Source organism: Sphingobacterium sp. SYP-B4668 (assembly GCF_027627455.1).
Lineage (GTDB): Bacteria > Bacteroidota > Bacteroidia > Sphingobacteriales > Sphingobacteriaceae > Sphingobacterium.
The window spans coordinates 1-115,343 of sequence record NZ_CP115483.1; the positions used below are offsets into that span (position 1 = coordinate 1).

Sequence of the window (115,343 nt, forward strand, 5' to 3'; positions counted from 1 at the left end):
ATGGAAAAAACGTATGCAAGTGTTTGGAATAGTTGTCTTCAGATTATCAAAGACAATATACCTGCGCAAAGTTTCAAGACGTGGTTTGAACCGGTGAAAGCGCTGAAGCTTGAAGAGAACGTTTTAACTATTCAGGTGCCGAGCTTATTTTTTTATGAGTGGCTTGAAGAGCATTATGTAGGCATTCTCCGTAAAACCGTTAAAAAGTTTTTAGGAGAGCAGGGAAGGTTGGAGTATAATATTGTTGTCGAGAAATCATCCAGCAATAATCCATATACTACCAATATTCCCTCTAATGGAAACGGAGCTGAAGGAAAACGTCAATCGATACCGGTTCCAGTGAATTTGAATAAGAATATCAAAAATCCTTTTGTTATTCCTGGATTAAAGAAACTGCAAGTCGATCCTCAACTTAATCAACACTACACTTTTGACAATTTCATTGAAGGTGAATGTAATCGGTTAGCGAGATCTGCAGGGTATGCTGTGGCAAATAAACCCGGAGGTACATCGTTTAATCCGCTTATGCTTTATGGTGATGTAGGGTTAGGTAAGACGCATCTCGCTCAAGCAATCGGCAATGAGATAAAACGTAATCTTCCAGATAAGTTGGTTATCTATGTGTCTTGTGAAAAATTTTGTCAGCAGTTTGTAGATTCCCTTAAGAATAATACGATTAATGATTTCGTAAATTTCTATCAGGCTATGGATGTTATTATTATGGATGATGTTCATAATTTTGCGGGCAAGGAAAAGACACAGGATATTTTCTTTCACATTTTCAATCATCTTCACCAATCTGGCAAACAGGTAATCCTAACCTCGGACAAGGCACCGAAGGATTTAGCTGGACTGGAGGAGCGTCTATTGAGTCGTTTTAAATGGGGATTGTCAGCCGATATCCAAGTTCCAGATTTGGAAACTAGAATGGCTATTCTTAAGAAAAAAATGTACTCAGATGGTATTGAGTTACCAGAGAATGTAGTAGAGTATGTCGCTCATCAGATTGATAACAGTGTGCGTGAACTGGAAGGTGCCATGGTTTCTCTACTTGCTCAGTCTACTTTGAATAAAAAGGAAATCGATCTCAATCTGGCGAAGTCCATGTTGAAGAACTTTGTGAAGAATACCAGCAAAGAGATATCGATGGAGTATATTCAAAAATTAGTGTGTGAGTATTTTGAAGTACCAGTAGAGATGGTTAAATCTAAAGTACGAAAACGCGAGATTGTACAAGCTCGTCAAATTTCAATGTACTTAGCTAAGAATCATACAAAGTCATCCTTAAAGTCCATCGGTAATTTCTTTGGGGGGCGTGACCACTCTACCGTAATCTATGCTTGTCAGACTGTTGAAGATCTGATAGAGACAGATAAGAAATTCAAGACCTACGTACAAGATATCTTGAAGAAGCTGAAGGCATCCTAAGCAGGTACAAAAGAATCAAAAAAGGTGGACTGTAAATCAGTCCACCTTTTTTTTTGTAGGATAGCAAAATAGGATTTCATGTTTTTTTTTACAAAAAAGAGGCCTTGTTACTTAACAAGACCCCTAATTGCTAATTTATGAAACCTATTATTGCATTATTATCCATTACTGTTGTGGTTCAGTCTGTTCAACTGGTTGAACGGGCTCTATTGGAGTAGTAGGTGTTTGCTCCTCAACTGGAGCTGCTTCTGGTATTTCTTTTGGAGCTCTCTCTTTGACAATTTTTTCAAATAAAGGTTTTTGCTCATCTGTCAATACTTCAACTATTTTAGCGTCTGTCTGTGCTTGTAATTTAGCCACTTGTTCAGCTTTTACTTCTTTTGATACACTTGCATCAGCAAATAATGCTTGCTCTGCTTTGGCATATTCTAATGTAGCGTTGTATACAGTTGGTTGTTGTTCTTCAGTAAGTGTGAGTTGTTGGGTTAATACAGTAACAACTTGTTTTGCATTATCTTCTGGTGATTGGGCCTGTTGCGTTTGTGCAAATGTTAATCCTAATGCTAAGAAAAATCCGATACCTGTTAAAACTAATTTTTTCATCTTTTTAAATTTTTATGCGTTTAAAACTCATTATTGAATTCGTTACATTAATAACAGCGGTTTGCTATGTTTTAGTATCTAATTGTATCATGTTTGTTACTTTTTAACATTACTTAACACGTTTGTCTTTTGTAAAAAGTTGAATATCAGTTATTTAAAATGTAACACATAAGTTGCAAAAAAATGTTAAATATAAAGTGGATTGGAGTGCCGGAAGAGGAAATATATTATTTTGAAGGGATATATTCGTTGATATGGTCGAAAATCTTCGTTTCGAAGATATGCTGACATCCTTCTTCGAATCCAATTTCAATTGGTATATAATAGAATGGGTACTGGTGTAAGGGGGTATAATCCAGCCGTTGAAAATCTTTCTCCGTTGTGAGGAATATTTTTTTTGTATTGGTAATACCTTTGTACATCTCTTCTATTTTTTGAATATCTAAGGATGAGAATGTGTGGTGATCGGCAAAAGGCATATGTACGAGCCTATTGACGAGAGGGGACAAATATTGGATGAGTGGAGCTGGATTGGCTATTCCGGTGATGAGCAATACATCTGTATCGCTTAAATCTCCCGTAAATAGCCGTCCTTTGGCATCTATACCAGTATTGTACTGGATATGAGTAAAATATATAGGAGCAGTCTGATTATGCTTTCTTAGTCTCTTTTCTATATTAGATCGCTCGTCTGGACGTATTTCAGCTGGACTCTTAGTGACAATTAGTACATCAGCTCTATGACTTTCCATCATCATATCTCGATAATTTCCTGTTGGTAGTAATAGTGGAAGTTTGTCTATAGATCGGTAATCAAATAAGAGGATGGAAAAACTGGGTTGAAGTTTTCGATGTTGAAATGCATCATCGAGTAAGATAATGTCATGTGTAGCTTTTAGTTGTTCAATGCCGAAACACCTATCTTCGGATACAGATACCGTTACAGTTGGAAATTTTCTTTTGAATTGAAGAGGTTCATCGCCGACTTCTTCCGCTGAGGAACTTTCGCTAACATATCTGAAGCCATTGGTCTTACGACCATACCCTCTGCTCAAGGTAGCTAATGTGTGTTTGTCTTTTAGTAGGCGTATTAGAAATTCGGTCATTGGGCTTTTTCCAGTTCCTCCGATAGCTAGATTGCCAATAACTATAGTAGGAAAGTCAAAAGATTTGCTTTTCAATATATGATGATCATAAAGACGATTTCGTGTCCATATGATAATCATGTACAGGATTGTAAAAGGAAAAAGTAACCACCTTAACCAAATCATAACCAATTACTTTTGGGACCGCTGCATTAAGTATCTGCGATAACGCTGTATAATAAAGAGGATAATGACAATCGGAAAAATATACTTTTTAAATGGATGTTCATCATCCATCGTAAAGAAAGAAGCAGCACATATGACGACTAAAAAAAGGTATATATAGCTGAAATTGGGATGTAACAAGTATTGTTTAAATTTATCCATAACTATTTTCTGACAACTTTGATACCGACATCATTTACGTTCATGAGTGGATTCTCACGCATATTTTGCTCTATTCCAAAGATATAAACCCCGGTATCCGGAAAATGGTAGTTTTCATGTAAAAGCGCTTGATGTGCATATAGGCTTCCTGCACTACTTCCTGTCCATTTGCCGTCTTTTTCTGCTAATTTAAGCTCTCGTCTTTCCTTTTTGATATCCCCTTGGGGATTTATTTCATGTATACGAACAAAAATATTGGAATACTTGTAATCTCCATTGTGTCTTAGATTCAAAAATACATCGTAGGTTGAGTTTTTGTCCGTTATATGCACTTTTATTTTTGGTACGATATGATATGGCCATGTCTTGTCCGTAATCAATATATTTTGATCTGTGACAGTATTCGGATCGCAGGCCGACAGAAATAGTACATTCCAAAAAAAAGCTATACAAAAAAATATTCTCATAATATAAGCGAGCTACTCCGCAGATGGTCCACCTTTGTTATTACTACCGTTGTTGTTTCTATTTCTACTTCTATTTCTATTGTTAAATTTACGTTTCGGCTTTTCCGTTCCTTCACTTCCTTCCACTTTTTCGGCAGCTGGTGGATTTGATTTATTTTCTTTTTTCGGCTGTTGAGGCTTTGGCGGTTGTGTTCTGCCTTCTTGCTTTTCGCCTGCCTTTTTATTATGTATAGCCTGTTCAGACTTTTCTGTTGTCTGTTTTGCTTTGGTTTTATTTTTGTTTTTGGTTTTCTTTTTACGATTGCGTTCATCCAGACGGGTCAAACTATCTTGACCGACTACATTTTCATAATCGTATACAATTGGTTTTTCCACCTCTTCCGTAACAATTGGACTGACCAGTTCTTCTGGTTTTTTGCCTTCCTTGTTCATTTCTATAAACTCTTTGACTTTATCAACGGGTAGTGGAATCCAATTTTCGGCTTTAGGATACGAGTACCACATCACCTTTTTGAAAATGTCTGTCTTTTGGAGATATGCAGTACCTATTTGAGTCTCAATTCTATCTACGTGATTGGGAATATCTTTTAGCGCATCCATATAACTGTCTAACTCATAATTAAGACAGCATTTGAGTTTACCGCATTGACCTGCAAGCTTGAGGGTATTTAAAGAGAGATTCTGATAACGGGCCGCAGATGTGGATACCGTTTTAAAGTCGGTAAGCCATGTCGAGCAACACAATTCACGACCACAGGAACCAATCCCGCCAAGTCTGCTTGCTTCTTGGCGCATACCGATTTGCCTCATTTCGATTCGGATTCGGAACGACTCGGCCATCTTTTTGATGAGTTCGCGAAAGTCTACACGACCCTCCGCTGTGTAGTAAAAAGTGGCCTTGGTCTTGTCTCCTTGATAATCTACATCCGAAATCTTCATAGAAAGTCCCAAATCTAAAGCCAGTTTTCGTGCTTTGTGCATGGTCTCCCATTCGAGGTCTTTTGCAGCCTCAAATTTCTTTATATCAGCTTCGTTGGCCTTTCGGTAGATTTTCTTGGAAACAGTGTCTATCGATACATTGTTCTTTTTCAATTGAAGGCGAACTAATTCGCCCGTTAGTGAGACATGACCAATATCGTATCCTCCTGTTGCAGGCTCTACAACGACCATTTCTCCCATTTCTAGATAGAGATTGTCTGTATTGATATAAAAATCCTTTCTGGATCCTTTGAATCTGATTTCGACAATGTCGAAAGCTTTATAATTTGATGGCATATCCATATTGGATAACCAGTCATATACGTCTAATTTATTACATCCACTGGTCATACAGGAGCCATTGTTTTGACATCCTGAAGGAATAGCACCTACTTCTGTAGTACTACTTCCACATCCACCACCGGATGAGCAGCTGCTACATCCCATATTTGATTATATATATTGAGTCCCTGTTGGGAACGTTTGATATTTAAATAATAAAACTAATTGCAAAGATAAATCTAAAAATAATATTTTAGGATTTGCATTTCGTTCGACATAATAATGACATTTTTCGAATTGGCTGATGGCTTCTTCAATTTGTCTAATGTCAAACAGGGGTGCAAATCTGTTTACAAATTCTAATTCTTTCTCGGGAAGGTGAACCAAGCTATGAAGATTTTCTTTAGTTAGAATAATCTGACGCATCATATTGATGGCATACATTAAATAGCTTTTTTGGTTTTCTCGTCCTAATTTGGATATTTCATCATCACATAGCGAAATGAGATGTAAGCCTGCATCACTGACAATAAATCTTAACCAGCGAACCAAAAGATCAAAATGATCGTTAGTTTCCTTTAATAGATCCAAAGCGTGTTGCAAATTACCGTCGGCAATAAAAGCAATTTCACTCGCTGTATTTACCGCTATCTGTTTTTCGTTTACCAGATATTCCTGTATATGTTGATGACTTAATTTATTTATTTTTACGAGTTGCGTACGGGAAATGATCGTATTGAGTATGCGATCTTGATTTTCACAGACTAGTAAAAAAAGTGTTTTTTCAGGAGGTTCCTCTATGAGTTTTAACAATGCATTGCCCTGGGTGTCTAAATACTCAGGTAACCACATAATCAAAACTTTATATTCTGCTTCAAATGCTTTGAGGCTCAGTTTTTTGATAATGTCATGGGCCTCAGCTATGTTGATATTTGCCTGTTTGTTATTTGCTTCTAATTGATTTCTCCAATATTCTAAATTTAAATATGGATTGTGAAGAAAAGCTTTTCTCCAATCTTCTATATAAGTAGATGAGGTTTCTTCTTTTCCTTTTGCAAAAAAAGGAAAGGAGAAATGTAAATCGGGATGAATGATTTTGGCATACTTCCTGCAGGAATTGCAGACCCCACAACTGTCATCACTTAGTTTAGATTCGCAATTGATATATTGAGCATACGCAAGAGCGAGCGCCAGGCTTCCGGAACTCTCTGGTCCTAAGAACAATTGGGCATGACTTACCCTGTTTTCATGTACTGTACGGACAAGGTGTTCTTTAATTTCCTGATGGCCAATTATATCTCTAAACTGCATAAATCAATGCTAATATACAAATGTAACAAAATATTATTTGCAGATCTATTTTAGATTGGGCATTTCCTAAATTAAATATGGGTGGATATTCGTCTTTTAGATCTTGTGGATATGAAATATGTTGATTCTTTTCTGTATTATTGCATGTAAAAATAAGTATATTAGGAAATGAGATTTATAGTATCTACGTCAATTCTATTAAAACAATTGCAAGCCATCAGCGGGGCTTCAAGTAGCAGTACTGTTCTGCCTATTTTGGAAAATTTTTTGTTTGAAATCAAAGAAAATACGTTGACTATTTCGGCTACAGATTTGCAGACCAGTATGGTTACTTCTCTACAGATAGAATCAAAAGAAGAAGGAAGAGTAGCCATGCCTTCGAAAATTTTAATCGAGACATTGAAGACTTTACCCGATCAACCTGTGGCTTTCTCAGTTGATACAAAAACGCTGGCTATCGAGATTAGTGCAGGTGATGGTAAGTATAAATTGAGTGGTGAGAATGCTGATGATTTTCCTAAGATACCGACAGTAGATAATACATCTACTGTAAATATTCCCGCTCCCGTGCTTGCAGAAGCAATCAATAAGACAATTTTTGCCGTAAGTAATGACGAGTTAAGACCAGCCATGTCTGGAGTGTTGGTGCAATTGGCAGAGCAATCTACCACCTTTGTATCGACAGATGCGCATAAATTGGTGCGTTATCGTCGTACCGACATCAAAACGGAAAAGCCTGCGTCATTAATATTGCCTAAAAAAGCACTTTCGTTGCTAAAGTCATCCCTGCCATCTGATGATATTAGCGTCACAATAGAATACAACAATACAAATGCCTTTTTTCAATTTGGCAATATCTTTTTGATTTGCCGATTGATTGATGAACGATATCCAGACTATGAGGCGGTGATTCCACAGGTCAATCCTAATAAATTGACAGTGGAACGGTCGTTGTTTTTGAATACGCTACGCCGCGTTGTTATTTTCGCAAATAAAACGACGCATCAAGTTCGCCTCCGGATATCAGGAAGTGAACTGCATATTTCTGCCGAAGATTTGGATTTTTCTAATGAAGCTCATGAGCGCTTGAGTTGTCAATTTGAAGGAGAAGACATGGAAATAGGCTTTAATGCCAAATTCTTAGTCGAGATGTTGAACAACTTGAGCAGCGAAGAAGTTATTATTGAAATGAGTACGCCGAATAGAGCTGGGTTATTGATTCCCGCAGTCAAAGATGATAACGAAGATATCTTGATGTTGGTGATGCCGGTAATGTTAAATAGCGCAGGTTAAGGTTTTGGAAGTAATAGCAGCATTAATAGACTTTGTTCTACATATCGATAAGCATCTGATAGAAATTGTTAACGATTATCAGACCTGGACTTATCTCATTCTGTTTTTAATAATTTTTATTGAGACCGGTGTAGTGGTCATGCCTTTTTTACCTGGAGATTCTTTATTATTTGCAGCAGGTATGTTAGCGGCGCAACCTAATGATTTGAATGTATGGGTTTTGATTTTTATCTTACTTGTTGCCGCGATTTTAGGAGATTCGCTTAATTATTCTATTGGTAGGCGATTTGGAATGCAAGTGACCCGTATCAAATTGTTCGGCCGACAATTGGTCAAGCAAGAACAAATCGAGAAGACGCATTCTTTTTATGAGAAGTACGGAAGCAAGACCATTGTAATTGCTCGATTCGTACCTATAGTTCGAACCTTAGCACCCTTTGTTGGTGGTATCGGTAGAATGCATTATGGGACCTTTATCACATATAATATTGTCGGGGCAATCTTGTGGGTTGTCGGCATTACGTTGGCTGGATATTTTTTAGGAAATATTCCTATTATACGCGATAACTTTTCTAAGGTAGTTTTACTGATTATCGTTATTTCGGTCCTGCCGATTATTTTTGAGGTTGTAAAGGAAAAATTAAAGAAAAAGGAAGCTTAAGGCTTCCTTTTTTTATGTATTTAGTTTCTATCTAATAGCATATTCCAACGTGTATGGATGGACCAATTTTTTCCTGGGTAATCATAGAAATTTAGCCATTCGCAAAATCTATTCTGCTACTTGCTTTACAGAAAGTAGTACCCTTATTTTTCAAGGGTAAAATGGCATATAATTAAAAATGGCGTGTTGATTAAACCTTCAACGGGATTAACCGTCCTTCTCTAAACTGATTTTATGAAGTATATATTGACGACGGTGATATCACTGCTAACATTTATTGTCCAAGCTCAACAGATTTCCTTAGAAAAGGGCGAGGCCAAAGACGCATTTGAATTGCTCAATAAGATACGTATGCACCCAGAGAAGTATAAAAAGGAGCTGCATATTGCAGATATAGGACCTGTTACCCGTCGTGAATTGGTATGGAATCCTATACTGGCTCGTGTCGCCGAAAAACGAGCTCGGGATATGGCGGAAAGAAATTATTTTGATCACGTAACTCCAGATGGGGTTGGTGTCAATATACAAATCGCAGAAGAAGGGTACATCCTAAATGCCGATTGGTTGAAAAATCGAAAAGCCAATAATTTTGAATCCATCGCGGCTAACCATCCGACAGCAGAGGAGGGAATACGGGCTTTTATTATAGGGAAGGGGTCTCCGGGATTTATGCATCGTAAGCACTTATTGGGGATGGACAAATGGAATGGATCACTACAAGACATAGGGATTGGTTACGTGCGTATTCCGAAGGGAGCAAAGTATAAAACGTATATGTGTGTGATTATTGCCAAGCATGATTGGTAAAATATAACAGAGAAACTGAGGTTAAAAGAGTAAAGAAGGGATTTTTCTTTTCTCTTTTTACTTTTCTCTTTTTACTTTTCATACCTTTGCATATGATAAAATCAATGACTGGGTATGGATTGGGCACTCGAGACAACGAAAGAGTCAAATATAGTGTCGAAATAAAATCCTTAAACTCAAAATTTCTGGAGTTAAGTATCCGTCTTCCTAAGGCTGTATCCGATAGAGAGTTGACTTTGCGTGCAGAGTGTGGCAAGCTCATTGAGAGAGGTAAAGTAAACCTTATGGTGAACGTGGAGTATGCCGACCAAACGGCAAAGGCGTCTAATATCAACGCTTCCCTTCTTAAAAAGTATTATACACAACTTCAACAGATTGCTTTCGAATTGGGAGATAAGCAAGTGTCGCTTTTTGAGATGGCTTTGGGCATGCCAGAGGTCGTTACCAACAGTGACGATACTGTAGATGAAGAAGAAGGTAAGGTCTTGCTAGCAGCTTTCTATGATGCCATCAAACAATTCAATGTTTTTCGGGAAAAAGAAGGTGAGGTTTTGCGTATGGATTTGGAGAAACGAGTACAATTCATATTGGTGCATATGACGGAGGTGGAATCTATGGAGACCTCTAGAATTCCACTTATTCGGGAACGGATCAGTCAATATATGGAGGAGTCTGTTGGAAAGGAAAATATCGATAAAAATCGTTTTGAGCAGGAATTGATTTATTACATTGATAAATTGGATATTACCGAAGAGAAAGTAAGGTTGCGCAGTCATTGCAATTACTTTTTGGAGGCTCTTAATGCGCCTGATTCAAACGGAAAGAAACTAGGTTTTATTTCTCAAGAAATGGGGAGAGAGATTAATACTTTGGGATCGAAGGCCAATAATGCGGAGATACAACAAATCGTCGTTCGCATGAAAGAAGAATTAGAGAAAATAAAAGAACAATTGCTTAACGTTTTGTAACCTTTATGGAAGGAAAGTTGATTATTTTTTCAGCACCATCAGGTGCAGGAAAAACAACCATTGTAAGACATTTACTAGAGAAATTCTCGGATAAGATTGAGTTTTCTATCTCGGCGAGTACGCGTGAACCTCGTGGGGAGGAAATTGATGGAAAGGATTACTATTTCATATCTAAAGAAGAATTTTTGCATAAGATAGCAAAGCAGGAATTTATAGAATTTGAAGAAGTGTATTCTGGAACGTATTATGGAACGCTTAAGGCTGAGGTTGAGCGGATATGGAGTAAAGGAAAACACGTTATTTTCGATATTGATGTGGTGGGAGGCTTAAGACTTAAATCTAAGTTTCCGGAGCAGTCATTGTCGATTTTTGTACAGCCACCTTCATTTGAAGTTCTAAAAGAACGATTACGAGGAAGAGGAACAGATAGTGAGGACAAATTGAGTGAACGGTTTGCGAAGGCTGAGCACGAGCTGTCTTTTGCAGATCGATTTGACGTGATATTGAAGAATCATGATTTGCAAACAGCCTGCGCTGATGCTGATCGCCTTTTGTTGGATTTCATAAAATAGGATAAAGCTGATATGAAGCAGGTTGGTCTTTTCTTTGGATCTTTTAATCCTATCCATGTAGGGCATTTGATCATTGCAAATTATATGGCCAATTATACGGAATTGGATGAAGTCTGGTTTGTGGTATCTCCGCAAAATCCCTTTAAGAAGAAAAGTACGCTTGCTGACCCATATGATCGGCTGGAGATGGTAAATCTTGCTGTTGAGCAAACAGAGGGTCTGAGAGCCAGTAATATAGAATTTAATCTTCCCATTCCTTCTTATACGATTGATACGTTGACGCATCTTTCTGCTAAACATATTGATAAGCAGTTTCATTTGATTATGGGGGAGGATAATTTGGAAACGTTGGAGAAATGGAAGAATATTGATATCATCCTTCGCGATTATCATATTTATGTATATCCAAGGCCTGGATATACTGGTGGAGCATTAAGCGAGCACCCTGCAATCACAAGAACAGACACACCTCAAATGGAAATCTCTTCAACTTTCATTCGCAAATCGATAAAAGAGGGAAAAAATATACAATTCTTTATCCCGGATAAGGTCATTGAATTTATAGATAAGAAGGGCCTTTACTCGTCATAATTAGAAAATAAAACCGGTCTACATTTCCAGTTGACGATTTATGCAGTTGATTGAGGAAAAAAAGAAGCCCTTATTACTTCAAATGAAAGTAATAAGGGCTTCTTTTTTTGAGATGATTATTTATGGAAAAAGGGGGTAACGGACATCCATAATATAAATAACCCTTTTTATAACCATTAAATTACGACATCATGGCAGAGCTAAACAATGCACAGAAGCAAACAGGGAAAAAAGGACGTAGAGGTATTCGTAATAACGGAACGCCTAAGGTGGATTTAACCGCAATGGTAGACTTGGCTTTTTTACTTATTACATTTTTCATGCTGACGACTTCGTTGAATACCCCGAATAGTCTGGCTGTCGCTATGCCAGATAAGACCAGTCCTATTTCGAAACCGATTTTATTAAGTGAGGACCGTACAATCAACCTATTATTGGGAGGGAACAACGAAATAACGTATTACAAAGGAGCTGAGTCAGACCCAAAAGAAACACCAAGAAAAGTGTCATTTGGAAAATTCGGTCTTAGAGAGCTGTTAATGAACTCAAAGACGACTATATCTAAAAGTACAAATGGCCAGGAGATGATTGTCTTGATCAAGCCTTCGGATGAATCGGTTACTAAAAATCTGGTCGATGTATTGGATGAAGTTCAAAAAGCGGATGTTAAACGCTTTATGATAACTAAGATTTCACAGGTAGAGAGGGAGATGTTGTAAAACATCTACCTCCCCATCCATCCACCATCAACGGTCATGATTGTGCCGTGAACGTAGTCAGAAGCGTTAGAAGCTAAGAATACGGCGGGACCCATAAAGTCTTCTGGTTGGCCCCATCTCCCAGCGGGAATACGATCGAGAATGGACTTGGACCGAGAAGGATCATCTCTTAATGCTTCTGTATTGTCTGTGGCAATGTAACCGGGAGCAATGGCATTAACATTAATCCCCTTTGATGCCCATTCATTGGCAAAAGCTTTTACCAATGAACCTATTGCTCCTTTGGATGCAGCATATCCAGGAACATTGATTCCTCCTTGGAATGTCAGGAGAGATGCAGTAAAAATGATTTTTCCCGAGCCTCTGGCAATCATTTCTTTTCCGAGTTCGCGGGTTAAGACAAATTGTGCATTTTGATTGATTTCGATAATTTGGTCCCAATATTCATCGGGATGTTCTGCCGCAGGTGCTCGAAGGATATTTCCGGCATTATTGAAGAGGATATCTATGCTGGGGTTTTCGGACTTTACTTTTTCTATGAAAGCATATAGATTTTTTCTGTCTGAAAAATCGGCTTGATATGCTTTGAATGATTTTCCAATAGCTCGGACAGACTTTTCAACGGCAGAGTCTTGTAATTCCAAAGAAGCAGATACACCTATAATGTCTGCTCCTGCTAGAGCCAAAGCTTCAGCGATGGCTTTGCCAATCCCTCTTTTGCAACCCGTAACGAGTGCTGTCTTGCCTGTTAGATCAAATAATGTATTGATGGACATTTTATATGGTATTAAAAATAAGTTTACGTTAGGTTGTTATTCTATTTCAAAGACACGACCAATGGGTTTTGAATATTTTGGTTGAGTACTTTGATAAACTCAAACCAGTTCTGGGCAGTGGTGATTTGTCCTGCGCGATCCCAAGCCGCTGCTGTGTAATAAATAAAAGGAATTTTGTTTTTGATTGTCGCATGCAATAGGAACTGCGTTGGTACAGAAGTGTCAAGCTTAGTTGCCTTATTTTTTCCCAATAAAACGGCTGTACCAGTGGTGCCTTTGTCTTCAAGAGTTGGCTCCCAATAAGATAGGCTATTGTCGGCAAAAAGAAAGGCTGGTTGCTGTTCAGCACGTCTAGCAATTCCGATAACGATAGGGGTTGTGGAATTGTCGGTATTGACGAGATCAACTTGTATTTTGTTGTGTTGATTGCCTGCGTCTAGCGATATGGTTTTGGATAAGGTGATGTTTTGTCCAGCGATTACCTGGGGCTCGAAAATGAGCTTGAAGGTCGAGCGAAGAGGACCATTATCTAAAACTTGGAATTGGCGGTAATGCTTGGTGTATTGGATTTTTTGATTAAGAAAAAGAGCAATATCCCCGACGCCCAAAGTCTGTCCCACAGCGTAATAATCAAGACCCTTACCGTGATCGGCATGATAGTCTCCTGTCTTGTACCACTCGTCGATGATAAGATCTGTTGTACGTTTGGCCCAAAAATCGAAACCTTGGGCATCTTCGCTACTTCCCTCTAAGGCTTTTCCATATGCACGGAATGCAACGACATCGTTTTCCCAAGCAAAATCATCTTTGCGTTCAGGAACGTAGCGCGCATATGTGTTGTTTTTGAATGGTTGAGCTTTCTGTGGTTTGACGGATAGTGACACCTGTCCATTACTGGGAACGGAAACTTGTAATAGTATGTTTTTTGGAGTGGCTTGCCCCAATCTTTCCAACTGGTGAATGATTTGTGAGCCATCGGTTTCGTTCACGATAGTAAATACGGAATCTACCTTAAAGTATTTGCTAAAGGAACTATATGGAATACTGACAATCTCCTTTCGCGCGTGCGGGCTCTTATTTTTGATGACAATCTTATGCTGCGCATGTGTAGCAGAGGCAAGAGACAACGCCAGGAATAATGTTGCAAAATAGTTTTTCATGCTTAGATATTATATATTTTCGATACGTCTGAGATAAGGGCAATGTCTTGGGTACAGATATTGTAGGATTGACCCCTATAAGATACATGCATATTACTTTAAGTCGTTAATAGCCACTTTATCCATATCATCGTAATCTAGATTTTCTCCAGCCATGCCCCATATAAAGGTATAATTGCTGGTGCCAGCTCCTGAATGTATAGACCATGGTGGTGATATGACTGCTTGTTCATTTTGCATCCAAATGTGTCTAGTCTCTTCGGGTTGTCCCATGAAGTGGCATACCGATTGTTCAGCAGGGACTTCAAAGTAGAAGTATACTTCCATTCTTCGGTCATGCGTATGGGCGGGCATGGTATTCCAGACAGAGCCCGGTTTTAGCTCGGTCATTCCCATTTGCAATTGACATGTTTCTAAAACGGTATTCAATAACATTTGGTTGATGATGCGGTGATTGGCTGTTTCTAATGCTCCGAGCTCTTTTTTTATAGCATTATCTTTGCTTACTTTTTTTGTTGGAAATGTTCGGTGGGCAGGAGTGGAGTTTAAATAGAACTTTGCAGGATTAGCGGGGTCAAGGCTACTGAAGATAATCTCTTTATTACCTTTACCAACATATAGTGCTTCTTTATACGCGAGCTCAAAAAGGACGCCGTCAACTTCCACGGCACCTTTTCCCCCGACATTGATGATCCCAAGCTCTCTTCTATTCAAGAAATATTCTTCCTTTAAGAGTTCAGGAATGGTATCAAGAGACACTTTTTGGGTAATTGGCATAGCCCCTCCGACCATATAGCGATCATAATGGGTATATACAAAATGTACCTGATCTGCTTTGAATAGATTTTCAATCAAAAAGTTATTCCTTAAGCCTGTCGTGTCAAGCGTTTTACTTTCTTGCGGACTGATGGCATATCTTGATTCAAAAGTGGGTTTCATAAGATTTATAGATATTACGTGTAAATAATGTAGAACAAATCCCTAAGTTAGCTCATTTTGATAATGGATAGCGGAAGAATCTACGAAAAGGTTTTCAAAGGTTTTGACACATATAATAGCCGGTGGATAACGAAGGAGCGATGCGGTTGTTTTAATAAATTGTAATAAGATAGCTATGCATTTGTTAAGAAGGCGCAGCTTTATATTTTTCTTTTTAAATTAGCAACATGGCAAGAAAGAAACCGACCATATTAGTGGTTAATGATGATGGCATAACGGCTCCTGGAATAAAAGTGCTGATTGAAGAAATGCAGGAATTGGGACATGTGGTGGTAGTCGCACCAGATAGCCCCCAGTCGGGGATGGGACATGCGATTACGATAGGACGGCCATTGCGTTTGGATAGGGTTCATATCTATGAAGGCGTGGAGATGTATAAGTGCTCCGGAACTCCGGTAGATTGTGTGAAGCTGGCCGTAAATAAGATTTTTAAAGGAAAGAAACCAGATATTTGTGTGTCGGGAATCAACCACGGGCTGAACAATTCTATTAACGTGCTCTATTCGGGAACCATGTCTGCTGCCGTTGAGGGTGCTATTGAAGGAATCCCTTCAGTAGGTTTTTCATTGGATGATTTTACATATGATGCAAATTTTGAACCGTGTAGATCGTACATTTCAGCGATTACCCAACAAGTGTTGAACAATGGCCTTCCAAAAAACACGCTTTTGAATGTCAATTTTCCGAATGTAGAGGATATAAAAGGGATAAAGATTTGTAGGCAGGCTGCGGCGCGATGGGTAGAGGAGTTTGATGAGCGTGTGGATCCGCATAATCGCGATTACTTTTGGTTAACCGGTAAATTTCAACTGGAGGACCGCGGAGAGGATACCGATGCATATGCCTTGAATCACGGCTATGTATCAGTTGTACCTACACAATATGACATGACGGCGCACCATGCTATTCCAGAGCTAAATTCATGGAGTTTTGACGTTTAGGGAAATGATGAAAGGGAATAATTTTGTATTAGGCATGGCTATTGGATTACTTTTTCCGATGGTGTCATATCTCTTGACAACATATACGGAGCTGCAGCAAGTCGTTGCTCCTGGTAAGCCTGCGGCCATCTACCTTGTAGCAGGTCTTGGCAACTTATTGTTGCTGCGCTATTTCTATAGGAATGATGGTGAACGGACGGCTAAAGGAATAATGCTGACAACTTTTATCGGAATACTGGCATTGGTGTATACACTTAAAATATTAGGATAATGAAACTAACATTGGGATTTTCTCCTTGCCCTAATGATACATTTATTTTTGATGCACTTATCCACCAAAAAATAGATACTGAGGGTTTGGAGTTTGAGGTGGAATATCAAGACGTGGAGACGCTCAATCAAAAGGCATTTATGCAGGAGCTTGATATTACCAAATTGAGCTATCATGCTTTTGCTTATGCTGTTGAGGACTATGAGCTTCTAGATGCAGGAAGCGCGCTCGGATTTGGGGTGGGACCGCTATTGATTACAAAAAATAAAGGTTTGGCGGAAAAACTAGGGCACTATTTAACAGAGGGAATTCCCTTGGGAGAGGATTTGACTGGACTTCGGGTGGGGATTCCAGGTACCTATACTACAGCAAATTTCTTACTGAGCTTGGCATTTCCACAAATGCAGCAAAAAGAGGAAGTGATATTTTCCGAAATTGAGCAGGCCGTGTTAGATGGCGTGCTGGATGTAGGACTAATCATTCATGAGAATCGATTTACATATGAAGATAAAGGGCTTTTCAAAATTGTAGACCTTGGGGATTATTGGGAGCGGACGACAGGCTTCCCAATTCCTTTGGGAGGTATAGTCGTGAGGCGTTCGTTGGACAAGGAAATCAAGCAGCGTATCAATCGAGTATTGAAAAAAAGTGTGGAGTTTGCGTTTGAACATCCCAAATCGGGCCTTGATTTCATCCGTAAACATGCACAGGAAATGAGTGAAGCGGTTATGTACAAGCATATCGAGCTATATGTAAATGCGTATTCGAGGGATTTGGGTGTTGAGGGGAGAAAGGCGATCGCTTATCTGTTTGATAACGCTTTGGCTTTAAAGCTAATCCCGGATACGAATAAAAAGCTTTTTCTTTCCTAAAAAGGATAAAAAAAGATATGTTATTGTATTCTTAAATCATATGTATTGACTAAATTTGCCCGATTAGTGTCAAATTGTCTGCAAAATAGTTTTGGAGCCATTATTGAACAATGCTATAAATCGAGATAGAAAAAGAATTATGTTAAAATTTTTAAGTAAATTATTTGGTAGTAAATCTGAAAGGGATATCAAAGCGATACAACCTCTTGTTACCAAAATTAAAGCTGAATACGAGCTGTTATCCGGCATAACCAATGATGAGCTACGTTCTAAAACTACAGACTTCAAAAACCGAATCAAAGAATACTTGGCAGATATCGACAAAGACATCACAGAGCTGAAAGCAGAAGCTGATGCGGATGATGTCGATATGATGAAAAAGACGGAAATCTATGACAAGATAGATAAGCTAAAGAAAGATCGGGATAAGAAATTAGAGGAAATATTGTTAGAGATATTGCCGGAGGCATTTGCCGTGGTTAAGGATACGGCAAGACGTTTTACAGAGAACAGTAAAATAGAAGTGACTGCTTCAGATTTTGACCGTGAATTGGCATCTCGCAAACCAAATGTCACAATAGATGGCGATAAGGCCTTTTGGAGCAATACTTGGATCGCTGCTGGTACGGAGGTAAAGTGGAACATGGTTCACTACGATGTACAGCTGATTGGTGGTATCGTGTTACATGAAGGTAAGATTGCTGAAATGTCTACGGGTGAGGGTAAGACTCTCGTTGGGACATTGCCTACTTATTTGAATGCGCTTTCGGGCCAAGGTGTACATATCGTAACGGTGAATGATTATCTAGCTCGACGTGACTCCGAATGGAACGGACCTTTGTTTGAGTTCCATGGTCTTAGCGTAGACTGTATAGATAAGCATCAGCCTAACTCGCCGCAACGTCGTAAAGCATATGCTTCGGATATTGTGTACGGTACGAACAATGAATTCGGATTTGACTATTTACGTGACAACATGACACAGTCTCCGGATGCATTGGTACAAGGGAAGTTGCACTATGCCATGATTGATGAGGTGGATTCGGTATTGATTGATGATGCCCGGACACCATTGATTATATCTGGACCAATCCCTAGAGGAGACGAACACGAATTTTATCAATTGAAACCCAGAATCGAACGCTTGGTAAATGCTCAAAAGAACTATATCAATACGGTCCTTAATGATGCGAAGAAGGCCATTAATGCAGGCAGTACAGATCCAGAATCTGGGGGAATGTCCTTGCTTAGGGCCTATAGAGGTCTTCCTAAGAATAAGGCATTGATTAAATTCTTGAGCGAAGGGGCGAATAGACAGGTTTTGCAAAAGGCCGAAAACTATTATATGGCGGAACAAAACCGCCAGATGCCTAAAGTGGATAAAGAGCTTTTCTTTGTAATCGACGAAAAGAATAATCAAGTAGAGTTGACAGATAAAGGGATTGAATTGATTACTGCTTCTGGGGAGGATCCAAGTTTCTTTATTCTTCCAGATGTGGGGACTGAAATTGCCGAAATCGAGAAATCCGAACTTTCTGCCGAAGAGAAGGTGAATAAAAAAGAAGAAATGTTGCGTGACTACGCCGTTAAATCGGAACGTATCCACTCCATTAATCAATTACTAAAGGCTTATACGCTTTTTGAAATAGATGATCAATATATCGTTGACGAGGGTAAGGTAAAAATCGTTGATGAGCAGACAGGGCGTATTATGGATGGTCGTCGTTACTCCGACGGGTTGCATCAAGCGATCGAAGCGAAGGAGAATGTAAAAGTAGAAGATGCTACTCAAACGTATGCGACGATTACCTTACAGAACTACTTCCGTATGTACCACAAGTTGTCTGGTATGACCGGTACCGCTTCTACTGAAGCGGGAGAGCTTTGGGAAATCTATAAATTGGATGTGGTCGAGATTCCTACTAACAGACAAATCCAACGAGAAGACCGCAATGACTTAATCTACCGCACAGCTCGTGAGAAGTACAATGCTGTAGCGATGGAGATACAACGATTGACAGAAGCGGGGCGCCCGGTGTTGGTGGGTACTACATCTGTAGAAATCTCGGAATTGCTAAGCCGTATGTTGAAGATGCGCGGTATCAAGCATAATGTATTGAATGCGAAGCTTCACCAAAAGGAGGCCGATATCGTTGCTGAGGCGGGTAAGCCAGGTACGGTGACCATCGCGACGAATATGGCAGGTCGTGGTACGGATATTAAGTTGACTGAAGAGGTCATTAATGCAGGGGGTCTCGCTATTATTGGTACTGAGCGCCACGAATCACGACGTGTTGACCGTCAGTTGAGAGGTCGTGCGGGTCGTCAAGGTGACCCAGGATCTTCTCAATTTTTCGTTTCTTTGGAGGATAACTTGATGCGGTTATTTGCTTCGGAGCGAATTTCAAACATCATGGTGAAGATGGGGGTTGAAGAGGGTGAAGAGATGCAACATAGCATGTTGACCAAATCTATTGAGCGAGCGCAGCGAAAAGTGGAAGAGAATAACTTTGGTATTCGTAAACGTCTTTTGGAATATGACGACGTTATGAATTCTCAGCGTACAGTAATCTACACAAAGCGTAAAAATGCACTGTTTGGCGAACGTTTGGATGTAGACTTGAACAATACAATTTTTGATGTAGTCGAAGATATCGTTAGTGAGGCAAAAGAGGGCGGTACTTACGAAGAATTCCAGATAGAAGTAATTCGCTTGTTTGCCATCGATCCGGAGATTAGTAAAGAGGAATTTGCCCAAAATAATATTGCAACCTTGACTGATCGTCTTTTCGATCAAGTAATCGCTCACTATCACGAAAAGGCTTTGCAAATCGGAACGCAAACGCTTCCGGTGTTGTCAAGTGTATTTGCTGAACGTGGAAATGTAATCGAAAATGTCGTTGTCCCTTTTACTGACGGGATTCGCGGTATACAGGTCTCTACCAACTTGAAGAAAGCAATTGAGACCAACGGTCGTGAGGTTTTCAAATCTTTTGAAAAGGGAATTGTATTGGCTTTGATTGATGAGGCTTGGAAAGAGCATCTTCGGGAAATGGATGATTTGAAACAATCTGTTCAAAACGCGGTTTATGAACAGAAGGATCCTATCATTATTTATAAAATGGAAGCCTATTCATTGTTCAAATCGATGCTTGCTTCGATGAACAAAGAGATTGTTGGTTTCTTGTTCAAAGGAGAAATCCCTGGACAACAAGCTCAAGATGTTTCCGAGGCTCGTCCAGTACCAGCTCAACCGGCAAGGGTAGTGGCGTCTAAGGCTGAATTGACGTCTCCCACAGGTGTAAGTGATGAAGATCAACATGATACGAGAGAAGCGGTGGTAACACAGCCTATCCGTAAAGAAGTGACCGTTGGAAGAAATGATGACTGTCCTTGTGGGTCAGGAATGAAGTATAAAAACTGCCACGGAAAGAACAGTTAATCTTTGTTTAACAAAAAAATACAACATGTATAAAAAGGGATTAATACTATTTATCTTGGTTTATGGATCTGCGACGTTGGCCAAAGCCCAACAATCTGGACAGGTGGAGGTCTTAAAGGACTCTTTAATATCTATCCTGCAGGAGTATAGATCGGAAGAAGGTATTAATCCCTCTCTTGATAAAAAGACAGTCGCTATAGGTCGTATGACTGCCGTGGACAAGTCTAAGATGAAGCGGGTTAAAGTTCGCGGATTTAGAGTACAGATTTTTTCTGGACCTAACCGTAGTGAAGCATATGCTGAGCAGAGCCGATTCAGGAATTTATATAAAGATTATGATGCCTACGTCAACTACGATGAACCCAATTATCGTGTGAAAGTCGGTGATTTCGAAAGTCGCGCAGAGGCAAATAATTTGATGCGAATATTGAGATCTCAATTTGATAACGTTTTCGTCTTTACCGAAGACGTCTACGTATATCGTTAATGTAAGTAAAATATGTCTATTTCGAAGGAACAAGTAAAAGGATTAGCAGAGGAATTATTAGCGCAAATCATTGTTACCAGAAGACATCTCCATCGTCATCCCGAACTTTCATTTGAGGAGTATAATACCTCCGCGTATATAAAATCGCAGCTCGCGGAATTGGATATTCCTTTTGAGACGATGGCGACGACGGGAATCGTTGCGCTGTTAAAGGGGGATTTGGAGGGAGATGAGGTGATTGCTCTGCGCGCGGATATAGATGCTTTACCCATCCAGGAGGTGGAAGGAAGGGTCTATGGTTCATCAAATGCCGGAGTTATGCACGCTTGCGGACACGATGCTCATACATCTTCGCTTTTAGGAGTAGCTATGATTTTGAATCGATTGAGGTCACAATTTGGTGGTACGGTGAAGTTTATTTTTCAACCAGGAGAGGAACGATTACCTGGAGGGGCCTCATTAATGATAAAAGAAGGGGTATTAGAAAACCCAACGCCTAAATCAGTCATAGGACAGCATGTGATGCCTTTTATCGAAACAGGAAAGGTTGGATTTAGAGCCGGAAAATACATGGCTTCTTGTGACGAGCTGTTCATGACGATCAAGGGTAAAGGGGGGCACGGTGCGCACCCTCATCTGAATGTTGACCCTATCGTGATAATGGCGCATATTGTTACAGCTCTTCAGCAGGTTGTTAGTCGGGTAGCAGATCCGCGTACGCCAACCGTGCTTTCTTGGGGTAAGGTACAAGCTAATGGGGCTACGAACGTAATCCCCGACGAGGTCTACCTTGAAGGAACATTTCGAACGTTTGATGAGAAATGGCGAGCTCAGGCTCACCAAAGCATGGTGAAGATGGCAGTAGGTATCGCAGAGAGTATGGGTGCGATATGCGATTTTGAGGTTAGGAAGGGATATCCATTTTTAATCAATGAGGAGCAAACGACACATCAAGCCAGAGTACTTGCAGAGGAGTATTTGGGCAAAGAGAATGTCGTTGAATTGGACCTTTGGCCCGCTGCAGAGGATTTTTCATACTATTCACAAGAGGCGAAGGCTTGCTTCTATCGGCTGGGAACGGGAAATGCTGAAAAAGGAATCAATTCGGCGGTACATACACCGACATTTGATATCGATGAGCAGTCTCTCGAAATTGGTGCTGGACTAATGGCCTTTATCGCACTTCGCAAACTGGGCAACTAAGATGTCCTCCCACCATATTGTTAGGGAAAATCAAGAACCCGCACTCGTAGTCCATCAATTGGATAGAATAGATGATGAGTCTCTTGGACAGCTGTTGGAATGGAGCCCGACCGTTATCGTGAGTGATGCTGATTACGATGCATTGGAAAGTCGAGGGATTAAGGTGGATGTCTTGTTTTTGCATGAGGCGATTTATGATCTCGATATACAAGCCCATACAAAGCTGCACGCTATTGATAGTTCCTTTCTAAAAGGTGCACTTGACTATCTTGTGGCAAATCACCATAAAGCTGTCAATATCATCGCTGGGGCTATCGATCAAGACTTGCTTATATCATATTCTCATTTGTTGGATATTGTTGTATTAGATGCCAGGCGAAGGGCTGTAATTGTGCAGTCGCCATATGAAAAATGGAAAGCAAAGGGTGAGCGCATCCTAATATCTTCTGTTCCAAATCTTCAAACGACAGGTCTAACCCCTTTGGGGCCTCAGCTATTTGAAACAACGGAGTCTGGTTTTTTTAAAATAGCATTTACTGGTGGTTCCTACATTTGGATCGAAGAAGAACGTTAATCTCTTAATTTCTCTACTCTACTGGGTGTCTGTACTCCCATTACAATACCTGTGGTGCCAATAGCAATGGCTTCGATACTCGCTTTAATATTGTCTATATTCAAGGTTGAAACTTCATCTTTAACAGTATGATAGTAATGGTCTTGGTCCATTTGTGATGTCGAGAATGAATGGGCAGGAACCCCTTGTGCGGCTAGGACAGCATTGTCACTTCTATAGAAAAGATTTTGCTTGGGATAAGGATCGGCATAAAATTTAAATTTGGAACCCTTTAGATTTTCTTGCATTAGTCTACCAAGATTGGATTGATCATATCCTGTGATATACATGGTGTTGGGACCAAACTTAGAATCTTTGCCAATCATTTCCATATTAATCATGGCTGTGACAGATTCTGGATTAATCTTTTTGGAAAAATAGGTGGAACCATACATGCCGATTTCTTCTCCAGTAAAGGCCACGAATAGAAGTGTGCGTTCGTTATCTGCTTTTTGCTTGAAGTGCTTGGCGAGTGCAATCATCGCTGTGACACCTGAGGCATCATCGTCAGCTCCATTGGCGATAGAGTCTTGCCCCTCGGCGTCCAGTATGCCGATATGGTCATAATGGGCAGAGAAGATAACAAATTCATTGGCTTTGGATTTGCCAGGAAGAATGCCGGCAATATTAAAAAGGGAGACGGTCTCTGTGTTGTTTTTAAAATGTAGTTCAAAATCTTTGACGGGGGCTTCGTCTAAAATAAAAACGAAGCTGTTGGTAGATATAGGATCTCCAACGGTGACGAGACTCTCTTTGCCGTATATTTTTTTGAAACGCGTGAAATAATTGGCAAAGGAAGGATGGACCATGACAATTGCTTGTTTATATGAACCTTGGACAATTTTACGAAACTCCTCAGAAAAGTTTGCCCCCTCGGGAATCTCCAAGGATGGGATACCAGAAGTTTGATTCCAGTCTAATTGTGATTGGCGGCTGATGACGAGCAGTTTGTCATCGGAAATTGGCTGCCCTCCGCTATTAAAGGATAGGGTAGTGGGAGTTATTTTTTGTACTTGAAAGGTCTGTCTATAATTTTGCTCTTGATAAGGCGTTAATCCAATGTTTTGAAATTCGCTGGCAATGTAGTCTGCTGCCTTTTCAATATCTGTAGACAATGCGGAGCGCCCTCTCATCTCATCGGCGGCGAGCGTTTGTAGAATAGTGGTGATGTAAGATTTGTCTACATTAATAGTACCGTTGTCTTGGGCATTAGAAGTGAGGGTAGTGCAGGACACTAAACCGCATAAAAAGGGCACAATTCTCTTCATAATATGGACATTTTATGTGGACAAGATACGTATTATTTGGTTATAGAGAGGTTTCGATTGTCTCCAAAAGACCATGTATTGTAAGAGGATGGGATTGCAAGAGCAACAGAGGAAGGTATTTTTGGTTTTTTTCGGATGGAGTGGATTCATTTTGCAAATGATAAGCTTTCGTTGATGAATAATGTGTCTCTGTACGGATTGCTGTTGGGATGTATAGCTAGCGCATGTTCGGTTTGTGAATGCAAAGCATTTTATCTAAGTTTGATGTATAATAACGAAAGAAAATGAAAGAAGTTAGTGTTGCTGAATTAAAGCAAAAAATGGATAACAACGAGGATTTTCAGCTTATTGACGTCCGGGAGACATTTGAGTATGAGGTTTCTAATTTGGGCGGGCTTAATATTCCGTTGTCGGGAATTCTTATCGAATCCGACAAGATTGCAAAAGATAAACCGGTAATCGTGCAATGTAGAAGTGGAAAGCGCAGTGCGCAGGCTGTTATGGTATTAGAGCAGCAAGGGTTTGATAATCTGGCAAATCTGCAAGGTGGTATATTGGCCTGGAAAGAGGAAATCGATCCCGAATTGGACGTTTACTAGATACATGAACAATCTACAGCATCAAACTAAACAAGCTTTTTTGTTTAGCCTTGCTTTTTATTGTGCGACCTTGCTTTCTAAGGTATTCCAAATTGGGATATTTCCCATTTTGATGAGCATCTCGCTGTTGCTTTCCTTACTATGGGTAGTTTTGGTCTTAAGGGAGATTATGATTTCTGTCCGAATCAGCAATGGAGAACGGCTCGGGATGCTGCTGTTGGTCGTTTTTTTGAATGTAATTGGTGGATTAATTTATTTTTATCTACTGCGGGAAAGAGTAATCGGAAAAAAATAATTGAACATGACAAAATATTTTATTCTCAATATCGTATTGAACCTTGCGATCGTTTTCTTGGCATATAGTGGCTTCGAAGGTTATCGTTCAGGAAATATGTTGACGGCTGGTTTGGGTATCGCTTTTTTGGTGGTACTTATCTATCTTAAGGTAGTACTCAGCAAGAAAATTAAATCGGTCATAAGGGATAAGGATGCGGAGAAAAGGGGAGTGAAGACATCACCTAAAGGAACACAAAAAAGGGCTTAACTTGCGTTAAGCCCTTTTTTTATATTATTTTACAAAAGGTGGTTTGGTAACTTTTGCTCTTACTTTTTGATTGCGGATGAGAATAAAAAACTCTGTACCTTCTTTGGTGAACGCATTATTTACATAGCCTAGTCCAATGGATTTTTTGAGTGAGGGAGATTGAGTTCCCGATGTTACTCGTCCAATAACCTCTCCTGCATCATCTACAATTTGATAATCATGACGAGCTATTCCTCTATCAATCATCTCAAAACCGACTATTTTTTGAGGTACACCTGCTTCCTTTTGGGCTTTTAGGTTTGCTGAGTTTACAAAGTCTTTGGTGAATTTAGTAACCCAGCCTAGTCCCGCTGCTAGTGGTGATGTCGTATCGTCAATGTCATTCCCATATAAGCAGAATCCCATTTCTAGGCGAAGTGTGTCACGGGCCCCAAGTCCAATTGGCTTGATTCCGAATGAAGCACCGGCTTCAAATATGGCATCCCATACTTTTTGTGCATCTTCGTTGGCAACGTAAATCTCAAAGCCTCCGGCACCAGTATAGCCTGTGGCCGAAATCAATACATTCTCGACACCAGCGAATGTTCCTTTGGCAAAAGTATAATATTCCATAGGAGCTAGTTCAATATCTGTTAATGCTTGTAGAGCCTCAGCTGCTTTAGGACCTTGGACGGCAAATAGAGATGTCTGGTCGGAAATGTTCTTCATCTCTACTCCGGCAGTATTGTACTTGCTTATCCATTGCCAATCTTTTTCGATATTGGAAGCATTGACGACTAGAAAGTAAGTGTTTTCATCTATGCGGTAGGTTAGGAAGTCATCTACGATACCACCATCTTCATTGGGAAGATATGCGTATTGAACTTTTCCATCGTATAATTTTGATACGTCATTAGAAGAGACCTTCTGCAATAGGGCTAATGCTCCTTCACCTTTTACGATGAATTCACCCATATGGCTTACGTCAAATACTCCCACGCCTTTGCGTACAGTCTCATGTTCGTCATTGATCCCCGAATATTGTACAGGCATATTGAAACCTGCAAAAGGGACCATTTTTGCTCCTAATGCAATGTGATGCTCGGTAAGAGCCGTATTTTTACTCATAAATAGTCAAGTTTAATTCCTGTACAAATTTATAAATTAAACCCATTAAAAAAGGGAATAAAGAGTTTTTAAACGAATGTCTATTTAGATATGGTGAGTTTGCTGATGACGGTCTGTTTATTGTCTTCGTCTCTATCTTCGCATAGGAGGAATTGGATTGACTTTTCATCTTCTTCCAAAAAGGTAATGCCTTCCATCTTATGCGTTTGAGATATTTCCATAGTTTGAACGATGTCAAAGCTCTCTGCATCCATTATGCCGAAGATGGAGCCGCCAATTTCGCCGTCTAAGTATGTCGAATTAGCATCTTCCGCAGCTGCAATAAAGTAGATGCGACCAGCATGCAGGATTGCATCGGTAAAACCTGTTTCGATTGTTTTTATCTTAGGAAGAGGGACTTCCTTCCAGCGTATGGTACCACTAAGGTCCGAACCGATGATTTCAAAGACCACATTCTTCTTGGCAGGGCCATTTCCCCTGTTGAAGAGAAGTATTCGTTCTGAGGTAATAATCGCTCCTTCAATATTAAAGTCTTCGGCAGATATTTGTGCTTCTTTTTGTAACCGTTGATAACATTCGTACAGGTCTTGTTGCTCGGTTTGGAAGTCAGCCGTATAGGCCACGCGCAAAAGGGTATTCCGCTTCGTTGTCGAACCAGAACCGAAGAGAAATAGGGTGTCTTGATGCATACCGATGGCTTCGAGATCCAATTTGTCCTTTTTCGCATTGGTTTCACTAATATTTGGAGACTTGACTAGTGGATGTTTGTTAAGTGTTCGAGCATTGATATCATAGTCATAGATGTACTGACTGTTGTCTGCTATTAAATACAGATGTGATTGGTGATGTACCAGTCCCGATGCGGCGCTGATACCCATAATTCTACAAAAAATCTCTAATAAAAAACTATTCATGACGGGATTCTATTTGGGAAACTTTAGAATGGAAATAACTCGCTCAAACTCGGGAAGTAGCGGGGCTTCGATGGTAACCTGTTGACCACTGCTCGGGTGAATAAAGGCCAGACGGGAGGCATGCAGCATCATAGTATCCATCCCAAATCTATCTTTCCAGAGTTTGTTTTGTTTGTTGCACCCATGTGGTCTATCGCCTAGGATAGGATGGAAGATGTGTGCAAAGTGTTTTCTCAATTGATGCATACGTCCTGTCTCTGGGTTGGCTTCGACTAGTGAGTATCTGGAGGTTTCAAATTTACCGGAGGGGATGTCGACTTCGACCTGGGACAGGGTACTAAACAGGGTCAGTGCATCTTGTTCTTCACCATTTTCTTTTTTTAGAGGATAGTCTATCTCGCCGCTATCTTGGGTAAATCCTCTGACAATTGTTAGGTAAGACTTGTCCATTTCCCGGTTTTGAAAAAGTGACTGCAGCGCGCGATCCATCTCTTTGGTTAAGGAGAAAAGGAGGATCCCGCCCGTTTTTCTATCCAAGCGATGGGCAGGATATACTTTTTGATGGAGTTGGTCCCGGAGGAGCTGTAAAGCAAATACATCAGCGTCGCGGGCTATGGGAGATTGGTGGACCAGTAATCCGTGGGGCTTATTGATGGCTACGATTTCCGCATCTTGATAGAGAATATCTAACATGTGAATGTTATATTTTTTTGAGTACAGATATGACTTCGGTAATTTTTTCGTCGACCTTACTACTGAACCAGATGTTGCCAAATGCTCCAATACCGATGACAGCTTCTTGACTCTGCCAACGGACTCTAGTGGTAGAAAATAGGTAGTAGTTGTCAATTCGAACATTATCTTTCATGAATCGTTTGACGAGCTGGTCGCCAAAGAGTTGCATGCCAAATTCGATAGCCTCTTGATGTTCATAGCGCAATTGTTCTTTTAGGAGTTGCTTGGCTTTGTCTGCAATCATTTGTTCGTGTTTTTCACGAGGAGGATTAGTGAGTATTGCTGTGCCAATGATAGCGAGAAGAACTAGCGCAATATATCTGTTTTTGTTTTTCATGTATGTATACTTACTTCGTGATCGACGAGAACCTTGATGGAAACAAAAATAGCGTTAAACTTTGTGTTTAACGCTATTTTAAGGGAAAGATCTTTTTTAGAAAAGAAGACTAAAAAACCAAGCTGTAGCTACCCATAAAAGATATACCATGAGTATACAGATAAGTATTAAGATGCCCAGCACAAGTAATAATAACCATATTCCGGAGCCTTGGTGTTTACCATCGTAATAGTGTTCTTTTAAAATCTTTACATTTTTTTGATTGGCTTTGTTGAAGAAATCAAAGATGTTGCCTAAGAAAGGGATTGCCCCTAGTATGGTGTCCACCATGACGTTAATTAGCATTTTGACGACAGCCTTGGAGCTTACACCATTGCGCCACATCACGAATACTAAGACGAGGGAGGTGGAAAAAGTAACGACGCTCCCTCCAAAAGGGATGAGATTTAATAACGGATCAAGACCAAATCGAGCATTTCCAACTTGGAATTGATTGTCCATTAACCAAGAAACCTTTTCGACCCATTTAAAGTCTTGGTCGATTTGCATTCTCTTCTGTTCGGGACCGAGCGTCTTTTTCATGATTATAGCAATTCGAATACGATATCAATCTCGCAGTATATCTTGATTGGTTTGATGTCGATATCTAGACTTTCTTGCTCTGCTGCACCACCCATTGCATCAGCAGATTTGAACGCCATAGCGCGAACATTTGGCACAAAGTTGTTGAAGTTGAAATTTGTATTGTCATTAATGACCAAGGCTTTACCCACTTTGTCTCCTGCTGCCGATGCCAGTATCGTTGCATTGATTTTGGCATCGTTGACCGCCTCCACTTTTAGTTGTTTTTCGAGTTCTTTTTTATCAGAATAATCATATTCATTGATAGCGGTATTTTGAAGTCCTTTGGGGTCTACATCGTCAAAGAGTGTGTTTAATTTGGAAAGATCAGTGACTTTGAGGGTGTATTGACGGGACTGTAGCAGTTCTGAATTTTTCTTTTTCTTACTGTCATTAGGGTTGTAACTCCAGATATTTTGAATGGTAAAGTCTTCTTTTTTGATGCCATTGGCCAAAGCTGCGTCATACAGTTGTTTTTCCAAAGTTTCGATGGTGACTTTTTTCTTGGTGTTACCTTCTAGGTAATATTCTCTTAGAGACACAGAAAGGTGTATGATGTCAGGCGTCACCTCTCTTTCCGCCTTCCCTTTTGTCGATACCTTGCGCAGATTATCCGCAATTTGTTGTTGTGCATAGGTTGTACCCATCATTCCTAAGATTAAAATGCTCAAAATAATTTTCTTCATGTCTATTGTTTTAGTGCAAATATATAGTCAAAAACCCGACCATTTTTATGTTCATTGTTGATTATAGACGACGGCAGGGCAAATAAGTTTAATGATTTTTTTTATGGTTTTTAAATAATTATAAATATCTTTATGAAATTAAAAAAATATTAACAATGCAAGAAGGAGTAGTAAAATTCTTTAATGAAGCCAAAGGTTTCGGTTTCATCGTTCCAAATTCTGGTGAAGGAGAAATCTTTGTTCACGTTACAGGATTAATTGACAAAATTCGTGAAAATGACAACGTTTCTTACGAAGTAGAACAAGGCCGTAAAGGTCTTAATGCGGTAAATGTAAAAGTTATCTAGTCTATAGATTCAAGATATATTTATTGTAAAAGGGCCGGGTTTCCAAGCAGAAAGCCGGCTTTTTTTTGGCTAGATTCTTTCAATTGAGATTGAACTAGCATACATAGGAACACCTATGCTCTAAAAACTTCCTCCAAAATATAGATGGAGTTTATTTCCCCAAAATTGGAAACATGGATGTTATAAAAGTCCAACACTTTATCCAGTAATACTGCACGATCGTCTTTATTTATCTTAATTGCTGCTGCAGTTTCGTAGGTAGCACCAATGAGTTGATGAAAGATATCGGTATGAGGCTGTTGCAATACATTGGAGTGCGCAGGAAGCATGCTGGTGAAAGTCCCCTCTCTAAGGTCAAAGTAGGGAAGTACGGTTTTTCTCAACTGCGGTAGAAAACCCAAGAACATACTTAGCTTAATTAAGAAAACGAGATGAAAATTGGCCAAATTGTGATTAGTTTCGTCTAGGTATCGGATAGACTGAAAGATGAAATTAAATAGAAAGCCGTCGTGTTGCTGTTGTTTCAAGGATTTGTAAAGAACCTCATTTAGAAAGATAGCAATGGAGCTTTTTACAATATCGTAGGGTAAGTGTAGAAGTGGGGGAGATTGCGTCGCCTCAGCTATCCGATTCAGATTGCCGTTGTCTTTATGGTAGACAATAAGGTCTAGGAGGTGAAGGGGTTGGAAGATGTTGGCTCGAATCTTTGCCCTTGGTTTTTTTGCACCATTAACCAAATATGACTGCAGGCCGAAGCTTTCGGTGTATATTTGAATGACGACACTGCTTTCGGAGTAGTTTGTGAGCTTTAGTGCAATACCTTTTGTCTTATGGAGCATAGTGTTCGATTAAACGGTCGATACGGCAAAGATACCGACTGTTATCGATTTTCCTTTTCTTCTTCTTCGTGCCTAGCGTCTATTATACTTTTCCTTTCTATTTTCCGGATAAGGCTATATACGATTGTTACAAATCCCCAACTGAATACGAGCACACCCAAAATCATGGCTACTTTATATAGCTTGATTTCACTGTTCATCATTATATAGCCTCCATAAACGATGAATATACCCAATATGGATAGTAAAAGCCCTCTTCTTAAATATTTGTTCATTGTGAATTGTTGAAAACTATTTGGTTAAAGATACGAAGTTCACTAGAAATAAAAAGTTATTTTTGCGCATCCCCTAGATCTATCTCGGATAATTTTAAAATTATTCTGATTCAAGTATTGTATTTGCGAAAAGAAATATAGATATTTGCAAACTCTTTGCGAAAAGACATATTAGTAATTACAGACAACAATAAAAATCAGATATCATGTCAAGAATTTGTGATTTAACAGGCAAGACGGCATTAAACGGTTACCGCGTATCTAATTCGAACGCAAAAACCAAACGTAAATTTTATCCAAACCTTCAAACAAAGCGTTTCTTCATTCCAGAGGAAAATCGTTGGATTACGTTAAAAGTTTCAACTTCCGCAATCAAAACTATCAACAAGAACGGCATTACAGCTGCCATTAATAAATTTATTAAAAACGGATCTATTTAATTAGATTGGTTGCCTGTTGCATTAAATATTCTGAAATTCAATCCGGTGCTAACGGATATAAAATAAAGTAAAACAATGGCTAAAAAAGGAAATAGAGTACAAGTAATCTTAGAATGTACTGAGCACAAAGAAAGTGGTCTTCCGGGAATGTCTCGTTATATCACGACAAAAAACAAAAAGAACACAACTGAGCGTCTTGAATTGAAAAAATTCAATCCAGTATTGAGAAAAGTTACTGTTCACAAGGAAATTAAATAATCATTACCCGGGTTTTCTTTTGAAATCTTTGGGTTAAAAATATAAAAACATGGCAAAGAAAGCAGTTGCATCGTTACAAAAAGGTGGCGGTAAAGAATTTACAAAGGTTATTATTACTTCTCGTTCTGCAAAAACTGGAGCTTACACTTTCAAAGAGAGCATGATTCACAATGATAAAGTGAAAGATGCATTAGCTGCAGCATCTAAATAAGACGAAACTGTAAAATATTCCTTTTTTAAAGTTTTTCTTTAAAAAATTCTAAAAAGCCGTTTTGGTATATTGCCGAAAGGGCTTTTTTGATTATATCGGATTTCTACCGTGTCTTATAATAGATTGTCGTCTATTAGGTTTGGTTTTAGCGTCTTTTAAAAAAGACCCGTGATTAAACACAAAGAAGCATAGGTAAGTCCGTTTTTTTAATTTCAACGATTATCAAGCGGGCCTATACGGGATGTAATAGGGACGGTTGGAGTTGTTGGAGCCTTAGATTTGCAACCGCAGGGATTCCTGTTTGTTGAAAATCCAATAGCATGTGCAACGAGTAAAAATGGGATGTAGGGGAAAGCATATGCGGACGGGCGAACTTGCAATTCAACACAAATTTATCTAAGTTTGATTGGTAAATCTATTTTTCCGAATCGATTTATCCAATAGACGTATCATCTTAAATATTACACGGTTTCGCTTAGCATATCTATGGGATTATTTGATTTTTTCAAAAAGAAGCAAGACACTCCTGAAGCTCAAGAAGCTTTGGACAAAGGGTTGGAAAAGACTAAAGAGGGTTTTTTCTCAAAAATTACAAAAGCAGTAGTTGGAAAGACCACTGTGGATGATGATGTCCTGGATGAGCTAGAAGAGATTTTGGTGACATCGGATGTGGGAGTGAGTACAACGTTGAAGATTATTGATCGCATACAGGCACGTGTAGCAAGAGATAAGTATATCAATACGTCTGAATTAAACAGCATCCTCAAAGAGGAAATACAGGCGTTATTGGCGGAGAATAATAGCGCAGACTTCGAAAATTTCGAATATGGAAACCATAGGCCGTATGTGATTATGGTGGTAGGTGTTAATGGAGTTGGGAAGACCACGACGATCGGTAAGCTGGCTCACCAACTTAAGGCAGCAGGAAATAAGGTGGTGTTGGGTGCCGCAGATACTTTTCGAGCGGCGGCGGTTGATCAATTGCAGTTGTGGGGTGAGCGTGTCGGGGTGAGGGTCGTTGCACAGCCGATGGGGTCTGACCCTGCTTCAGTAGCTTTTGACACGATCAAATCGGCAGTAGCTAATGGAGATGATGTCGCTATCATTGATACCGCAGGACGCCTTCATAATAAAGTGGGGTTGATGAATGAGCTGGGTAAGATCAAAAATGTGATGCAGAAGGTAATCCCAGGCGCTCCTCATGAGATTTTGTTGGTGCTCGACGCGTCAACAGGACAAAATGCAATCGAACAATGTACGCAGTTTACACAAGCTACTGATGTGAACGCTTTGGCATTGACCAAGCTTGATGGAACAGCAAAGGGAGGGGTAGTGATTGGTATTTCAGACCAGTTCAAGATTCCTGTTAAATACATCGGGGTAGGCGAGAAGATTAACGATTTACAATTATTCAATAAAAAAGAGTTTGTAGACTCCTTGTTTAAAGGTTCTGCAATGTAATATGAAGACAAAATTTGTAAAGCCTGCTGAAAAGAAGCAGCAACCAAGAGTGAATGTGGTGACGTTGGGATGTTCAAAGAACATTCATGACAGTGAGGTATTGATGGGCCAATTAAAAGGCAATCAAATGGAGGTCGTTCACGAGGCTTCTAATATTCAGGATAATGATATCGTCGTTATCAATACTTGTGGATTTATCGATAATGCTAAGCAGGAATCAATAGATACAATCCTTCAGTATAGTGAATTGAAGGAACAAGGGAAAATCAACAAGGTTATTGTAACAGGGTGCTTATCGGAGCGATATAAACCGGAGTTGCAAGCTGAAATCCCAAATGTAGACGCGTATTTCGGAACGAATGACCTTCCGGAATTGCTATCTACTATCGGAGCGGACTATCGCCATGAATTGGTAGGTGAGCGCATGTTGTCTACGCCCTCACACTTTTCTTATTTTAAGATTGCAGAGGGATGTAATCGCCCGTGTTCGTTTTGCGCGATTCCGCTGATGCGGGGCAAGCATGTCTCGAAGTCTATTGAGGATTTGGTCAAAGAGGCTAAATACTTAGCTTCGAATGGAACAAAGGAGCTTATTCTAATTGCGCAGGATTTGACCTACTATGGGTTGGATATATATGGCAAACGTAATCTTTCGGATCTGCTCCGTCATCTATCTGACGTAGATGGTGTGGATTGGATACGTTTACAATATGCTTATCCTTCGGGATTCCCGATGGATATCCTAGAAGCAATGTCCGAGCGCTCCAATATTTGCAACTATCTGGATATGCCTCTTCAGCATATTTCGGATAATATGCTTAAATCTATGCGTAGAGGTACCACTAAACAGAAGCAGATAGATTTGGTCAATCAAATTCGTGATAAAGTGCCCGATATTGCTTTGCGAACAACTTTGATTTGTGGCTATCCCGGAGAGACAGAAGCCGATTTTCAGGAAATGTTGGAATGGGTAGAAGAGACTCGTTTCGATAGGCTAGGGTGCTTCACATACTCGCATGAAGAGAAGACCCATGCTTATTCATTGGAGGATAATGTTGCGGATGAGGTAAAGGAGTCAAGGGTTGAACAAATCATGGAGGTGCAGCAGGGGATATCTTACGAAATCAATCAAGAGAAAGTTGGTAAGACATTTAAGGTGTTGATTGATAAGGTGGATGGCGATTATTTTGTGGGACGTACTGAATTCGACTCTCCAGAAGTCGACAATGAGGTATTGATCGCTGCTAAGAATACCTATGCACGGATTGGAGACTTCGTAAATGTGAAAGTGGATCGTGCAGAAGATTTTGATCTTTATGGGACTATTGTCAAATAATATCTGAAATCAACATCATTCCGGCTAATTTTCTATTTTTGTTGGAAGCCATCATTGGTTTGCACTTCAAAGGTAAATACCCTTAACAGAATTAGCTGGAATGAAAGCAACTTATATAGATTACCGAGATACCAATAGTTTTTCGAAGACACTCATTGCTTATTTAGAGAATAACCCCGAACTCCAAGAATTCTATGGAAATAAGCCCAATCTGGAAGGCTTTGGGAAACAGATCGATCAAAAGAATGGATTTAAATACCGGGCTTTATTGGTTGATCAGTTGCGAGAACAATACGGCGATCTATTACCTGAAAGCACAGCGGTAAGCAGCAATCTGTCGATCCTGCTGAGCGAAAACACCTATACCGTCACGACGGGGCATCAGCTTAATATTTTTACGGGACCCCTGTATTTTATTTTCAAGATTATGACGGCTATTCGATTGGCTGCGGATCTTAAAAAGGCCTATCCAGATAAGAATTTTGTTCCTGTTTATTGGATGGCGACTGAAGACCACGATTTTGAGGAAATCAATCATACTCGAGTATTCGGGAAAAAGATTGCTTGGGATACCCCCACCGTGTCAGCAACGGGGCGTATGGACACATCTTCAATAGATGATGCGGTCAAACAGTATAAAGCAATCTTAGGTTTGTCCGACAATTCTTGTAAGCTAAATGCCAAGGTGGATGGGGCTTACCTGAAGTTCGGCAATTTGGCGGATGCTACTCGTGCATTTGTGCATAGTTTGTTCCAAGAGTATGGGCTTGTCATCATCGATGCTGACAGGGCGGCTTTTAAGGAAGTTTTTAAACCTATTATCAAAGAGGATATCTTGGGAGAAAAGAGCTACTCGGCTATTCAACGGACTTCCGATAACCTTGAGAAGCTGGGCTTTTCTGCACAAGTACAATCTCGCGAAATCAACTTTTTCTATTTAACAGACTCTTTTAGGGAACGTATTGTAAGAACTGATGACGGACGCTATGAAGTATTGCATCAGGGGCTATATTTTACAGAGGAGGAGCTTTTGCAGGAGATCGATGCGCACCCAGAGCGATTCAGTCCCAACGTGGTCATGCGACCGATGTATGAGGAAGTGATTCTTCCCAATTTGGCCTATATTGGAGGTGGAGCTGAGATTGTATATTGGCTACAGCTTAAAGCAAATTTCGATCAATATGGTATTGATTTTCCAATCCTTGTTCCACGAAATTCGGCTATGATCACGGATGATACGATTGCTGGGAAAATATACCGTTTGGACTTGACTTTCAAAAGTATATTCAAGCCGATCCTGACCTTGAAAAACGATTATGTTCGACGGCAGACAAAGCATCGCTTGAATCTAAACGATGAGTGGATGGAGTTGAATGCTATCTTCGGTAAAATCAAATTGAGGGCGCACAAGATTGACCCAAGCTTAGGCCCGAGTACAGATGCCGTCAAAGCTAGATTGAAAAAAGCGATTAAAAATTTGGAGAAGAAGCTTTTAAAAGCAGAAAAGCGAAACCATGGAGAAGCTCTTACCCAGCTAGAGCGCGTCAAGGAAAAGCTGTTCCCGGGTGGGGGCTTGCAGGAACGGACCGAGAATTTTGCGCTTCTATATGTCAAATATGGAGACGACTTGTTTGAAGAACTTTATAAGCATTTTAACCCATTAGATTTCAAATTCAGTATTTTGTATTAGGCAGAAATACTTCTGCCATCATACATCTTGCGCTTCCGCCACCACAGGTTTCTATAACATCTAATGGGCTTTTGAGCAAGGTGCCATACTGTGCAAGCATATCAATCTGGATGGGCAAAAGGCTGTGGTAGGCCTGGTCGCTCATAACGATGGCAGCATCTCCTGTTCGAGATAGGACCTGAAGCACATTCCCTGCAAATTGGGCAGCTTGCTGCTCGGTGATGAAGACAATCTCCTTGTTGTCTTGGTGTAGATGGTCTATCACAAGCTTGCGCTGCATATTGTTGTCTATTGCGTCAGCGCATAGGATGGCAAAGTGATTGCCGATGGTCATCATGACATTGCTGTGGTAGATGGGCAGGCGTATGTCCCCTACTGATTGGAAGGATTCGAATAGGATGGGCGTATACCCCATCTCTAGGCAAAAGTGATGTACCAACCCGCTATTGGTCCGAGGAGATAATGAGCAATATGCCTTCCGATGCTCACGGTCTAAGACGAGACTGCCTGTACCCTCTAAAAACTCTTGGCGTTCTTCGGCCTCAGTTAAGTCCCAGATATCTGTCATATGAAAGAATGCCTTTTTTAAAGGTGTTTGGAGATCTAACTTGCGCTCGAGGCGTCGATTAGGCGCAAACATAGGGTAGTGTACAATTTTTCCGTCCTCATGGAAAGAGATCCAATTATTTGGGAAAATGCTGTCGGGTGTATCTTCTTGACCGTAGTCTTGGACCACAATTACGTTAATATTGTGAAGCTGTAGTAGATGCACAAAATCGTCAAACTCTTGTTGCGCCGCCTCATTGATCTGTTCATTGGACCAGCCTTGAATTTCATTTTGGAAGTAGTTGTTAATGGAGGTCTGTTCGTTCTTTCGGAAAGAGCAGGGGCGAATCATTAGGATGGTGTCTGTGGTTTGTTTCATCTTCTTGTTTGTTGTTCTTTACGTCTGTCTCTTTTGGCGTCACATGTATTTTCATGGGTCGAGCTAGGGGGCCTAGCCGACGGCAATTCCTAAGTCAGCGGACCGCAAAGCGGTGATTGGATTCTTAACATTTCTCCTAAAAAACTATCAAGGCGGAGATAATAATCTACGAACGAATGTTTTATAAATATAATAATTTACCAGCGACTCTCGGTGCGGATATTGTCATATTGCTAATTTATGAGCGGGATATTTTGTTATTCCCTAATGCCGAAGCTATGCTAGAGCACTGCTTTTTGTTACAATGTAAGAATGAAGAAGCAAATTTTTACTGAAGCAAGGAAATACAACCGATTGTTTTGACAGCGGTATCTTTTCCTCTTGTCACAAGTTAAAAAGACCTTTTTTTAGGCTTATAAATTACGTATCTTTGCGCATCCAAAATTCGTCTGTTTTGCAAAGGATTATGACTTTAACGCATAGTGAATAAGCCAAGGCAAATGACGGTAATTTTTACATCCATGAGTAAAATACATTTTCAAGAAAAATTCGAAAATCGTCACAACGGTCCTAGCCCGATTCAAGTGAATGAGATGTTGTCAGCTTTAGGTGTTGACTCTGTTGATCAATTGATAGATCAAACGGTTCCTTCTCAAATCAGAGCAAAAAAAGCACTAGCTCTTCCTGCAGCCCTAAGCGAGACAGCCTATCTTAAAAGAGCCAAGCTAATCGCGGAGAAGAATAAAGTATTTAAGTCATATATCGGTCAGGGATACTATGATGTGATTCTTCCAGGCGTGATTCAAAGAAATGTATTTGAAAATCCAGGATGGTATACACAGTATACACCTTATCAGGCTGAAATTGCACAAGGAAGACTTCAAGCGTTACTGAATTTTCAGACGGTTGTTTCGGATTTTACCGGCTTGGAAATCGCCAATGCATCGCTATTGGATGAAGCTACTGCTGCGGCAGAGGGCATGTTCATGCTTTATTCTGCACGTAAGAATAAAGCAGCGAATACGTTTTTGGTGTCTGAAAGGGCTTTCCCACAAACTATCGATGTGCTAAGAACGAGAGCAATCTCTTTTGGTATAGAATTGAAGGTGACTGAGATTTCGGAAGAGAACTTGACGGAAGACGTGTTTGCGGTCTTCTTACAATATCCCTTGGGCGATGGGTCTATCATTGATTATAAAGCGTTTGCAGAGGCTGTACACGCTAAAGGTATGACTATCTGCGTGGCGGCCGATTTAATGAGCTTGGCTTTATTGACGCCTCCAGGCGAGTGGGGTGCTGATGTCGTCGTGGGTAACTCGCAACGCTTTGGTGTGCCTATGGGCTTTGGTGGTCCGCATGCTGCTTTTTTTGCTACAAAGGATGCATACAAGCGTAATATCCCAGGTCGTATCATTGGTGTAACGTCTGACTCCAACGGTAACTATGCGCTTCGTATGGCATTGCAAACTCGGGAGCAACATATACGTCGCGATAAAGCCTCTTCAAATATCTGTACAGCGCAAGCTTTGTTGGCGATTATGGCATCATTTTATGCGGTATATCATGGTCCTCAGGGAATTAAGCGTATTGCGGAGCGGATCAATGGCCTTGCTCAAGTGTTGGATGCTGCGGTGCAGTCTCTAGGATATGTGCAACTTAATGAAACTTATTTTGATACGGTCAGGTTTGAATTGGGGGAGCATGCTGGATCCTTGAAGGGAGAGGCATTGAACCACGAGATGAACTTCAATTATAAAGGATCTATTGTCAGTATTTCTATTGACGAGACGACCACATTTGAAGATGTGCAGACCATTGCCAAAGTATTTGCAAAGATTAAGGGTAGAACGGTAAGTGATGTAGATTTTGATGCGATTGAGAAATCTATTACGTCTTCGATTCCAACAGAATTGCAACGTGAAAGTGCTTATCTGACTCACCCGATATTCAATAGTTATCATTCGGAGCACGAGATGCTACGTTATATTAAATCCCTGGAAGCAAAAGATCTTTCATTATGCCACTCCATGATTCCATTGGGCTCATGTACGATGAAGCTAAATGCTACTGCAGAGATGATACCAGTGACATGGGCGCAGTTTGGTGGTCTACATCCATTTGCCCCTATCGATCAGACTTCTGGTTACATGCATTTGATAGGCGAACTTAATGATTGGCTGTCTGAGATTACAGGGTTTGCGAAGATGAGTTTTCAGCCGAACTCTGGCGCGCAGGGAGAGTATGCTGGTCTGATGGTGATTCGGGCTTATCACGAAAGCCGTGGAGATCACGGGCGCAATATTTGTTTGATTCCAGCATCTGCGCATGGAACAAACCCAGCATCTGCATCAATGGCTGGACTTAAGGTTGTGGTGGTGAAGTGTGATGAATTCGGAAATATTGATGTTGCAGATTTGAGGGCTAAAGCTGAAGAGCATGCCGCAAACCTAAACTCTTTGATGGTGACCTATCCATCTACCCACGGAGTATTCGAAGAGTCTATTATTGAGATTTGCGAAATCATTCATACCAATGGGGGGCAAGTGTATATGGATGGTGCAAATATGAATGCACAAGTTGGACTGACAAGCCCAGGTCATATTGGTGCTGACGTGTGTCACTTGAACCTTCACAAGACATTCTGTATCCCTCACGGTGGAGGTGGCCCCGGTATGGGACCTATCGGTGTGGCTAAGCATTTGGTGCCGTTCTTACCCAATCATGAGGTTGTGGAGACTTCTGGCGAGCAGGGCATACATGCCGTATCAGCCGCTCCATTTGGTTCGGCATCTATCTTGGTAATCTCACACGCTTACATCGCTATGATGGGTGCCAATGGCTTGACCAATGCGACAAAGACGGCGATTTTGAATGCCAACTATATTAAGTCTCGTCTGGAAAATCACTATCCAGTATTGTACTCTGGAATCAACGGTCGTTGTGCGCACGAGATGATATTGGATTGCCGTGGATTTAAGTCAGTAGGTATTGAAGTGGCGGATATTGCCAAGCGTTTAATGGATTATGGATTCCATGCGCCAACAGTTTCGTTTCCTGTTGCAGGGACGTTGATGGTAGAGCCTACGGAGTCTGAATCTAAGGCAGAGGTAGATCGTTTCTGTGATGCGTTGATTGCTATTCGTCAAGAGATTGCTGCGATTGAAGCCGGAACGATCGATCAGGTCGAAAATGTGTTGAAGCATGCACCTCACACAGCATCTGTGGTAACAGCAGATGAGTGGAATAGACCATACAGTCGCCAGACGGCAGCTTATCCTTTGGAATATTTGAAAGCGAGCAAGTTCTGGCCTTCGGTAGGACGCGTCAATGAGTCGCAGGGCGATCGTACATTAATCTGTTCTTGTCCCTCGATTGAAGAGTACATGGATGCATAAGCTTTTCCATAAGTTATATTTTAAGAGCCCTCTTTTTATAAGAGGGCTTTTTTTTTGACTGGAAGATATATTTAAATCTTAGGCGGAATATTTTCCACAGTTAAGCGCTATTAATCTGATAGACCTCATGGACGAATAGGGTTTGATGATCTCGGCGATGTAAGTGACTCCATTATACTTTTATATGAAAGAAACTTTATATAAGTTTGTTTAAAAAAAGACAATTATGAAAATCTATTTCAAATTCGTACCTGTGTTGGCAACGTCCATTTTCTTATTATCTGCCTGCGGCGGCAATAAAAGCAATGATAGCGGAGAATCAACGACAGAAGAAAGCGGAGGAATCTCAGATGTGATATCCGGAGTAAAAAACCTGGATAATTTGAAAGATGGTGCCAATAAGATGGAAGAGATGCAAGGGAAGTTAAAAGGCTTGACATCTTTGACTAACGATGAACTCAAGGCCTTTTTCCCAGAGACTTTGGAAGGACTTAAAAGAACGAGTATCTCGGTTGGCAATAATGAGATGTTTGGAAATGTAGCTACGGGAAATGCAACCTATGCAGACGAGAATGGTAAGGAAATCACTGTCAAGCTGATGGATGGGGCCGGTGAATTGGGCTCAGGTATTATATCGTTAATAGCAATGGGCTACCAGATGGATAACGAGAGCGAAAGCGGGAATAGAGTGGAGAAGACTCACGAATTCAATGGTAAACGTGCAAAGACAGAGGAGGTAAAGGAAAATGATGGAACGCAGGACTACTATACTTCTGCTATCGGATTTATTGAAAAGGATAGATATAGCGTAGAATTAAGAGGGCAGCATTTCTCTTTATCAGAGCTGCAAAAAGGTATGGATAAATTGAACTACGGAGCATTGAAGTAGTCTTTTAAATAAAATGGGGCCTCCGCGGAAGCCCCATTTTATTTTTAGCTTTGTTGAAAATAAACTTCTTCGTAAGGTTGGATCAATACCCATCCTTCTCCTTGAAACATCATCTGAAATTCTTCACCACTGCCTCTTCCTAAGATACTTTTGAAAGAAACATTGCTTTTTAGTTCTGGTCTTAGATGTCCCGCCCAGGCAACAGTAGCATTAGGATCCGTAAATACGGGATTTCCAGGAGTAACCATTAGCGTGAGAGGGTCTCCATGGGTGGTGATGGCAACATACCCAGTACCCGTGAGCCGTACTTGAAATAGACCGCCTGAAAGCATCCCCGCCACGCTTTTGAGCATAGTAATCTCATTTTTGATGGTTTGGTCATGCGCAAGGATATCATTTCCATTGACACATATGGATTCATTGTCTAGGTGCAAGATTTGCACTTTTTTGCCAGAATCGGCCACATAAAGCCTGCCTGTACCGTGGGCCTTCATGAGTTTTGCGCCTTCTCCTGTAAGTGTTTTTTTAAGAAAATTACCAATTCCACCCGAGAGCATCCCTTCTCGTTCAAATTTGATACTACCAACATAACCGACCATACTGCCGTTTTTCGTCCAGACGGATTGGTTATTGAGATTGATTTCGAGCATCTGTGCTTTTTCAAGCTCGAAATAATCATGTTCGGAATCATCCTGCCTTGTTTTTGCAATAAAGGACTGTAGTGAGAAATCGCTCATATGTGTCTTATTTATAAAAGATTGTAATGCAAATTAATTAAAAAAAACGAAATAAATATGCTGTCGTTTATGGAATATGATGATGTGGGGATGATGATGACTACACCTTTCTTATGTCTTGTAGGAGGCCGAATATGGATACCTTTGAATAGCTGCTAGTAAGGTGGAGTGGTTTATACCTGTGATGAAAACAAATGATGGCCACAATTTGTGAAAGGAGGAGAGTTTACCTAAGTTTGTTTGCGAATATCGTATAGAACATGCGAGCGTAAATATTTTACATAGACGAAACCATCATGAACAGACTACTCACAAGTAAGGACGAATTAGTGGTGCAATCTCTTGCAGATCACCCGGGGTTGAAAATAAGTGAAAAAATGATTCGGATAGCTTTGTCGCCATTAAAAAAATAATTTTGTCCAATGAAATGCCACTCTACCAAAAGCCGCCTAAAAGCGTGAATGAATGAGGGTTGGATATTCCATGCGACAGATGAATAGCAAATTAAGCACCTATGAAAATAAACAAATCCTTATTCTATTTGCTGGCGTCACTCACGATTGCATCTTGCTCAGGAGGGAAGTATGCAGCTACGGAAAAGATCTATAAGAAGAAGGCAAAGGAACTAGCCAAGGTGTATCGAGAAACACCGCCTAAAGAACAGGCCATCTCCAAGATATTGTTGGTTAAGGATAAAGAGTGGGTGGCTTCTACCAATTTTGGTATTCGCAAGCCGAATTATGTTGTTATCCATCATACGGCTCAAAATTCTACGGACCAGACCATCAAGACATTCCATTCTGTAAAGGCTGGTGTGAGCTCACATTATGTGATTGGTAGAGACGGAAAGGTAGTGCAGATGGTAAACGATTATTTTAGGGCACATCATGCGGGGTTGGGAAAATGGGGTAACGATACAGATCTCAACTCGTCATCGATAGGAATCGAGTTGGATAATAATGGGACGACAGATCCGTGGACGGAGGTACAAATGAATAGTCTTACAGAATTGTTGTCTTATCTTAAGAAGGCTTATAATATCCCTCAGGCAAATTTTATCGGTCATATGGACTTGGCTCCCATGCGCAAAAATGACCCTTCTAGATTTCCTTGGAAGCAGTTTGCTGACAAGGGGTTCGGATATTGGTATGATGATTATTTGGAAACGCCACCATTTGATTTCAATCCTAAAATGGCTCTTCGGATTATCGGCTATGACATCAAGAATCTAGATGCTGCAATCAAAGCCTTCAAGATTCACTATATCCAAAAAGACACCAATACCGCGACGTTAACCGAGGAGGATTTGAAGATAATGTATTCCATATACAAGAAGTTCTTATAACAAGAAAAGGCTTTCCAAACGGAAAGCCTTTTCTTGTAAATGTCTGTTATATGGTTTTGACAAATTTCGGGTCGTAATTTTCAATGTCAATAATATACTTATTCTGTATCAAGAAATCAAATAGAGGTTTTGCTTCGGGAGATACTTTCAGATTTTTGGTCGTAATGATGTCTTCCTGCTTATTCATATAGGGATAGACATATAGCTTGACATTTTTATTGAACATACCGCTGATATAGCCCAACAATTCGTTTGTGTAATGATCTTTGTTGTACTGGTCGGAGTTGAAGATATTTCTCAAGTTGGATATGTTGGAAGCAATACCAATATTACCCGGTTTAAACTGAGACATGTATTCTGCTAAGTGATTATTCCGTCTAAAATTGGATACTAAAATATTATTCCCTGTTGAGCAAAGGTATTCGGCGCGCTCTGCAAAGTATTTTAGGTCTTCATTGGAGATATTTGAATCTTCTTCAAGAACATTGCCCATGAGTACTTCAATCATGACGACGACATTGTCAGGGTCGGCATGTGTATTTCGCTTAAATTGCTCTACGGCTAAGTTGAACAAATCAAAGTTTGGTAATGATTTCTGGCGATATTTTGTGCGGAGTATGATGATGTCTTTTTTGTAAAGGTAGTCCTTGCTTTGCGCCGCTTTTCCGTCAGGTTTGAAAATAGCTGCTTTGGAGAATCCCTTGGCTACAAGATATAAGTTGATCAATCGTTCATTTACACTTTCAAAAACAGGGCCCTCTACCTTCACTAAGTCAATCTCTACCGAGCCTGGCGAGACATTGTCAACCAAAGACTCTATCATGGACTGGATGTCATTGGTATAAAAGTAGGCCGCATACACGAGGTTGACACCGATGGTCCCCAATACCTTCTGCTGTACTTGATTGTCATTATCCAGTAGCCTGGTATGGATGATGATTTGATTTATAGGACCATCTTTTACACTCTGGAATCGAATACCGATCCACCCATGGGGTTCGTTGGTTTTGGTAAAATTTAATGTGGTAACAGTATTGGCGAAAGAGAAGAACTTTTTATGGACATATTTTTCGCCAACAAGGCGCTCAGTCAGTAGTTCAAATTCATGGTGGAGCATTTTGTTAAGTCGAGTTCTACTTACGTATCTTCCCGACTCTTCGGCACCGTATATGGCGTCACTGAAGGCCATGTCATAGGCCGATATGGTTTTTGCGATGGTCCCGGATGCTGCTCCAGCACCAAAGAAATTTCGAGCAACTTCCTGCCCTCCACCTATCTCCGCAAAAGTGCCGTAGATATCTGGGTTAAGGTTGATTTGAAGTGCTTTTCTCTTAGTTTCTATTATTTCTCTCGCCATGCCGCAAAGGTACAAAAAAGCGAACGGCTTCAAAAGTCAAAATAGGCAGGGTATCGTCGCTATGAGAGGTGTGATACCTTGCCTATTTGTGCATGCCTATAATGCGTCTATTTCTTTTAGCGCGTAAAAGAGAGCTGCTGTGTGTAGCGCTTGCCCAAGTTGGTTTTCAAGTAAAAATATTTTTGCTTCCTCAATGGACATGATAACGACCTCTATGTCTTCCGAATTGTCCAATTCCTGCTCTTGGACCTTAAGCCCCCCCGTCAACAGGTAGGTATAAGTAAGATTGCCGCTGGTGGCGGGGTTGGCATAGAGTTTACATATTTCTTTGATGCTATCAAAAGCATATCCAGTCTCTTCTAGGAGTTCTCGACGAGCAGCATCGGCAGGATCTTCGCCGTCTTCAACAACCCCAGCAGGAAGTTCGACAAGGATTTTATCGGCCCCATGCCGATACTGACGGACAAAGAGTATATTTTGATCGCGAGTAATGCCTATCATATTGACCCAGGTCGGGTATTCAAGAACATAGTACTCGTCTTTGATATTTCCATTGGGTAGTTGTAATTTATCGACACGAAGGGTTGCCCAAGGTCTTTTAACCAAGTATTCTGAAGCAAGTAGTTTCCATTTTTCCATCGTGTAAAGATTAGATAATATCTGCCAACATTTGTTCTACTTTGTTGTCGAGCTGCTTGCTGACATCGAGATAATCTTTTACGCTTTCTAGGGGTGCTTTGACCGAGCAATAAAATTTTATTTTGGGTTCTGTGCCAGAAGGTCTCGCTGAAATGACATCTCCGTCTACGGTAATGAACTGCAAGACGTCAGACTGTGGCAATTCTATGGGGGATTTTTGACCGGTAGCCAAATCAATGGATACCCGATTTTGATAGTCCCGAACTTCTTTCACTGCGACACCTCCTAAGGTAGCGGGGATATCTTGACGCAGTCTCACCATCATGGCGTTAATCTCTTCTGCACCTGCTTTTCCTTTTTTGGTCAGCGAGACAAGCTTTTCTTGATAGCAGCCAAATTGTTGATAGATTTCTAGCAATACATCATAGAGAGATTTGCCCTGATGTTTGAAATAAGCCGCCATTTCGGCAAGAAAAGCACAGGCATTGGGAGCATCTTTGTCCCTGACCAGGTCACCGACTAAGTAACCGTAACTCTCTTCTCCACCAGCCAAATATTGTTCTTGGCCCAAGAGGTTAGTGATGAGTTCGCCTATATATTTGAATCCTGTAAGGGTCTCATAGTGCTTAACTTTGAAATGTGCTGCAATATCAGCCTGCAGATTGGTCGTGACGATGGTTTTGACAACATAGGGACTGGCCGGAAGATTTTTAAGGGCTGTCCGAGCGCTGAGTACATAGTAGATCAATAAGCTGCCGATTTGGTTTCCGTTGATTAACTGTAGGCGTCCCTGATGGTCTCTAATCGCGACACCGACGCGATCTGCATCTGGGTCGGTAGCCATTACTAGGTCTGCTTGTATAGCTTCTCCTTTAGCATTTGCCATTGACATGGCATCCTCTTCTTCGGGATTAGGGTAGATTACGGTTGGAAAGTTGCCATTAGGCTCTGCTTGTTCTTCTACGATGGTGATATTCTCAAATCCCCAAGCTTTAAGTAGTTTAGGGACGATGGTGATGCCTGTGCCGTGTATGGGAGAGAAGACAATTTTAAGGTCTTTCTGTGCAGCAACTATCTCCGGGTGTATGCTGAGAGATTTGTTGGCTTGGATATATAGGTCGTCCATATCCTCACCAACGGAAATAATGTTGTTGATCTTTGCTGTAAAGGAGATTTCGTTGACAGATGTAATGGCATTCACCTCGTCTATTACATTCTTGTCATGGGGAGCAGTAAGCTGGCATCCATCGTTCCAATAAGCCTTGTATCCATTGTATTCCTTTGGATTGTGCGATGCCGTGAGCATGACCCCGCTTTGGCAGCCAAAGTGTCTAATGGCAAAAGAAAGCATAGGAGTAGGTCTGAGCTGCTCAAAGAGATAAACAGTGATGCCGTTTGCAGAAAAGACATCTGCAACCAACTGACCGAAGGGTTGAGAACTATTGCGGCTGTCGTAGGCAATTGCTACTTTGAGCTGCTGCCCAGGAAAACTTTTTTTGAGATAATTGGCCAGTCCTTGTGTGGCTTTGCCAATTGTGTATTTGTTCATTCGGTTAGACCCGACGCCCATAATGCCACGAAGTCCTCCGGTACCAAACTCAAGGTCTTTATAAAAGCTGTCAATAAGCTCGGTCTCTTCGTTATTGTCGATCAGTTGTTTAACCTTTTGTGTGGTATCAAGGTCATATTCAGAACTAAGCCATTGATTGATTTTGGCTTGCGTATTTGTGTCAATTCTACTCATATGCTAAACTCTAAGTTGGTCATAAATATAGTGAATCATGATAGGATTGCTAAATAATTTTTTACGCATTCCGATGGATACTATCCAATAGGGGCCTGTCCCAAGCATTTGGATATACCGATACTATAGGAGCATTGCTGACACTTTCCGTAAGGATAATACGGAGACTCGTTTGTCTTATTTATTGCTGTTTCGGATGCTGCTCTCTATCATGTCCCACATCTCTTCCGGAATGGCTTCGAATCCGTTGAATTGTCCTGCGCCCTGTAACCATTCTCCACCATCAATGGTGATAATCTCTCCGTTGATATAGCCTGCGAAATCTGAGATAAGAAAAGCTGCGAGATTGGCAAGCTCTTGATGGTCTCCTACTCGTTTCAACGGTACTCGATTTTTGAAGTCAAACTTTTCTGCGAGATCCCCAGGAAGTAATCGGTCCCAGGCACCCTTTGTGGGGAAAGGCCCGGGAGCTATGGCGTTGTTGCGGATGCCATACTTCCCCCATTCAGCAGCCAAGGATTTGGTGAGTGTCAATACCCCTCCCTTCGCTACGGCGGATGGCACGACATAGCCAGAGCCAGTAAAGGCATAGGTCGTTATGATGTTGAGCACTGTGGCTTGTTGTTTGCGCTTGATCCAATTTTTGCCAAACGTCAATGTGCAGTTGACAGTGCCCTTGAGGACAATGTCTATGACGGTTGAGAAGGCATTGGCTGATAGACGTTCTGTGGGAGAGATAAAGTTACCTGCGGCATTGTTGACTAACACGTCAATTCTACCAAATTTTTCCTCAGCTACTTTTAGCAGGTTTTCCACGTCTTCAATATTGCGGATATCACAGGCAACGGGCAGTACAGCACCCCCTTTTTCTTGCATCATCTCCGTTGCAGCTTTATCGAGTACATCTATTTTGCGGCTAGAGATGACAATATTAGCGCCTAGTTCCAAAAAATAGGTCGCCATTTTGCGTCCTAAGCCCGTACCGCCTCCTGTCACGACGATAGTCTTTCCTTTTAATGAGTTCTCACGTAGTGCTCCTTCAACTTTCAATGCTTCCATGTTAAGGCTTTTTAGCGGTTAGATTTTCAATAATTGTTTTGAGCACGGCTCGCGTACTGGGCGCCCACCATTGCTGAAGGGCTTGAGCTACGTCTGCGGCCTGATCCGTTTTGATGGTATGGAGTAGGTTTTTTCTGAGGTTGAGCTTTGTTGTGCGCCAAGCATTTTTTTCAAATTGTGTCAGCAGTTTAATTTTACGTAGGGCAGCAGTCTTGATACTAATAGGGCTGACCAGCTCATCTACTAGGCCTACTTCGAGCGCTTCTTCAGGCTTTAAAAGCTTACCTTCCAATAGATATTGATAGGCTCGTCTCTTTCCTATCCAAAAGCTATATAACTCGAAAATGCTTTCTGGGACAACAATTCCAACGGGCACTTCATTCAGTCCGACAATAAAGTCGCCTTGAGCCATGACGCGATAGTCGCAACAGATGCCCAACACACATCCTCCCGCGGGACTATGTCCCGAAATGGCAGCAACAGCAGGCTTGGGAAATGCTGCCAGCTGGTGGATAAGGGAGAGGAACTGAGTCCAAAAGGTCTCCATCTGTTGCTCGTTATATTGGTATAGGGTAATCAGGTCTAATCCCGACGTGAAAAAATTTTCTTTACCATGAAGAATTAATCCCTCTATCGCTGGATTTTCTTCAGCTTGCTTAATAGCCGATGCTAATTCTTCGATCATCTCTAGGTGCATAGCGTTTGACTTACCTCTGTCCAGAGCGATGTGAGCGATCCGTTCTTCTATATTAACTTTTATGAATTCCATGCATGTATTTATTTAACTTCAAAATCTACGATCTTGCTCACCAATCTGCCTTTAGTATCAACGCCTTCTACGGTCATTTGGTATGTACCCTTCTCATCCGAGGTATAGAAGAAGAAGCCAGTTCCATCTTGGTCTTTGAGGATGAGGTTGGGCTCCCAGTGTATAGTGGAGCGATAATCTCTGGTGAATGCTTTCTCTGGACTATTGACTTCATAGTCTGGCTTGAAGAACGTTTTATTGAGATGCAGGCCTTTCGGTGTGGCCGTCGCAATCCCTTTGGGAGTAAAATTGCTTGATAAACCAGATTTACCTCTCTTAGATGTGATCACAATGACACCGCCACCACCGTACGATCCGTATATAGCTGTATAGGAGGCATTTCGTAGTACTTCTATACTTTCGACATCAAAGGAATTAATCATGCTGAGTTGGTTTCCTTCAATATACATACCATCCAGCACGATTTGCATGGGTACGTTGCCGCGCGTATTGTAAGGAATGCCATTTTGAAAATAAACTCCCATTAACCGTCCGTTGAGGCACATTTCTAAAGAAGGGCAAGTCTCTAGGTCCTTAGCGTCGAGGATTTGATCGGCCCTGCCAGCACCATTCAAGTTGGAAGATTGCTCAGAAGCTTTTTTCTCTATACGTTTGTTGATCGTGACCTCTTCCAGAAAAATTGTTTTTTGCATCAGTCCTTTTTGCTGCATTTCTGCAAACATGCGCTGATTGGATAGGATACTTTGCTGCAATTGGAGATTGATATCTCCCGATTCGTCAGGAGCATTTTTATTTGCGGTAATAAGTGGGTATGACTGTGGATCTACATCAATCTCCACATTTTTCTTTCCGTTTTCATCGGTGGCGGTAATCAAGAATTTGACACTGTCTGGGAAGATGAGCTTGTCAAAGTTAAACCGACCCTCTGCAGTGGCCGTGGTATCGATGTAGTCTAAAAAGCTGCGCGTGGAAATTAATTTTAGCTTTGCATTGGGAGCGACAGCTTTTCTTGCGTATTTCCGTACCGTACCTTTGATGGATAATTCTTTTTCAGGAGCGAAGGTGGGTTTTGCTGCGGCGGCCGAATCTATGCGCTGCCACTCAATTTTTCTCCAACCCTGGGTGAGCATTAAATTGTCTAAATCCGTTAAACGGATGCTATCCGTGTTTTCAAAATAATACCCCGGCTCTTGTAGGTACCCTTTTATATCAGAGGATAGGAGCAATTGAGAAAAGACGGTTGTCCCATACTTCTTGTAGGGTTGGTTGCGGTCAAGGTTGATGACAGCTGCAGATAGACTGGCAAAGTTGGTCGTGTCTGTAGTCGCATCCGTTAGTTTGACCTGTACTTTGCTCCGGTTGGTGTAAGTAGTATTGTCGAGTGCTACCTTAAGAGGAAGGAAGTTCTTTGGGTTGGAGTTGAAGACCATTCTTTCGCTCAGGGGCAACCCGGCATTGGATAGCAACGTGACTTGAAAGACTCCAGAAGGAAGGTCTTTCTTAGGGACCATGAATAACATTTCATTTTTAGTTGCTTTTTGCTTGGCGACATATAGAATTTCTCCCAAATGCTGAACCATTAAATAGACTTCTTTTTGGTCTAAGAGATCGGTCGATAAGCTGTATTGTATGGCGAGCCTGTCTTTCATAAAAGGATTGACAGATACGGCGATACCCGAAGATTCGATCTTGGGAAGCTCAGCAGTTTTGGTCGTGCCATCTTCGAACGTAAGGTGTGCCGTATATTTGTGTTGTGATAGGGCATTAATGGAGAAGCTCCCCATCCCTAAATGATTGGTCTCAAACTCGGCAACCAATTCCTCTTTTTCATTCAGGACCTTACCTTTTGATTGAATTCCCAATCCATTGGGTTGTAATGTCTTTACACCTATTTTGCCGAGGGTATTGTTTAGGAGTATCCCGCCTTCCGGGAATAGTTGGATACTGTTTTGGGAAGATTGTTGGAGCGGGATGATTTTTTTAACCGTTCTTTGATCGTTAGATTCAAAAGTCAGGAGAATGTAACCATTCGTGAATTCTTTTTTTGTTTTGATTTCAATTTTGCCCGTGATGTCTGATTTTTCTCGCCCCTTGTCCTCTATTTTTTCGTTTGTGTACACTTGATAGTGTACATTGCTATTGATGAGTGGGGCTCCTAAGAGGTCTTTGAGCTCTATGGAGTAGATGTTGTTTTTGTTCTTTTCGTCTTGGTTGGTGACGAAGGTCGTTTTGGTAACGATATTGTCTCCTCGTCCATTGGCGATATTTATGGTTTTGTCAAAAAAGTATTCTTCTCCTTGATTGCGCATCCAGTTGGTATAGGCCCGTATGCGGTATGAACCTTCTATGAGTGTATCTATGAGGTCGATGTCTCCGACACCCAACCCTGCGGTGAGCGGGATCGTAATTGATTTAATGATTTTCTTTTGAGGACCGATTAGCTCGATGTATCCTATTCCGCTAATATTGGACAAGAGGTTTTCAATGCCCACGGTTGCGTAGACTTTGAACCAAATGGTCTCGCCGGCAGTATAGTGCTGCTTGTCTAGTTGTAGATATAATTTTTCTTGAAAATTATTCGAGAGGTAGCTTTCTAGCTTTTGTGTGGTGTGTTCTAGAGAGGTGGTCTGGGCGTATCCTAAGCGGCTTAGGAAGATAAACAAACACAAGAGGAGGTATTTTGAACTCATGATTGATTTTTTTATGTAATTGGTTTAATTGGCCAAAACTATTTGCGACTTACTTTCTCCCTTTTCGGGATAGATGTATGACATGATTGTTTTTTTGAAAATTAAGAAAAAATGAATGAAATATAAAGTGATTTTAATAATAAACAAATGAAGTGTTAGGTCAAGGGAAGATACAGATTCGAACCCACGCTATTTTGGCTGTAATGGTATTGGTTAAAGGCAGATACAAGGTGCAATAATTTGTGAACACACACAGATTTTGTTAAGTATAAATGAATAATTTATCTAAGTTTGTACTATGAATATCCTAATCATTGGTTCAGGCGGAAGAGAATCAGCCTTTGCATATAAAATCGCTCAAAGTAAAAAACTAGACAAATTGTTTATCGCGCCAGGAAATGCCGGCACGCAGTTATATGGTCAAAATGTAGATCTTAAAGTGACGGATTTTGAAGGTATCGCCAAATTTTCGTTGGAAAACGCTATCGATATGGTTCTCGTAGGACCTGAAGAGCCCCTTGTTAAGGGCATTCATGATTTCTTTTTGAACAGAGAGGATCTAAAACACATCCCGGTTATTGGTCCTCAACAAGAGGGTGCACAATTGGAAGGTTCGAAGGATTTTTCAAAGCAATTTATGGACAGGCATCAAATCCCTACGGCGGCATCTCGTTCTTTTGATAAGTCTAACCTAGAAGAGGGGATTGCTTACTTAGATACACAGCGCTTGCCCATAGTCTTGAAAGCTGACGGTCTAGCTGCGGGAAAGGGAGTCTTGATATTAGAGAGCTATGAAGAGGCTAAGGCTGAGCTTAGAGCAATGATTACGGATTCGAAATTTGGAGCAGCGAGCCAGGTAGTTGTAGTAGAGGAGTTTTTGAAAGGGATTGAATTGTCGGTATTTGTATTGACAGATGGCAATTCATATAAAGTATTACCTTCAGCAAAAGACTATAAGCGTATTGGAGAAGGCGATACAGGATTGAATACCGGAGGTATGGGGTCTATTTCTCCCGTTCCATTTGCGGATGCCACGTTTTTAAATAAAGTTGAAGAGCGTATTATTAAGCCGACGGTAGAAGGGTTGAAGAAAGATAACATCCCTTATAAGGGCTTTATTTTTATCGGTTTGATGAATGTCGGCGGGGAGCCTTTTGTCATTGAATATAATGTGCGTATGGGTGACCCAGAGACGGAATCGGTCTTGCCAAGAATCGAATCGGATTTGATAGACCTTTTGGAAGGTGTTGCGCAGGGTAACCTGGAGACGCGGTCGTATACGGTAAGCCCTAAGACTGCTGTTACCGTGATGTTGGTCGCTGGAGGGTATCCCGGAGCATACGAGTCTGGAAAAGTAATCTCTAATATTGAGAATGTAAAAGAGTCTATCGTGTTTCAGGCCGGTACGAAAGAGCAGAACGGAGAGATTGTCACTGCCGGAGGGCGAGTGATTGCGGTCACTACACTCCAAGATACGCTGTTTGGGGCACTGCAGCAGGCGACTGCTGATGCAGGTCGAATCTATTTTGACGGGAAGTATTTCCGTCGTGATATTGGTTTCGATTTGATCTAAATATATTGACAGTAATGTCAAAGGCGAGGCGAAGAGTACATTGATCTCAATTTATGCGAGGCACCCTATACTCTTCGCCTTTGTTAAAATGGAAATAATAGAGGGATAAAAAATCATTTTTCTCAGTCTCAATGGCTTAGGTCAAAGGGTGAGAAAATATTTTGGAAGGAATAAAAATCCTCTTATATTTGCATCACCAAAAAGCAATGGCCCGTTCGTCTAGGGGTTAGGACGCAAGATTTTCATTCTTGAAACAGGGGTTCGATTCCCCTACGGGCTACAAAAAAAGCAATCTTATTCAAGATTGCTTTTTTTGTTTCCTCCCAGGTATGGAAGCTGTTTCATTTTTGTCATCGCCGATGAAAATCCCCGAGTACATTTTGGATGATTTTTTCTTAACTCTATAAAAGGGTGTTGTTGCTATTGTTGCCGTATTGATGAACCTATCAGAGGTGTAAATCGATCCATATGGCGCGCTCAAAATCAATAAAATATGTTAAATTAGTTCATCAGTAGCACGTTGAATAATGAACGAACAGTGGAATAGCAAATTAGAAAGGATAAGCTGTTTCGGTGTTTTATTTTTTTGAATATGGCACACATTGTGTTCGCGATAAGCCCGAACATGTTTAGATTTACTTGTAATTGGGTGAACAATTTATTACTGACAAATCAAAAATAAATATGACAAGATTAGTTCAATTGACAGCCATACTTTTATTACTACTAACAAGTTGCCAAACGTCAAAAAATAAGACGGATATTCTACGAAGCAAAATAGAAGAAATCGTGTCTGACAAAAATGCTGTAGTCGGAGTTTCAATTATTGGGAATAGCGATAAGGACACCCTTTCTTTACACGGAGATCGCCGATTTCCTATGCAAAGTGTTTTTAAATTTCATATAGCATTGGCTGTCTTGTCCGAGATTGACAAAGGAAAGCTTTCATTAGACCAGAAAATACACATAGGTACAAATCAACTTTTACCTAAAGATTTTTGGAGTCCGCTAAGGGACGAAAATCCTAACGGAGGGAATTTTACTATTGAAGAGTTAATTCAATATTCAGTTTCGCATAGTGATAATACCGCTTGTGATGTATTGATAGGGCTTATTGGAACACCTAAAACAGTTGAAGAATATTTTAAAAAGAATAATATTCAGGATATACAAATTACTTTCAACGAAGCAAATATGCAGGCGAAGTGGGAAAATATGTTCCAAAATTGGACTACACCAAAAGCTGCAAGCGAGACTCTTGAAATGTTTTATGAGAACAAAAACAACATACTATCTAAAGCCAGCTACGACTTCTTTTGGAAAACAAATATAGAGACAACTACAGGGAGAAACAGAATAAAAGGACAGTTGCCCGAGGGAACAATTGTTGCTCACAAGACCGGCTGGTCCGGCACAAACAAGGAGACAGGGATAACGGCAGCTGTTAACAATATCGGGATTGTTTTTTTGCCTAATCGAGAGTATTTTATCATCAGCATATTTGTATCTGAATCAAAGGAGGATTTTGACACAAATGAAAAAATCATATCGGATATTACAAAAGCGACTTATGACTTTTACACAACGGCGAATAAATAGAAAAATGCCACCAATTGCCAGAGGGGGGCGAAGTGACTTGACCTTTTTCCTATCTTTAAAGCGGGTGCTTTGATTGGGATTTAGTGTTAAATCTGACTCTTTTAAAGTGTTAAAATTCTGTATGTTAGTATATTATGGATGTGTTCAAAACAAAAATGATGATCGATTTAAAAACATTTTTCAATAAACTGACACCTGTTTCGCCCGAAAGTTGGGATATGTTTTCGACATTGTTTTTGCCCAAAGTCTTGAAAAAAGGTGACTACTTTATTACTGACGGACAGACGGCAAAAGAAATCGGTTTTTTGGAAAGTGGGATCATTCGAGCATTTTATAGAAACAGCGAAGCGGTTGAATACAATAAACATTTTTTTATCAATCCTTGCTTTATTGGTGGTTACGCATCACTCATCGCAGGAACTCCTAACCAAATTATTCAACAGGCACTTACAGATTGCAGAATACAGGTCGCAAAGTTTGCAGACATACAAAAACTATATGAGATTTGTCCTGATATTGAACGTGGTGCTAGAATTTTGGCCGAGCAGTTTTTTGTGCAGAAAGAGCAGCGAGAAATTGAAATTGTTTTATTAGACGCAGACAAGCGCTACCAGATTTTTCAAAAAAACTTTCCGCAGTTAGAACAGCAGATTCCTCAATATCATATCGCTTCGTATCTAGGTATTACGCCAACACAATTAAGCAGAATTAGAAGGAAGCTATCACGCAAATAATTTCTTTACATATGTAAAGGGAAAGGTCATTTCATCTCTTTTTCTTTGTACCATAGTTTAATTAAAGAGATTACTATGGTTAAGAACTTAATTTTCACAGCTATCTTCCTGTTGTTTGTATCATCTGTTTTTTCTCAAAATAAAGTCCTTTTTGTGATGAGTGCGGCCAATGAATTACCACTACAAAAGGGTGGGAATTATGTGGAAACAGGTGTATTTCTGAGCGAGTTTTATTTGACGTTAAAAGAAATCGAAAACATGGGCTATGGAGTAGATTTTGCTACGCCCTATGGTGTAATCTCTTCGATTGACAAGGAAAGCTATAAGAAAAAATATTGGAGTGGTAACGACACTTTGATCACGGAAGCAACGGATTTTGTAAAGCACAATCAAAAATTTAATAACCCAATTACTTTGGAGCAAGCCCTTGAAAACATAGATTATTATAGCGGAATAGTCATTCCAGGTGGTCAGGGCTTGATGGTCGATCTAATAAATGACAGTATAATTCCACAACTATTGAAAGAGTTCTCCAATAAAGGAAAGCCCATTGGTTTAGTTTGTCATGCACCTGCACTTATACTTTCTATACCTAAAATTGAAAACCCATTTATTGGTTATAAGGTAAATTCTGTCACTGGATTAGAAGAGCTTTTCATTGAGAAATTTGTTATGAAAGGAAAGCCGACAAATAGAAAAATTGGAAAGCAACTTAAAAAATTGGGCTTGAAATACAAAAAAGGGCGAGCAGCTAGCAATTTTGCTGTTAGAGATAAAGAGTTGATAACAAGTCAAAATCCATATTCTAATGAAGCCTTCAATAAATTATATCTTGAAGCTTTGAAAGAATTTAAAGAAAATGGAGCGTTAAAATCCCTTGCGAAATGAAGCTAAACGGGAATACAATACTTATTACAGGCGGCTCTTCGGGAATTGGTTTGGCTTTGGCAAAGTGTTTTTGGGAACTCGAAAACAAGGTCATCATCACAGGACGTAGTAAAGAAAAATTACAGCAGATAAAAACACAATTTCCAGAAATTGATTTTTTTGTTGGCGACCTTGCCGATAAAAACTCCCTGGACGAGTTAGTGCTTTTTATTGAAGAAAAGCATTCAGACTTAAATATTTTGGTAAATAATGCTGCCGTTCAGTACAACTACCAATTTACAGATGAAAAAAATCTTATTTACAAAATAGAATACGAAATTTCGACTAACCTGACAGCACCAATTAAGCTAGCTGCTTTGTTGGTGCCGTTGTTGTTGAAACACAAAAACAGCGCGATCGTAAATGTAAGTAGTGGGCTTTTTATTTCTCCAAAAAAAATGGCATCTGTTTATTGTGCGACAAAATCGGCCATTCATAGTTTTTCAAAGACACTTCGCTATCAGCTGGAAAATACCGATACCAAAGTTTTCGAAATCATACCGGTATTGATTGATACACCAATGACCGAAGGCCGTGGAAAGTCAAAACTATCACCCGAAAAATTGGTGAAAGAATTTATACAAAGCTTTGAAAAGGACATCTTTGAGATTTACATCGGCAAGACTAAATTGCTGAAACTTATAAGCCAACTTTCACCAAGACTTGCGGACAAAATAATGAAAAATGGACTCTGATAAAATGCCCAAAAATGTTTGTTAGTATTGCAGCCTTACTATCTCGAGGATTCCCTATTTATTGAATAGATGTCTAGCACTATGCCTTTGTGTATTGTCTTACCATTGACTATCTGGGGAGGTAAAATGGTGTGCCAATGTAGTCGCTGTAAGTCGAATATTTAGTCATAATTCTCGAATGACACATTTTTGTTGGTATGATAATTGGATGTAATGGAGAAATATAATATCTATGGAAAGAGCTATTAAAATGTTTTTGATGTTGTGTGCTATTGGTTTTCTGGGTGTCAGTTGTTCAAAGGACTCGGATTCAGATTCATCAAGCTTTCAGATTACTTATACGTTGAAAGGGCCAGCAACCGCTGCGCAGGTACAGTATACCCCTACCATTACAGATGCCTACAATATTCCTGACGAATACGAAGAGAATGTTACAGTTCCTTGGCAGAAGACTGTTACATTGATAGATGCGGTAGGAGGGGCTGGGTTTTCCGTTTCGATCGAGGATGGCTTACCAGGGGCAAAGTATCAACTGTCGATTTTAGATAAAGACGGTAATAACTTAAAGGACGGAGAACTGGTGCTGGATAGCGAGGGATACGGTGTCAAGCTAATAAATTATTATAAATAGATAGTTTTTCCTGTTTATATGAGCGTGCGGTTGAGCTTGTATGGAGAAGATTGTCTAGCGGGAGAGCAGCGTTCTCCCTCTTTGGTTATTCGATGATTATATTGATTTTCTCTACTAGTCCGAAGCAGCAGACAGCGGCAAATTTTCATAGATTCCAATCCATTGCCGAGCTAAGCAAGGCGGTGTTGAGCCTGACCGATGAAGTCAAGAAACTGAAAGAGGGGAAATAGTCGTGGGTCGAATGTTTTAACGCTCAAAAGCTATCTGCTGTGCATGGAGCAAGGAAAATAGGGCTCTGTGTGACTTTTGCGTGCTCTAATGAGACACTACTCACTTTGATCATAGCCACGTTTGAGCCAAAAGTACAGTGTCGAAGTCCGTTTGGGGCAAAATGGGATAGATCGCAATCCATCACTGACGTAGCCACCAGCACACTCGACACAGATTTCAATACAGCCCAAGGGGTGACCATCGGCATGGTAAAAAACAAGTAAATCCCGCGGCGAATAACAGGCCGCTACCATAATCTCCTCACACAAATGGTCAACATACAAGGCTTCGCTAAAGCCTGTGCGTAAAGTGGAATCCAACACAACACGTCGCTGGACACTATCCGCAGGCAAGTTCATTTTCCCGTCTTGAAAAAGAGGTCTATTATCCGAGAATGTTTTGCTCCACCAACGCATCCGGTCGTTATAGTGCCAGAGTTCCACACGAGCCGCTGTATTAAACGGATTTATCCCTGTCGTATCTCGGGTTTCGACAATCGGATGCTGTCTGGCCTTCTTTCCTTTAAATAACTTCGGTATCTTCTCTTGTCCAGATACAAGCGAGACGAGCAGAATTGCCGCGATAACCGAAAATATATGTTTCATATTCATTTTTTTCTAAGCCGTTTTACGATGGCCAATAAAGCTTTCCTATTCTTGGCTTCATGATAGAATTTGGGAAGTTTTTCCAACAACGTGAAATGCGCTCGGTCTTTGTGTTCTCGGAGCTTCGCACTAATATATTCTTCCAAATAATTCAAATGATGTCCATTATAAGCCCAGAATACGTCGGATTTAAAAGGATGCTGGAGCCAAAGAGTTGCCTTAAAATAAAAATGGGCTGCAGTCATGGCATGACTTTTTATCCCGAAAAAATTAATCTCCGTTGTCGCCCGTTGGTGATAGCCACAATAGTCACAAAACAACGATGCTCGTTTTGTGTTGTAATCAGCCGTGGCCACGGCTTTTTTGCCACAGGCAGGACAGACGACCCAGACTTCATGATAAAAATCCGAAACGACTTTATTCTGATCTTGAAAGCGACTTTCTTTGTCCATATATACTATATTATTCTTGAGTGAAATCAACAGAAATACAGGTTATCATCATAGGGCTTTCTTTTTCTTAGAGAATCTATTTCTTGGTCAGTTCCCAAAAATCTCTCCGGTTCGGTAAATAGATATATATTCTTCATTAAATATTACCACATATAATTCTTGTTAAGAAGTCTATTCATTTGTTTTAATACATGCTGGATTTTATCGCCAGTTTCCATACCGTTTTCATCTTCATTATTTAAATATGGAAATCGAATCATTCCCGCCTTCTCTTTTGTATCAACTCCTCCGTATTTATACCAGTCATTTCCGAATCCATCAGAAACATATCCAGTTCTCTTACTTTCTTTCCGGCTTGATTCTTCTACATGTGTATCGTAAAGTTTCAGCTTGTAAAGATCTACTTCTGAATCCCAATCAATCTCTTCATCAGCATGAATACCTGAGTAAACAAAATTATAATTAGTCCAATCTATATCTTCATAAACTTCTCCAAAGGATGGTTCATCGGAATCTTTACTTTTCAGCTGATATCCCAATACACTTCCATCTTTTTTTAGAATTCCTAATCCCAAGTTTTTATCTAATCCCAATGACTTGTCTAATTTCGACACTTTTGCTTTCGATCCATCTTCATAAGTTACCCACTTTCCCTCCGTATCTTTAATTGTTTTATCTAGAAAGGTTAGACATTGTTCCATAGACCATTTTTTGATTTCAGATTCGGTCTGTGCTCGACCTTGCAGCGTGATAGCAAAGATCCCGATTATTGATATTGTTTTGATTACTATTTTCATCTTTAATCGTTTTTGTTAATACTATATAACAAAGTTCAATATTTGGAGGGTATGGGTAAATACCCCATTTGTAGTATTTTTCATTTATTTAAATTTGATTCTTAGTGGTGATGAAGCGATCAGATTGTATTCACCCTACCGTGTGTTTGAATAAATCAAGATGGTTTCATCTTACCCATTTGTAGTTTTACCCCGCCAAAGAAGACGCTTACATCCAATACCAGATGACTTGTTAGAATGTATCGAAGCTGGGGTGATTGGGGTATTTGTTTTAGTTGTTTTGTTCGGTAATATTGTCAAGATGGAACAGAAAAGACATAGTTTGATGCCCATTTGGGAAAACGCGCCGGAGATATTCTCGCCTGACAACATCACTATGGATCAAGCTCATATCCTAGGGTTGATCTCTGAACTATTTATTGTGGGTGACCTCATAATTAGCGGTGAAAATAATTTTTTTGCAAAGGACCTTAATCTAATACGATACAGTACTATTTCCTGAAAATCAGTAGAGTAGCAATTAGCTTTGTTTCGCGTTTATGATGTGTGTCAAATGATGCCCGCAATGCCAAGCATATATTCCAATATTTGTTTTCAACGAAATTCTTCTGCTAGTCTCGGGGTGTAGAAATTCTTTTTCCAGATCACTGTCGCTTAACCCTCTCAATAAGTTTGTCCATCTCTCATGCAAGCCCTCCAAAATCTTTAAAGAGCTTTGTATCGGATAATTTTGGGAATCGGATAACTCGGCCCATAGATTTTCAAAATATGGTTTGATAGTGGGAGTGTCTTCCGTTAAAGCAAGTTTAAACCGGATTAGGCAGTTCATGTGACTATCGGCGCAGTGATGTACAATCTGCTTTATTGTCCATCCATTTGGTCGATATTGTTTTTCTAGTTCTCTGTCAGTCAGATAATCAACTTCACTATGAAGCTTCTTTGGAAAGCTTTCGATAATTTTAATCCACTCTTCAATTTGGGCGCTATCTATATGTGCAGGGGGCTGAAATTTTCCAATGGGGTATTTTAGCTTGTCTAATTCATTTAATCTCATTTCGATTGGTTTTTATATATATACAATTTACGCTGCTGTTCCTAATTTATGAATATATATAATAATTGGGTTTTTTGGAAACGATGGAAGTAGTCTTTTTTACACCATGTGTAGTGTCTAGTGCTTATAGATTTTTTCAAGCGGCCCACCTCATGGGAGCCGAAGGGTAATCCATTGTAGTAGATGAGTTAATTCTTTGATAATAAGACGGTGTAACTATATATAAGCCCAAAAAAGCTTAAATTCGTTAAAGTGAAATAACCAATATAAAACCGAAACTATCAATACTTGGTGTAGATTTCTATGGTTGAATAAGCTATGGGAATCAATACGGCGTATTTGTAAAACGGGATACTTGATAGACTGCAATTATGATAAAGAAAACAAACGATTACGGCTTTTTCAACCGCGTGAATGACCTGGAGCTGTGGAGGCAGGTATTGACCCTCACTTTCTGTATATTTTTTAGTGTCTATATACGCCCTGTACAAGCTCAAATACGTGCATTACCATCTTCTGAAGAGCTGAACAAACCTTTCGATAATGCTGACATCAAGATATTTCAACGGCCTCCGCAGGTCTATCATCCAGAAACATGGTTTCACTATATCGGGGGCAATGTATCTCCGAAAGGAATCACGGCGGATCTGGAAGCGATTGCTGAAGCAGGAATTTCGGGCATCCAGTTGTTTCATGGACAATTTGGCGGACCATGGCCGGGGGTCGACCCTCAGATTGTGTGCCTGAGTCCGATGTGGGACGATGCGGTACGGCATACGGCTGAAGAATGCAAACGCCTGGGGTTGCGTTTTACCATGCAAAACTGTCCGGGATGGGCGTTGGCGGGCGGTCCTTGGATCGAGTCCTCGAATGCAATGCGGCATTTAGTATGGACTGGCGCGAATGTGAGCAGTGAGGAGGCTGATGGGAATAAGGTATTGCCGTTGCGCAAACCATTTCGTGAAGCTTGGCGGGACTATAAAGACATTGCTGTGCTCGCTTTCCCGACTCCCGAGGACGATAATGATGGCGCTGCCCTGAGACCCCTTATGGTTCATAGCAATCGTCCTGAATTGCCGTGGCTGAATTGTCTAATAGGCGAGCCGAAAGGCGACATAAATTTAAATCCTGTAGTTGGCAATCAATCCAATTGGGTAGAGATAACATTTCCGAATCCAGTAGCGGTGCGCACAATAGAGTTTTCGAGCATCAATGGATTTGTCCATGCATGGTGTTATGATCCTGGAGTTGCGGTAGTTGTTGAGGCCGTATTGGCGGATGGCACTTATCAAGAGGTCTTGCGTACGGATATGCCTCAAAGTAATTGGCAGGACCGAAGCCCGATTTCGCTTGCTTGCAATGAGGTCGCAAACGTCAAAACATATCGAGTGTCGATCAATAATCAACATCCGATGTATCTCAGCTCGCTTCGCTTGTTATCGGCAGCTCGCAAAAACAATTGGGAGTCGGAGGCGGGATGGACACTACGCAGTCTTGTACGGGCTAATGACAACCCACAACAGTCAAAGTCAGCCTTTATCGATCCGAGTAGCATTCTTGATATCACGAATTCAATGGATAAGGACGGAAATTTAACTTGGAAGGCACCGAAGGGCAAATGGACGGTCATGCGGATTGGGAATGTAAATACGGGGGCAAGAAATGGCCCAGCACCACCCGAGGGTACGGGATGGGAAAGCGATAAATTTTCGGAGAATGGAGCGAATGTGCACTTTGCGAATTATATCGGCAGGCTGTCGGGTCCAAATGGCGCCATAGGGAATGGGATGTTAAATGGGATGTTGATCGATAGTTGGGAGTGCGAGACCCAAACTTGGACCCCTAATATGGAGGCCGAGTTTGACCGAGTGACGGGCTATGAACTTCGGAAATGGCTACCTGCGGTATTTGGATATGTGATTGGGGACCAAGAGATGAGTACCCGATTTCTGCGCGACTGGCGTGCGACGATAAACGATTTGGTCACAAATAAATTTTACGGGCGGATGGCGACGCTGGCTAGGGAGAATGGGCAGGTTATTTCGTATGAAACAGCTTCAGGGGACGTCTTTCCTGCAGATATCTTGGAGTATTTTAAGCATGCAGATATTCCGATGTGTGAATTTTGGCAACCTTATTCGGAGTCATTCGTCGGTTCACTGAATTTTAAACCGATTAAACCCACAGCATCAGCAGCTCGATTGTATGGCAAGCCAAGAGTCGCTGCGGAGGCATTTACCAGTATGTCTGTCTCTTGGGATGAACATATGGGAATGCTCAAAGAGGTGGCCAACCTCAATTTTATTGAAGGGGTGACTCATCCTGTCTTTCACACGTATACCCACAATCCGCGTACGGATTTCTTACCTCCGGGGACGTCCTTTGGGGCAAATATCGGAACCCCATTTTTGCGACAACAGACATGGTGGCGGCATATGCCTGAGTTTGTCGATTACCTCGCGCGATGCACATATCTCCTAGAGCGTGGAAAGCCCGTGTCTGACATCCTTTGGTATTTGGGCGATGAGATTGACCATAAGCCCGATCAGAATGCTGCCTTTCCTGCGGGATTCAAGTACGATTACTGCAACCCAGATGTATTGCTTAACTACCTGACGGTGAAAGATGGGATGCTGACTACGCCTGAGGGAATCTCGTATAAAGCAATGTGGCTAGCGGACAATCCGCGGATGTTACCACAGACATTGGAAAAAATACAGGAGCTTATCCGCGAGGGGGCGACGGTCATAGGTGATGTGCCAAGGGGCTTGGCAACGTTGATTGGAGCCGATCGGGCGCAAGAACGATTTGATGCGGTATCGAAAGAGCTGTGGGGCGAACTCCCTCAGCCCGGGTTGCGACAGATAGGCAAGGGAAGGATGGTGTCGGGAGTCCCATTGGCATCTGCACTATCCGAACTCCAAATGCTTCCGGATGTAATAGGAGACAAGGCATTGTGGCTGCACCGCAGGATTGACAATGCAGACTGGTATTTTGTCACGCCGCTACAGGGAGAAGAACTGCACGAGACAATCAAATTTCGTAACAGCGGCCATGTTGAGCTTTGGGACCCAATGACTGGGGAGGCGAGATCTGTAGCTTCCAATTACGATGGAACATATACGAGCATACAGTTGGATCTGCCCCATGCGGGGTCTTGTTTTGTGGTCTTTAAAGATGCGGATAGTGCGATGGATAACGCCAGAGCTACTGAAGCTAAGACCTTGCATCGACGTATCACGCTTGCCAAGCCTTGGAACCTGGCCTTTCCAGACGGCTGGGGAGCACCCGCGTCGATTAAGGTGCCCCACTTAAAAGCATGGAAAGCGCTAGAGGTATCTGATGAAGCAAAGGCATTCTCCGGAACAGCCATTTATACTACAAAATTTGACGTTGGTGGCGTAGAAAAAGACGCGCAATTTTCCTTAGACCTTGGACGCGTAGAAAAGATTGCTGTGGTATTGCTCAACGGGCACAAAATACGTACGCTATGGGCGCCGCCGTACAAAGTGGACTTGACAGGGCATATCAAGCCGGGGGTCAATGCATTGACTGTGGAAGTCACCAGTACCTGGTTCAATCGGTTGGTCTACGACGCCGGGCAGCCGGAGGGTAATCGAAAGACATGGACAATCAGCGGGCCGAGTAAGGATGCAGAATTGAGAGAAAGTGGTCTCCTTGGACCGGTGGCTGTTGATGTATCGAGATAGTCCTAATAATCTTACTACACTTGTGCAGATGATGTTTAATGATGTCGACATGCTTGACGGATTTTGTCCGACTAGCTATAAGGGTGCTGCCAAGGGCCCCGATAGGGCCTTCTCAATAGTTTGGTGGCTTCGGGATCATGGACGCATACCTTTTGTTGAGGGTCATACATTAAGGGCCGATTCAATTGCATGGATAGATTGGCTAGTATGCAGCTGGCGGTGGATATATGGCCCTCTTCTATATCAGCAACGGGTAAGTGGTCATTTTGAATGGCTGACAGGAGATTGCGCATGTGTCCTCGTGTAGCGGGAGCTGTATGCAGTTCAATCCTAGGCTCTTGGAGGTCTGCCGGGAACTGCTCTTTTTCATACACGACATCCTTGACGATGCGATCGCCTTTGCCGTTTGGGATAAACTCATATTTCATGACGCTACCTTTTAGGGTGCCCTTGTCTCCATAGATAATAAATGCCCACGGATACTCCGGATCTGCCGGGGTGCCCCATGTCCTGTGCTGCCATACACAGTTGAGGTCATCATATTCGAAGATAGCGGTTTGAGTATCAGCGATATTGGACTTTCCTCCTTTTTGGACGTAGATACCGCCGGTCGCTGTGATTCGCTTCGGCCACTTGAGCGCTAGTAACCAACGGACGGTGTCAAACATATGCACGCACATATCACCAGTGATGCCATTACCATATTCCATAAAGGTGCGCCACCAACCTCCATGGGGCAAGCCGTCGTAGGGGCGCAACGGGGCTGGTCCGGTCCACATTTCATAATCGAGAAAGTCAGGTACAGCCTCCAAGGGAGGATTGCCATTCTTCCTCATGTGATAGTAACAGCACATCTCAACATGTGACACCTTGCCGAGCAAGCCCTTGTCTATTATGTGCTCTTTGGCATCGATGAGGTGTGGAGTGCTCCTTCTTTGCGTACCAATCTGTACTTTTCTATTGTATTTGCGTGCGGCGCTGAGTATAGCTTCACCTTCCAATACGTCAATACTAACCGGCTTTTGTAGATAAATGTGAGCCCCAGATTTCATGGCATCAATGGCTTGTCGGGCATGCCAATGATCTGGTGTGCCGATAAGCACTAAGTCCAATGTGTGATTGGCCAACATCTTTCTATAATCTCCGTATAGCGCTGGGACTTCTTTTGATACCTGTCGCTCACTGATTAGTTTTCCAGCTTCGGTGAGGTGATTGGTATCGACATCACATACCGCGACGACATGGCTATCATTGACTTGAAGAAGTCTGAATAGATCGCTCTTGCCGTACCAACCCGCTCCAATCAATCCTACTCGCATACGCTTGCTTGTGTTTGAGAAGGGGAGACCCTGGGCCTGCAAAGCAGATAAGGTTAAAATAGCGCCAGCTCCTTGAATGAATTTTCTACGGTTCAGATTAAAATCGGCCATAATCTATTGGTTTATCGTTTTCTATTAGGGAACAAAAGAATGAAGATAATGTTTATTTCGTAATTTTGTATCAAGAAGGTTCTTTAAATGCTACAGGAGGACTAAATAATAGATGCTGTACTAAATGTCTGATAAATAAATATATACTATAATCCTGTATAGGGTGTCTAATCGATGTTTTGGGTAAAGATGAATGGAAGATCGGCTTTGGCACAGAACTTGGTAGTATTACAGCAGTACCAGGGGTGGTATTAGGTTGATTTTATAAGTATTAGTAATTCACACTTACTATTGATGTGGCGGACGTTCTAATTTATTAGAGCGTCTTGTCATTTTATAGGCATATGGGTTTAATCTTGAAGGGACACTACTCTTTCAATTTGTTTTTCTCTGCTATCCAAAGCGACATGTACTTGGTACTTTGCAGGCTGTGATGCTGCAAGATCTGGCCGATAAAATTTTGCTCGCGATGCTGCTCCAAGTGATGTAGGATATAATCAAGAGATTCCAAGAAGGGTTTTTGCCATTTGGTGGCTTCATATTCTTCATTGATAATGGTTATCCCATTTTTTTGTGCTGCTAACCATGCTTCCTGATCATGGTACAAAGCGGCTGCTCTTTCTACAAAAAGCGGTATGTCATCTTCGATCGCTCCGGGCCAAGGTTGGTTAGTGCTGGACATGGCTTCGGCCCCTATGTGGGTAGTAATGGAGGGTGTTCCGGTCTGCATAGCATCGATGAACTTGCCCTTTACACCAGCTCCGAACGGAATGGGCGCAAGTAATAATCGATATTGGGAGATGGTCTGGCGTGCATCTTCGGCCCGTCCAGCAATATGAAAGTGTTCTTTTGGATTATTCAACTGTAATGCCTTTGGAGGGGTATAAGCACCATATATATAGAGATGGCTCTGAGGCACCTTTTTTCGAAGGAGGGGCCAGACTTCATTCTTTAACCTCAAAACCGTTTGCCAATTGGGTTCATGTAGAAAATTACCAATGAAGACAAAGTCTTTTCGAAGGGCAAAGCTGTTCCACAGGCTCGTGACGGCTGTTGTAATTTTTGGTTCTAGAAAGGGGAGATAGCAAAGTAGCCGTGAATCGATACGGAAGGTATGGGTCAGTAATCTTAGTTCTTCTTTTGAAATAATCAGCGTAATATCAGAGCGGAGTATGGCGGCAATTTCCCGTTTGGTAACTTCATTGTAAATGTTGGGATTTAAATGGGTTCCTTGTTTCTGCCGAGCATGCCTTAAAAAATGTAGGTCCTCGGTGTCCAGTATCCGCATAGCGTGGGGACATTCTTGCGCGACGCGCCATCCAAACTGTTCTTCGATCATAAAGCGGTCGAATAAAACAATGTCTGGTGCTAAGGTCTGCACGAAGTGATTGAAAGAATCGTCATTAAGTGCGATCGATACTTCGTGGACTTGGAGGTCATGCAAGGGAAGGCTGTAAGGGGACTTGGAAGCCGCACATGCAAAGGTCACATCATATCCTTCGGAGACAAAAAGCGTCATAAGCTGCCTCATGCGTATACCCGCCGCAGAAGAAGATGGTTCAGGCCAAACCAACCCGATGATTAACAATCGTTGATGCATGTTTTCCAAAACTAATAAAATTGCATTTGATAAACAATGGTTGACCGGGAAGGAGGGATAGCAGGTGACAAAAGTTTCATAGGTAAGCGGATGTGCCTTGGCGGGTAAAAAAATGATAGGGAGATAAAGTTGCAGATCTAAGTAACTTTATATAAGTTTAATAGCAAGTAATTGGATGCCAATGAAAGTCTTGTTGAAGGAAAAAATACGACAATTTTCGCCCAGAACCTATTGGAAGGAGATTGTTGCCATTGTCGTTATTCTATTGGCGTTTGTCTTCTTTCGGAACGAACGGAAAGAGCTTAGTTCTATTTGGCCTCAACTCCAAGAGGCGCAGCTTTCTTGGTTGATTGGGGGGCTGCTTGTTACTTTGCTTTACTTCGTATTGCAAGGGCTGATGTATGTGTATAGCTTCCGGACTATCGGTACTTCGATTCGGCTACTTGATGCGGTGGAGTTGTTTTTGAAGCGCAATTTTTTGAGCGTATTTCTCCCGGCAGGCGGCGTCAGCTCCTTAGCGTACACTACTGCACAATTGAGACGAAGGAAACTCAAGGCCACTCAGATCCACCAAGCGAGTGCAATCTATGGGTATATCGGATTGCTCACGGTATTTCTAGTCGGGGTGCCAGCCATCCTTTATACCCTTTGGAACCATCGAAATTTTGAAGATGCTTGGATTGCTCTGCTCGTGTTGGGGGGATTATTGTTGGGCTCTTTTCTGGTTTTTAGGTCTTTTCGAATGAAAGGGAGGTTATATCGATTTGTCGGCAAAAAATTTCCCACATTTATCCACAGAATAGATGATGTCTTTTTCGGAAAGATAGATCGATTGCATCTACTATATACGATTTTTATCTCCTGTTTGATAGAGTTGTGCGGTATTTTGCATGTGTTTGTGGGGATGTATGCTTTAGGACTTCCAATTTCTTTAGAAGCAGCTGCAGTTGGATACACCATATCTGTGGTGCTAATGATTGTATCGCCTTTCTTGAGAGGGTTGGGCGCGGTTGAATTTACGATGCTTTATATCTTTATCGCCTATGGATATACCCACGATCAGGCATTAGGTATTACAATTCTTTATCGACTATTTGAATTTTGGCTACCCTTAGTGGCGGGAGTCGTGTCTTTCCTCTGGCGGGGGCGACGATTGTTGAGTCGGGTACTTCCTGCGATAGCTATCTTTTTTCTGGGATTGGTTAACTTGGTATCGGTGGCGACTCCACCCTTGGCCGAGCGGATGAAGTTGGAACGATTTTATCTGCCAGCGGATGCAATGCATGCATCCAAGTTGATGGTACTGGTAATGGGAGTGGCACTGATGGTTACATCGGCCTATCTTTTGAAGGGGTTGCGCTTGGCGTGGGTCGCCGCCTTGCTATTTACAGGTCTTTCTTTCATGGGCCATCTGGGAAAGGCATTTGATTATGAAGAGTCCATATTTGCTGTTTTTATCTTACTGTTATTAATTGGAAGTCAATCCCAGTATACGATCAAAACCAATATGAATTGGATAAGGATTGGGTTCATTACCTTCTTTAGTGTGTTGGCTGGGGTCTGTCTATTCGAATTCTTAAGCTTCTATCTTATTGATAAAAGACATTTTGGAGAAGATTTTACTTGGCAGGAGTCCTTGTACCATACGATTAGGGGATTTTTGCTTTTTTCTGATGATTCGTTACAGCCTAGAACGGCATTTGGACGAGATTTCTTGAGTATTACTCGGTTTTTGGGATTATTATCTTGGTTGCTTTTACTGTATGCAATATGGAGGCCTCGTATGATAGAGGCTGAACCGGACCTTAGTGATCGGGAAAAATATCAACGTGGAAAAGCATTGTTGGATCTATACGGCCAGTCACCAATGGATTACTTTAAATTGAATACGGACAAGCAATTGTATTTGTCGATTTATACAGACGGATTGGTTTCATATGCTGTGGGAAATGAGTTTGCAGTGGTATTGGATGAGCCTGTTTGTGCAGAAGAAGATAAGGAGGATGTAATTGCTGAGTTTGAGGGCTATTGTCAGGAGCTTGGCCTCAAGACGGCTTACTATCGAGTTGATGAGAAGGGATTGGTTTATTTTGCACATCAAAATAAACAGAAAGTCTTGATTGGACAGGAGGCGATTTTGGAGATAGCTGAATTTTCGCTCAGTGGTAAGGAGCGCAAATCCTTGCGTAATGGGCTTAATAGCCTATCGAAAAATGGATATATTGCAGAGATAAGGAATGCTCCTCATGATGATGAGCTATTGGATAGTCTAGAATCCATCTCCAATGAGTGGTTGGAGGTTGCTGGACGGAAGGAAATGACATTTTCCCAAGGACGATTTGACCGAAACCAGTTGGTAGACCAAGATGTGATAGTGGTAAAGGACGAGACCAATAGTATACAAGCATTTTTGAATATCATACCTGACTATGCTCCAGAAGAGTGTACATATGATTTGATTCGAAAACGAACGGATGCTCCTAGTGGTTGCATGGACGCCCTTCTGGTCGAACTGATCAATTATGCCAAAGACAAGAGATTTAATTATATAAATTTAGGCATGGTGCCATTGAGCGGTTTGAGTCAACCTGATAATCCTGCGGAGCAAGTTATGAAATTTGCTTCTGAAAAGGTTGGGAGCTTAAAACATTATCAAACATTACGAAGTTTTAAGGAGAAGTACGCGACCCTTTGGGAGAATCGATATTTGGTGTTTAGCGATGACTTTGATTTATTGCAATTGCCCTTGGCATTGAAGAAGGTAATGACAGCGGATAGATAACGATAGCGGTCTTGCCGTGAAGAGGGAAGAGATATTGAGAGGTGTACTTATCGAACAATGGCAGAGATATACTTCAGGGAAGGAGGTTTGTGAATGCAAAGCATTTTATCTAAGTTTAGCGTTTTTAAAGCGAAAGAGATATGTTAGGATTAAAATTATTGACCGATCCCAGGTGGGCGAATATTGCGGAGTCTAATTTGGAAGAGATTTTGACCGACCATGCTTGGTGTGAGCAGAAAGCAGCGACAAATGCTATATCATTGATTACCTATAATTCGGAGCATGAGGATCTTGTACATGAATTGACGGCGATTGCGATTGAAGAGATGGAGCATTTCCAAATGGTCATTGAGATTATCAAAAAGCGAAGCTATACCTTAGGTAGAGAGCGAAAGGACGATTATGTGGGACAGCTTATGAAGTTCTGTAGAAAAGATGGCAGTCGTAACATGGCTTTTATTGACAGGCTGTTATTTGCGGCTATGATCGAGGCGCGCAGCTGCGAGCGTTTTCGTGTATTGTCACAGAATATTGCTGATGAAGAATTGGCTAAGTTTTATCATGAGCTTATGGTCTCTGAGGCCAATCATTATACAACGTTCTTAAATTTTGCTAAAAAATACTCGACAGATGTAGACGTAGATAAGCGCTGGAAAGAATGGTTGACGTTCGAGGGTGAATTGATTCAAAGCTATGGAAATCGGGAGGCAATTCATGGTTAGATTATCGATAGGTTGATTTCTTATCCTACATCAATTTTTGGGTAACGACTCTTGGTTACTTTTGTATGTAAATGAAAGGAAATAATATGGAACTAGGAATAGGAATGTTTGGCGATCTTCAGGTCGATCCGGTTACAGGTAAAGTACAGGCTCCACAAGAGCGTATGCACCAGATTATTGAGGAAGTGAAGTTGATGGATGAGGTTGGTCTTGATTTTTTTGGGATGGGCGAACATCATCGCTCGGACTATGCTGTGGCGTCTCCAGAGATTGTGCTTGCAGCAGCAGCTGCTGTGACCAAGCGAATTAAATTAGGGAGTGCGGTGTCCGTATTGAGTTCGGCAGATCCGGTGAAGTTGTTCCAGGATTTTTCGACTATAGATTTGATTTCCAATGGACGTGCTGAAATTATGGCAGGGAGGGGGTCATTTATCGAGTCTTTTCCATTATTTGGATTCAAATTGGATGACTACAGCGAGCTTTTTGAAGAAAAGCTGGAATTATTATTACGCATCAACAATCAGCCTACGGTAAACTGGACAGGTAAATTCAGACCCTCATTGATTAATCAAGAAATATACCCTCGTCCTGTTCATGATCGGTTGCCGATTTGGGTGGCTGTAGGAGGTACTACGTCATCCGTGATACGAGCTGGAAAATTGGGACTTCCTGTCATGTTTGCCATTATTGGTGGGGCTCCCGAGCAATTCAAACCTTTGTTTGAATTATATCAGCAGGCTTATCAGGACAATGGTCATGATATGGACAAATTTCAGGTGGGGCTTCATATGCACTCGTTTTTTGGGGACGAATCTAAGCAGGTCGCGGATTATTATTATCCGATCTATTCAGCACAAATGAATCGTATTGGCAAGAGCCGTAATTGGCCCCCTTACCAACGGTCACAGTATGACTTTGGCCGTTCCAGACATGGACATCTTATCATCAGTGATGCCAACGAGGCTATTGAAAAGATCTTGGCAACGCAAGAAATGTTTGGTCTGACTCGATTCTCTTCGCATATGGATGTGGGGAGTCCCGATCACGCAGCAATGATGAAGTCAATAGAAATTTTTGGAACCAAGATTGCTCCTGCGGTGAGAAAGGCCCTTGATGTGAAGAAATAGGATTATTAATGGGTGATTGTTATGGAATATGGCTAGATTTTGCATCATGTTGTAAAATCACAAGAAAATGGGCCTGTTTAGTAGACAGGAGTTCGTTAAAATAAAAATAATATTCCAATGCAAAAGCTATCATACATTACACTAATAGGATCGGTATCACTGATCCTATTTTCATGCAATAAAAGTGCTGAAATGTCTGCCGATATGGCGGTTGCTGAACCTGCTGTTGCAGAAGTAGCACTAGATGAGTCTCTACAGCTGAGTGGTGATGCGGATCAAAAAATGTCTACTCCGGATGCGCTAGAAACGACCCAGCAGAAAAAAATCGTTAAGACGGGGTCGATGTCTATCGAAACAGCCAATGTGGGGAGGAGTAAGCAGTCGCTTGATGCATTGGTTCGTAAATTTGAGGGACATTATGAACAAGAGAGCCTATCTAAAGGCAATACCATATCCTCTTACAACTTAATCATTCGTATACCTTCCCCAAAGTATGATTCCTTTATTGCTGAGCTGGATAAGGGTAAGGACAAGATTACCAGCAAGAGTATTCAGTCCCAGGACTTGACGGCTCAATATTATGATTTGGATTCTAGGATCAAAAGTAAAAGAGCGTATCTGCAACGATATACGGAGTTGCTGGCGAAGGCACGGAGTGTAAAAGAAGTGCTGGAAATCGAGGAACAGATCCGAGTGATACAAGAAGAAATTGACGCCACTCAAGCATCTTTAAAAGCCCTAAGCAGCCAAGTCGACTATAGTACATTGACCGTATATCTCTATCAGGAGCAATCTAACATTTCGATAGGAACGGATAGTTTCGGCAGCAAATTCGTAGACGCATTGCGATTTGGATGGGCAGCTTTGGAAACATTTTTTATCGTCTTGATTCGGATATGGCCATTCTTGTTGCTTGCTGGATTAGGCGTGCTTGCTGTTAAAAAGTATAGAGATAGAAAGCGTAGAGCGAAGCGTGTCTAAGAGACGGGCAGACAGTTGGCGTAGATTTCTGCCGAAGGATTTGATATTGAGATGGCATTATTAGCCACGGCTTTTGCGAAATAAAATGTAACTTTGCACCGTGGGAATAAAAAGTAATAGCATAGACATCAGAAGTTTAACGCTCGAGCAGTTGAAAGATAAGTTGGTAGAAATGGGCGAGCAGGGTTTTCGTGCGAAGCAGATTTATGAATGGCTTTGGCAGAAATCGTGCACTGATTTTGATGAAATGAGCAACTTGAGCAAATCGTTAAGAGATACATTAAAGCATAATTTTTCGATTAACGCAGTGACAATCAAATCATCACAAATAAGTGCTGACAAGACAATCAAGAGCTCATTTTTCCTATACGATAACAATATTATAGAAGGTGTGCTAATCCCTACGTCCGATCGGATGACGGCTTGTGTCAGTTCGCAAGTGGGTTGTAGCTTGACTTGTAAGTTTTGTGCTACGGGATATATGGACCGCAAGCGCAACCTGAATGCCGATGAGATATATGATCAAGTGGTGCTGATTGCCCAACAAGCTGAAAAGAACTACGGACAGCCTTTGACCAATATCGTCTATATGGGTATGGGCGAGCCGTTGCTTAACTATGCAAATACCCTCAAGTCCATTGAACGTATTACGGCTCCGGATGGACTAAACATGGCCGCAAAGCGCATTACCGTATCAACGGCTGGAATCGCCAAGATGATAAAGAAGTTGGGGGATGATCAGGTTCGATTTAACCTTGCTCTGTCCCTGCACGCTGCCAACGATGAGAAGCGGAATGAAATCATGCCCATCAATGAGCAAAATACGCTAAAGGCATTGGCAGAGTCGTTGAAGTATTTTTATGCAAAAACGAAAAGCCCCATTACGTTTGAATATATCGTATTCCACAATTTTAATGATGAATTGGAAGATGCGAAAGAGCTAGCCCGATTCTGTAAGCATGTTCCTAGCAAAGTGAACCTTATCGAGTACAACCCTATTTCTTTAGCTGACTTTACCAATGCTGATGCAGACAAAATAGACGTCTTTGCGGATTATCTACGTAGCCAAGGTGTCATCACTAATGTGCGCCGAAGCCGCGGTAAAGATATTGATGCTGCATGTGGCCAGTTGGCTATTAAAGAGAAGGAAGCCATTTAGTCTTTTTGATTTTTTTTGGTTAGATTTAGGAACACCAATTAACCAATATATGAGGCTGAAATCTTACGTCCAAGATTTTGTAGCATTATTTTTTCCGAGATGTTGCCACGGATGTGGTGACGTATTGGTACACCAAGAAATGATGCTGTGCACCGCCTGCAGGTATCACCTCCCCTACACCAATTTTCATCTGGATGAGGACAATGATTGTGTGAGGCAATTGCGTGGAAAATGTGATTTTCAACATGCTACTGCTATGTTGTTTCTTAGTAAATCATCTAGGGTGGAGCAAATTATCTATCAAATCAAGTATAATCATCATCCGGAATTAGCGACCTACTTGGGGCAGCAATATGGTGCGATATTAAGGGAGGAGGCCGCTTACAGGAATTTGGATTATATTATACCTATTCCTTTGCACAAATCAAGATTACGTCAACGCGGGTACAATCAAGCGGCTTATTTTGCCCAAGGGCTATCCACCAGTCTACAGGTCCCGATACTTTCAGATATACTAATACGTCACATGGCGACGGAAAGCCAGACGACCAAGTCGAGGACCGATCGATACGACAATGTGGAGGGAATTTTTCAAGTACATAATGAGTGTGCTCTAGAAAATACGCACATACTATTAGTGGATGATGTATTGACTACTGGTGCTACGCTGGCTTCAGCCGCGAATACCTTGTCTAGAATACCATCGCTAAAGATTTCGGTCGTGACTTTGGCCAGAAGAAATTAACTACTTTCTTTTACCTGAATGTACCGATGGACAGTCACATCCCTTCTTGAAAATAGAGCATGAGCTTAAGCCCAACGTGATGACGAGTGCAATTAGCAATGTTATACCTGTTTTTCTCTTCATTATCTTTTAAAATTTAGATTCCTCGCTTGTGATAAAATAATAGATAGGCAAATACGCCCATGCCGATACCCACCATATCAGCAAAAATATCCCACCAATCTGCGCTTCTTGTCGTTGTGAGATACCGTTGTATGCCTTCGGTGAGAAAGGCAAATGTAATTCCTGAAAGAATGATGACCACACTCGTTTTGAACTTTGTAGCCCTTCTCTTTGATTGCAGAAGCGAGCCAAAGTAAGATAACACCGTGAATACAAAGAAAAAACCCGTATGAGCTAATTTGTCAAAGCCTTCGAAGGTCCTGACATGGCCCAGATCATCTGCAGGCATGCTAATTAAAATGATAACAATCACGGCCCATAAGATGGCCCATGCGTAGTTTATGATAAATCTCATGTATATTTTCTATTTCGAGAAGGGAAAAAGCCTTCGTTCTTTTTAAAAGTACAAAAAGAATTGGAAAATGCTGTTTTTGTGCGACTAATCTTACGTTCATAAATATTTTATAAAAATTATTTATCTGATTATCAGTGTTTTGAATAAAATGTGTGTTTAAATATAGTACTATGCATTGCAAAGTACAGGATAAAGCATATATCTTTGTATTGTTATGATAGCTGAAAATACACAAGTTCAAATGAGGAAGGGGATTCTGGAATACTGCATCCTCTCTATTATTTCCCGAGGGGAGATATACGCCTCTGATATTATCAGCGAACTAAAAAAGGCGCAGTTGCTCGTTGTAGAGGGTACTTTATACCCTTTATTGACTCGACTCAAGAATAATGGTTTGCTGAGTTACATTTGGAAAGAATCTACATCAGGACCGCCCCGTAAATATTATGAGATTACAGCAGAAGGGCTAGAGGTATTACGTAGACTGGATGTGACCTGGAAAGAACTGGTTTTTGCGGTCGAGATATCGATCGAGGGACGAACAAATAACGACTAACAATTATAGAAACATATCATGAATAAGACAATAATCATCAATATTAACGGGATCGTCTTCCACATCGAAGAGGATGCCTACGATGCGCTAAGGACGTATATGATCGATATAAAGCGGCATTTTGGTAATTCGGAAGATAGCAAAGAAATCCTGGAAGATATCGAAAATAGGATTGCCGAAATGTTTAGTGAACGTCTTCAGGCTGGGCGGAAAGAAGTCATCAATGCTGAAGATGTGGAGGCGGTGATCGCGCAAATGGGAAGGGTAAGTGATTTTGACGCCGCAGAAGGAGAGGAAAATTTTGGCGGAGCAGCTGAGGGTGCAAATTTCAAGGAAGCTCCATATACCTTCGGAAAGAAATTGATGCGTGACCCGGATGATACCATCATTGGAGGTGTATGTAGTGGATTGGGACATTATCTAAGTATTGAGGCAAAATGGGTGCGGGTACTCTTTGTCCTTTTTGTACTCGTGGGTGGGTCCGGTATTTTAGTATACATCATTCTTTGGATTATTATGCCGAAGGCTATTACTCGTGCAGATAAGATGGAAATGAGAGGTAAAGCACCCAACCTTCACAATTTTAAGAAGAATTTTGAAGAAGAAATGAGTGGTTTTCGCGAAAATTTTTCGGGGGCCGGCGATTCAATTAGTCAAGGGGTTCGTTCGGCCGGAGAAATTATCGTCAAGATTTTGACTGTTTTTGTCAAGGTAATCGGCTTGATCATTGCCTTTTCAATAGGACTGACATTATTAGGATTGCTCATTGCCGTCGTATTCTTTGCTTTCGGTATATCGGGATTCAGTGATGATGGCGTGATGTATCCGATGAATTTTATGGATCCTAACCATGCTTACATCGCCCTATTGGCAGCAGCAGTGCTAGTGGCCATCCCGATGATAGCTATCTTCCATAGTATCATCAGAGCATTATTTAACAAGGCTCCTATGAATAAATATGTCTCTATATCGCTATTCATTATTTGGTTGGTAGCGGCTGGAGCGACGTTTTCTTATGGTGTAAATACTGCAAGGGATTTTAAAAATGAAAGTAAAATCGTGGAAGAGAAGCCTTTGCAAAAACAGGCTGTATACCATTTGTCTGAAAGAGATGTGCGTGTGATCAAATTGGATGGTAACAACACCAAGCGTACAATCAAAATCGACAATAGGGATCTGAGCGATTATCTAAAGAATAATGTTCAGATTCGAATAGAGAAGATAGATTCCCTAAAAGCTCCGTATATCAAATATGAGTATTCGGCTAAAGGGCTAGACTACCGAGTAGCGACAAATAGGGCTTCTCAAATTGGATATCAAGTGACACAGGATAGTACAGATATCCGCTTCGACAGTCATTTCCAATTGCCGGAAAGGGAACTGTTCAGGGACCAGGAAGTTGCTGTGACGCTCTATTTGCCGGTTGGGTCCAAAGTAGTGATCGATGGTTCGCTTGAACGCAAGCTTCGCGACGTATCCTACCACGACTGTCGCGTACGCTATGATCATGGAGTTAGGGAGACCGCTTGGAATATGACCGAGCTTGGCTTGAAATGTGCAATCGAACCAAAGGAAGAAACACCAGAGACCACTGAAGAGACTTCTCCTACGGATACGGTGTCGCAGCATGGCAAGGAGGATGATACGATCGTCATCATTTCTAAAGATGGGACACGAATCACGACCAACAATTCTAAGGACACAATAGTGGATATTAGTGCAAATGGAGTCCGCATCAATACAAAAGAGAGCAAAAACAAGTAACGAGCCCACTATATTTAAATCTAAAGCAAGAGATATTTAAGAGGGTTATCCACCCGATAAAGGACGGATAGCCTTTTGAACAGCTCATTTGAAAAAATAGCGTATTGGCTGCGCTATGCAAAAAAGGACATGAAAAAAATACTACCTATATTATTATTAATTGCTGTATTCATCCTTACAGGAACGAGTCTTTGGGCCCAACAACAGGTTCTTATGGGGAAGGTGCTGGACGATCAAAAGCAACCACTAGAAGGGGTTACACTGTATTTGTACTCGGCAGATAAGCTAGTCTTATTGAAATCTGCTGTATCGACCAATGAAGGGCTATATCAATTCAAAGAAGTACCGCAAGGGAAATATGTAATCGAGGCGACCAGTGTTGGTTTTGAGAAGATTCGTGTCTCCCTAGCAGAGGGACAGCCCGTGCAGGGGCAGCTACAAGATATCATTCTTCAAAAGGCCTCCACAGCCCTTTCGGAAGTGCAAGTAGAGGGTAAAAGACCACTGATTGAAAATAAGCGGGGCAAGCTAGTGCTGAATGTCGAAGACTCTCCGCTGGCTGCCGGAAACAATGCCCTTGATATTATCAAAAGGGCTCCAGGGGTCACCGTGGATCAAAATGACAACATTTTGTTGATGGGACAAAGTGGCATAAACGTCACGATAGATGGTCGTCAAACCTATATGACTGGCGATCAGCTAGCAACTCTATTGAAGAGTACGGATGGCAATCAGGTGAAGTCTGTAGAGGTCATTACGGCGACTTCGGGGAAGGACGATGCCGAAGGAGGGACAGGTAGAATCAATATCGTCTTGAAACGAAATAAAATTGAAGGATTCAACGGTACCTTCAATGTGTCAGCTGCGCAAGGTCGGAGGTTTAGGGGCAACTCGTCACTATCCTTAAATTATAAAAAGGACAATACCAATCTCTTTACTTCATATTCTTATGATGATGGGCAGTATGTAAATGAATTGGATATAGAAAGGATTATCGCTAATGAAGATGTCCGAAAGAATTTTGTTCAACAAAGCGGAATGCTGGCGCGTGACAAAACGCATGCATATAAGTTTGGAATAGAACAAAGAACGTCCTCTCGAAACACAATGGTCTTGCAATTTAACGGTCGGAACAACACAGAATGGAATGATAATGAGAGTAGCACTCAAGTAGGGATAGTCAATATGCCCGTAGATTCCATTATACGATCCTGGAGTGATCACGATGAGCGATTCAACAATTATTCGGTCAACTTTAATAATGAATTCAAGATAGATTCCAATGGACGTAAACTTATACTTGACCTTGATTGGAGTAAATTTAGGAATAGTAAAGGGGCTGATTATGATAATCGGACGTACCGCTCCGACGGCGGGCAGGTTGGTTCGGAGATTCTAAGAAGCGGTATGCCCATTGAGATTGATATTTATGTAGCCAAAGTGGACTATACACACCCTCTTTCAAAAAATCATACCATTGAGGTAGGTGCTAAATACTCCAATGTGACCTCCGATAATAATTTTCTATTCGAGGAGCGTGTAAATGATGCTTGGGAGATTGACGAGGGACGTACCAATCATTTCATCTATGAGGAGCAAATTTCTGCAGGATACATCGACTATACTGGTGAACTCGGGAAATGGGGCTTAAAGGCAGGGTTGAGAGCGGAGTATACGGTGTCTGATGGGAACTCTATAACGCAGCAAAATCGAATCAAACGAGATTATTTAGATCTGTTTCCTTCCACAACGTTGACCTATAATGCGCATGAAAATCATATTCTGTCGGTGGGCTATGCTAGAAGAATAAATAGACCCAACTATCGTTATCTGAATCCATTCAACTATTTTATTGATAAATATACTGCCGAAAAAGGAAATCCTTATCTAAATCCACAATATGCGGATGAGTATAAGCTGAACTATACCTTCTTACAGAAGTACAACCTGTCCATTGGATTCAATGATAAGCGGGATGCGATTGTCGAAAGTATGGGGCAGTCGGGAGATACCACTTGGGTAATCCGTGAAAATTTAGGGAAAAATCAAGATGCCTATGTCAATTTGAATGTGCCTATTCAAGTAACGAAATTCTGGTCTATGTATAACAATCTGACAGGGGTATACATGAAGTTCAACGGACAGGTTGCTAACAGCAAATTAAATGAGTCTACAGTGTTGTTCCAAGGAAATACGATGAATACCTTTCGTATTTCTTCAGCATGGGCAGCAGAGGCGAGTGTAAACTATATGTCTCCATTTGCTTATAATATTTATAAGATGGAGTCTCGTTGGAATCTGGATCTGGGGGTCACCAAGACATTTAAGGACAAAAGAAGTATAATCAAGTTGGCTGTGAGCGACGTTTTTAACACGGGCAATCACAACCTGTCGACGGACTTCGGTGAGTTCAATGCAAAAATACGGCAAACAAATGATAGGAGAGTCGTGCGGCTAACGTACACATACAAGTTTGGAAATTTGAAAAATAATACCAATAAAAAAGATACCGGTAGCGACGAAAAGAGTCGAGCGCAATAAGAAATTGTTTCAATGTTTAGTTAGTTATGGCCGTAAGGACGCGAGGTTCTTACGGCTTTTTTGTGCTTTGTAAAATCATTTTGTTTATACCTGAAAAGCGTATGTTGTAGATGCATCTACAAAGGTGGTTGCTGTGTAAAAACAAGTGCTCTTGGTATTTTTTCAAGTCCGTATTCGTGAATATGAAGCATTTTGTGTAAGTTTATTATTCTAAAAATTATGATATGAAGAAGCTAGCCCTTTATCTTGTTGCACTTATTTTCCTTCCCGGATATGCTTTGGCACAACATCAGTTAGTTGAGCTCTGGAAAACCCAAGAGCCTATTGCTATTCCCGAATCTGTCTTAGTAAGTCCAAAGGGCTTTCTTTATGTTTCGCTTATTGATGGTGGGGGTACTGAGCGAGATGGTAAAGGTGGGGTCGCACTTTTAAATTTAGACGGTACCGTCAAAAAGATGGATTGGGCTACGGGGATGAATGCTCCTAAAGGTCTTGGTCTTTATAAAGATAAGCTCTATGTGGCTGATATTGACCATGTAGTGGTGGTAAATGCAAAGAATGGAAAGATACTAGACAAAATTGCGGTACCAGGAAGCACGTTTTTGAATGATATTGCTATAGACTCAAAAGGAGTCGTATATGTGTCGGATACTCGAGAAAACAAGGTACATAGGCTTGTAAACCACAAACCGGAGGTATTATTGGATAATGCCAAGAGTGCCAACGGCCTTTTGACTGTGGGTACGGATTTGCTGGTACTTGCTGGGCCAGAGTTATGGAAAGTTAATCCCTTGACAAAAGAGACTGTCGTGATAGCCAAAGGATTTGAACACGGTGGCGATGGTATTGAAGCAGTCGGAAATGGCGACTATATCGTGACGTGCTGGGCGGGTGTGATATACTACGTAAAGGCCAATGGTAATTTTGAGAAGATGCTGGATGTGCAGGGACAATTCAACACAGCAGATTTGGGATATGATGCTCAGAAAAGAATTGTATATATACCGACTTTTAATGGGAATAGCGTAATCTCTTATCGACTTGATTAATAGGTTTTTATGTTTTATTTAAAAAGGTGTGTCCTGCCTGATATAGGATTGAACATACCGTCATGAATACTTGTATATAGGCTCAAGTTTATCTAAGTTTGTGGAACAAATTCCAGCTATGAATACGGAGACCCTATACGATTTATATTTGAAGCATCCTTATGTATCTACTGATACACGGAATATCCTACCTGGAGGAATATTCTTTGCTTTGCGAGGTGCTAATTTTAATGGAAATACATTCGCCGATCAAGCATTGGCAGGAGGGGCCAGTTACGTGGTCATTGATGATGCGGCATTCGCGAAGGACGAACGCTATCTTTTGGTGACGGATGTATTGAAGGCATTGCAAGATTTGGCTCTTTTTCACCGAAAGAAATTACAAATACCTGTCATTGGCGTGACCGGAACCAATGGCAAAACGACGACCAAAGAACTGCTTTATGCGACATTATCCCAGCGATTCAGGACTTATGCAACAAAAGGGAATCTAAATAATCACATTGGTGTGCCCTTGACAATCTTGTCCATTGATAACACGATTGAGGTAGCGATAATTGAAATGGGAGCGAATCACTTGGGAGAGATTGCCTTTCTATGTGATATCGCATTGCCAGATTATGGCCTGATTTCTAACGTTGGCAAAGCACATTTGGAGGGATTTGGTTCCTTTGAAGGAGTCATGGCAACCAAGGGTGAGCTTTATGATTTTCTTCAGGATCATGGGGGTGTAGTATTCTTGCAGGGAGATAATCCGTATTTGAAAACAATGGCGGCTGCACGATCTATCAAAACAATTGTCACTTATGGTTTCAGTGACACCAATGATGTTATTGGACGATTGGTCAAAGCGGACCCCTTGTTGCAAATTGAATGGTGTGAGCATACGACCGAGAATAAATACATTGTCAGCACACAGCTGACGGGCTCCTATAATACTGAAAACTTTTTGGCAGCAATTGCTGTAGCTAGATATTTCAATGTATCTCCAGTGCAGATCAACAAGGGAATAGAGCACTATGTTCCTAAGAATAATAGGTCGCAGATTACCAAGACGGGGCACAATACTGTAATCGCTGATTACTATAATGCCAACGCCAGTAGCATGGCTGCGGCATTGGATAATATAGAGGTAATAGACGCTCCTCGAAAAGTCATTATTTTGGGCGATATGTTCGAGATGGGGGGGGAGTCAGATGCTGAACACGAAAAAGTGGTGCAACGAGCAAAAGCGATTGGAGTCGAGCGACTGATATTTGTGGGAAAGGCATTTAAAAAGCAAGAGTATTTGGAGGCCGAGTTCTATGAAACGACGGCTGAGGCTAAACAGGCCTTGCAGGATCGACCCATTATTAATGGGACCATTCTTCTAAAGGGGTCGAGAGGGATGGCCTTCGAGAACCTGATGGAAATATTATAAGCAAAAAGGGAGTCGACTTGCTGACTCCCTTTTTGTTTCCTTACCCCGCTCGTCTCAACTCATCATCATTGGCGTTGGAGCGGTTTATTTCTCGTTTCTTTCCCTTTTTAAAATTGTAGCGCAAGGTCATACTGATTTGTTGGCTATTGGAGTATTTATATCGTGAGCGACGGATATTGTTGACGTAAGCATCATATTGAAATGCACCAGACTTGAAAAGGTCGTTCCCATTGAGCGATATCTGTAAGGTATCTTTAACGGCTTGGTAGGTAATCCCAGCGTGTTGCACAAATCGACGCTTGGTCTCCAATACACTTGCATTACTAGGCGAGCTATAGGAAGAATTTAAAGATAAAATCAATTTATTATTAGGGAGGATTTGGATTTGACTGTGGATCCCGGAGTTAACCTGGATGCCGCTAGTATCATCAATAAGGGCTAAATTCGACCCTCTTCTACTTGCTGAAAGCGAGATTTCGGGGGATAATTTCCATCTGTCCCATAAGTTGAAGTTTGTGCCAGCATATATGCTCACGATATCCTGATGCACAAAATTGTCCACTCGACTTTCTCGATGTCCCGTCGCGGTATCAATCTTCATGTATTCAGCGTAGATATCGCGTGCCGTGTAATAGTTGGCGTAGAAGGTCCATTTTTGCTTAAAAATATAGGTGAAAGTCAAATCATGATTGAAATAGGGCTGGAGTGAGGGGTTGCCATGGGAGTACTCGTATGCATTGGTATACCACGCGAAAGGGTTGACCCAAGAAAACTCTGGACGTTGGATTTTTTTTCCATAAGACAAATTGAGTGTATTGTTATCATCCTTGTTGAAGGACGCACTGATGGATGGGAAAAGTTGGGTATAGCTTTTCTTGGTGATGAGCGTATTCGTGAGACTATTGCCTTCGGTTTGTGTACTTTCTAGGCGAACTCCGCCTCGGAAGTCCCATTTTCCCACAGCTTTATTTCCCTGTAGATACACGGCTTGTATCTGTTCTTTGTACTGAAAGTTGTCAAATTTCTCTTCGTTGCGATTCCAAACATTGTTTAAAAGCTGGAAAAAAGAGGTTTCATTTTTGTTCTTATTGAAGATGATTTTTCCACCTACAACGATATTTAACCATTTATTCGGCATGTCCATTGCCAAATTAGCAGTTTTAATTGTTAGATTTTGATTATTGCCCGAGTAAAAGCGTTGTGCGGTGGAGGGTGCGGTTGCACCCAAGGTCATATTACTGAAATCTTGTTGTCTATCAAATTGGGTGGATACCTGTGCAAAATCAAAGGTCAACTTGTTATTACTTTTTCCAAACGTGTGCACATAGTTGAGATTAGAAGAAAGGTGACGATAATCTTGAGGGTTGGTCCCGGTAGTCAAGAGTGTAGAGTCCAGAGCATGCTGTAGGTTGTAGATGAAGGATTGATTATACTCTGAGGCGGTTGACGGACCTTTGTAATAGGAGAACGAGACATTTAGTGCATTATTGGAATCAGGAACATACTCTAAACCGCCAGTTGCCGAGAGGCTCTTCTCGTGGGTGATTTGTTCATTTTTGTCTTGCCATAGTCCAGATGAATAAAAAATATCATTTGTGCCATAGGTCCAATTTTTACCTTTTGCCAATCCGAAGGATCCCCACGTCTGCCATTTGCCAGCAAGCATGTTGAAATTTCCGCCAATTGCAGTGTTGGCATATTTGGACTTGGATTGCGTGACATGAGTTGAGGCGTTGATTCCTTTTTCCTTTAACTCTTTAAGTACAATATTGATGACTCCTCCTCTTGTGTCGGCATCATACTCAGCACCAGGGCTGTGGATGATTTCGAGTTTTTCGAGTGTATTTGCCGATAGGGAAGCGAGGTATGACGTAAGCTGCGCTCCGCTCATGTGAATTTTGCGGCCATTAATCCGAATTTCTGTTCCACTTTTCCCTAAAAGGTTGATTGCTTCTTCTTGCATTTGTACGGTTGGAGCGATCTTCATGATTTCCAAAATCGAACCCGTCTCTACGGTGTTAGGCATGAACTCCAGTTTCCCATTTTTAAAAGCGACCGTTGGTTTATACTTTCGAATCTCGACCTCTTCGAGTTCCTTTGACTGCCCGTCTTTCTCCAATACGATGGTCCCTAGCTCAACATTTGTATCACTCTTGACAACTGTTTCATATAATTTTTCATTTAGAAAAGTAATTGATAAACGGTATTCCCCTTTGGCTACAGATAGGTCAAACCTCCCTTTATCATCGGATGATGAAGCCGTCACTAGTTCATTGGGGCTTGTTGTTTTGGAGAGCATAATCACGGCAGATGCCAGTGGTGTGTGCTGATGGGTGTGAATGGTTCCGTAAATCTTTATTTGAGCTCCACAATAAGGCATTATACAGAGCGATAAAACGATAAAGACAAATTGCTTGTAAGAAATTTGCATGCTGAAGTCATGTTAGGTTGTCTATTTCTGTTAAAACTACAAGATTGTTATCCTTTTAATTGTTAAGGGAACGTTAAAAACCGTTAAAAGCAAAAAGGCGTGAGGAAATGTCCTCACGCCTTCATGTTTTGTCTATCAAAAATAACTTATTCGGTTACATCCAGATTCAATTGTTTTTCTTTATTGATGAGATTGGCTATACTGGTATCGTTTAAGATTTGTAGCATCGCATTGCGAACATCAATGAAAGTATCGCGAATTCCGCAGGCGTGTTCCTCGGTACACTCATCACAAGAGCGATAAAAGTTAAGGCTCACACAAGGGAGCAGTGCGATTGGCCCATCAATGAGGCGCATTACCTGCGAAAGATAGACGTCCTCTGGAGATTTATTGAGACTATATCCGCCACCGGCTCCTTTTTTGCTGTATAGGATGCCAGCATTGCGCATTTCTAATAAAATTTGCTCCAAGAATTTCTTTGGAATATTCTCTTCATCAGCAATTTTTACAATTTGCATCGGCTCTTTTCCGTAGTTGCGACCCAACACCATCAGTGCCTTTATTGCGTATTTTGTTTTCTTAGAAAGCATATATTAACTCCATTAATAAACCTCAAAAATAAGCAAATTAATTTCGATTTCTCTCATATTGACATTATTGACCCAAAACTTCGACAATTGGCTTGCCAATATTTCCATTTGGTTCAGTAATGTGTAGCAAAGAAGCAATCGTAGGTGCGATATCTGTGATGTGCACCACCTTGTTAGATGCTCCTGGCTTGATTCCCCAACCCATGAAGACTAATGGGATGTGGGAGTCGTATGGTGACCACGTACCGTGGGTAGTACCTGTAGATCGAGGTGTGCCTCCATACCATTGTGGCTCTAACACAATCTGTATTGGCCCGCTTCTCTTAGCATTGTATCCGTTGATGATACGCTCTCGTAAGGGTTGCGGTATAGCCATATTGTCTCCATTTTCTACATCAACAACATAGGCTATTCCTTCTTCTTTCTTCAATACTTTTATGATTTCGTCTTTTATCTTTCTTTCTTCTAGATTGGATTTTTCAATCAAGGAATAATTGAGGTGTACTTGATAATTTTCCAAGCTACGGACCAACTTGCTGACACCAAATTTATCTGACAGTGCTTGGTCTAGGTCTTTCATCACCTGACGCTCAAAGAAATAACCGCCATTGCCTTTCATATCCATGAAGTACCTAGAGTTGTATGATGCTCCGTGATCGGCTGTTAGGAACAATGTATAATTGCCCGTACCCACACTTTTGTCAAGGTAAGCAAAGAAATCTGCCAATTGTTGATCTAGGCGTAGATAGATGTCTTCGATCTCCACCGAGGTCAATGAGTAGCGGTGACCGACATAATCTGTTGCAGATAAACTGACGCAAAGGAAATCCGTATTTTTGGTCGGATTATTACCCATGTGCTCGTTATCAATGGCAGCTTTAGCCAGATCCAAGGTAAGTTGATTCCCGAAAGGTGTCGTCTTGATTAGCTCATACCCTTCGTCTTTCATTAGTTTGGACGTCAAATGCGGAAAAGCAGGTTTATCTTCTCCAGCCCATTTGCCTTCGTACACATTATCATCTGCTATACTGGAGGTATAAGTGGATATGTCATACAATGTATTCCAGTCTTGCTTTAGATATTTATCCGCTAATTTCTTTTTGTTGAAATCGTCTACCCATTTCGGTAATTGGTCCATATAGAAATTGCTCGTAATCCAATTGCCTGACTTGCTTTCAAACCAATAGGCAGCATTGGCAAAGTGTCCTGCGGGGAGTATACCTCCGCGGTCTTTCAATGCGATACCAATGACCTTTGACTTGAAGTTGGAAGCTAGGCGAAGCTGATCTGTAATCGTTGACGTCAATAGGTTGCGAGGAGACTGTTTTCCTTCTTTCGCTGTAGTACCCACACCCCTTACACTTGTGTCTTGCGTACAATACATCGGCTCACCGCTTTGCTCCATTATCCAATCGTTACCCGCGATTCCATGGATAGACGGCACACTACCCGTGTAGACGGAGCTGTGGCCAATAGCGGTGTACGTTGGGATATAATTTATGTAGGTATTCTGGCAGGTAAAGCCATCTTTTAACAGTCGTTTAAATCCCTCATTTCCATAGCGTTCGGCAAATCGATAAAGATAGTCCCATCTCATTTGGTCTACCATCAATCCGACGACCAATTTGGGACGCTCGGGTTGATTTTGCGCTTTTGCAGTTAGTCCCAACACTCCAATTGCGGCTAAGAAAAAAAGTCTTTTTAGCTTCATAATGTTATATTTATTTTTATTTCAAATGGTTCTTTAAATATTGTCCAGTGTAGGATTCGGCACATTTGGCCAAGTCATCCGGGGTACCCGCAAAAACGAGTTGACCGCCATTGTTACCTCCTTCCGGACCGATATCGATTACCCAGTCTGCACACTTGATCATATCCATGTTGTGCTCTATTACAAGGATGCTATTGCCCAGGGCAATTAGTGCGTCAAATGACTTGAGAAGCTTTTTGATATCGTTAAAGTGAAGGCCCGTCGTCGGTTCGTCAAAGATAAAAAGGGTCTTCTTGCTATTGTTACCCTTGATGAGGAATGATGCGAGTTTGATACGTTGCGCTTCACCACCGGATAGCGTACTAGAAGATTGGCCTAGTTTCACGTACCCAAGCCCTACGTCTTGAAGCGGTTGCAATCTAGCTGCAATCTTGTGCTGATCGGCAAAGAATAGGAGTGCTTCTTCGATGCTGAGATCTAGCACGTCCGATACGTTCTTTTCTTTATACTGGACATCGAGCACATGTGACTTAAAACGTTTCCCTCCACACGCTTCACAGGGCAGTACAATGTCGGCCATAAACTGCATCTCGATTTTTACTTCTCCCTCTCCTTGACACACGTCGCAGCGTCCACCCTCTACGTTGAATGAAAACGCGGCAGGTTTAAGGCCATTGGCTTTAGCAGCAGGTAAGTTAGCATACAGTGCCCTGACCTCATCCCAGGCTTTGACATAGGTCACCGGATTAGATCTGGAGGAGCGACCAATTGGATTTTGGTCGACCATTTCTACTTGTTCTATCTTGGAGATATCTCCCTCTATACCATCAAAGATCCCAGTTTGTTCACCAGAATAGTTCCCAATCACCTTTTGTACAGCCGGATAGAGTATTCTTTTGACAAGCGATGTTTTTCCCGAGCCAGAAACGCCCGATACAACCGTGAATACATTTAAAGGAAATGCTACATCGACCCCCTTCAGGTTATTCTCACGTGCACCGTTGATTTTGATACTATCGTGCCATTTGCGACGTTGCTGTGGAATGGCAATAGATTGTCTTCCACTTAAATATTCTCCAGTAAGACTTTTTTTGTTTTTTAATATCTGTTCATAGGTGCCCGCAAAAACAAGTTCACCTCCATTGATGCCCGCCTCAGGACCAATATCGATAAGATAGTCTGCTGCTTCCATCATCTCCTGCTCATGCTCTACTACAATCACAGTATTGCCCACATCCCTTAGGGACTTGAGTACACTGATCAGTCGTTGGGTATCCCTTGGATGTAGACCAATGGAGGGCTCATCCAAAACATAGATAGACCCCACTAGAGAGCTTCCCAGTGAAGTCGCAAGATTGATTCGCTGTGACTCCCCTCCCGACAGGGTATTGGAGAGACGATTCAGCGTTAAATAGCTCAACCCTACATCACAGAGAAACTGCAATCTATTTGTAATTTCTGCAAGCAATCGCTTTGCAATAATTTGTTCATTTTTGGTAAGCGATAGTCCTTGAAAGAATGTTAGGGCTTGATCCAAGGGGAGAAGTACGAGATCCGTAATGGATGTGTCAGCGACCTTTACATAAGTAGCATCTTTGCGAAGACGGGACCCTTTGCATTCTGGACAGTCAGTCTTCCCTCTATAGCGTGAGAGCATCACACGATACTGGATCTTATAGGTTTGCTCCTCTAGCTCTTGGAAGAACTCATTTAGGCCCTTGAAATAGCTGTTGCCCGCCCAGATCAATTCTTGTTGCTGAGGCGTCAAGTCGCCATATGCGCGGTGGATTGGAAAATCAAATTTAATAGCTGATTTAACCAGAACTTGTAACCATTCTCCCATTTTCTCCCCGCGCCATGGTGCGATAGCCCCATCATATATAGATCTGCTCTTATCAGGAATAACCAAGTCGGGGTCAATTCCGATTACTTTGCCGTATCCTTCACATCTACGACAGGCGCCATATGGATTGTTAAAACTGAAGAAATTAGCGGTAGGTTCTTCAAAGGTAATGCCGTCTAATTCGAATTTATCTGAAAATACGTGATTATCACCCTCGATATCGACTGTGCAGGTGCCTTTTCCCTCGAAAAATGCAGTCTGTATGGAATCGGCCAATCTGCTGATGGTCTCCTCTTCGCCATCGAGTTTCAAGCGGTCAATAACGATTTGGACTTCATCTTCTTTGAACGATTTATTGGAGACGGATTTGTCTTCGATAAGTTGTTCTATTTTTTGCATCTGCTCTTTATATCTGACCCTTACAAATCCTTTCTGAAGAAGAAGAGATAGCTCTTCTTTTAGTTTTCTATTATTTATAGGGATTAATGGACAGAAGATCGTGAGTGTAGTTCCTTCTGGATAAGTGGATATTTCGTCGACGACACTGCTCACGGTATCTTTGGTTACCTCTCTTCCAGAAATAGGAGAGAAAGTTTTTCCTATTCGAGCAAAAAGAAGTTTGAGGTAGTCATATATCTCGGTAGAGGTACCTACTGTTGATCTTGGATTGCTCGTGATAACACGTTGCTCGATTGCAATAGCGGGCGCAATTCCCTTGATGTAGTCTACTTCTGGTTTATTCATTCGCCCCATAAACTGTCGGGCATATGAAGACAAGCTCTCCACATATCGACGTTGTCCCTCGGCATATAAGGTATCAAAAGCTAAAGAAGACTTCCCGGATCCAGACATGCCGGTAATAACAATTAGCTTGTTTTTAGGAATACTCACGTCAATATTCTTCAAATTATTGACACGGGCACCTTTAATAAGTATGTGGGTTTTAGGATTGTTTTTTTCGATGTCTTGCATGCGGTGGTGACTTATCTTGCTGTTATTCAATCTGCTTCGTGAATAACAGCTGAACAAATTTAAGGAATAAAACTATTTAATGGGGTTTCTGATGGAGGAAAGTAAGTTGACAACAATATCTTTACATAAGCGTACGTATCAGTATAATCATTCTTCTTCTGTATCTTGCTCTTGAGGAGGCTCGAGATTGGCCAGTAACTTGGCGACTTCTCCTTCGGTTGCTGTCAATTTAGCTCGACAGATTTCGATAAGGTTAGCCGCTCTTTTTATTTTGTCGGATAGCTCGTCGATGTTAGTCGTTCCGGATTCGATATCTTGGACGATTAGTTGTAATTCGTTATAAGCTTCAGTATAGCTATAGTTCAGTTCCATGTTGTTGTTGTTTAATATCTACTACTGTACTCTCTATCATACCTTGGTCAAGCATCGTCTGAATGGTGTCTCCAGATTGGATGTCTGAGATGGAAGTAACAAGTTTTCCATTGACCTTAGTAATCGAAAATCCTCGCTTTAGGAGTTGAAATGGATCTGCCAGTCTCAATACACGGGCCGTATGGTCGAGTGAATTTTGTTGCTCCTTGAAACTTTGCTGAACCGTAATCAGAAGACTCCTCTCCAAGCCATTTACATCATTTTTGGCCTTTTGAATGGCATGTTGAGCGTTCCATTTGATCTCCGAAGCATGTTTGGAAAGCTTTTGGCGATGTTGCTCAAATAGCTGAGTGCTTCTATTTTGTATACTTCCGATAGCCTTGTCCAATGGAATGGCAAAGTTATGAAATTTTTGAATCAAAAAATCTGCAAGCTCACTCGGCGTAATGGCACTTTTATAGGCAACCATCTCCGTTACTGTCATATTGGTAGAATGACCGATGCCTGTTAAGATGGGCTTTGGAAATAAGGATACTGCCTTTGCCAATAGGTAATTGTTATAGCTGGAGAGGCCAACTTCTCCACCACCACCTCTAATGATGGCCACAACATCATATTCCTCGATATGCTCAGCGATAATACCGAGCTGCCGGATGATGGAGGGAATAGATTTGTCACCCTGCAACAAAGCCGGGTATAGGGTACATTCGAATCTATATCCCCACGGATTGTGATTGATGATGTTGTAAAAATCCGACAGGCCTTTGCTTGTCTCTACCGAGATAATCGCCAATCGTTTGGGGACCAGTGGAAAGGGACGTGCCTTGTTCGCGTCATATATCCCTTCGTCTTTTAATTTTCGAATACTTTCCAATTTCTCTTTTTCGAGTTCTCCCAAAGTAAATGTAGGGTCGATATCTACGATTTTGAGACTGAGCCCATACATAGGGTCAAAGGAAATTGCTGCTTGAAAGAGCATCGTAATCCCTTCACGAAGGGGTTCTTGTACTGTTTTAAGGAAATTTGTATTGATGCGATTGTAATCGGCCTTCCAGAGTATTGATCTAATTTCCGCTACTATTTTGCCATCCTTTTTCTCGACGAGTTCTGGGTAACAATGCCCAGAATGTGAATAGTGATTGAGCTTATTCATTTCTGCTTTAATCCAATACAGACTCTTATAACGATCGGCTATAGTCTTTTGGATACTACGGGTCACTTCCAGTAGCGAGAAGATGTGTTTGTTATCGATTAATTCCGGCATTTACCCAAACTTAGACAAAATTTTTTAATGCTAGCGAGTCTTACTCATTTCGAAATAATGATAAATGTGTGCATTATTTTGCGTATTTGACACAAAGATTTACATGAAAAAGAAAAATATATTGATTACTTTTATAGCTATAAACCCTAAATACAGCACAAGCATGAATATCCGACCTTTAAGATTATTGATGGCAGCATGCAGTATGTTGACAATACTACATGCGCATGGGCAATATAAGCAAGCATTTGTGAACAATACCGTACTACTCAATAATCAACAAGATATAGTACCTCTTGGTAAACTGGATGACTATCAGTTTGTATTTCTCACTGCCGATTTGGGCAAGATGGGCGACTTTGTGTCGCAGGCACGACGATATGCGGATTTTGAAGTGAAAAATCTAGACAGGGTAGATGAAAGTGCCAAGTACGCGAATACAGTTGTTGTAGCTTTGACCGAGGCTGATTTGACCGACCCCTTGATTCATCAATTGATGCAGGTCCGTAAAAACAATAAAAAGGTAATCTTGGTCTTATTCGGAAATGGGCAAGGGCTGTCCAAGCTAAATAATTTTGGGTCTCCTATTATTTTTGGAGAACATACAGATACGCAATCGCAAAAAAACGCAGCTATGACCCTATTCGGAGGACTTGCAAGCACAGCCAAACTGGAGAAGAACTATAGCTTCTACTATGCTAAAGGGGCGGGGTATAATACCAATCAAACAAGGCTTCAATACGCTGGTGGGCAAGGGAGTTCGCTTAACATCAATAAAATGTCTAAAAAGATAGATGCCATTGCTGCCGAAGCCATAGCCGGAATGGCTACTCCCGGAGCAGTGGTGATGGTCGTCAAGGATGGGCAGGTAATCTTAGAGAAGGGATATGGATATCATACTTATACGCGTGAACAGCCCACTGAGATTGGAAATATTTTTGACCTAGCTTCTATCAGTAAGATAGCGGGGACTACTCCTGTCATCATGAGACTGACTGAAGAGCATATTATTGATTTGGACAGTACTATTGGTCACTACCTATATCAAGCACAGCAGACCGACAAAAAAGATATCCCATTGCGTAGTGTGATGCTTCATGAAGCAGGATTCACGCCTTATATACCTTTTTATAGACATTTGAAAGCAGGGGATATACAACGCACATACTCCGCCAGCCATAGCGTCAAAGTTGCTGACAGCTGTTATATTCTCAATCATTATTATCGGGATGTCATGTGGCCGGAAATGCTCAGTTCTCCAGTGAAGCCAATTGGAAATTATGTGTACAGTGATATCAGTATGTATGTCATGAAAGAGGTATCCGAGCACCAAACTGGGATTCCGATGGAGGAATATGTACAAAGGAATTTTTACAGACCGCTCGGAATGAAAACTGCTGGATATCTCCCTCGCGATCGCTTTGATAAAAATCGCATCATCCCCACAGAAGATGATACGTCATTTCGGAAAGTGCTCTTACAAGGTTATGTACATGATCAAGGAGCGGCAATGGCGGGTGGCGTGGCCGGCCACGCTGGACTATTTGCCACGGCCAATGACTTGGCGATATACGCGCAGTTGTTGCTCAATCGTGGAGAATATGGGGGGGCGCGCTACTTTAAACCAGAGACTGTCGATCTCTTTACTTCTAAGCAATCGAAGACTAGCCGGAGAGGATTGGGCTTTGATCGTAGCGATCCAGATCTTAAAAAGGAATACCCTTCAAAATTTGTAAATGCATCTGTGTATGGGCATACGGGTTACACCGGCACTTGTATTTGGATCGATCCGGAGAATCAGCTCATCTATATCTTTCTGTCCAATCGGGTACACCCCCAGGTTTCGAATAAATTGTATGATTTGAATATCCGCAGTCGTATTCAAGAGGCAATCTATGAAACTATCGCTGAATCTAAAAAGCACTAACCATGAATAAATCAATATATAGCATATTGTTGCTCTCGTTTGCTATTCCGATCTCACGGCCTGCCCAAGCACAGGACTATAGAAAGTTCCATCAGGACCTAATTGTTGTCGACGGGCACAATGATGTCATCTATGAATCTATTTTTAAAGGAAAAGATATTGGTCGTAGACTTTCAACAGGGCATACCGATCTGCCGAGGCTAATAGAAGGGGGCGTAGATGTGCAGGTGTTTGCGGTATGGTCGGATGACAAAAAGTGGAAAAAGGGAGCCTTTAAACATGCTAATGATCAAATTGATGCTCTTGAACGGATGATTGAGAAAAATTCGAATCGTATCGAGCTTGCTAAAACCAGTGCTGATATCCATCGTATCTTGAGTAAGGGGAAGATGGTAGCACTAATTGGTGTGGAAGGGGGCAATATGATCGAGAATAGTATCGCCAATCTGGAAAAACTTTACGACAGAGGAGCACGGTACTTAACGTTGACCTGGAATTATAATCTGTCTTGGGCTACGGCAGCAGCTATTGAAGTCAAAACCGCCAGTGATAAAGGAAAAGGGCTGAGCGACCATGGAAGGGAGATTATTCGTAAAATGAACGAACTAGGTATGATGGTGGATCTATCGCATGGAGGCGAACGGACGTTTTACGATGTTCTGGAGACCTCTACCAAGCCTATTCTGGTGTCACATAGTAATGCCTATGCTTTGATGCCGCATTCTCGTAATTTGAAGGATGAGCAACTTGCGGCTTTAAAAAAGAATGGCGGGGTGATTGGGGTTAATTTTTATTCTGGATTTTTGGATCCAACATACAATGATCGAGTAAAAAGACTATATCGCGAGCAGTATGGTAAGAAGGGAGACTACACACTGTCACCAACAAGACAGTATGAAAAGCTTTCGCAAAAAAGACAACACGAAGCCAATGCACCTATGTCTAAGCTCTTGGAGCATATTGACTATTTGGTGAGCAAGGTGGGGATAGATCATGTCGCTATAGGATCTGACTATGATGGGATTGAATCACCTCCGCGGGAATTGGAAGACGTCAGTAAATTTCCACTTTTGACCGAAGCGTTACTCAACCGAGGTTATAGTAAGGAGGATGTGACCAAGATAATGGGGGCTAACTTTTTACGAATATTGAAAGAGAACGAATAGAAACCTTCTTTCGGTTTCGAGTTCCTTATTTGTGTCATTACAGAAAACTTAATCCCATAGCAGGCAATAGGTGCTATTTGTGTCATTGCAACCTTTCGTTATAGAGCTGCTTATAAAACAGGAGTCGAATAGAATTCGATTTGAGCCAATTTTATTACCCTACATTTCTATGTTTAGCCGCATAAATAGCAACCTTCCTCAGCGGCATAATTTCAGCAACGAGCTATACGCTTCAAAAAAATACACATCTTTTTTCAAATTTTTAGGGGATCTAAATAGATAATCTTCTATATTTGCCTCATTGTTTGTAATTAGTCTAAATAAAACAATTGAGCTTTGAAGCGCTTAGGCTCTGTGATTTTGATTTAGGATTACGTATAAACATGTGTTTGCCAACCCTATCTAGGCATCTACTGGCTGATGTCAAACTCACACGTAGCGAATAGAAACGTATGTCAGGTACATATGAGTGAGAACTGAAATTTCGGACAGAACGGATGGAAATAGGCGGTATAAAAGCAAAATTTTAAATTTATTTGGAAAGGAAACTATGCCATAGACATACTTACTTATCAACAACTCGCCACAAGAGACAAGATTAAGCTTATACAAGTTTACGAAAAGAGACGAATCTACATCCAGTGGTGAAGCGAACAATTGATACCATCAGCAGGGATTAGATGGTACACAAATAACATCCATATAACTAAATCAACCTTACATACACTACGTATGTCTTTTCTAACGTAAAAATAGAAAAATGCAACAGATAAAAATTTGGGCATTACTTGCCTTTCTGTGCAGCGGAATATCAAGTTTTGCGCAGCAACAATCCACTATACTCAAAGGGATGGTGTATTTAGAAGACCAACCTTTACCAGGAGCCACTATCAACGTCGATGGCCAAAAGACTATTTCGGATAATAAGGGTGGGTTTGAAGTCAGGAATATCAAGCAAAAAAATGTAAGTATACAGATAACATCAATTGGAGCGCAAGCCTTTACAAAAAATATCGGACTAACTCCCGGGATTGTCAATACGCAGAATTTCACCTTACAAAAATCAAATAAGACCATCGATGAGGTAGAGGTTTTGGGAATTACCAAAGTTCAGGAAGTCAATCGCCAAGCGTATAATGTGACAGCAATTGACGCGACGAAACTGTATAATACCACGCTGGATATATCAGGAGCATTGGACAAAGTTGCAGGTGTCCGCGTTCGTGAATCAGGAGGTGTCGGTTCGAATTTTAACCTGTCTCTCAATGGCTTTTCAGGAGAGCACGTGCGCTACTTCGTAGACGGAATTCCTATGGACAACTTTGGGTCTTCTTTCCAGATAAATAATATTCCAATCAATATTGCAGACCGGATAGAGGTGTATAAAGGTGTGGTGCCTATGTGGTTGGGTTCAGATGCATTAGGAGGGGCAATCAATATTGTGACTGCTGACCGTTTTCGCAACTTTGTAGATGCATCTTATAGTTACGGATCATTCAATACACATCGTACGGTTATAAATGCTGCGGCTACATCTAAAAGCGGCCTTACATTCCAGCTAAACGCTTTCCAGAACTATTCGGATAATAATTATAAGGTGACCGTTGAAGCGGCAGATATCTACACCGGTGCCTATGAAAAAAATGCTGTTGTCGAACGCTTCCATGATAAATATCATAATGAATCCGTTATTGCTCAAGTGGGATTTGTAGACAAAAGTTTTGCTGACCGCCTATTGTTAGGCGTTATTTTGGGACAAAATTATAAGGAAATTCAGACAGGAGCACGAATGCGTTCTGTTTTTGGACAATGGCACCGTCGTGGTTCGACGGTAATGCCTACCTTAAAATATAGAAAAACGGACATCGTAAAGGGATTGGACCTGATTGTCAATGCTAATTACAATTTGGGTAAAGAGCAAAATATCGACACCGTCAATGTACGCTATGACTGGTATGGTACTTCGAAGCCAAATGGAACCAATGGCGAACGTGCTAGACAACGGTATATTTATAAAAATAATGAAGGACTTGCAACAGCCAATCTGAACTATAGAATGGGTGAGCACCACTCCGTCGCATTGAGTAATGTCTTTTCTACATTCGACCGCAAAGGTAAAGACGAATTGAATCCAACGAATGCTGCGTATGAAGTCCCGCAAAAGACAAATAAAAATATTCTAGGATTAGGTTATACTTATGGTATTCAAGATGTCTGGACAACGACTGTTTTTGGTAAGTTTATCACGCAAAATAATAAGAGCGGCACACAAGATACCACACATAATAGATTTGGCTATGGTTTAGCCTCCGCCTATTACGTAAAGCCCAATTTACAGATAAAAGCATCTTATGAACGGACAAATCGTATGCCTACACCGTATGAAATGTTTGGAGATGTCGAAAATCAGGAAGCTAATGCAAAGTTGAAGCCGGAGAGTAGTCACAATGTGAATCTAGGAGCCAGCTACAATTTTGCGGCACAAGAGGACCACCGCTTTGTTGTAGGGGCCAATTTAATCTATCGCTATGCAAGCGACTTTGTCTACAATCGTTTGAACAACAATCAATCAAAGCTTGTTGCCGATAACAGAGAAGGGGTCGAAACCTGGGGTGCTGATGCAGATGCACGTTACTCTTACAAGAACTGGTTGACATTTGGAGGCTCGATTACTTATCAATATTTGCAGAACAAGCAGAAATACGAACCTAATTACTCAAATATTAGCCCATTGTATAATGACCAAATGCCGAATATTCCATACCTTTTTGGCCATGCAGATGCATCGGTTATTTTCAAAGACTTCATGAGTAAAGGCAACACCCTGAATGCGGGATATAATTTGGTATATGTACATGAGTTTTATCTGTATTGGCCAAGCAGAGGCGGACAGAAATTGTATGTGCCAAAACAGTTTACACATGATTTCAATGTCGTGTATAGTTTGGCTGATAGTCGCTATAATATTGGCCTTGAAGCTAAAAACGTCACCAATGCAAAGGTTTACGATAATTTTAGCTTACAAAAGCCAGGCAGAGCATTCTATGTTAACCTGCGATATTTTATAAATAAATAGTAGTAATTCGGTGAGACTATCATGATTTGCCAACTGGCGGATCACACAAAGGAATTAATAATCAGATAGCCTCATCACATTAAAAAAAATCGATTCGCCAGTGGGCGGTTCATGAAATAATTTATACGGATGAAAACGAATATCAAAAAAATGCTAATTGCGATGGTTGCTGTGTCTGCATTTGCATCATGTAAGAAGGATGATGTTGGACCTGCGAACTATGGAGACTACATTGTCGCGGTCTCTCCCATTGCCTCAACAGGCGTAGCGGATTACTTACTGACAGCAGCTAGTCTAGAAGAAGGATCTGTTACCACAAGAGGGCATGGGGTCGAGCAAGATGGTACTTATCGGTATTATATGACGGCAAATAATAAATTCTTCTCGATGTTGTACGGCCAGGGAAATCCAGGGGCCGTCACGACCTACGAAATTACGAACGGAAGTTTAAATAAAGTTTCAGATTTTCAATCGGAAACCGTACAGGCATTTGCACCCGTTAATGATGACATTTTATTAATGAAAATGTCAAGGAGCATCACGAATAAACTATCCAATTTTTATATCGTGAATACCAATAGTCTACTCATTACCGGCGAAGGCGCTATAAACAACCAGACACCTTCCAATAACGGCGAGCTGGCACACTTTACGTGGATTAGACAGTTCGGTGATAAGGTATTCGCTCCTTATATGTCCATAAAAGGATGTTGTGGAGCAGCCTTTGATACGGCCTATCCAGACAGTTCTTGGATTGCGGTATATTCATATCCAAAAATGGAACTCGAAAAAGTAATCAAAGATGATCGCACAAGTTATATCGGGGCCTATTTCTTGGATGGGACTGCTGTCGATGAAAAGGGGGACTTATATGCTTTTTCACCTGCTTCAGCAACTACAGGAGGGAAGGTAAGCAGTAAAAAACCATCGGCAATAGTACGCATTAACAAAGGAACGACAGAATATGACCTTAGTTACTACTTAAACTTTGAAGAATTGTCGGGAGGTTACAAAATGGGCAATTGGCTGTATGTTGGTCAAGGAAACTTTTTGGTATTGATGACCTCAACAAACGCGACAGACAAATACAATTTTGGGGTGGTGAATGTTTACAATAAGAGCTTTAAAAAAGTGACGGGTCTACCAAAATCGAGTGATATAAATAGCGTTACTTCAACCAATTATACAAAACGGAATGGTGTAGGTTATGTTGGCTTTACCCTAAAAGAGGGCACAAGCTATGTCTACAAAATTGATGCAGCTACAGCTACAGCGACACAAGGTTTACGAGTAGAAGGTGGTACCATTACCGCAATTGCTAAATTAAACTAAGTTGGAAGGCAACACAGCTGATCCCAACTAAAATCAGCTGTGTTGTTTTTTTTAGCTTTTTGAAACTTGCGATTAGAAGTCATCTTTCGCAAACGTATCTTATCTTTTTTCCTCGAGACCCATCTGTCATCCCAAATCCTTTTCTGAAATTGCTAGATTATTTTAAGACGAGGATGCTGGTCGTTAGCGAAACTCCTTATTTTATCGCAAATACAGGTGGATTAATGCCGATAAACACAGCCAGAAAGAATCTATCATAGTATTGAACATGTCGCGATTGAAATTTGGATATTCGGAAATTCTGCCCAAGGTCATGACCTCTGGACGAAACGAGCACAGCTTTAGATCAAACGTGACCACTTTTGGGTCAAATGAGACCAACATCACATCAATGTAGACTAACATAGGTTCAAACCAGAAAACCTATGAATCAAACATGACCAACTTTAGCGTGAATCAGAGGAACCCTAATCCAAATGAGACCACCTCTGGCTCAAATGAGACCATCTTTAGGTCAACCTAGAATAGCTTAGCCCCGAAACAGACCATCTCTGCCTTATACTGGGTCGACATCGAATCGAACGAGACAAAACTATGTTTGATGCGGATGAGTGTTGAATCAAAAAAGAAGCTGGTGGTTTCAAACGAGTATAATAAACTTCTACATAAGCCCTCTCTAGATTATCCGACGAAGAAAACGGAATGGTATTCCCTCAGCGGGCTTATTGCATTTGATTAGCGATAATTTCGGAAGATGTTTAGGCTATAATAAATTGACGTGAGGCACGATTTTATTATTTAAAAAGACCTTTTACTTTGTTTACTAAGGTTGAAAATCCCCACTTAGCGGCATACCATAATAGACCAAATATGCTTTCTTGGGTAACATCACTTGCTAACGACGGAGGGAGTAGCTCATACACACTGACACCAAAAAACTCAGCGATTTTATAGATTTGGTCAACTTTGACCTTAGTCTCTCCTCGCTCAATTTTAGAGTAGGCCGCTTGTGACATGTCCAGCTTATAGGCTACTGCTTCTTGAGATATTTTTAGGTTCTCTCTTTTGATTCGTATATGCTCTCCGATTTCCATAACCTGTACAGATTAAAAATGCCTAAATATAATAATATTAAAAATTATAACCTAGGGTTGTAGAAAATATAGCGATTATAACTCCGGGTTGTAGGGTACAACCAGGGGTTGTGGTGCCGCCCTGCCCCTAAATCTAGTTTTGGATTATAAATTTTTTTAATCCATAACATCATGAAAAACTTAGAAAAACAGATTCAAAAAGAAGGCGTTAATTTGACAGAACTGAGCCTTGAAGAGCAAAAATCTTACAACGGTGGTGGTCGGGAAAACCCCAAGCAAAAGGATATCTGGGACATTATCTCTAAATACTTTTTCCAATAGATAGATATCAATTTAACAAAAAATTGTAGGATTCAATAAATTCGCTTAAGGACTGTGGTCTAACTAGAATAGCAGAGACTGAACCCAACAAAAATGCGACTAGATGTAATCCTCTATTAATTTTGCTTTTAGGAATAAAGGCAAGTAAGAGGATTACAATTAGAGTTGCCAACCAAAGGTGAGAGTTGGTTTTTATTCCCTCTATCCAGAAACTTTGTGTTTTTTCCAAAGGAAAATATGTAAAACTGAAACCATACAGAGCGAATGTTAAACCCGATGATCCTACCGCTGTGTATCCAAAATCGTTCTTTTTGACGTAAGATTGAATCAAATTGGGAATGCCAATGAAACTCGTGATAAGCAGTAGAGAGAGTAAAAACGCGGCATTAGCACTCTGTTCCTGTTCTATGAGTCCATACAAGTCGAACAGAAGAAAGTAAATAAGAACAGCGTTAATCAGCAGATGCAACCAATTGCGATGTATTAGTGCCGAGGTAAGCAGGGTGTGTAACCGTTTGCCTCGGCATATTTCATAGGGGTGAAGTAGTAATGCGTGGAAAACGGGTTTATAATAGAATCCAACAATGCTGACAACCAAGATAATTGGAACAATTATATACGAATAGGGTGATTCGGAAAAAGTCGGCAAAATATCAAATATGGCGGGCATAGGTAAAAATCTTTAAGCTAATTTATAACTATTTCCATTAAATGGAGGAGCAACTGTTCGGTTTTTATGATAAAAGCGCAAAATAATGGTATATATATCGGGAGCATTGGTTTATTTCTTCTATTGCTGGCTGCTACCCCGTTTATTAAAATTCCTATTTATACGTCAGCAAGAGGGGTGGTATCAGCTTTGAAAAAGGACAGTCTCAGTGGGGGCAGTCCTTCTTTGGTCATCATGTGCAGATTGCCCTTGTCATCGATCGGACTGCTTCGAAGTCAACAATTAGTATCGATACATATGGATGCATACCCCTCTCAGCTATGGGGTGCATTGAGTGCGACAGTAATCGATACAGACAATAGACCAGTAATCGATGCTACCACCAATACATCGTACATAAACGTGTATTGCCAAACTGATCAAAATCATTTATCACTTAAAGATGGTCATAAGGTTACTGTGGGAGAGGGGCATCCATTGACCGCTAGATTCAGTGTCGCTGAGCGTACCCTTTGGCAATTAGCCTTTGGCCGATTGGAAGATATTATGGTCCCCTAACGGTGTTCTAGGACACTATATTTAATCCTTATCCATTCCCGATTTAGATGAAAGCACCAATTTTAGTATTGCAACATGATTATAAGGATTGTGGAGCTGCTTGTATTTCTTCCGTTGCCACATATTATGGGTTAGAACTGCCGATTGCCAAAATACGTCAGTCATGCCACACCGATACAAAAGGGACCAATGTCCTTGGTATGATTGAAGGACTGTCAACCCTTGGTTTTTATGCAAAGGGTGTAAAAGGGGATTTGAATGCTCTTTCACAGGTTCCGCTTCCTGCCATTGCTCATGTTGTTTTGGAAAACGGTATGGCACACTATGTTGTCATCTACGAGATAAAAAAGGATAAATTAAAATTTATGGACCCCGCTATGGGCAAAATAGTAGAACAACGAATAGCGGAGTTTGCCAAAATTTGGACTGGGGTGTTAATCTTGATGGAGCCCAATGAGTATTTTGAGCAAAGAGATGGGAAATCTAATATTTATTCTCGCTTTTGGAGTCTTATACATCCACATCGCAGTATTATTTTACAAGCGCTAGCTGGTGCGGCTATCTATACATTGCTAGGACTGTCGACTTCAATCTACATCCAAAAAGTGACGGACCATGTGCTGATTGACGGAAATCTGCAACTGTTGAATATCCTTTCGGTAGGAATGTTGATCATTCTGTTTTTCCAGATTTTTATCGCTTCGATGAAAAGTATCATCGTACTTCAAACTGGGCAGAGAATCGATCGATTTCTTATCCTTGGGTACTACAAACATCTTTTGCGACTGCCGCAACGTTTTTTTGATACCATGCAAGTAGGGGAGATTATCTCAAGAGTGAACGATGCCGTCAAAATCCGAACTTTTATCAACGATGCAGCCATACAGATTGTGGTCAATGTATTTATTGTCCTTTTCTCCTTTATACTCATGTTTACTTATCATTGGCAGTTAGCTATGATGATGACCCTTATTATTCCGTTTTATATAATAGTTTACCTGATATCGAACGCTTTAAACAAGAAAGTAGAAAGACGCATTATGGAAGAAGATGCCGAACTCGAATCTCATCTGGTGGAGTCACTCCATGCCATGCGGACGATAAAACAATTTGGGGTCGAGGGATACGCTAATAATAAGACAGACAATAGCTTTAGTCGTCTACTCCAATCACTATATAAATCGGTACTCAATACTCTTTTTTCTCAGAATGCATCCGAATTTTTATCTCGTTTTTTTACCATCATCTTACTTTGGATTGGATCGAGATATGTAATCGACAGAACAATATCTCCAGGAGAGCTTTTTTCGTTTTACGCCTTAATTGGATACCTTACGACCCCCGTTACACAATTGATCGGTATGAACAAACTGGTTCAAAATGCATTAATTGCTGCGGACCGTCTTTTTGAAATCATGGATCTCGACACCGAAGAGCAAACCACAAAAATTGACATGGAGCATGATGCAATAGGAGACATTGTATTGGAAGAAGTCTCTTTCAGTTACGGTAGCCGCGTTGACGTGTTTACAAACCTAAATTGTGTATTTCGGAAAGGTACTACAACCGCGATTATTGGTGACAGTGGTTCCGGCAAAACGACACTTGCGGGATTGCTGCAGCATCTCTATCCTATTAAAGGGGGGAAGATTTCCATTGGTGACTACAACATTAATTATCTATCACATCGTTCACTTAGAGGGTTGATATCTGTGGTGCCGCAGCAGATCAACCTCTTCTCGGGCACTGTCATCGAAAACATCGCGTTAGGTGATGACAATCCAGATTTCAAACGAATTCTAGATCTTTCTAAGTCTTTGGGAATATTGTCTTTTATAGAAAAGCTACCCGAAGGATTTCAGTCGCAACTTGGGGAAGATGGAACGTTTCTTTCTGGCGGCCAAAAGCAAAGAATTGCGATTGCTCGGGCACTTTATCGTAATCCTGAAATCCTAATCTTGGATGAGGCGACCTCTGCGTTAGATTCTGAGTCTGAAGAAGTAATTAAGCGTGTATTGGACAAAATGAGTTACGAAGGGAAGACATTGATTATTATTGCACATCGTCTCAGTACAATAGCACATGCCGATAATATCATGGTCCTTAAGGATGGTCAAATCATAGAAGAGGGAAATCACGCCCAACTTCTTGGTCAAGATTCAGTCTATAAGTCAATGTGGCAAAAGCAGAGCTTGTTCATTTAAGGTAATTCGTAGCTTCTGATGGGTGTGGTGTGCAGGAGCTGTTGTGCAGATCGGGCCATGTGCATCAGCCGTGACAAGAAAAAAAGAAAAGGCTAATCTCATAGGCCGCACTGGCCAACAAATTTTAGTAATTTCGTGAAATGGCGAAAACTAAATCAGCATATTTCTGTCAAAACTGTGGATACGAATCCCCGAAATGGATGGGGCAGTGTCCTTCTTGCAAACAGTGGAATTCTTTTGTCGAGGAAGTCGTCGAAAAGAGCAGTTCTAAAGTCCCCGAATGGCGGAGCACCACAGCTAGTGCTACACCAAAGCGAGCAAATAAAGCTGCTATCATTCACGAGATCGTGTACCAAGATGAGTCGCGGATATTGACCCCGGATCATGAATTTAACAGGGTGCTTGGTGGAGGGATTGTACCAGGGTCGTTAGTATTGATTGGGGGCGAACCTGGAATTGGGAAGTCTACGTTGATGCTTCAATTGGCACTTTCCATTCCGCAGGTAAAGACGCTCTATATCTCCGGCGAGGAAAGCGAGCAACAAATCAAAATGCGAGCGGAGCGGCTCTCGCAGTCTTCTATGGCCAATTGCTATATCCTGACCGAAACATCGACTCAAAACATATTTAAACAGATAGAGGCCGTACAGCCCAATGTAATCGTTATCGATTCTATTCAGACATTACATTCATCGCAAATAGAGTCCGCGCCCGGGTCTGTCTCTCAGGTCAGGGAGTGCACCGCCGAATTGCTGCGATTTGCGAAGGAAACAAGTACGCCCGTATTTATCGTTGGACACATCACTAAGGATGGCTCTATTGCTGGCCCTAAGGTATTGGAGCATATGGTCGATACGGTCTTACAGTTTGAGGGCGATAGACACCATGTGTATCGCATATTGAGAGCGGTAAAAAACCGATTTGGATCTGCCTCGGAATTAGGTATCTATGAAATGCAGGGGTCCGGACTCAGGGAAGTATCCAATCCTTCTGAAATAATGCTCTCTCAACGAGATGAGCCCGTAAGTGGAGTCGCTATTGCCGCGATGCTTGAAGGAATGCGACCGATGATGATTGAAGTACAGGCCTTGGTCAGTAATTCAGCTTTCGGAAATGCTCAACGGTCATCCACAGGCTATGATACCAAGCGGCTCAACATGTTATTGGCCGTACTGGAAAAGCGATTTGGATTCAGGTTGAGCGCGCAGGATGTATTTTTGAATATTGCAGGAGGACTTCGCGTCGAAGACCCGGCCATTGATCTGGCCGTTATCGTTGCTATTATCTCTTCACAACAGGATATGCCTATACAATCCAATTTAGCATTTGCTGGAGAGGTAGGATTATCAGGTGAGATTAGAGCTGTAAACCGTATAGAGCAACGGATTGCTGAGGCTGAAAAACTTGGTTTTGATGGGGTATTTATTTCAAAATTCAATACCAAAGGACTTGATGCTAAGAAATATAATATTGCGATACGACCGGTCGCGAAATTAGAAGATCTCTTTAGCGCTTTATTTGGTTAGTCTAAAAAACAAGAGGACGGGGATTCCCCGTCCTTATTTTCCGAGCACCTCGGCCAATTTTTTGTTCAAATCCTCTTTATGAATATTACGCGCGATGATTTTGCCATTCGGGTCAATCAATACATTCTGTGGGATTGCTTTAACACCATATAGCGTCCCAATGTCATTCTGCCATCTTTTAAGATCCGAAACATGTTTCCAATGCCTTTTATCGACGTGTATCGCCTTGGTCCATGACTGCTTGTCTTTATCAAAGGATATTCCAAGAATTTCGAATCGGTCGCCCTTAAATTTTTCGTAAGTAGCCACTAAATCTGGACTTTCTACTCTACAATCCGGGCACCATGATGCCCAAAAATCCAACAATACATATTTCCCTCGCAGCTCGCGCAATTTAAATGGAGTTCCGGTTGTGTCGTTTTGAACGAAGTCTGGCGCCTGTTTTCCAATAGCAACAGTAGACAGTACCTTTAGGTAGTCTTGAAATTCTTTACCCTCTTTCGAGCTGCGCACCTGCTTGCTAAGCGTGTTGTAAAGCGTCTGCATCTCTTTGTAATCAGGGTCATATCCGCCCACTCGACGAAGCGAAATCAAGCTGGAAATAGAGTCGGGATTGTCTTTAACCTGTTGGATATAGTCCTGCTTCGTAAATTCTTTCTTTTGTTGCCCAAATAAAAGAATTGGAAAAGCGAGAAGTAAGTATAAAAATATAGTCTTCATGTGCATCGTGTTTTTACAAAGATAATATAATCTATAAAGGTGGTCGAGTAATATTTTTGTCATTTAACCATTTCAAAAAGAATAAGGATATGCAACATTTGTGGAAAGTGATTGTTCAAGACAATATGTGTAAGTAGATTTCCAGTATACCGCGCGTAGGGATGGAGTGTTTATTAACAATGTTTAACTAGTTATTATGGCCTGTTCAATTAACTTTGTGTCTTCAACCTCCATCAAGTTATTAGCAATCCGGATATGAGATATCTTACTGTAATTATACTCTTCGTATTTCATGCCGTTGGATTTGCGCAAATCCGTGGTATGGTGACAGATACTGCTGGAGTTGCCTTGGCCTATGTCACAGTCCAGGTCCAACAAAGCACGATTGGCACCTCTACTAACGGGGCAGGGCAGTTCGAATTGAAAGTGCAGTCTCAAGAAGGGAGCTGTCACCTTACATTTCAAAGTCTCGGTTATCGATCTAAAACAATGACCGTAGACCTTAGTAGGCAACCCGTCGACTTAAAGATTGTGCTTCATGCCGAACAGCGAATGATAGACGAAGTTGTTGTGGGAGTCAAAGGTATAGATCCAGCAGTTTATATTATTCAACAAGCCATTCGTAATCGAAAGGCAAATGGGGAAAGGAATGATAAATATAGAGCTGACTTTTACTCGAGAGGTATTTTTCGGGTGAAAGAACTTCCTAAGCGCATTCTCGGTCAAAAAATAGAGGATGAAGATGGTATTTTAGACACTAGTCGATCAGGTGTGATCTACCTGTCTGAGACCGTCTCCGAAATAGCATTTCAAAAGCCCAACAGTATCCGTGAAAAGATCGTGGCCTCAAAAGTCAGTGGAGATGATAAGGGTTTTAGTTTCAATACCGCTCAAGGGACCAACTTTGATTTTTATACAAATACGGTTGATCTAGGTGCCCCTATTATCTCCCCTATTTCGGATAGGGCCTTCTCCTACTACCGTTTCAAGCGAGAGAGTAAGATCTCGTTAGATGATGGTCCCTTAGTGCATAAGCTAAGTGTGACCCCCATACGAAAAAAAGAGCCCACCGTCACCGGCTATATCTATATCGTGGATCAGACATGGGCAATCTATGCTGTAGATTTTAAGATCAATGGATATAGCATGAATCAACCTATTATCGATACACTAAGTCTTAGGCAGCAGTATATCCATAATTCTCAAGATAATCGATGGTCTAAGTCCTTGCAAACGATTGACTTTCAGGCAAGTATTTTGGGCTTTCATTTCAACGGAAGGTATATACACAATTTTTCAAACTATGCGTATGTCCGAGATTTTGAAAAAGGGGTATTTTCGAATGTGGTGGCCACGATGGTAAAAGATGCCAATACCAAGGACGAAGCATATTGGAAAGCAATACGCCCTATCCCGTTGACGTTGGAAGAGAGACAAGACTATATCCGCAAAGACAGCATACAGACCCTTAGAAGCTCTCCTTCCTACATAGACTCGCTGGATCGTAAATATAGCAAGTTTAGTTTTTTGGATGTTATTACAGGATATCAGTATAGGCATACCCCCTCCAATTTTTTGTTTGAATATAAAGGCTTGTCCAACATTTTTTCGACGAGTTTCAATACCGTACAAGGATGGAATTTTAATGCGATGATGTCTGCGAAATTGGGCCGATCGGATAGGGGACGCTATTCGACCGGCAAAATCAATTTTAACTATGGACTAGCTGATCGTAGGCTACGGGTAGAGGGGCTGTTGACGCACCGCTTTGATACACATGACTATAGAGTAGTCTCTGTAGAAGGTGGACGCAAAATCTCGCAGTTCAATATAGAGGAGCCAATATCTAAGTTGGTAAATATGGGGGCATCGCTCTTCTTCAAGGAAAATTTCATGAAAGTATACCAGCAGGATTTCGTTAAATTGAGTTATGCACAGCAGGTAACCACCGCAGTGCGGATTATGGCTTCGGTGGCCTATAGCGATAGGATTGCTTTAGAGAATCAAACAAATTTTTCTTTTTTTAATAAAGAAAAGAATTATACAGCTAACAACCCGCTGCAACCTGAAGGACACGACACTCCGATTTTTGATCGCCATCATTTATTTAAATATGCTTTAGGCACACAAATAAAATTTGGCCAGCAGGTATTTGAACGGCCAGATGCTCGAATCGCAGTCCCTAATGATCGCTATCCTATCGTATCGATGCAGTGGGAGCAAGCTTTTGGAGCATCCGCTTCTAAGTACAAGTATCAAGCGCTTCATATAAGAGCCGATCAAGATGTCGTATTTGGCAACAAAGGTCAATTAGGCGCTGTTGTTAAAGCTGGAAAATTCTTTAACGCAGAGCAGATATCATTTGCAGATTTTCGACATTTTAATGGCAATCAGACACATGTAGGGACGACAACCAGATATTTGAATCACTTCCTTCTATTACCTTATTACACCAATAGCACCAATGATGCGTATCTGGAAATGCACGCCGAACATAATTTTAAAGGATATCTGTTAAATAAAGTCCCCTTGCTAAATCAGCTTCAATGGAATATCGTCCTCGGATATCACCACCTCACTGTGCCCGATAGACAGCCGTATCACGAATTTACATTCGGTCTTGACAATATTGGATGGGGTAAGTTCAGAATGCTGCGGTTGGATTATGTGCGTAGTCTACAAAGCGGCCGCTCAAAAGAAGGAGTTGTAATCGGACTTAAATTTTTAGGTATTCTCAATTAGGTCTGATTATTTTGATAAATAATCTACTATTTTAGTGTATTATTTATCATAAAAACAAGATGTCTTTCACCCTAACCTCCAAACTGCCACACGTGGGTACTACGATATTTACCCGGATGTCCGCTCTAGCGCAAAAATATCAAGCGTTAAATCTCTCGCAGGGCTTTCCTGACTATGAGACGGATCCCAGGCTTGTAGATCTCGTCAGCCAATATATGAAAGAGGGGTACAATCAGTATGCATTTATGGCGGGTGTACCGGTATTACGAGAGCGGATTGCCGAAAAAGTAGAAAATCTTTACGGAATCGATATTCATCCAGCAGATGAGGTGACGGTAACTGCGGGAGGCACCCAGGCCATTTTTACAGCTATAGCCTCCGTCATAGCCGTCGGAGATGAAGTTATTATTTTCGAGCCCGCATACGATTGTTATCGACCTACAGTCGAATTATTTGGTGGTCGGGTTATTCCAGTTATGTTACGGGCGCCCGATTTTGAAATTGATTGGAATGAGGTCAAGCATCTAGTCTCCGATAGAACCCGAATGATTATCCTTAACAATCCCAATAATCCTACAGGAAGGGTTCTTCAAGAACGAGATTTTCTAGCGCTACAACAATTGGTTGAGAGCACCAATATCCTCCTCGTCAGTGATGAGGTTTATGAGCACCTGATTTTTGATGATAGACGACCACATTCCATGTTGCAGTATGAATCGCTACGGTCGAGGGCTTTTGTGGTGGCTTCTTTTGGAAAGCTACTGCATACCACAGGGTGGAAGGTAGGTTATTGTATTGCTCCTGAAAAGTTGACTGCCGAGTTTAGAAAAGTCCATCAATTTAATGTCTTTAGTGTGCATGCGCCCACTCAGTATGCGATTGCCGACTATCTTTCAAACCCTGAAGTCTATTTGTCACTTCCTGGTTTTTTTCAGCAAAAAAGAGACCTGCTGATCGAAGGACTGAGTGGTACCGGGTTAGATATCCTTCCATGTGAAGGAACTTATTTCCTAAACGTCTCCTATCAACGGATTTCAAATCTTCCAGAACTACAATTTGCCGAATTGCTGACCAAAGAGAAAGGAGTAGCCATGATTCCAATATCTGCTTTTTATGCAGCCGAGGTCAACCAGTATTTGTTGAGGATTTGCTTTGCAAAAAAAACGGATACATTGATTAAAGCAGTTGATTTACTGCAGAATATTGGTTAAATTCAGCTGTTTATATTTTAATCGGTAGTAGGTGATGACGCCATTATTTTAGGTTTGGCTAGAATATGTAAGATATGCTCAAACGGTTGAGTAAGGGCAAAAAACGACATAACCGACAAAAACTTGCAAAAAAGCGCAAAGACGCTGTTATTAAACCATATAAATTATTAAATTTGCTACTCACCTTATCAAATACTTTATATCTAAAATGGCTAGATTAAATTTATTGGAAGAAACACGCTTCGAAAAAGTTCCTGTAAGTGTGTATACTGACCAAGACACCGCTTCAAAAATTGTTGCGAAACGTATAGCTGATATTATCCGTGCAAAGCAAGAAAAAGGCCAACAGGCTGTTCTTGGATTAGCAACAGGTGCTACTCCAGTAAGAGTGTATGCAGAATTGATTCGTCTGCACAAGGAGGAAGGATTGAGCTTTAAGAATGTCGTCACCTTTAACTTGGATGAATATTATCCAATGCAACCTGACGCGGCTCAGAGCTATGTGACATTTATGAACAACAAGTTGTTCGATCACGTAGATATAGAAAAATCAAATATCAATATCCCAGATGGTACGTTGGATGTGAAAGATGTTCAGGCTTTTTGTGCGGCATACGAACAGAAGATTACAGACTGTGGAGGATTGGATATCCAAATACTTGGTATTGGTCGTACTGGACATATCGGTTTTAATGAGCCAGGTTCTGCGCCAAATTCAGGGACACGATTGGTCACGTTGGATGATTTGACTCGTCGCGATGCATCACGTGATTTTGGAGGGAAAGAAAACGTACCCCGTAAAGCGCTTACTATGGGTGTGGGAACTATTTTCAAAGCCAGAGAAATTATCCTAATGGCTTGGAGTGGAAACAAAGCCGAGATTGTGAAAAAAGCCGTTGAAGGTGAGATTTCAGCAGATATCCCAGCGACTTACCTTCAGCTATCGGACAATGTTGAGTTTATCTTAGATACAGATGCCGCATCGTTATTAACCCGCTTTGACAGACCTTGGTTGGCTGAAGACGTGGAGTGGACTCCTGAGCTAACCAAAAAAGCAGTGGTTTGGCTTGCTTTAGAGGTGCAAAAGCCAATTTTGAAACTTCAAGAAGAAGATTATAATAGCCATGGTATGGCCAAGCTTGTTACTGAAGAAGGGCCTGCTTACAACATCAATATTCGCATCTTTAACGAATTGCAACATACTATTACAGGTTGGCCGGGAGGCAAGCCCAATGTGGACGATTCGCAAAGACCTGAGCGTGCAGAGCCGGCTAAAAAAACATCTATTGTATTTTCTCCGCACCCTGATGACGATGTTATTTCAATGGGAGGAACTTTTATCCGCTTGGCAGATCAAGGACATGATGTACATGTTGCTTATCAGACAAGTGGAAATACCGCTGTATGGGATGACGATGTGGTTAGATACTTGGAATTTGCAGAAGACTTTGCAAATGAGATGGGGATTGATGCCGCAAAGATTAAAGCATTATATGACGAGAGTCAGGCGATTTTCTCCAATAAAAAACCAAATCAAATCGATACAGATATTATTCGCAAAATAAAGGCGTTGATCCGCAAAGGAGAAGCAATTGCCGGGGCACGTTTTGTCGGGTTGCCTGCGTCCAATATCCATTTTCAAGACCTACCCTTTTACGATAGACAGAAGTTTTCTAAAAATGTATCTTTCGAAGATGATATCGTGCAGACAATGGAGTTGTTGCGTAAAGTGAAACCACATCAAATCTTTGCTGCTGGAGATTTTGCCGATCCACATGGTACACATAGGATTTGTTTCGATATCATATTAGAGGCGGTCAAGAGACTTCGTCAGACAGACGAATGGACGAAAGACTGTTGGTTGTGGTTGTACCGTGGTGCTTGGCATGAATTTCCAATCCATGAGATTGAGATGGCTGTGCCACTATCTCCTCAGGAGGTATACCGCAAGCGGTTGGCAATTTTTAAGCATCAGTCGCAAAAAGATCTTCCCGTATTCCCTGGGGACGACCCTCGCGAATTTTGGGTACGTGCTGAAGATAGAACTAGCGAGACCGCATCTTTGTACGATCAACTAGGGTTAGCAGATTACGAAGCTATTGAAGCATTTGTAAGATGGAAATTTGACTAATATAGTCTTCCTAATAAATATAGAAGGGTAGATTCTTAACGGATTTACCCTTTTTTATGTATAATCGTTAATCACACTCGGCTATTAACCTGTTAGGCCCTCAACGGTCACACTCGCTCGTTGTTCACGAATAGCGGAGAAAGATTTTGGCTTATCCTATACTGAGAGGGAATGTTTTATTTAGAGAACCAAGAGAGCACATTCACCAAGAGAGTCAATGCTGTTCAATGTCACAATGGCCATATATCTAAGTGAGTTTGGAACATAGCCAAAGAATTTTTTGAATGCCGTTGTAAAATGCGTGGCATGCTTATACCCCAACTGTTGGCTGATCATGCTGATTTTGAGGTCATGATCCTTTAGCAGTTGCTTTGCTTTTTGCATTTTGCACTCTAAAATGTAATTAAAGACCGTCTTTCCGAAGAAGAGTTTGAAATGTTTTTTTAGATACTGCTCATTAGTGCCCACTTCTCTCGCTAGCTGTGGGATTGTATAGTTCTGTCCAAGGTTGTTCTCAATGATTCGCTTGGCCAGATTCACTTTCTCCACATCCATTTCTCTTAAATGTACATTCTTCCTTTCTCGCACTAACTCCAGGTGCTCGAGAAGTCGGCAAAAAATGTTCAACGATTTTGCCCTATAGAATGTCGATGCCAATCTTTCTGGAAATTGCGTATGTACCAAATCGAGCACTGTTGTGTGAAGTGAGGGAACGTAGAATGTGTGAGGAGCTGTGAAGGAGCGAAGGAGTGTAATCATGTTTTCATGGTGATAGAATTCTATTTCACTACTTTCCAAAAAACCATCCCTAAAAGTTAGCATCAATACTTGGGCTTCTGCATTTTCGGCTGCCAGATATAAGTCTACGCCCTTTGAGTATACAAAGCAACAATGTTCTTCTTTTAATTCAATGTGTTCTTGCTCTACAAGAAGCGTACTTTTCCCTCTTGTGGAGACCACCAAAATTGAACTATTGTCCATTGTGTTATGGACAATGAAGTCTTCGTCCAAGGACATGTGCTTCACTTCATAGTCATTGCGTGTATGTAGAGATACCCTTTCGGCAACTTGGCTCATATTAATTTATTGATATTGGGGGTTAATTTCGGATTGTTGAAGTTGTTTTTCCGATATCGTCACCCTCTTGTTTAGATTTAATCTAAATTTGCAGCTCTTATTTAGACTTGTTCTAAGTCAAAGATAGGGAATTTTACAAAGATTAACTAAAAAAGGTCAAGGATGATAAAAAAATACTTTTCGATTTTATTACTTATTTTCATGACAACTTACGCTGTTGATGTGCTCGGACAGACACATTTGACGGTAGAAGGGCGTGTTGTTGAGGAAGACGAGCGGACACCCATAAAAGGTGTTTCTGTTTCTGTTAAAGAAAATGACAGATCAGGAAGTGTGATCACGGGATCGCAAGGCTCTTTTCGGATTCGTGCCCACCAAGGGCAGACACTAGTCGTGTCCCATATCGGTTATTTGACACAAGAGATACAGCTGGAGAGGGGACAGACCAATCTTGAAATCACCTTGATCAAAGATTTCAAAATGCTTTCTGAAGTGATTGTTACTGGAGCGCTCGGGATAAAACGACAGTCTAGGGAACTCGGTACATCGGCGCAGTCGGTGAGCAATGAAGAACTGAATTTAGGAAAAGTGGTGAACCCACTATTGGCGTTGTCAAGCAAAGTTGCAGGTTTGAGAATCAATGCTACAGATTTGACTACCGGTAAGACCGATCCCGGAATTCAAATCCGGTTGAGAGGTACGCGCTCGATGAATCGCGATAAGAATGACCCCTTGTACGTGGTGGATGGCGTACCTTTGCCAGATATTAGTCGTATCAATCCAAATGATATACAAGATATCACTGTGCTGAAAGGAGCTAACGCAGCAGCGC

102 protein-coding genes and 1 tRNA gene (1 of these 103 running past the window's edge) are annotated in these 115,343 nt (G+C 41.2%); 61 read left to right on the forward strand and 42 right to left on the reverse strand.

Annotated elements, in window-relative coordinates:
• Nucleotides 1-1,428: a chromosomal replication initiator protein DnaA gene (gene dnaA, locus OQ289_RS00005; RefSeq protein ID WP_033563840.1), complete on the forward strand. Its 1,428-nt coding sequence runs from the start codon at nucleotides 1-3 to the stop codon at nucleotides 1,426-1,428.
• Nucleotides 1,429-1,593: 165 nt separating this feature from the next.
• Here the strand turns inward: dnaA and OQ289_RS00010 are convergent, their stop codons facing one another.
• From OQ289_RS00010 to OQ289_RS00030, 5 genes are all read right to left on the reverse strand, one after another.
• Nucleotides 1,594-2,031 (reverse strand): hypothetical protein, encoded by a 438-nt coding sequence (locus OQ289_RS00010; RefSeq protein ID WP_270088845.1) that lies wholly within the window; start codon nucleotides 2,029-2,031, stop codon nucleotides 1,594-1,596.
• A 227-nt stretch (nucleotides 2,032-2,258) separates the two neighbouring features.
• Nucleotides 2,259-3,302, reverse strand: coding sequence for a tetraacyldisaccharide 4'-kinase (gene lpxK / locus OQ289_RS00015; RefSeq protein WP_270088846.1), 1,044 nt, complete (start codon nucleotides 3,300-3,302; stop codon nucleotides 2,259-2,261).
• 203 nt (nucleotides 3,303-3,505) lie between these two features.
• A complete protein-coding gene (locus tag OQ289_RS00020) occupies nucleotides 3,506-3,970 on the reverse strand; it encodes a gliding motility lipoprotein GldH (protein WP_270088847.1) in 465 nt (154 codons plus the stop codon).
• A 12-nt stretch (nucleotides 3,971-3,982) separates the two neighbouring features.
• A complete protein-coding gene (locus tag OQ289_RS00025; RefSeq protein ID WP_270088848.1) occupies nucleotides 3,983-5,395 on the reverse strand; it encodes a PSP1 domain-containing protein in 1,413 nt (470 codons plus the stop codon).
• A 6-nt stretch (nucleotides 5,396-5,401) separates the two neighbouring features.
• Complete coding sequence (locus tag OQ289_RS00030; RefSeq protein ID WP_270088849.1) at nucleotides 5,402-6,541, reverse strand: DNA polymerase III subunit; 1,140 nt, start codon at nucleotides 6,539-6,541, stop codon at nucleotides 5,402-5,404.
• A gap of 168 nt (nucleotides 6,542-6,709) precedes the next feature.
• On the opposite strand from OQ289_RS00030, the gene dnaN reads away from it, so the two are divergent.
• The 7 genes from dnaN (at nucleotide 6,710) to OQ289_RS00065 (ending at nucleotide 12,152) form a co-directional block, all read left to right on the forward strand.
• On the forward strand, nucleotides 6,710-7,834 hold the full coding sequence (gene dnaN, locus OQ289_RS00035) for a DNA polymerase III subunit beta (protein ID WP_033563835.1): 1,125 nt from the start codon (nucleotides 6,710-6,712) through the stop codon (nucleotides 7,832-7,834).
• A gap of 4 nt (nucleotides 7,835-7,838) precedes the next feature.
• Entirely contained in the window at nucleotides 7,839-8,495 is a 657-nt protein-coding gene (locus OQ289_RS00040; RefSeq protein ID WP_270088850.1) for a DedA family protein, read from the forward strand.
• A 234-nt stretch (nucleotides 8,496-8,729) separates the two neighbouring features.
• The gene (locus OQ289_RS00045; protein ID WP_270088851.1) at nucleotides 8,730-9,302 is read left to right on the forward strand and encodes a CAP domain-containing protein; all 573 of its coding nucleotides are present in this window, start codon (nucleotides 8,730-8,732) and stop codon (nucleotides 9,300-9,302) included.
• A 92-nt stretch (nucleotides 9,303-9,394) separates the two neighbouring features.
• Complete coding sequence (locus OQ289_RS00050; protein ID WP_270088852.1) at nucleotides 9,395-10,270, forward strand: YicC/YloC family endoribonuclease; 876 nt, start codon at nucleotides 9,395-9,397, stop codon at nucleotides 10,268-10,270.
• Between the two features lie 5 nt (nucleotides 10,271-10,275).
• Nucleotides 10,276-10,842 (forward strand): guanylate kinase, encoded by a 567-nt coding sequence (gmk, locus tag OQ289_RS00055; protein ID WP_270088853.1) that lies wholly within the window; start codon nucleotides 10,276-10,278, stop codon nucleotides 10,840-10,842.
• A gap of 12 nt (nucleotides 10,843-10,854) precedes the next feature.
• On the forward strand, nucleotides 10,855-11,433 hold the full coding sequence (nadD, locus tag OQ289_RS00060) for a nicotinate (nicotinamide) nucleotide adenylyltransferase (RefSeq protein WP_033563830.1): 579 nt from the start codon (nucleotides 10,855-10,857) through the stop codon (nucleotides 11,431-11,433).
• Between the two features lie 191 nt (nucleotides 11,434-11,624).
• Nucleotides 11,625-12,152, forward strand: a complete 528-nt coding sequence (locus tag OQ289_RS00065; protein WP_033563829.1) for an ExbD/TolR family protein — start codon at nucleotides 11,625-11,627, stop codon at nucleotides 12,150-12,152.
• 5 nt (nucleotides 12,153-12,157) lie between these two features.
• Here the strand turns inward: OQ289_RS00065 and OQ289_RS00070 are convergent, their stop codons facing one another.
• The 3 genes from OQ289_RS00070 to kduI all read right to left on the reverse strand — a co-directional run bounded on the left by OQ289_RS00070 (nucleotide 12,158) and on the right by kduI (nucleotide 15,027).
• Nucleotides 12,158-12,928 (reverse strand): SDR family oxidoreductase, encoded by a 771-nt coding sequence (locus OQ289_RS00070; protein ID WP_270088854.1) that lies wholly within the window; start codon nucleotides 12,926-12,928, stop codon nucleotides 12,158-12,160.
• A 41-nt stretch (nucleotides 12,929-12,969) separates the two neighbouring features.
• Nucleotides 12,970-14,088 (reverse strand): DUF4861 family protein, encoded by a 1,119-nt coding sequence (locus OQ289_RS00075; protein WP_270088855.1) that lies wholly within the window; start codon nucleotides 14,086-14,088, stop codon nucleotides 12,970-12,972.
• 93 nt (nucleotides 14,089-14,181) lie between these two features.
• On the reverse strand, nucleotides 14,182-15,027 hold the full coding sequence (gene kduI / locus OQ289_RS00080) for a 5-dehydro-4-deoxy-D-glucuronate isomerase (protein ID WP_270088856.1): 846 nt from the start codon (nucleotides 15,025-15,027) through the stop codon (nucleotides 14,182-14,184).
• Between the two features lie 227 nt (nucleotides 15,028-15,254).
• On the opposite strand from kduI, the gene surE reads away from it, so the two are divergent.
• The 7 genes from surE to OQ289_RS00115 all read left to right on the forward strand — a co-directional run bounded on the left by surE (nucleotide 15,255) and on the right by OQ289_RS00115 (nucleotide 22,877).
• Nucleotides 15,255-16,028: a 5'/3'-nucleotidase SurE gene (gene surE, locus OQ289_RS00085; RefSeq protein ID WP_270088857.1), complete on the forward strand. Its 774-nt coding sequence runs from the start codon at nucleotides 15,255-15,257 to the stop codon at nucleotides 16,026-16,028.
• Nucleotides 16,029-16,032: 4 nt separating this feature from the next.
• A complete protein-coding gene (locus OQ289_RS00090; RefSeq protein ID WP_270088858.1) occupies nucleotides 16,033-16,299 on the forward strand; it encodes a hypothetical protein in 267 nt (88 codons plus the stop codon).
• Nucleotides 16,299-17,171 (forward strand): menaquinone biosynthesis family protein, encoded by an 873-nt coding sequence (locus tag OQ289_RS00095; RefSeq protein WP_270088859.1) that lies wholly within the window; start codon nucleotides 16,299-16,301, stop codon nucleotides 17,169-17,171. The genes OQ289_RS00090 and OQ289_RS00095 overlap by 1 nt, the downstream gene beginning before the upstream one ends.
• Before the next feature lie 139 nt (nucleotides 17,172-17,310).
• Nucleotides 17,311-20,613: a preprotein translocase subunit SecA gene (gene secA, locus OQ289_RS00100; RefSeq protein ID WP_270088860.1), complete on the forward strand. Its 3,303-nt coding sequence runs from the start codon at nucleotides 17,311-17,313 to the stop codon at nucleotides 20,611-20,613.
• Between the two features lie 25 nt (nucleotides 20,614-20,638).
• Nucleotides 20,639-21,100 (forward strand): SPOR domain-containing protein, encoded by a 462-nt coding sequence (locus OQ289_RS00105; RefSeq protein ID WP_270088861.1) that lies wholly within the window; start codon nucleotides 20,639-20,641, stop codon nucleotides 21,098-21,100.
• A 12-nt stretch (nucleotides 21,101-21,112) separates the two neighbouring features.
• Nucleotides 21,113-22,303: a M20 metallopeptidase family protein gene (locus OQ289_RS00110; RefSeq protein ID WP_033563821.1), complete on the forward strand. Its 1,191-nt coding sequence runs from the start codon at nucleotides 21,113-21,115 to the stop codon at nucleotides 22,301-22,303.
• Nucleotide 22,304: 1 nt separating this feature from the next.
• Complete coding sequence (locus OQ289_RS00115; protein WP_270088862.1) at nucleotides 22,305-22,877, forward strand: thiamine diphosphokinase; 573 nt, start codon at nucleotides 22,305-22,307, stop codon at nucleotides 22,875-22,877.
• Here OQ289_RS00115 and OQ289_RS00120 read toward each other — a convergent pair.
• Nucleotides 22,874-24,184 (reverse strand): M28 family metallopeptidase, encoded by a 1,311-nt coding sequence (locus OQ289_RS00120; protein WP_270088863.1) that lies wholly within the window; start codon nucleotides 24,182-24,184, stop codon nucleotides 22,874-22,876. The two genes, OQ289_RS00115 and OQ289_RS00120, sit on opposite strands and share 4 nt — an antisense overlap.
• Before the next feature lie 284 nt (nucleotides 24,185-24,468).
• Here OQ289_RS00120 and OQ289_RS00125 point away from each other — a divergent pair, with 284 nt between their 5' ends.
• The 3 genes from OQ289_RS00125 to OQ289_RS00135 are packed head-to-tail and all read left to right on the forward strand — an operon-like array spanning nucleotide 24,469 to nucleotide 25,327.
• Complete coding sequence (locus tag OQ289_RS00125; protein WP_270088864.1) at nucleotides 24,469-24,783, forward strand: rhodanese-like domain-containing protein; 315 nt, start codon at nucleotides 24,469-24,471, stop codon at nucleotides 24,781-24,783.
• Between the two features lie 4 nt (nucleotides 24,784-24,787).
• Nucleotides 24,788-25,078 (forward strand): hypothetical protein, encoded by a 291-nt coding sequence (locus OQ289_RS00130; RefSeq protein ID WP_270088865.1) that lies wholly within the window; start codon nucleotides 24,788-24,790, stop codon nucleotides 25,076-25,078.
• 6 nt (nucleotides 25,079-25,084) lie between these two features.
• Nucleotides 25,085-25,327 (forward strand): DUF6358 family protein, encoded by a 243-nt coding sequence (locus OQ289_RS00135; protein WP_270088866.1) that lies wholly within the window; start codon nucleotides 25,085-25,087, stop codon nucleotides 25,325-25,327.
• 24 nt (nucleotides 25,328-25,351) lie between these two features.
• Here OQ289_RS00135 and gcvT read toward each other — a convergent pair whose 3' ends face one another.
• The 6 genes from gcvT to OQ289_RS00165 form a co-directional block, all read right to left on the reverse strand.
• Nucleotides 25,352-26,434: a glycine cleavage system aminomethyltransferase GcvT gene (gene gcvT, locus OQ289_RS00140; protein ID WP_270088867.1), complete on the reverse strand. Its 1,083-nt coding sequence runs from the start codon at nucleotides 26,432-26,434 to the stop codon at nucleotides 25,352-25,354.
• An 80-nt stretch (nucleotides 26,435-26,514) separates the two neighbouring features.
• Nucleotides 26,515-27,348 carry a DUF6929 family protein gene (locus tag OQ289_RS00145; protein WP_270088868.1) on the reverse strand — a complete coding sequence of 278 codons (834 nt, stop codon included), beginning with the start codon at nucleotides 27,346-27,348 and terminating at the stop codon, nucleotides 26,515-26,517.
• Between the two features lie 9 nt (nucleotides 27,349-27,357).
• On the reverse strand, nucleotides 27,358-28,041 hold the full coding sequence (locus OQ289_RS00150; protein ID WP_270088869.1) for a pseudouridine synthase: 684 nt from the start codon (nucleotides 28,039-28,041) through the stop codon (nucleotides 27,358-27,360).
• 7 nt (nucleotides 28,042-28,048) lie between these two features.
• Nucleotides 28,049-28,420, reverse strand: a complete 372-nt coding sequence (locus tag OQ289_RS00155) for a DUF4359 domain-containing protein (protein ID WP_270088870.1) — start codon at nucleotides 28,418-28,420, stop codon at nucleotides 28,049-28,051.
• Nucleotides 28,421-28,516: 96 nt separating this feature from the next.
• A complete protein-coding gene (locus OQ289_RS00160) occupies nucleotides 28,517-29,002 on the reverse strand; it encodes a DUF4112 domain-containing protein (protein ID WP_270088871.1) in 486 nt (161 codons plus the stop codon).
• 2 nt (nucleotides 29,003-29,004) lie between these two features.
• Nucleotides 29,005-29,727, reverse strand: a complete 723-nt coding sequence (locus tag OQ289_RS00165; RefSeq protein WP_270088872.1) for an SIMPL domain-containing protein — start codon at nucleotides 29,725-29,727, stop codon at nucleotides 29,005-29,007.
• A 155-nt stretch (nucleotides 29,728-29,882) separates the two neighbouring features.
• Here OQ289_RS00165 and OQ289_RS00170 point away from each other — a divergent pair, with 155 nt between their 5' ends.
• Entirely contained in the window at nucleotides 29,883-30,074 is a 192-nt protein-coding gene (locus OQ289_RS00170; RefSeq protein WP_033563809.1) for a cold-shock protein, read from the forward strand.
• A 113-nt stretch (nucleotides 30,075-30,187) separates the two neighbouring features.
• Here OQ289_RS00170 and recO read toward each other — a convergent pair whose 3' ends face one another.
• The gene (recO, locus tag OQ289_RS00175) at nucleotides 30,188-30,913 is read right to left on the reverse strand and encodes a DNA repair protein RecO (RefSeq protein ID WP_270088873.1); all 726 of its coding nucleotides are present in this window, start codon (nucleotides 30,911-30,913) and stop codon (nucleotides 30,188-30,190) included.
• 41 nt (nucleotides 30,914-30,954) lie between these two features.
• Nucleotides 30,955-31,188 carry a DUF2614 family zinc ribbon-containing protein gene (locus tag OQ289_RS00180; RefSeq protein WP_270088874.1) on the reverse strand — a complete coding sequence of 78 codons (234 nt, stop codon included), beginning with the start codon at nucleotides 31,186-31,188 and terminating at the stop codon, nucleotides 30,955-30,957.
• A gap of 206 nt (nucleotides 31,189-31,394) precedes the next feature.
• Between OQ289_RS00180 and rpmB the strand changes: the two genes are divergently transcribed.
• The 6 genes from rpmB to bshC all read left to right on the forward strand — a co-directional run bounded on the left by rpmB (nucleotide 31,395) and on the right by bshC (nucleotide 36,584).
• Nucleotides 31,395-31,628 carry a 50S ribosomal protein L28 gene (rpmB, locus tag OQ289_RS00185; protein WP_033563806.1) on the forward strand — a complete coding sequence of 78 codons (234 nt, stop codon included), beginning with the start codon at nucleotides 31,395-31,397 and terminating at the stop codon, nucleotides 31,626-31,628.
• A 75-nt stretch (nucleotides 31,629-31,703) separates the two neighbouring features.
• Nucleotides 31,704-31,886: a 50S ribosomal protein L33 gene (gene rpmG, locus OQ289_RS00190; RefSeq protein ID WP_002998409.1), complete on the forward strand. Its 183-nt coding sequence runs from the start codon at nucleotides 31,704-31,706 to the stop codon at nucleotides 31,884-31,886.
• A gap of 49 nt (nucleotides 31,887-31,935) precedes the next feature.
• The gene (locus OQ289_RS00195) at nucleotides 31,936-32,097 is read left to right on the forward strand and encodes a DUF4295 domain-containing protein (RefSeq protein ID WP_270088875.1); all 162 of its coding nucleotides are present in this window, start codon (nucleotides 31,936-31,938) and stop codon (nucleotides 32,095-32,097) included.
• A 486-nt stretch (nucleotides 32,098-32,583) separates the two neighbouring features.
• Nucleotides 32,584-33,558: a signal recognition particle-docking protein FtsY gene (gene ftsY / locus OQ289_RS00200; protein ID WP_033563805.1), complete on the forward strand. Its 975-nt coding sequence runs from the start codon at nucleotides 32,584-32,586 to the stop codon at nucleotides 33,556-33,558.
• Nucleotide 33,559: 1 nt separating this feature from the next.
• Entirely contained in the window at nucleotides 33,560-34,894 is a 1,335-nt protein-coding gene (gene rimO / locus OQ289_RS00205; protein ID WP_270088876.1) for a 30S ribosomal protein S12 methylthiotransferase RimO, read from the forward strand.
• 100 nt (nucleotides 34,895-34,994) lie between these two features.
• Nucleotides 34,995-36,584, forward strand: coding sequence for a bacillithiol biosynthesis cysteine-adding enzyme BshC (gene bshC, locus OQ289_RS00210; protein ID WP_270088877.1), 1,590 nt, complete (start codon nucleotides 34,995-34,997; stop codon nucleotides 36,582-36,584).
• On the opposite strand, the gene ctlX is transcribed toward bshC, so the two are convergent.
• Complete coding sequence (gene ctlX, locus OQ289_RS00215) at nucleotides 36,568-37,509, reverse strand: citrulline utilization hydrolase CtlX (RefSeq protein ID WP_270088878.1); 942 nt, start codon at nucleotides 37,507-37,509, stop codon at nucleotides 36,568-36,570. The genes bshC and ctlX overlap by 17 nt on opposite strands.
• Nucleotides 37,510-38,030: 521 nt before the next feature.
• Between ctlX and gcvP the strand changes: the two genes are divergently transcribed.
• Nucleotides 38,031-40,904, forward strand: a complete 2,874-nt coding sequence (gene gcvP / locus OQ289_RS00220) for an aminomethyl-transferring glycine dehydrogenase (RefSeq protein WP_270088879.1) — start codon at nucleotides 38,031-38,033, stop codon at nucleotides 40,902-40,904.
• A gap of 226 nt (nucleotides 40,905-41,130) precedes the next feature.
• Entirely contained in the window at nucleotides 41,131-41,793 is a 663-nt protein-coding gene (locus tag OQ289_RS00225; protein ID WP_270088880.1) for a hypothetical protein, read from the forward strand.
• Nucleotides 41,794-41,837: 44 nt separating this feature from the next.
• Here the strand turns inward: OQ289_RS00225 and OQ289_RS00230 are convergent, their stop codons facing one another.
• Nucleotides 41,838-42,530: an AIM24 family protein gene (locus tag OQ289_RS00230; protein ID WP_270088881.1), complete on the reverse strand. Its 693-nt coding sequence runs from the start codon at nucleotides 42,528-42,530 to the stop codon at nucleotides 41,838-41,840.
• Nucleotides 42,531-43,044: 514 nt separating this feature from the next.
• On the opposite strand from OQ289_RS00230, the gene OQ289_RS00235 reads away from it, so the two are divergent.
• Nucleotides 43,045-43,875, forward strand: a complete 831-nt coding sequence (locus tag OQ289_RS00235) for an N-acetylmuramoyl-L-alanine amidase (protein WP_270088882.1) — start codon at nucleotides 43,045-43,047, stop codon at nucleotides 43,873-43,875.
• 46 nt (nucleotides 43,876-43,921) lie between these two features.
• On the opposite strand, the gene OQ289_RS00240 is transcribed toward OQ289_RS00235, so the two are convergent.
• From OQ289_RS00240 to OQ289_RS00265, 6 genes are all read right to left on the reverse strand, one after another.
• Nucleotides 43,922-45,232 carry a nicotinamide mononucleotide adenylyltransferase gene (locus OQ289_RS00240; RefSeq protein ID WP_270088883.1) on the reverse strand — a complete coding sequence of 437 codons (1,311 nt, stop codon included), beginning with the start codon at nucleotides 45,230-45,232 and terminating at the stop codon, nucleotides 43,922-43,924.
• 96 nt (nucleotides 45,233-45,328) lie between these two features.
• Nucleotides 45,329-45,871 (reverse strand): NUDIX hydrolase, encoded by a 543-nt coding sequence (locus OQ289_RS00245; protein WP_270088884.1) that lies wholly within the window; start codon nucleotides 45,869-45,871, stop codon nucleotides 45,329-45,331.
• A gap of 10 nt (nucleotides 45,872-45,881) precedes the next feature.
• Entirely contained in the window at nucleotides 45,882-47,615 is a 1,734-nt protein-coding gene (locus OQ289_RS00250) for a phospho-sugar mutase (RefSeq protein WP_270088885.1), read from the reverse strand.
• A 177-nt stretch (nucleotides 47,616-47,792) separates the two neighbouring features.
• A complete protein-coding gene (locus OQ289_RS00255; protein WP_270088886.1) occupies nucleotides 47,793-48,674 on the reverse strand; it encodes an SDR family oxidoreductase in 882 nt (293 codons plus the stop codon).
• A 1-nt stretch (nucleotide 48,675) separates the two neighbouring features.
• Nucleotides 48,676-49,443: an enoyl-CoA hydratase/isomerase family protein gene (locus OQ289_RS00260; protein WP_270088887.1), complete on the reverse strand. Its 768-nt coding sequence runs from the start codon at nucleotides 49,441-49,443 to the stop codon at nucleotides 48,676-48,678.
• Between the two features lie 8 nt (nucleotides 49,444-49,451).
• Complete coding sequence (locus tag OQ289_RS00265) at nucleotides 49,452-52,133, reverse strand: TonB-dependent receptor plug domain-containing protein (RefSeq protein ID WP_270088888.1); 2,682 nt, start codon at nucleotides 52,131-52,133, stop codon at nucleotides 49,452-49,454.
• A 298-nt stretch (nucleotides 52,134-52,431) separates the two neighbouring features.
• Here OQ289_RS00265 and purD point away from each other — a divergent pair, with 298 nt between their 5' ends.
• The 8 genes from purD to OQ289_RS00305 all read left to right on the forward strand — a co-directional run bounded on the left by purD (nucleotide 52,432) and on the right by OQ289_RS00305 (nucleotide 58,522).
• The gene (gene purD / locus OQ289_RS00270; RefSeq protein ID WP_270088889.1) at nucleotides 52,432-53,706 is read left to right on the forward strand and encodes a phosphoribosylamine--glycine ligase; all 1,275 of its coding nucleotides are present in this window, start codon (nucleotides 52,432-52,434) and stop codon (nucleotides 53,704-53,706) included.
• Between the two features lie 208 nt (nucleotides 53,707-53,914).
• A tRNA-Glu gene (locus OQ289_RS00275) sits at nucleotides 53,915-53,986 on the forward strand.
• Between the two features lie 404 nt (nucleotides 53,987-54,390).
• On the forward strand, nucleotides 54,391-55,305 hold the full coding sequence (bla, locus tag OQ289_RS00280) for a class A beta-lactamase, subclass A2 (RefSeq protein WP_270088890.1): 915 nt from the start codon (nucleotides 54,391-54,393) through the stop codon (nucleotides 55,303-55,305).
• A 155-nt stretch (nucleotides 55,306-55,460) separates the two neighbouring features.
• Nucleotides 55,461-56,039 carry a Crp/Fnr family transcriptional regulator gene (locus tag OQ289_RS00285; RefSeq protein ID WP_270088891.1) on the forward strand — a complete coding sequence of 193 codons (579 nt, stop codon included), beginning with the start codon at nucleotides 55,461-55,463 and terminating at the stop codon, nucleotides 56,037-56,039.
• Nucleotides 56,040-56,114: 75 nt separating this feature from the next.
• Nucleotides 56,115-56,927 carry a DJ-1/PfpI family protein gene (locus OQ289_RS00290; RefSeq protein ID WP_270088892.1) on the forward strand — a complete coding sequence of 271 codons (813 nt, stop codon included), beginning with the start codon at nucleotides 56,115-56,117 and terminating at the stop codon, nucleotides 56,925-56,927.
• Entirely contained in the window at nucleotides 56,924-57,661 is a 738-nt protein-coding gene (locus OQ289_RS00295; RefSeq protein ID WP_270088893.1) for an SDR family oxidoreductase, read from the forward strand. Before OQ289_RS00290 ends, OQ289_RS00295 begins: the two co-directional genes overlap by 4 nt.
• 232 nt (nucleotides 57,662-57,893) lie before the next feature.
• Nucleotides 57,894-58,292, forward strand: coding sequence for a hypothetical protein (locus tag OQ289_RS00300; RefSeq protein ID WP_270088894.1), 399 nt, complete (start codon nucleotides 57,894-57,896; stop codon nucleotides 58,290-58,292).
• A 92-nt stretch (nucleotides 58,293-58,384) separates the two neighbouring features.
• Nucleotides 58,385-58,522 (forward strand): hypothetical protein, encoded by a 138-nt coding sequence (locus tag OQ289_RS00305; protein WP_270088895.1) that lies wholly within the window; start codon nucleotides 58,385-58,387, stop codon nucleotides 58,520-58,522.
• A 96-nt stretch (nucleotides 58,523-58,618) separates the two neighbouring features.
• Here the strand turns inward: OQ289_RS00305 and OQ289_RS00310 are convergent, their stop codons facing one another.
• The 3 genes from OQ289_RS00310 to OQ289_RS00320 form a co-directional block, all read right to left on the reverse strand.
• Complete coding sequence (locus tag OQ289_RS00310; RefSeq protein WP_270088896.1) at nucleotides 58,619-59,167, reverse strand: hypothetical protein; 549 nt, start codon at nucleotides 59,165-59,167, stop codon at nucleotides 58,619-58,621.
• 2 nt (nucleotides 59,168-59,169) lie between these two features.
• Nucleotides 59,170-59,619, reverse strand: a complete 450-nt coding sequence (locus OQ289_RS00315) for a hypothetical protein (protein WP_270088897.1) — start codon at nucleotides 59,617-59,619, stop codon at nucleotides 59,170-59,172.
• 143 nt (nucleotides 59,620-59,762) lie between these two features.
• Nucleotides 59,763-60,416, reverse strand: coding sequence for a hypothetical protein (locus tag OQ289_RS00320; protein ID WP_270088898.1), 654 nt, complete (start codon nucleotides 60,414-60,416; stop codon nucleotides 59,763-59,765).
• A 160-nt stretch (nucleotides 60,417-60,576) separates the two neighbouring features.
• On the opposite strand from OQ289_RS00320, the gene OQ289_RS00325 reads away from it, so the two are divergent.
• On the forward strand, nucleotides 60,577-60,918 hold the full coding sequence (locus OQ289_RS00325; RefSeq protein WP_270088899.1) for a hypothetical protein: 342 nt from the start codon (nucleotides 60,577-60,579) through the stop codon (nucleotides 60,916-60,918).
• Between the two features lie 18 nt (nucleotides 60,919-60,936).
• Here OQ289_RS00325 and OQ289_RS00330 read toward each other — a convergent pair whose 3' ends face one another.
• Nucleotides 60,937-61,470, reverse strand: a complete 534-nt coding sequence (locus OQ289_RS00330; protein WP_270088900.1) for a YfiT family bacillithiol transferase — start codon at nucleotides 61,468-61,470, stop codon at nucleotides 60,937-60,939.
• 371 nt (nucleotides 61,471-61,841) lie between these two features.
• Here OQ289_RS00330 and OQ289_RS00335 point away from each other — a divergent pair, with 371 nt between their 5' ends.
• Nucleotides 61,842-65,180, forward strand: a complete 3,339-nt coding sequence (locus tag OQ289_RS00335; protein ID WP_270088901.1) for a glycosyl hydrolase — start codon at nucleotides 61,842-61,844, stop codon at nucleotides 65,178-65,180.
• Nucleotides 65,181-65,251: 71 nt separating this feature from the next.
• Here OQ289_RS00335 and OQ289_RS00340 read toward each other — a convergent pair whose 3' ends face one another.
• Nucleotides 65,252-66,610 carry a Gfo/Idh/MocA family protein gene (locus OQ289_RS00340; protein ID WP_270088902.1) on the reverse strand — a complete coding sequence of 453 codons (1,359 nt, stop codon included), beginning with the start codon at nucleotides 66,608-66,610 and terminating at the stop codon, nucleotides 65,252-65,254.
• A gap of 367 nt (nucleotides 66,611-66,977) precedes the next feature.
• Nucleotides 66,978-68,210, reverse strand: coding sequence for a glycosyltransferase (locus OQ289_RS00345; RefSeq protein WP_270088903.1), 1,233 nt, complete (start codon nucleotides 68,208-68,210; stop codon nucleotides 66,978-66,980).
• Between the two features lie 181 nt (nucleotides 68,211-68,391).
• Between OQ289_RS00345 and OQ289_RS00350 the strand changes: the two genes are divergently transcribed.
• The 6 genes from OQ289_RS00350 to OQ289_RS00375 all read left to right on the forward strand — a co-directional run bounded on the left by OQ289_RS00350 (nucleotide 68,392) and on the right by OQ289_RS00375 (nucleotide 75,726).
• Complete coding sequence (locus OQ289_RS00350; RefSeq protein WP_270088904.1) at nucleotides 68,392-70,992, forward strand: phosphatidylglycerol lysyltransferase domain-containing protein; 2,601 nt, start codon at nucleotides 68,392-68,394, stop codon at nucleotides 70,990-70,992.
• Between the two features lie 140 nt (nucleotides 70,993-71,132).
• Nucleotides 71,133-71,714: a tRNA-(ms[2]io[6]A)-hydroxylase gene (locus OQ289_RS00355; protein ID WP_033563779.1), complete on the forward strand. Its 582-nt coding sequence runs from the start codon at nucleotides 71,133-71,135 to the stop codon at nucleotides 71,712-71,714.
• Between the two features lie 86 nt (nucleotides 71,715-71,800).
• Nucleotides 71,801-72,841, forward strand: a complete 1,041-nt coding sequence (locus OQ289_RS00360) for an LLM class flavin-dependent oxidoreductase (RefSeq protein ID WP_270088905.1) — start codon at nucleotides 71,801-71,803, stop codon at nucleotides 72,839-72,841.
• Between the two features lie 117 nt (nucleotides 72,842-72,958).
• On the forward strand, nucleotides 72,959-73,822 hold the full coding sequence (locus tag OQ289_RS00365) for a DUF4349 domain-containing protein (RefSeq protein WP_270088906.1): 864 nt from the start codon (nucleotides 72,959-72,961) through the stop codon (nucleotides 73,820-73,822).
• Between the two features lie 100 nt (nucleotides 73,823-73,922).
• The gene (gene rlmN / locus OQ289_RS00370; RefSeq protein WP_270088907.1) at nucleotides 73,923-74,981 is read left to right on the forward strand and encodes a 23S rRNA (adenine(2503)-C(2))-methyltransferase RlmN; all 1,059 of its coding nucleotides are present in this window, start codon (nucleotides 73,923-73,925) and stop codon (nucleotides 74,979-74,981) included.
• Nucleotides 74,982-75,030: 49 nt separating this feature from the next.
• Entirely contained in the window at nucleotides 75,031-75,726 is a 696-nt protein-coding gene (locus tag OQ289_RS00375) for a ComF family protein (protein ID WP_270088908.1), read from the forward strand.
• 136 nt (nucleotides 75,727-75,862) lie between these two features.
• Here the strand turns inward: OQ289_RS00375 and OQ289_RS00380 are convergent, their stop codons facing one another.
• On the reverse strand, nucleotides 75,863-76,243 hold the full coding sequence (locus OQ289_RS00380) for a VanZ family protein (protein WP_270088909.1): 381 nt from the start codon (nucleotides 76,241-76,243) through the stop codon (nucleotides 75,863-75,865).
• 214 nt (nucleotides 76,244-76,457) lie between these two features.
• Here OQ289_RS00380 and OQ289_RS00385 point away from each other — a divergent pair, with 214 nt between their 5' ends.
• The 5 genes from OQ289_RS00385 to OQ289_RS00405 all read left to right on the forward strand — a co-directional run bounded on the left by OQ289_RS00385 (nucleotide 76,458) and on the right by OQ289_RS00405 (nucleotide 83,573).
• A complete protein-coding gene (locus tag OQ289_RS00385; protein ID WP_033563774.1) occupies nucleotides 76,458-76,799 on the forward strand; it encodes a PadR family transcriptional regulator in 342 nt (113 codons plus the stop codon).
• Nucleotides 76,800-76,817: 18 nt separating this feature from the next.
• Nucleotides 76,818-78,563, forward strand: a complete 1,746-nt coding sequence (locus OQ289_RS00390) for a PspC domain-containing protein (protein WP_270088910.1) — start codon at nucleotides 76,818-76,820, stop codon at nucleotides 78,561-78,563.
• Between the two features lie 129 nt (nucleotides 78,564-78,692).
• Nucleotides 78,693-81,104 carry a TonB-dependent receptor domain-containing protein gene (locus OQ289_RS00395; RefSeq protein ID WP_270088911.1) on the forward strand — a complete coding sequence of 804 codons (2,412 nt, stop codon included), beginning with the start codon at nucleotides 78,693-78,695 and terminating at the stop codon, nucleotides 81,102-81,104.
• A gap of 224 nt (nucleotides 81,105-81,328) precedes the next feature.
• Nucleotides 81,329-82,153 (forward strand): SMP-30/gluconolactonase/LRE family protein, encoded by an 825-nt coding sequence (locus tag OQ289_RS00400; RefSeq protein WP_270088912.1) that lies wholly within the window; start codon nucleotides 81,329-81,331, stop codon nucleotides 82,151-82,153.
• Nucleotides 82,154-82,271: 118 nt separating this feature from the next.
• On the forward strand, nucleotides 82,272-83,573 hold the full coding sequence (locus tag OQ289_RS00405) for a UDP-N-acetylmuramoyl-tripeptide--D-alanyl-D-alanine ligase (RefSeq protein ID WP_270088913.1): 1,302 nt from the start codon (nucleotides 82,272-82,274) through the stop codon (nucleotides 83,571-83,573).
• 40 nt (nucleotides 83,574-83,613) lie between these two features.
• Here the strand turns inward: OQ289_RS00405 and OQ289_RS00410 are convergent, their stop codons facing one another.
• The 6 genes from OQ289_RS00410 to xseA all read right to left on the reverse strand — a co-directional run bounded on the left by OQ289_RS00410 (nucleotide 83,614) and on the right by xseA (nucleotide 92,756).
• On the reverse strand, nucleotides 83,614-86,004 hold the full coding sequence (locus OQ289_RS00410) for a TonB-dependent receptor domain-containing protein (protein WP_270088914.1): 2,391 nt from the start codon (nucleotides 86,002-86,004) through the stop codon (nucleotides 83,614-83,616).
• A 146-nt stretch (nucleotides 86,005-86,150) separates the two neighbouring features.
• Nucleotides 86,151-86,594, reverse strand: coding sequence for an RrF2 family transcriptional regulator (locus OQ289_RS00415; protein ID WP_033563769.1), 444 nt, complete (start codon nucleotides 86,592-86,594; stop codon nucleotides 86,151-86,153).
• A 64-nt stretch (nucleotides 86,595-86,658) separates the two neighbouring features.
• Nucleotides 86,659-88,305, reverse strand: coding sequence for an alkaline phosphatase PafA (gene pafA, locus OQ289_RS00420; protein ID WP_270088915.1), 1,647 nt, complete (start codon nucleotides 88,303-88,305; stop codon nucleotides 86,659-86,661).
• 16 nt (nucleotides 88,306-88,321) lie between these two features.
• Nucleotides 88,322-91,120 (reverse strand): excinuclease ABC subunit UvrA, encoded by a 2,799-nt coding sequence (uvrA, locus tag OQ289_RS00425; protein ID WP_270088916.1) that lies wholly within the window; start codon nucleotides 91,118-91,120, stop codon nucleotides 88,322-88,324.
• A 147-nt stretch (nucleotides 91,121-91,267) separates the two neighbouring features.
• Nucleotides 91,268-91,492 carry an exodeoxyribonuclease VII small subunit gene (gene xseB / locus OQ289_RS00430; protein WP_270088917.1) on the reverse strand — a complete coding sequence of 75 codons (225 nt, stop codon included), beginning with the start codon at nucleotides 91,490-91,492 and terminating at the stop codon, nucleotides 91,268-91,270.
• Nucleotides 91,476-92,756 carry an exodeoxyribonuclease VII large subunit gene (gene xseA, locus OQ289_RS00435; RefSeq protein ID WP_270088918.1) on the reverse strand — a complete coding sequence of 427 codons (1,281 nt, stop codon included), beginning with the start codon at nucleotides 92,754-92,756 and terminating at the stop codon, nucleotides 91,476-91,478. Before xseA ends, xseB begins: the two co-directional genes overlap by 17 nt.
• Nucleotides 92,757-92,859: 103 nt before the next feature.
• Here xseA and OQ289_RS00440 point away from each other — a divergent pair, with 103 nt between their 5' ends.
• From OQ289_RS00440 to OQ289_RS00455, 4 genes are all read left to right on the forward strand, one after another.
• Nucleotides 92,860-94,683 carry a serine hydrolase domain-containing protein gene (locus tag OQ289_RS00440; RefSeq protein ID WP_270088919.1) on the forward strand — a complete coding sequence of 608 codons (1,824 nt, stop codon included), beginning with the start codon at nucleotides 92,860-92,862 and terminating at the stop codon, nucleotides 94,681-94,683.
• A gap of 2 nt (nucleotides 94,684-94,685) precedes the next feature.
• Nucleotides 94,686-95,849 carry a dipeptidase gene (locus OQ289_RS00445; RefSeq protein WP_270088920.1) on the forward strand — a complete coding sequence of 388 codons (1,164 nt, stop codon included), beginning with the start codon at nucleotides 94,686-94,688 and terminating at the stop codon, nucleotides 95,847-95,849.
• A 760-nt stretch (nucleotides 95,850-96,609) separates the two neighbouring features.
• Nucleotides 96,610-98,925 (forward strand): TonB-dependent receptor domain-containing protein, encoded by a 2,316-nt coding sequence (locus OQ289_RS00450; protein WP_270088921.1) that lies wholly within the window; start codon nucleotides 96,610-96,612, stop codon nucleotides 98,923-98,925.
• A 129-nt stretch (nucleotides 98,926-99,054) separates the two neighbouring features.
• Entirely contained in the window at nucleotides 99,055-100,257 is a 1,203-nt protein-coding gene (locus OQ289_RS00455; protein WP_270088922.1) for a DUF4374 domain-containing protein, read from the forward strand.
• A gap of 794 nt (nucleotides 100,258-101,051) precedes the next feature.
• Here the strand turns inward: OQ289_RS00455 and OQ289_RS00460 are convergent.
• A complete protein-coding gene (locus OQ289_RS00460; protein ID WP_033563762.1) occupies nucleotides 101,052-101,351 on the reverse strand; it encodes a helix-turn-helix domain-containing protein in 300 nt (99 codons plus the stop codon).
• A 171-nt stretch (nucleotides 101,352-101,522) separates the two neighbouring features.
• Here OQ289_RS00460 and OQ289_RS00465 point away from each other — a divergent pair, with 171 nt between their 5' ends.
• Nucleotides 101,523-101,672, forward strand: coding sequence for a molybdenum ABC transporter substrate-binding protein (locus OQ289_RS00465; RefSeq protein WP_270088923.1), 150 nt, complete (start codon nucleotides 101,523-101,525; stop codon nucleotides 101,670-101,672).
• A 7-nt stretch (nucleotides 101,673-101,679) separates the two neighbouring features.
• On the opposite strand, the gene OQ289_RS00470 is transcribed toward OQ289_RS00465, so the two are convergent.
• The gene (locus tag OQ289_RS00470) at nucleotides 101,680-102,342 is read right to left on the reverse strand and encodes a rhomboid family intramembrane serine protease (RefSeq protein WP_270088924.1); all 663 of its coding nucleotides are present in this window, start codon (nucleotides 102,340-102,342) and stop codon (nucleotides 101,680-101,682) included.
• A gap of 66 nt (nucleotides 102,343-102,408) precedes the next feature.
• Between OQ289_RS00470 and OQ289_RS00475 the strand changes: the two genes are divergently transcribed.
• The 3 genes from OQ289_RS00475 to radA all read left to right on the forward strand — a co-directional run bounded on the left by OQ289_RS00475 (nucleotide 102,409) and on the right by radA (nucleotide 106,630).
• The gene (locus OQ289_RS00475; RefSeq protein ID WP_270088925.1) at nucleotides 102,409-102,900 is read left to right on the forward strand and encodes a hypothetical protein; all 492 of its coding nucleotides are present in this window, start codon (nucleotides 102,409-102,411) and stop codon (nucleotides 102,898-102,900) included.
• Between the two features lie 47 nt (nucleotides 102,901-102,947).
• Complete coding sequence (locus tag OQ289_RS00480; protein ID WP_270088926.1) at nucleotides 102,948-105,104, forward strand: peptidase domain-containing ABC transporter; 2,157 nt, start codon at nucleotides 102,948-102,950, stop codon at nucleotides 105,102-105,104.
• A gap of 140 nt (nucleotides 105,105-105,244) precedes the next feature.
• Nucleotides 105,245-106,630: a DNA repair protein RadA gene (gene radA / locus OQ289_RS00485; RefSeq protein ID WP_270088927.1), complete on the forward strand. Its 1,386-nt coding sequence runs from the start codon at nucleotides 105,245-105,247 to the stop codon at nucleotides 106,628-106,630.
• A gap of 33 nt (nucleotides 106,631-106,663) precedes the next feature.
• On the opposite strand, the gene OQ289_RS00490 is transcribed toward radA, so the two are convergent.
• Nucleotides 106,664-107,350 (reverse strand): TlpA family protein disulfide reductase, encoded by a 687-nt coding sequence (locus OQ289_RS00490; protein WP_270088928.1) that lies wholly within the window; start codon nucleotides 107,348-107,350, stop codon nucleotides 106,664-106,666.
• A 255-nt stretch (nucleotides 107,351-107,605) separates the two neighbouring features.
• Here OQ289_RS00490 and OQ289_RS00495 point away from each other — a divergent pair, with 255 nt between their 5' ends.
• From OQ289_RS00495 to nagB, 3 genes are all read left to right on the forward strand, one after another.
• Complete coding sequence (locus OQ289_RS00495) at nucleotides 107,606-110,092, forward strand: DUF5686 and carboxypeptidase regulatory-like domain-containing protein (protein WP_270088929.1); 2,487 nt, start codon at nucleotides 107,606-107,608, stop codon at nucleotides 110,090-110,092.
• A 59-nt stretch (nucleotides 110,093-110,151) separates the two neighbouring features.
• Nucleotides 110,152-111,303, forward strand: a complete 1,152-nt coding sequence (locus OQ289_RS00500) for a methionine aminotransferase (protein WP_270088930.1) — start codon at nucleotides 110,152-110,154, stop codon at nucleotides 111,301-111,303.
• Between the two features lie 208 nt (nucleotides 111,304-111,511).
• Nucleotides 111,512-113,434, forward strand: coding sequence for a glucosamine-6-phosphate deaminase (nagB, locus tag OQ289_RS00505; protein WP_033563753.1), 1,923 nt, complete (start codon nucleotides 111,512-111,514; stop codon nucleotides 113,432-113,434).
• A 180-nt stretch (nucleotides 113,435-113,614) separates the two neighbouring features.
• Here the strand turns inward: nagB and OQ289_RS00510 are convergent, their stop codons facing one another.
• Nucleotides 113,615-114,511 carry a helix-turn-helix transcriptional regulator gene (locus OQ289_RS00510; protein ID WP_270088931.1) on the reverse strand — a complete coding sequence of 299 codons (897 nt, stop codon included), beginning with the start codon at nucleotides 114,509-114,511 and terminating at the stop codon, nucleotides 113,615-113,617.
• A 201-nt stretch (nucleotides 114,512-114,712) separates the two neighbouring features.
• On the opposite strand from OQ289_RS00510, the gene OQ289_RS00515 reads away from it, so the two are divergent.
• Nucleotides 114,713-115,343: the 5' portion of a SusC/RagA family TonB-linked outer membrane protein gene (locus OQ289_RS00515; protein ID WP_270088932.1), read on the forward strand. Its footprint extends 2,384 nt past the window's final position; only the first 631 of its 3,015 coding nucleotides appear in the window; its start codon is at nucleotides 114,713-114,715; the stop codon falls past the right edge of the window.

Coding starts and splice junctions, on each gene's coding strand:
- dnaA (WP_033563840.1), top strand. CDS start 1: ATGGAAAAAACGTATGCAAGTGTTTGGAATAGTTGTCTTCAGATTATC.
- OQ289_RS00010 (WP_270088845.1), bottom strand. CDS start 2,031: ATGAAAAAATTAGTTTTAACAGGTATCGGATTTTTCTTAGCATTAGGA.
- lpxK (WP_270088846.1), bottom strand. CDS start 3,302: ATGATTTGGTTAAGGTGGTTACTTTTTCCTTTTACAATCCTGTACATG.
- OQ289_RS00020 (WP_270088847.1), bottom strand. CDS start 3,970: ATGAGAATATTTTTTTGTATAGCTTTTTTTTGGAATGTACTATTTCTG.
- OQ289_RS00025 (WP_270088848.1), bottom strand. CDS start 5,395: ATGGGATGTAGCAGCTGCTCATCCGGTGGTGGATGTGGAAGTAGTACT.
- OQ289_RS00030 (WP_270088849.1), bottom strand. CDS start 6,541: ATGCAGTTTAGAGATATAATTGGCCATCAGGAAATTAAAGAACACCTT.
- dnaN (WP_033563835.1), top strand. CDS start 6,710: ATGAGATTTATAGTATCTACGTCAATTCTATTAAAACAATTGCAAGCC.
- OQ289_RS00045 (WP_270088851.1), top strand. CDS start 8,730: ATGAAGTATATATTGACGACGGTGATATCACTGCTAACATTTATTGTC.
- OQ289_RS00050 (WP_270088852.1), top strand. CDS start 9,395: ATGATAAAATCAATGACTGGGTATGGATTGGGCACTCGAGACAACGAA.
- gmk (WP_270088853.1), top strand. CDS start 10,276: ATGGAAGGAAAGTTGATTATTTTTTCAGCACCATCAGGTGCAGGAAAA.
- nadD (WP_033563830.1), top strand. CDS start 10,855: ATGAAGCAGGTTGGTCTTTTCTTTGGATCTTTTAATCCTATCCATGTA.
- OQ289_RS00065 (WP_033563829.1), top strand. CDS start 11,625: ATGGCAGAGCTAAACAATGCACAGAAGCAAACAGGGAAAAAAGGACGT.
- OQ289_RS00070 (WP_270088854.1), bottom strand. CDS start 12,928: ATGTCCATCAATACATTATTTGATCTAACAGGCAAGACAGCACTCGTT.
- OQ289_RS00075 (WP_270088855.1), bottom strand. CDS start 14,088: ATGAAAAACTATTTTGCAACATTATTCCTGGCGTTGTCTCTTGCCTCT.
- kduI (WP_270088856.1), bottom strand. CDS start 15,027: ATGAAACCCACTTTTGAATCAAGATATGCCATCAGTCCGCAAGAAAGT.
- surE (WP_270088857.1), top strand. CDS start 15,255: ATGGCAAGAAAGAAACCGACCATATTAGTGGTTAATGATGATGGCATA.
- OQ289_RS00090 (WP_270088858.1), top strand. CDS start 16,033: ATGATGAAAGGGAATAATTTTGTATTAGGCATGGCTATTGGATTACTT.
- OQ289_RS00095 (WP_270088859.1), top strand. CDS start 16,299: ATGAAACTAACATTGGGATTTTCTCCTTGCCCTAATGATACATTTATT.
- secA (WP_270088860.1), top strand. CDS start 17,311: ATGTTAAAATTTTTAAGTAAATTATTTGGTAGTAAATCTGAAAGGGAT.
- OQ289_RS00105 (WP_270088861.1), top strand. CDS start 20,639: ATGTATAAAAAGGGATTAATACTATTTATCTTGGTTTATGGATCTGCG.
- OQ289_RS00110 (WP_033563821.1), top strand. CDS start 21,113: ATGTCTATTTCGAAGGAACAAGTAAAAGGATTAGCAGAGGAATTATTA.
- OQ289_RS00115 (WP_270088862.1), top strand. CDS start 22,305: ATGTCCTCCCACCATATTGTTAGGGAAAATCAAGAACCCGCACTCGTA.
- OQ289_RS00120 (WP_270088863.1), bottom strand. CDS start 24,184: ATGAAGAGAATTGTGCCCTTTTTATGCGGTTTAGTGTCCTGCACTACC.
- OQ289_RS00125 (WP_270088864.1), top strand. CDS start 24,469: ATGAAAGAAGTTAGTGTTGCTGAATTAAAGCAAAAAATGGATAACAAC.
- OQ289_RS00130 (WP_270088865.1), top strand. CDS start 24,788: ATGAACAATCTACAGCATCAAACTAAACAAGCTTTTTTGTTTAGCCTT.
- OQ289_RS00135 (WP_270088866.1), top strand. CDS start 25,085: ATGACAAAATATTTTATTCTCAATATCGTATTGAACCTTGCGATCGTT.
- gcvT (WP_270088867.1), bottom strand. CDS start 26,434: ATGAGTAAAAATACGGCTCTTACCGAGCATCACATTGCATTAGGAGCA.
- OQ289_RS00145 (WP_270088868.1), bottom strand. CDS start 27,348: ATGAATAGTTTTTTATTAGAGATTTTTTGTAGAATTATGGGTATCAGC.
- OQ289_RS00150 (WP_270088869.1), bottom strand. CDS start 28,041: ATGTTAGATATTCTCTATCAAGATGCGGAAATCGTAGCCATCAATAAG.
- OQ289_RS00155 (WP_270088870.1), bottom strand. CDS start 28,420: ATGAAAAACAAAAACAGATATATTGCGCTAGTTCTTCTCGCTATCATT.
- OQ289_RS00160 (WP_270088871.1), bottom strand. CDS start 29,002: ATGAAAAAGACGCTCGGTCCCGAACAGAAGAGAATGCAAATCGACCAA.
- OQ289_RS00165 (WP_270088872.1), bottom strand. CDS start 29,727: ATGAAGAAAATTATTTTGAGCATTTTAATCTTAGGAATGATGGGTACA.
- OQ289_RS00170 (WP_033563809.1), top strand. CDS start 29,883: ATGCAAGAAGGAGTAGTAAAATTCTTTAATGAAGCCAAAGGTTTCGGT.
- recO (WP_270088873.1), bottom strand. CDS start 30,913: ATGCTCCATAAGACAAAAGGTATTGCACTAAAGCTCACAAACTACTCC.
- OQ289_RS00180 (WP_270088874.1), bottom strand. CDS start 31,188: ATGAACAAATATTTAAGAAGAGGGCTTTTACTATCCATATTGGGTATA.
- rpmB (WP_033563806.1), top strand. CDS start 31,395: ATGTCAAGAATTTGTGATTTAACAGGCAAGACGGCATTAAACGGTTAC.
- rpmG (WP_002998409.1), top strand. CDS start 31,704: ATGGCTAAAAAAGGAAATAGAGTACAAGTAATCTTAGAATGTACTGAG.
- OQ289_RS00195 (WP_270088875.1), top strand. CDS start 31,936: ATGGCAAAGAAAGCAGTTGCATCGTTACAAAAAGGTGGCGGTAAAGAA.
- ftsY (WP_033563805.1), top strand. CDS start 32,584: ATGGGATTATTTGATTTTTTCAAAAAGAAGCAAGACACTCCTGAAGCT.
- rimO (WP_270088876.1), top strand. CDS start 33,560: ATGAAGACAAAATTTGTAAAGCCTGCTGAAAAGAAGCAGCAACCAAGA.
- bshC (WP_270088877.1), top strand. CDS start 34,995: ATGAAAGCAACTTATATAGATTACCGAGATACCAATAGTTTTTCGAAG.
- ctlX (WP_270088878.1), bottom strand. CDS start 37,509: ATGAAACAAACCACAGACACCATCCTAATGATTCGCCCCTGCTCTTTC.
- gcvP (WP_270088879.1), top strand. CDS start 38,031: ATGAGTAAAATACATTTTCAAGAAAAATTCGAAAATCGTCACAACGGT.
- OQ289_RS00225 (WP_270088880.1), top strand. CDS start 41,131: ATGAAAATCTATTTCAAATTCGTACCTGTGTTGGCAACGTCCATTTTC.
- OQ289_RS00230 (WP_270088881.1), bottom strand. CDS start 42,530: ATGAGCGATTTCTCACTACAGTCCTTTATTGCAAAAACAAGGCAGGAT.
- OQ289_RS00235 (WP_270088882.1), top strand. CDS start 43,045: ATGAAAATAAACAAATCCTTATTCTATTTGCTGGCGTCACTCACGATT.
- OQ289_RS00240 (WP_270088883.1), bottom strand. CDS start 45,232: ATGGCGAGAGAAATAATAGAAACTAAGAGAAAAGCACTTCAAATCAAC.
- OQ289_RS00245 (WP_270088884.1), bottom strand. CDS start 45,871: ATGGAAAAATGGAAACTACTTGCTTCAGAATACTTGGTTAAAAGACCT.
- OQ289_RS00250 (WP_270088885.1), bottom strand. CDS start 47,615: ATGAGTAGAATTGACACAAATACGCAAGCCAAAATCAATCAATGGCTT.
- OQ289_RS00255 (WP_270088886.1), bottom strand. CDS start 48,674: ATGGAAGCATTGAAAGTTGAAGGAGCACTACGTGAGAACTCATTAAAA.
- OQ289_RS00260 (WP_270088887.1), bottom strand. CDS start 49,443: ATGGAATTCATAAAAGTTAATATAGAAGAACGGATCGCTCACATCGCT.
- OQ289_RS00265 (WP_270088888.1), bottom strand. CDS start 52,133: ATGAGTTCAAAATACCTCCTCTTGTGTTTGTTTATCTTCCTAAGCCGC.
- purD (WP_270088889.1), top strand. CDS start 52,432: ATGAATATCCTAATCATTGGTTCAGGCGGAAGAGAATCAGCCTTTGCA.
- bla (WP_270088890.1), top strand. CDS start 54,391: ATGACAAGATTAGTTCAATTGACAGCCATACTTTTATTACTACTAACA.
- OQ289_RS00285 (WP_270088891.1), top strand. CDS start 55,461: ATGATGATCGATTTAAAAACATTTTTCAATAAACTGACACCTGTTTCG.
- OQ289_RS00290 (WP_270088892.1), top strand. CDS start 56,115: ATGGTTAAGAACTTAATTTTCACAGCTATCTTCCTGTTGTTTGTATCA.
- OQ289_RS00295 (WP_270088893.1), top strand. CDS start 56,924: ATGAAGCTAAACGGGAATACAATACTTATTACAGGCGGCTCTTCGGGA.
- OQ289_RS00300 (WP_270088894.1), top strand. CDS start 57,894: ATGGAAAGAGCTATTAAAATGTTTTTGATGTTGTGTGCTATTGGTTTT.
- OQ289_RS00305 (WP_270088895.1), top strand. CDS start 58,385: ATGATTATATTGATTTTCTCTACTAGTCCGAAGCAGCAGACAGCGGCA.
- OQ289_RS00310 (WP_270088896.1), bottom strand. CDS start 59,167: ATGAAACATATATTTTCGGTTATCGCGGCAATTCTGCTCGTCTCGCTT.
- OQ289_RS00315 (WP_270088897.1), bottom strand. CDS start 59,619: ATGGACAAAGAAAGTCGCTTTCAAGATCAGAATAAAGTCGTTTCGGAT.
- OQ289_RS00320 (WP_270088898.1), bottom strand. CDS start 60,416: ATGAAAATAGTAATCAAAACAATATCAATAATCGGGATCTTTGCTATC.
- OQ289_RS00325 (WP_270088899.1), top strand. CDS start 60,577: ATGGTTTCATCTTACCCATTTGTAGTTTTACCCCGCCAAAGAAGACGC.
- OQ289_RS00330 (WP_270088900.1), bottom strand. CDS start 61,470: ATGAGATTAAATGAATTAGACAAGCTAAAATACCCCATTGGAAAATTT.
- OQ289_RS00335 (WP_270088901.1), top strand. CDS start 61,842: ATGATAAAGAAAACAAACGATTACGGCTTTTTCAACCGCGTGAATGAC.
- OQ289_RS00340 (WP_270088902.1), bottom strand. CDS start 66,610: ATGGCCGATTTTAATCTGAACCGTAGAAAATTCATTCAAGGAGCTGGC.
- OQ289_RS00345 (WP_270088903.1), bottom strand. CDS start 68,210: ATGCATCAACGATTGTTAATCATCGGGTTGGTTTGGCCTGAACCATCT.
- OQ289_RS00350 (WP_270088904.1), top strand. CDS start 68,392: ATGAAAGTCTTGTTGAAGGAAAAAATACGACAATTTTCGCCCAGAACC.
- OQ289_RS00355 (WP_033563779.1), top strand. CDS start 71,133: ATGTTAGGATTAAAATTATTGACCGATCCCAGGTGGGCGAATATTGCG.
- OQ289_RS00360 (WP_270088905.1), top strand. CDS start 71,801: ATGGAACTAGGAATAGGAATGTTTGGCGATCTTCAGGTCGATCCGGTT.
- OQ289_RS00365 (WP_270088906.1), top strand. CDS start 72,959: ATGCAAAAGCTATCATACATTACACTAATAGGATCGGTATCACTGATC.
- OQ289_RS00375 (WP_270088908.1), top strand. CDS start 75,031: ATGAGGCTGAAATCTTACGTCCAAGATTTTGTAGCATTATTTTTTCCG.
- OQ289_RS00380 (WP_270088909.1), bottom strand. CDS start 76,243: ATGAGATTTATCATAAACTACGCATGGGCCATCTTATGGGCCGTGATT.
- OQ289_RS00385 (WP_033563774.1), top strand. CDS start 76,458: ATGATAGCTGAAAATACACAAGTTCAAATGAGGAAGGGGATTCTGGAA.
- OQ289_RS00390 (WP_270088910.1), top strand. CDS start 76,818: ATGAATAAGACAATAATCATCAATATTAACGGGATCGTCTTCCACATC.
- OQ289_RS00395 (WP_270088911.1), top strand. CDS start 78,693: ATGAAAAAAATACTACCTATATTATTATTAATTGCTGTATTCATCCTT.
- OQ289_RS00400 (WP_270088912.1), top strand. CDS start 81,329: ATGAAGAAGCTAGCCCTTTATCTTGTTGCACTTATTTTCCTTCCCGGA.
- OQ289_RS00405 (WP_270088913.1), top strand. CDS start 82,272: ATGAATACGGAGACCCTATACGATTTATATTTGAAGCATCCTTATGTA.
- OQ289_RS00410 (WP_270088914.1), bottom strand. CDS start 86,004: ATGCAAATTTCTTACAAGCAATTTGTCTTTATCGTTTTATCGCTCTGT.
- OQ289_RS00415 (WP_033563769.1), bottom strand. CDS start 86,594: ATGCTTTCTAAGAAAACAAAATACGCAATAAAGGCACTGATGGTGTTG.
- pafA (WP_270088915.1), bottom strand. CDS start 88,305: ATGAAGCTAAAAAGACTTTTTTTCTTAGCCGCAATTGGAGTGTTGGGA.
- uvrA (WP_270088916.1), bottom strand. CDS start 91,120: ATGCAAGACATCGAAAAAAACAATCCTAAAACCCACATACTTATTAAA.
- xseB (WP_270088917.1), bottom strand. CDS start 91,492: ATGGAACTGAACTATAGCTATACTGAAGCTTATAACGAATTACAACTA.
- xseA (WP_270088918.1), bottom strand. CDS start 92,756: ATGCCGGAATTAATCGATAACAAACACATCTTCTCGCTACTGGAAGTG.
- OQ289_RS00440 (WP_270088919.1), top strand. CDS start 92,860: ATGAAAAAGAAAAATATATTGATTACTTTTATAGCTATAAACCCTAAA.
- OQ289_RS00445 (WP_270088920.1), top strand. CDS start 94,686: ATGAATAAATCAATATATAGCATATTGTTGCTCTCGTTTGCTATTCCG.
- OQ289_RS00450 (WP_270088921.1), top strand. CDS start 96,610: ATGCAACAGATAAAAATTTGGGCATTACTTGCCTTTCTGTGCAGCGGA.
- OQ289_RS00455 (WP_270088922.1), top strand. CDS start 99,055: ATGAAAACGAATATCAAAAAAATGCTAATTGCGATGGTTGCTGTGTCT.
- OQ289_RS00460 (WP_033563762.1), bottom strand. CDS start 101,351: ATGGAAATCGGAGAGCATATACGAATCAAAAGAGAGAACCTAAAAATA.
- OQ289_RS00465 (WP_270088923.1), top strand. CDS start 101,523: ATGAAAAACTTAGAAAAACAGATTCAAAAAGAAGGCGTTAATTTGACA.
- OQ289_RS00470 (WP_270088924.1), bottom strand. CDS start 102,342: ATGCCCGCCATATTTGATATTTTGCCGACTTTTTCCGAATCACCCTAT.
- OQ289_RS00475 (WP_270088925.1), top strand. CDS start 102,409: ATGATAAAAGCGCAAAATAATGGTATATATATCGGGAGCATTGGTTTA.
- OQ289_RS00480 (WP_270088926.1), top strand. CDS start 102,948: ATGAAAGCACCAATTTTAGTATTGCAACATGATTATAAGGATTGTGGA.
- radA (WP_270088927.1), top strand. CDS start 105,245: ATGGCGAAAACTAAATCAGCATATTTCTGTCAAAACTGTGGATACGAA.
- OQ289_RS00490 (WP_270088928.1), bottom strand. CDS start 107,350: ATGAAGACTATATTTTTATACTTACTTCTCGCTTTTCCAATTCTTTTA.
- OQ289_RS00495 (WP_270088929.1), top strand. CDS start 107,606: ATGAGATATCTTACTGTAATTATACTCTTCGTATTTCATGCCGTTGGA.
- OQ289_RS00500 (WP_270088930.1), top strand. CDS start 110,152: ATGTCTTTCACCCTAACCTCCAAACTGCCACACGTGGGTACTACGATA.
- nagB (WP_033563753.1), top strand. CDS start 111,512: ATGGCTAGATTAAATTTATTGGAAGAAACACGCTTCGAAAAAGTTCCT.
- OQ289_RS00510 (WP_270088931.1), bottom strand. CDS start 114,511: ATGAGCCAAGTTGCCGAAAGGGTATCTCTACATACACGCAATGACTAT.